78 protein-coding genes and 1 pseudogene (1 of these 79 running past the window's edge) are annotated in these 115,343 nt (G+C 72.6%); 34 read left to right on the top strand and 45 right to left on the bottom strand.

Annotated elements, in window-relative coordinates; genetic code table 11:
- Positions 1 to 654, bottom strand: the 5' portion of a protein-coding gene (locus ACFWYW_RS32105) for a PucR family transcriptional regulator (protein ID WP_379617809.1). The gene continues 555 nt to the left of window position 1, outside the view; only the first 654 of its 1,209 coding nucleotides appear in the window; its start codon is at positions 652 to 654; its stop codon lies beyond the left edge, outside the window.
- 60 nt (positions 655 to 714) lie between these two features.
- Positions 715 to 4,602, bottom strand: coding sequence for a hypothetical protein (locus ACFWYW_RS32100; protein ID WP_379617812.1), 3,888 nt, complete (start codon positions 4,600 to 4,602; stop codon positions 715 to 717).
- Positions 4,603 to 4,788: 186 nt separating this feature from the next.
- Between ACFWYW_RS32100 and ACFWYW_RS32095 the strand changes: the two genes are divergently transcribed.
- The gene (locus tag ACFWYW_RS32095; protein ID WP_379617814.1) at positions 4,789 to 7,827 is read left to right on the top strand and encodes a chondroitinase family polysaccharide lyase; all 3,039 of its coding nucleotides are present in this window, start codon (positions 4,789 to 4,791) and stop codon (positions 7,825 to 7,827) included.
- Between the two features lie 4 nt (positions 7,828 to 7,831).
- Here ACFWYW_RS32095 and ACFWYW_RS32090 read toward each other — a convergent pair whose 3' ends face one another.
- Both ACFWYW_RS32090 and ACFWYW_RS32085 read right to left on the bottom strand, forming a co-directional pair.
- Positions 7,832 to 8,596, bottom strand: coding sequence for an SDR family NAD(P)-dependent oxidoreductase (locus tag ACFWYW_RS32090; protein ID WP_379617816.1), 765 nt, complete (start codon positions 8,594 to 8,596; stop codon positions 7,832 to 7,834).
- Positions 8,597 to 8,646: 50 nt separating this feature from the next.
- Positions 8,647 to 9,108 (bottom strand): hypothetical protein, encoded by a 462-nt coding sequence (locus ACFWYW_RS32085; RefSeq protein ID WP_379617818.1) that lies wholly within the window; start codon positions 9,106 to 9,108, stop codon positions 8,647 to 8,649.
- A gap of 102 nt (positions 9,109 to 9,210) precedes the next feature.
- Between ACFWYW_RS32085 and ACFWYW_RS32080 the strand changes: the two genes are divergently transcribed.
- A complete protein-coding gene (locus tag ACFWYW_RS32080) occupies positions 9,211 to 9,624 on the top strand; it encodes a peptidase inhibitor family I36 protein (RefSeq protein ID WP_379617820.1) in 414 nt (137 codons plus the stop codon).
- 58 nt (positions 9,625 to 9,682) lie between these two features.
- On the opposite strand, the gene ACFWYW_RS32075 is transcribed toward ACFWYW_RS32080, so the two are convergent.
- Genes ACFWYW_RS32075 through ACFWYW_RS32040 form a run of 8 tightly spaced genes read right to left on the bottom strand, consistent with a single transcriptional unit; the run spans position 9,683 to position 18,311 of the window.
- Entirely contained in the window at positions 9,683 to 11,107 is a 1,425-nt protein-coding gene (locus tag ACFWYW_RS32075; protein WP_379641138.1) for an aldehyde dehydrogenase family protein, read from the bottom strand.
- Positions 11,104 to 12,117, bottom strand: coding sequence for a P1 family peptidase (locus ACFWYW_RS32070; RefSeq protein ID WP_379617824.1), 1,014 nt, complete (start codon positions 12,115 to 12,117; stop codon positions 11,104 to 11,106). The genes ACFWYW_RS32075 and ACFWYW_RS32070 overlap by 4 nt, the downstream gene beginning before the upstream one ends.
- Entirely contained in the window at positions 12,114 to 13,292 is a 1,179-nt protein-coding gene (locus ACFWYW_RS32065; protein ID WP_379617826.1) for a M20 family metallopeptidase, read from the bottom strand. The genes ACFWYW_RS32070 and ACFWYW_RS32065 overlap by 4 nt, the downstream gene beginning before the upstream one ends.
- A complete protein-coding gene (locus tag ACFWYW_RS32060) occupies positions 13,289 to 14,083 on the bottom strand; it encodes an ATP-binding cassette domain-containing protein (RefSeq protein ID WP_379617828.1) in 795 nt (264 codons plus the stop codon). The genes ACFWYW_RS32065 and ACFWYW_RS32060 overlap by 4 nt, the downstream gene beginning before the upstream one ends.
- A complete protein-coding gene (locus tag ACFWYW_RS32055) occupies positions 14,052 to 14,984 on the bottom strand; it encodes an ABC transporter ATP-binding protein (RefSeq protein ID WP_379641136.1) in 933 nt (310 codons plus the stop codon). The genes ACFWYW_RS32060 and ACFWYW_RS32055 overlap by 32 nt, the downstream gene beginning before the upstream one ends.
- Positions 14,981 to 15,877: an ABC transporter permease gene (locus tag ACFWYW_RS32050; protein WP_379617834.1), complete on the bottom strand. Its 897-nt coding sequence runs from the start codon at positions 15,875 to 15,877 to the stop codon at positions 14,981 to 14,983. Before ACFWYW_RS32050 ends, ACFWYW_RS32055 begins: the two co-directional genes overlap by 4 nt.
- Entirely contained in the window at positions 15,874 to 16,821 is a 948-nt protein-coding gene (locus ACFWYW_RS32045; RefSeq protein WP_379617836.1) for an ABC transporter permease, read from the bottom strand. The genes ACFWYW_RS32050 and ACFWYW_RS32045 overlap by 4 nt, the downstream gene beginning before the upstream one ends.
- Positions 16,818 to 18,311, bottom strand: a complete 1,494-nt coding sequence (locus ACFWYW_RS32040) for an ABC transporter substrate-binding protein (protein WP_379617838.1) — start codon at positions 18,309 to 18,311, stop codon at positions 16,818 to 16,820. The genes ACFWYW_RS32045 and ACFWYW_RS32040 overlap by 4 nt, the downstream gene beginning before the upstream one ends.
- A 114-nt stretch (positions 18,312 to 18,425) precedes the next feature.
- Between ACFWYW_RS32040 and ACFWYW_RS32035 the strand changes: the two genes are divergently transcribed.
- Positions 18,426 to 19,154, top strand: coding sequence for a FadR/GntR family transcriptional regulator (locus ACFWYW_RS32035; protein WP_379617840.1), 729 nt, complete (start codon positions 18,426 to 18,428; stop codon positions 19,152 to 19,154).
- A gap of 32 nt (positions 19,155 to 19,186) precedes the next feature.
- Positions 19,187 to 20,140 (top strand): adenylate/guanylate cyclase domain-containing protein, encoded by a 954-nt coding sequence (locus ACFWYW_RS32030; protein ID WP_184963621.1) that lies wholly within the window; start codon positions 19,187 to 19,189, stop codon positions 20,138 to 20,140.
- Here ACFWYW_RS32030 and ACFWYW_RS32025 read toward each other — a convergent pair.
- A complete protein-coding gene (locus tag ACFWYW_RS32025; RefSeq protein WP_379617843.1) occupies positions 20,124 to 20,621 on the bottom strand; it encodes an SAM-dependent methyltransferase in 498 nt (165 codons plus the stop codon). The two genes, ACFWYW_RS32030 and ACFWYW_RS32025, sit on opposite strands and share 17 nt — an antisense overlap.
- Before the next feature lie 40 nt (positions 20,622 to 20,661).
- On the opposite strand from ACFWYW_RS32025, the gene ACFWYW_RS32020 reads away from it, so the two are divergent.
- Genes ACFWYW_RS32020 through ACFWYW_RS32010 form a run of 3 tightly spaced genes read left to right on the top strand, consistent with a single transcriptional unit; the run spans position 20,662 to position 23,187 of the window.
- A complete protein-coding gene (locus ACFWYW_RS32020) occupies positions 20,662 to 21,195 on the top strand; it encodes a SigE family RNA polymerase sigma factor (RefSeq protein WP_379641143.1) in 534 nt (177 codons plus the stop codon).
- Complete coding sequence (locus ACFWYW_RS32015; protein WP_379617847.1) at positions 21,192 to 22,184, top strand: hypothetical protein; 993 nt, start codon at positions 21,192 to 21,194, stop codon at positions 22,182 to 22,184. Before ACFWYW_RS32020 ends, ACFWYW_RS32015 begins: the two co-directional genes overlap by 4 nt.
- A gap of 34 nt (positions 22,185 to 22,218) precedes the next feature.
- The gene (locus tag ACFWYW_RS32010; protein WP_379617848.1) at positions 22,219 to 23,187 is read left to right on the top strand and encodes an LLM class flavin-dependent oxidoreductase; all 969 of its coding nucleotides are present in this window, start codon (positions 22,219 to 22,221) and stop codon (positions 23,185 to 23,187) included.
- Positions 23,188 to 23,233: 46 nt separating this feature from the next.
- On the opposite strand, the gene ACFWYW_RS32005 is transcribed toward ACFWYW_RS32010, so the two are convergent.
- Positions 23,234 to 23,467, bottom strand: a complete 234-nt coding sequence (locus ACFWYW_RS32005; protein ID WP_379617850.1) for a hypothetical protein — start codon at positions 23,465 to 23,467, stop codon at positions 23,234 to 23,236.
- 348 nt (positions 23,468 to 23,815) lie between these two features.
- Here ACFWYW_RS32005 and ACFWYW_RS32000 point away from each other — a divergent pair, with 348 nt between their 5' ends.
- The 6 genes from ACFWYW_RS32000 (at position 23,816) to ACFWYW_RS31975 (ending at position 31,178) form a co-directional block, all read left to right on the top strand.
- Positions 23,816 to 24,889 carry a hypothetical protein gene (locus tag ACFWYW_RS32000; protein WP_379617852.1) on the top strand — a complete coding sequence of 358 codons (1,074 nt, stop codon included), beginning with the start codon at positions 23,816 to 23,818 and terminating at the stop codon, positions 24,887 to 24,889.
- Between the two features lie 92 nt (positions 24,890 to 24,981).
- Positions 24,982 to 26,574, top strand: coding sequence for a GNAT family N-acetyltransferase (locus ACFWYW_RS31995; RefSeq protein WP_379617854.1), 1,593 nt, complete (start codon positions 24,982 to 24,984; stop codon positions 26,572 to 26,574).
- A gap of 27 nt (positions 26,575 to 26,601) precedes the next feature.
- Positions 26,602 to 27,681, top strand: a complete 1,080-nt coding sequence (locus ACFWYW_RS31990) for a hypothetical protein (RefSeq protein ID WP_379617856.1) — start codon at positions 26,602 to 26,604, stop codon at positions 27,679 to 27,681.
- A gap of 52 nt (positions 27,682 to 27,733) precedes the next feature.
- Positions 27,734 to 28,516, top strand: coding sequence for a class I SAM-dependent methyltransferase (locus tag ACFWYW_RS31985; protein ID WP_379617858.1), 783 nt, complete (start codon positions 27,734 to 27,736; stop codon positions 28,514 to 28,516).
- Positions 28,517 to 28,587: 71 nt separating this feature from the next.
- The gene (locus ACFWYW_RS31980; RefSeq protein ID WP_379617860.1) at positions 28,588 to 29,769 is read left to right on the top strand and encodes a S8 family serine peptidase; all 1,182 of its coding nucleotides are present in this window, start codon (positions 28,588 to 28,590) and stop codon (positions 29,767 to 29,769) included.
- A gap of 20 nt (positions 29,770 to 29,789) precedes the next feature.
- Positions 29,790 to 31,178 (top strand): tetratricopeptide repeat protein, encoded by a 1,389-nt coding sequence (locus tag ACFWYW_RS31975; RefSeq protein ID WP_379617862.1) that lies wholly within the window; start codon positions 29,790 to 29,792, stop codon positions 31,176 to 31,178.
- Positions 31,179 to 31,205: 27 nt separating this feature from the next.
- Here ACFWYW_RS31975 and ACFWYW_RS31970 read toward each other — a convergent pair whose 3' ends face one another.
- Genes ACFWYW_RS31970 through ACFWYW_RS31955 form a run of 4 tightly spaced genes read right to left on the bottom strand, consistent with a single transcriptional unit; the run spans position 31,206 to position 35,470 of the window.
- Entirely contained in the window at positions 31,206 to 32,546 is a 1,341-nt protein-coding gene (locus ACFWYW_RS31970) for an alpha-L-fucosidase (protein ID WP_379617864.1), read from the bottom strand.
- A gap of 11 nt (positions 32,547 to 32,557) precedes the next feature.
- Positions 32,558 to 33,391: a carbohydrate ABC transporter permease gene (locus ACFWYW_RS31965; RefSeq protein ID WP_379617866.1), complete on the bottom strand. Its 834-nt coding sequence runs from the start codon at positions 33,389 to 33,391 to the stop codon at positions 32,558 to 32,560.
- The gene (locus ACFWYW_RS31960) at positions 33,381 to 34,217 is read right to left on the bottom strand and encodes a carbohydrate ABC transporter permease (protein WP_379617868.1); all 837 of its coding nucleotides are present in this window, start codon (positions 34,215 to 34,217) and stop codon (positions 33,381 to 33,383) included. The genes ACFWYW_RS31965 and ACFWYW_RS31960 overlap by 11 nt, the downstream gene beginning before the upstream one ends.
- A complete protein-coding gene (locus ACFWYW_RS31955) occupies positions 34,214 to 35,470 on the bottom strand; it encodes an ABC transporter substrate-binding protein (protein WP_379617871.1) in 1,257 nt (418 codons plus the stop codon). The genes ACFWYW_RS31960 and ACFWYW_RS31955 overlap by 4 nt, the downstream gene beginning before the upstream one ends.
- An 89-nt stretch (positions 35,471 to 35,559) precedes the next feature.
- Here ACFWYW_RS31955 and ACFWYW_RS31950 point away from each other — a divergent pair, with 89 nt between their 5' ends.
- The 4 genes from ACFWYW_RS31950 to ACFWYW_RS31935 all read left to right on the top strand — a co-directional run bounded on the left by ACFWYW_RS31950 (position 35,560) and on the right by ACFWYW_RS31935 (position 41,997).
- Positions 35,560 to 36,675: an ROK family protein gene (locus ACFWYW_RS31950; RefSeq protein ID WP_379617873.1), complete on the top strand. Its 1,116-nt coding sequence runs from the start codon at positions 35,560 to 35,562 to the stop codon at positions 36,673 to 36,675.
- Between the two features lie 338 nt (positions 36,676 to 37,013).
- Complete coding sequence (locus ACFWYW_RS31945; protein ID WP_379617875.1) at positions 37,014 to 40,628, top strand: hypothetical protein; 3,615 nt, start codon at positions 37,014 to 37,016, stop codon at positions 40,626 to 40,628.
- A gap of 11 nt (positions 40,629 to 40,639) precedes the next feature.
- Complete coding sequence (locus ACFWYW_RS31940; RefSeq protein ID WP_379617877.1) at positions 40,640 to 41,455, top strand: PIG-L family deacetylase; 816 nt, start codon at positions 40,640 to 40,642, stop codon at positions 41,453 to 41,455.
- A complete protein-coding gene (locus tag ACFWYW_RS31935) occupies positions 41,455 to 41,997 on the top strand; it encodes an RNA 2'-phosphotransferase (RefSeq protein ID WP_379617879.1) in 543 nt (180 codons plus the stop codon). Before ACFWYW_RS31940 ends, ACFWYW_RS31935 begins: the two co-directional genes overlap by 1 nt.
- Here ACFWYW_RS31935 and ACFWYW_RS31930 read toward each other — a convergent pair.
- Both ACFWYW_RS31930 and ACFWYW_RS31925 read right to left on the bottom strand, forming a co-directional pair.
- Entirely contained in the window at positions 41,976 to 42,821 is an 846-nt protein-coding gene (locus ACFWYW_RS31930) for an SDR family oxidoreductase (RefSeq protein WP_379617881.1), read from the bottom strand. The two genes, ACFWYW_RS31935 and ACFWYW_RS31930, sit on opposite strands and share 22 nt — an antisense overlap.
- A 140-nt stretch (positions 42,822 to 42,961) precedes the next feature.
- Positions 42,962 to 43,879, bottom strand: a complete 918-nt coding sequence (locus ACFWYW_RS31925; protein ID WP_379617883.1) for an RNA polymerase sigma-70 factor — start codon at positions 43,877 to 43,879, stop codon at positions 42,962 to 42,964.
- Positions 43,880 to 43,960: 81 nt separating this feature from the next.
- Between ACFWYW_RS31925 and ACFWYW_RS31920 the strand changes: the two genes are divergently transcribed.
- The 4 genes from ACFWYW_RS31920 to ACFWYW_RS31905 all read left to right on the top strand — a co-directional run bounded on the left by ACFWYW_RS31920 (position 43,961) and on the right by ACFWYW_RS31905 (position 49,393).
- Positions 43,961 to 45,691, top strand: coding sequence for an L-aspartate oxidase (locus ACFWYW_RS31920; RefSeq protein ID WP_379617885.1), 1,731 nt, complete (start codon positions 43,961 to 43,963; stop codon positions 45,689 to 45,691).
- Between the two features lie 423 nt (positions 45,692 to 46,114).
- Positions 46,115 to 46,756, top strand: coding sequence for a hypothetical protein (locus ACFWYW_RS31915; RefSeq protein WP_379617887.1), 642 nt, complete (start codon positions 46,115 to 46,117; stop codon positions 46,754 to 46,756).
- 463 nt (positions 46,757 to 47,219) lie between these two features.
- The gene (locus ACFWYW_RS31910; protein ID WP_379617889.1) at positions 47,220 to 47,672 is read left to right on the top strand and encodes a DUF485 domain-containing protein; all 453 of its coding nucleotides are present in this window, start codon (positions 47,220 to 47,222) and stop codon (positions 47,670 to 47,672) included.
- A complete protein-coding gene (locus ACFWYW_RS31905; RefSeq protein WP_379617891.1) occupies positions 47,669 to 49,393 on the top strand; it encodes a cation acetate symporter in 1,725 nt (574 codons plus the stop codon). Before ACFWYW_RS31910 ends, ACFWYW_RS31905 begins: the two co-directional genes overlap by 4 nt.
- A gap of 137 nt (positions 49,394 to 49,530) precedes the next feature.
- On the opposite strand, the gene ACFWYW_RS31900 is transcribed toward ACFWYW_RS31905, so the two are convergent.
- Positions 49,531 to 50,673, bottom strand: a complete 1,143-nt coding sequence (locus ACFWYW_RS31900; protein WP_379617893.1) for a methyltransferase — start codon at positions 50,671 to 50,673, stop codon at positions 49,531 to 49,533.
- Between the two features lie 47 nt (positions 50,674 to 50,720).
- Between ACFWYW_RS31900 and ACFWYW_RS31895 the strand changes: the two genes are divergently transcribed.
- From ACFWYW_RS31895 to ACFWYW_RS31885, 3 genes are read left to right on the top strand one after another with little or no spacing between them, the layout of a single operon-like run.
- On the top strand, positions 50,721 to 52,118 hold the full coding sequence (locus ACFWYW_RS31895) for a dihydrolipoyl dehydrogenase family protein (protein WP_379617895.1): 1,398 nt from the start codon (positions 50,721 to 50,723) through the stop codon (positions 52,116 to 52,118).
- Between the two features lie 41 nt (positions 52,119 to 52,159).
- A complete protein-coding gene (locus ACFWYW_RS31890) occupies positions 52,160 to 53,011 on the top strand; it encodes a PmoA family protein (RefSeq protein ID WP_379617897.1) in 852 nt (283 codons plus the stop codon).
- Between the two features lie 5 nt (positions 53,012 to 53,016).
- A complete protein-coding gene (locus tag ACFWYW_RS31885; RefSeq protein ID WP_379617899.1) occupies positions 53,017 to 53,442 on the top strand; it encodes a hypothetical protein in 426 nt (141 codons plus the stop codon).
- Here the strand turns inward: ACFWYW_RS31885 and ACFWYW_RS31880 are convergent.
- The 12 genes from ACFWYW_RS31880 to ACFWYW_RS31825 form a co-directional block, all read right to left on the bottom strand.
- A complete protein-coding gene (locus ACFWYW_RS31880; protein WP_379617901.1) occupies positions 53,439 to 54,446 on the bottom strand; it encodes a T3SS effector HopA1 family protein in 1,008 nt (335 codons plus the stop codon). The two genes, ACFWYW_RS31885 and ACFWYW_RS31880, sit on opposite strands and share 4 nt — an antisense overlap.
- Before the next feature lie 31 nt (positions 54,447 to 54,477).
- Positions 54,478 to 66,942 carry a hemopexin repeat-containing protein gene (locus ACFWYW_RS31875; RefSeq protein WP_379641135.1) on the bottom strand — a complete coding sequence of 4,155 codons (12,465 nt, stop codon included), beginning with the start codon at positions 66,940 to 66,942 and terminating at the stop codon, positions 54,478 to 54,480.
- A gap of 76 nt (positions 66,943 to 67,018) precedes the next feature.
- The gene (locus tag ACFWYW_RS31870) at positions 67,019 to 67,681 is read right to left on the bottom strand and encodes a potassium channel family protein (protein WP_379617905.1); all 663 of its coding nucleotides are present in this window, start codon (positions 67,679 to 67,681) and stop codon (positions 67,019 to 67,021) included.
- Positions 67,674 to 69,038 (bottom strand): TrkH family potassium uptake protein, encoded by a 1,365-nt coding sequence (locus ACFWYW_RS31865; protein ID WP_379617907.1) that lies wholly within the window; start codon positions 69,036 to 69,038, stop codon positions 67,674 to 67,676. Before ACFWYW_RS31865 ends, ACFWYW_RS31870 begins: the two co-directional genes overlap by 8 nt.
- A gap of 85 nt (positions 69,039 to 69,123) precedes the next feature.
- Complete coding sequence (locus ACFWYW_RS31860; protein ID WP_379617909.1) at positions 69,124 to 70,365, bottom strand: MFS transporter; 1,242 nt, start codon at positions 70,363 to 70,365, stop codon at positions 69,124 to 69,126.
- 43 nt (positions 70,366 to 70,408) lie between these two features.
- Entirely contained in the window at positions 70,409 to 71,635 is a 1,227-nt protein-coding gene (locus tag ACFWYW_RS31855; RefSeq protein ID WP_379617911.1) for a hypothetical protein, read from the bottom strand.
- The gene (locus tag ACFWYW_RS31850) at positions 71,632 to 72,609 is read right to left on the bottom strand and encodes a methyltransferase (RefSeq protein ID WP_379617913.1); all 978 of its coding nucleotides are present in this window, start codon (positions 72,607 to 72,609) and stop codon (positions 71,632 to 71,634) included. Before ACFWYW_RS31850 ends, ACFWYW_RS31855 begins: the two co-directional genes overlap by 4 nt.
- A gap of 11 nt (positions 72,610 to 72,620) precedes the next feature.
- A complete protein-coding gene (locus ACFWYW_RS31845) occupies positions 72,621 to 73,352 on the bottom strand; it encodes a thioesterase II family protein (protein ID WP_379617915.1) in 732 nt (243 codons plus the stop codon).
- Positions 73,349 to 74,383 carry a Gfo/Idh/MocA family oxidoreductase gene (locus ACFWYW_RS31840; RefSeq protein WP_379617917.1) on the bottom strand — a complete coding sequence of 345 codons (1,035 nt, stop codon included), beginning with the start codon at positions 74,381 to 74,383 and terminating at the stop codon, positions 73,349 to 73,351. The genes ACFWYW_RS31845 and ACFWYW_RS31840 overlap by 4 nt, the downstream gene beginning before the upstream one ends.
- Positions 74,380 to 75,375: a saccharopine dehydrogenase gene (locus ACFWYW_RS31835; protein ID WP_379641133.1), complete on the bottom strand. Its 996-nt coding sequence runs from the start codon at positions 75,373 to 75,375 to the stop codon at positions 74,380 to 74,382. The genes ACFWYW_RS31840 and ACFWYW_RS31835 overlap by 4 nt, the downstream gene beginning before the upstream one ends.
- Positions 75,372 to 80,690 carry an amino acid adenylation domain-containing protein gene (locus ACFWYW_RS31830; protein WP_379617921.1) on the bottom strand — a complete coding sequence of 1,773 codons (5,319 nt, stop codon included), beginning with the start codon at positions 80,688 to 80,690 and terminating at the stop codon, positions 75,372 to 75,374. Before ACFWYW_RS31830 ends, ACFWYW_RS31835 begins: the two co-directional genes overlap by 4 nt.
- Positions 80,691 to 80,758: 68 nt before the next feature.
- Complete coding sequence (locus tag ACFWYW_RS31825; protein WP_379617923.1) at positions 80,759 to 85,618, bottom strand: amino acid adenylation domain-containing protein; 4,860 nt, start codon at positions 85,616 to 85,618, stop codon at positions 80,759 to 80,761.
- Between the two features lie 142 nt (positions 85,619 to 85,760).
- Here ACFWYW_RS31825 and ACFWYW_RS31820 point away from each other — a divergent pair, with 142 nt between their 5' ends.
- Genes ACFWYW_RS31820 through ACFWYW_RS31800 form a run of 5 tightly spaced genes read left to right on the top strand, consistent with a single transcriptional unit; the run spans position 85,761 to position 92,842 of the window.
- Complete coding sequence (locus tag ACFWYW_RS31820; RefSeq protein WP_379617925.1) at positions 85,761 to 87,311, top strand: (2,3-dihydroxybenzoyl)adenylate synthase; 1,551 nt, start codon at positions 85,761 to 85,763, stop codon at positions 87,309 to 87,311.
- Positions 87,311 to 88,687, top strand: a complete 1,377-nt coding sequence (locus tag ACFWYW_RS31815; RefSeq protein ID WP_379617927.1) for an isochorismate synthase MenF — start codon at positions 87,311 to 87,313, stop codon at positions 88,685 to 88,687. The genes ACFWYW_RS31820 and ACFWYW_RS31815 overlap by 1 nt, the downstream gene beginning before the upstream one ends.
- Complete coding sequence (locus ACFWYW_RS31810) at positions 88,684 to 90,444, top strand: ABC transporter ATP-binding protein (protein WP_379617929.1); 1,761 nt, start codon at positions 88,684 to 88,686, stop codon at positions 90,442 to 90,444. The genes ACFWYW_RS31815 and ACFWYW_RS31810 overlap by 4 nt, the downstream gene beginning before the upstream one ends.
- Complete coding sequence (locus ACFWYW_RS31805; protein WP_379617931.1) at positions 90,441 to 92,153, top strand: ABC transporter ATP-binding protein; 1,713 nt, start codon at positions 90,441 to 90,443, stop codon at positions 92,151 to 92,153. The genes ACFWYW_RS31810 and ACFWYW_RS31805 overlap by 4 nt, the downstream gene beginning before the upstream one ends.
- 14 nt (positions 92,154 to 92,167) lie before the next feature.
- Positions 92,168 to 92,842 carry a TetR/AcrR family transcriptional regulator gene (locus tag ACFWYW_RS31800; RefSeq protein WP_379617933.1) on the top strand — a complete coding sequence of 225 codons (675 nt, stop codon included), beginning with the start codon at positions 92,168 to 92,170 and terminating at the stop codon, positions 92,840 to 92,842.
- A 248-nt stretch (positions 92,843 to 93,090) separates the two neighbouring features.
- Here the strand turns inward: ACFWYW_RS31800 and ACFWYW_RS31795 are convergent, their stop codons facing one another.
- Complete coding sequence (locus ACFWYW_RS31795) at positions 93,091 to 93,399, bottom strand: hypothetical protein (protein WP_379617935.1); 309 nt, start codon at positions 93,397 to 93,399, stop codon at positions 93,091 to 93,093.
- Between the two features lie 69 nt (positions 93,400 to 93,468).
- Positions 93,469 to 93,795, bottom strand: a pseudogene (locus ACFWYW_RS31790) (HAD family hydrolase); the annotation flags it as partial.
- A gap of 581 nt (positions 93,796 to 94,376) precedes the next feature.
- Here ACFWYW_RS31790 and ACFWYW_RS31785 point away from each other — a divergent pair.
- Positions 94,377 to 95,588 carry a helix-turn-helix domain-containing protein gene (locus ACFWYW_RS31785; protein ID WP_379617937.1) on the top strand — a complete coding sequence of 404 codons (1,212 nt, stop codon included), beginning with the start codon at positions 94,377 to 94,379 and terminating at the stop codon, positions 95,586 to 95,588.
- Positions 95,589 to 95,638: 50 nt separating this feature from the next.
- Here ACFWYW_RS31785 and ACFWYW_RS31780 read toward each other — a convergent pair whose 3' ends face one another.
- The gene (locus ACFWYW_RS31780) at positions 95,639 to 98,707 is read right to left on the bottom strand and encodes an amino acid adenylation domain-containing protein (protein ID WP_379617939.1); all 3,069 of its coding nucleotides are present in this window, start codon (positions 98,705 to 98,707) and stop codon (positions 95,639 to 95,641) included.
- Between the two features lie 84 nt (positions 98,708 to 98,791).
- Between ACFWYW_RS31780 and ACFWYW_RS31775 the strand changes: the two genes are divergently transcribed.
- The gene (locus tag ACFWYW_RS31775) at positions 98,792 to 101,719 is read left to right on the top strand and encodes a type I polyketide synthase (protein WP_379617941.1); all 2,928 of its coding nucleotides are present in this window, start codon (positions 98,792 to 98,794) and stop codon (positions 101,717 to 101,719) included.
- Positions 101,720 to 102,114: 395 nt separating this feature from the next.
- Here the strand turns inward: ACFWYW_RS31775 and ACFWYW_RS31770 are convergent, their stop codons facing one another.
- The 3 genes from ACFWYW_RS31770 to ACFWYW_RS31760 all read right to left on the bottom strand — a co-directional run bounded on the left by ACFWYW_RS31770 (position 102,115) and on the right by ACFWYW_RS31760 (position 104,395).
- A complete protein-coding gene (locus ACFWYW_RS31770; protein ID WP_379617943.1) occupies positions 102,115 to 102,255 on the bottom strand; it encodes a hypothetical protein in 141 nt (46 codons plus the stop codon).
- Positions 102,256 to 102,597: 342 nt separating this feature from the next.
- Positions 102,598 to 102,747 (bottom strand): hypothetical protein, encoded by a 150-nt coding sequence (locus ACFWYW_RS31765; protein WP_379617945.1) that lies wholly within the window; start codon positions 102,745 to 102,747, stop codon positions 102,598 to 102,600.
- Between the two features lie 247 nt (positions 102,748 to 102,994).
- A complete protein-coding gene (locus tag ACFWYW_RS31760) occupies positions 102,995 to 104,395 on the bottom strand; it encodes a MarR family transcriptional regulator (protein ID WP_379641132.1) in 1,401 nt (466 codons plus the stop codon).
- A gap of 613 nt (positions 104,396 to 105,008) precedes the next feature.
- Between ACFWYW_RS31760 and ACFWYW_RS31755 the strand changes: the two genes are divergently transcribed.
- A complete protein-coding gene (locus ACFWYW_RS31755; protein ID WP_379617951.1) occupies positions 105,009 to 105,965 on the top strand; it encodes a helix-turn-helix domain-containing protein in 957 nt (318 codons plus the stop codon).
- 376 nt (positions 105,966 to 106,341) lie between these two features.
- Here ACFWYW_RS31755 and ACFWYW_RS31750 read toward each other — a convergent pair whose 3' ends face one another.
- Complete coding sequence (locus ACFWYW_RS31750; RefSeq protein ID WP_379641142.1) at positions 106,342 to 107,412, bottom strand: polysaccharide deacetylase family protein; 1,071 nt, start codon at positions 107,410 to 107,412, stop codon at positions 106,342 to 106,344.
- A 307-nt stretch (positions 107,413 to 107,719) separates the two neighbouring features.
- A complete protein-coding gene (locus tag ACFWYW_RS31745; RefSeq protein ID WP_221340622.1) occupies positions 107,720 to 108,379 on the bottom strand; it encodes a phosphotransferase in 660 nt (219 codons plus the stop codon).
- A gap of 308 nt (positions 108,380 to 108,687) precedes the next feature.
- On the opposite strand from ACFWYW_RS31745, the gene ACFWYW_RS31740 reads away from it, so the two are divergent.
- Positions 108,688 to 108,987 carry a hypothetical protein gene (locus ACFWYW_RS31740; RefSeq protein WP_379617953.1) on the top strand — a complete coding sequence of 100 codons (300 nt, stop codon included), beginning with the start codon at positions 108,688 to 108,690 and terminating at the stop codon, positions 108,985 to 108,987.
- Positions 108,984 to 111,110 carry a carbon starvation CstA family protein gene (locus ACFWYW_RS31735; RefSeq protein ID WP_379617955.1) on the top strand — a complete coding sequence of 709 codons (2,127 nt, stop codon included), beginning with the start codon at positions 108,984 to 108,986 and terminating at the stop codon, positions 111,108 to 111,110. The genes ACFWYW_RS31740 and ACFWYW_RS31735 overlap by 4 nt, the downstream gene beginning before the upstream one ends.
- Here the strand turns inward: ACFWYW_RS31735 and ACFWYW_RS31730 are convergent.
- From ACFWYW_RS31730 to ACFWYW_RS31715, 4 genes are all read right to left on the bottom strand, one after another.
- Positions 111,090 to 112,616 (bottom strand): glycerol-3-phosphate dehydrogenase/oxidase, encoded by a 1,527-nt coding sequence (locus ACFWYW_RS31730; RefSeq protein WP_379637543.1) that lies wholly within the window; start codon positions 112,614 to 112,616, stop codon positions 111,090 to 111,092. The two genes, ACFWYW_RS31735 and ACFWYW_RS31730, sit on opposite strands and share 21 nt — an antisense overlap.
- Complete coding sequence (gene glpK / locus ACFWYW_RS31725; RefSeq protein ID WP_379617959.1) at positions 112,613 to 114,049, bottom strand: glycerol kinase GlpK; 1,437 nt, start codon at positions 114,047 to 114,049, stop codon at positions 112,613 to 112,615. The genes ACFWYW_RS31730 and glpK overlap by 4 nt, the downstream gene beginning before the upstream one ends.
- Positions 114,050 to 114,123: 74 nt before the next feature.
- On the bottom strand, positions 114,124 to 114,819 hold the full coding sequence (locus ACFWYW_RS31720; protein ID WP_379617961.1) for an IclR family transcriptional regulator: 696 nt from the start codon (positions 114,817 to 114,819) through the stop codon (positions 114,124 to 114,126).
- 38 nt (positions 114,820 to 114,857) lie between these two features.
- The coding region (locus ACFWYW_RS31715) for an erythromycin esterase family protein (protein ID WP_379641130.1) at positions 114,858 to 115,343 on the bottom strand (486 nt) is incomplete at its 5' end.

Here is a 115,343-nt window from a genome sequence, read left to right as displayed (position 1 = left end):
GTGCTTCTGGACGGCGTCGCGCACGCGGTGCAGCTTGCGCCGCCCGGCGACCGCGCCGAAGCGCTCGTCGGGATGGACGCCGAGCGTCACCGCCAGCACCAGGTAGCGGGCGGCCAGCCGGATGCCGGCACCGGCCTGGGTCTCGCCGCTGAGCAGCGCGGTGATGGCGGCGTGCCGGGCGTGCTGGTCCTGGCTCACCATGCTCTCGCGTTCCTGCTGGTAGGCGGCGCAGACGGCGGTGGTCACGGCCTCGGTGTAGCCGAGCATGATCCGGCCGGCGGCCAGCGCGTCGGACACCTCCTCCGGCCGCGCGTCCGTCGTCACCAGGTTCCAGATGCGGCCGGCGCCCAGGTGGTAGGCGGCCAGGATGGCCTCCAGCGGCACCCCTTCCTGGGCCCGGCGGGCGGCCGAGGCGGAGGACGGCTCCAGTTCCTCCGGCCTGGGCAGGCGCCGCTCGCGAAACAGCCGGGACACCAGGCGCAGGTTCTCCTCGGTGATGCGGAAGATGTCGTCGCTGAGCTCTTCCGCGGGTAACTCGCGGTAGAAGGGGATCTCGGCCACGAAGCCGGAGACGAGCTCGCGCGCCAGCCGTACCTTCTGCTTGTCCAGGAGCTCGTGCACGGCCCGTCCGGCCACGCGCAGCGGCTCGCCCATCGGTCAGCTCCCGCGACTCAGCGACACATCCCCCTCTAGTAAGTCAGATCCGGGCATTCCTCAGCCACACTTCCCGGCTTTCACCCCGGCCACCTGCCAGTCCGCGCCCGGGAACGGCGACATGAAGTGGGTGAGCAGGTCCACCGCGTAGTCGGGCGCGCGGCCGCCGGGGTCGAGCAGGGAGACCATCTGCGGGCCGTCGGTGCCGCGCAGCGTGATGGCGTTGGCGCCGCCCGCGGCGAAGCCCGGCTTGGCGTCCAGGGTCAGGCAGGCCAGTTGCAGCCCGGCGGTGCTGATGCGCTGCTTGGCGCCGATGCGGCGCATGCGCTGGTCGTAGCGGCGCAGCGCCAGGTCACCGGTCGGGACGAGGCGCACGCTCTCCTTGAACAGGTCCTCGCCGATCTTCCTGCTCAGCTTCACGTCCAGCCGTACGTCCGGGCGCAGGTCGACGCCGTCGGCCCGCAGGTCCAGGCGGGTGTACTGGCCCTCGAAGCCCGGCGTCACGTACCCGAGCGCGGGCGGCGCCTTGAGCCCGAACGGGACCTTCCCCGGCCGGATCTTCAGCCACGACAGGCCCCTGATGCCCAGCGACAGGTCATCGACCGTGCTGCGCCCCAGCCCGAAGGCGCCGCCGACGTGGTAGCTGAGGAACCCGGCCGCGTGCGGCACCTCCTTGCTGACGGCGATCCGCTGCGGCGCCATGGCCTCGACGGTGAGCCCGGCGCGCACCTTCAGCAGCCCGGTCGGCTTCGGCCGCGACACCAGGTCCAGCGACTGGTCCGGGTTCAGCCGGACGGTCGTCTCCGCCGCCAGATCCTTGACGGCCAGCGACACGTCGCCCAGCTTCCCGCTCGGATCGGCCAGCCCGCGTTCCACCCCGATGAACCCGTCCAGCGTCCCCGCGTCCGCCTTGTAGGTGACCGCGGGAACCTTGAGCCCGGCGGCGGAGGCGTCGGCGTCCACGGAGAAGGTCTTGGGCACGTCGCCCAGCCGCAGTTCGCCGCTGCCCTTGCCCTTGACCGTCACCTTGGCCGCGAGCCGCCGCACGGCCGCGGAGTTCCGCACGCGGACGCGGGTCTGCGCCCCATAGCTCCCCTGTACGGCCACCGCCGCGGGCACCGGATCGATCGACAGGCTCCCCCTGATGTCACCCGTCTCGGCCCGCAGGTCGAGCGAGCCCAGCGTGGCCGCGGGCTCGATCCGGTAGGCGGCGTTGCCCGCCTCGAACGGGCCCAGGTCCAGCTTCGTGATCCGCTCCGGCAGGCCGCGCAGGGTGGCCGACGCCGTGACCTGGGCCAGGACGGTGCTGTGGAGGTAGAGGCGCAGGGTGCGGCTCTTGGGACGGTAGCCGGAGAACGTGAACGTCTTGGCGGCGGTGTCCACGGTGACCTGCTCGGGCAGCCCGGTCAGGTCCAGATGCGCCCGCACCCCGAAGCACCCTTTCCCCGCCACGCAGAACGCCCCGTCCCCGGTGGCTCCGGCGGCGGTCAGGGAGAGGCCGTTCTTGAGTACGGGGGCGGGGCGGAGGGCGCGCAGCGCCGCGGACTTGCCGAGCCAGACCTGGCCCTTCACGTCCAGGCGGGTGCCCGCGTAGGTGATCTTGCCGCCGCCAGCCGAGACCGCCAGCCGGCCGGGGAACGGGCCCACGGTGCCCAGGGCGCCGTAGCGGAGGTCGGCCACGGACAGGTCGGCGTCCAGGGCCAGGGTCTGGGGGGCGCCGCGTACCTCGGCGGCGAAGCCCTCGCCCGAGGGGGCGAACGTGGCCGTCCGCAGTCCCTTGATCCGCACGCTGGCGTCCAGGTCGCCGGTGGCCTGGTCGTAGTGGGCGGCCAGGTGGGGGCCCGCGGGCGCCTGGGCGCCGTCGTGGTTGGTGACCGCCAGGGCGGCCTCGCCGACGGGGCCGCCGGTGCCGTCGAAGCGGTAGCCGTCCGGGCCCCAGGACGCCTCGAACCGGGCGGGCATGTCCTTGACCTCGGCGGCGGCGCGGAAGTCCCGTCCGCCCACCGCGGCCCTGGCGCTGGCGGAGACGGATCGGACGGAGGCGTCGGCGTCCCAGGTGAGGGAGGTGGGGCCGGTCGTCAGCGTCACCCGCTTGCGCAGCCCGGCGACCGTCGCGCGCAGTTCGGCGCCGCCCTTCGCGCTCTGGTCCGAGGACAGGGTCTTGGTGACGTGTGCCCGGTTGGCGTACAGGGTGATGTCGCGCAGGCGGGAGGCGGTGCTGGCCTCGACCGTCGAGCGTTCGCCCAGTTCCCACGTGGCCTTCACGCGGTCCCGGATGCCGCGCACGGTCCCCTCGACGGTCGGGCCGGTCTTCGCGTTCGTGTACGCGGCCCGCAGCGTGTCGATGACGCCTTTGGCGGTGTATTCGGCGGTCCGTGCGGCGGGGTCGAGGGCGACGTCCACCTCGGCGGGCGTGTTGGAGATCTCCAGGCGGGCCAGGTGCGTGCCGTCGATGCTGGCGGCGCCGGTGAAGGAGTTGCCGCCCGCTCCGGTCTTCAGGTGGGCGCGGGGCGCGGCGCCGTAGGTGACGTCGAAGCCGGACAGGCCGCTCATCAGGGCCGACACCCCGACGGCGGCGCCGTTCTTGATCATGGTGACGTGGCCGCCGCGCGGGGTGGCGATCGCGCCCTCGTTGCGCTGCAGCAGGACCTCGAAGCGGCCGAGCGCCGAGCTGGAGGTGTGGGTGACGCGATGGGCGGCGAGGTCGTGCTGCAGCGTGACGCTCGCGGGCAGCCCGCGCAGCGCCGCCTTCAGCACGGTCTTGTCGGCGGCGCGGTCGAAGTAGGTGATCGTCGCCGAGCGGGCCCGCGGCGTGCCGGAGTCGACGGACAGGCGCTGCCTGCCGTAGCGGGCGGTGAAGGTGGGCGGCACGCGGTCGACGGCGATCTCGGCCAGGCGGGCCAGACGGCCGTCGCGGTAGGCGTAGGTGCGCAGTTCGGCGCGGCCGATGGCGGCGCCGGAGCGGAAGCGCGCCTCGGTGGCGGCGCCCCTGACGAGCTCGACGGTGGTACGGGCGCGCAGCTTGTCCAGGACCACCTGGGTGGTCTGGCCGCCGCTGACGGCGAGCGCCTCCAGCTTGGCCGGGGCCGAGCTGGTCACCTCCAGGCGCGGGCGGTCGAGCCGCGCGGTGGCGGTGAAGCGGGTGGCGGCGGGCGTCTGGGTCAGGCGGACCGCGCTCTTGCCGGGCAGCCCGGCGATGGTGGCGACGCGGTCGCCGGGTTCGGTGCGCTTGACGCTCGCCCTGACGCTCTTGCCGTCCAGGTCGACGCTGAACGTGCCCTGGTCGGCACGCGAGAGGTCGCCGGAGAAGCCGATGGCCACGCGGCCGTCGTACTCGGCCCAGACCGTCGCCTCCAGCGGCTCGTCACTGAGCCGCCGCGTCGTGAAGCCGAGCCCGACCGTGCCCTCGGCGCCGGCTGTGGGCACTAGGTTGGCGGCCAGGTCGGGCGCGCCGTCGCCGGTGACGTCGGCGACCACGGGCTTGACCAGCGGCTGCGTGGCCGAGCAGGCGATCTCGGCGGTCTTCACGCACAGCCGGTAGGTGAGCAGTGGGACGCCCTTGAGCGGGTCGAGCCCGTCGAACAGCTTCGTGACCGAGGCGAGCGGGCGCGACAGCGCGAGCGTCCCGGCCTGGCGGGTGTCCGGGATCAGATCCGGTACGGCATGGCGGCGCCGGTCGGCGGCGGCGCCGAGCTCGTCGATGAGCGCGGGCCCGGCAGGTGTGGTCACCTCGGGGGCAGCCGGGCCCACGGGCCGTCCGGGAACCGCCGCGACGGCCGGAGACGGTTGCCGCTTCACGGCGCTCCCGTCCGCGTCCTGAGGCGCGACCACCTCGGGCACCGGTGTGATCACCGGTTTGACCTGCGCGGAAGCCGGAGCCGGAACCGGCACGACGACCAGCGCGCAGACGGCCAGGAAGGCGGTAGTGGTGTGGACACGCCACGACATCGAAGAGCTATCCCCCGGAAACGGTTCTCATCATCCCATCAGAAACATAAGCAACGAGCCGACCACAGGTCCCAACTCACCGTCAATTCGTCCCCGACTTGGGGTCCCAACTACCCGGCCACCGGGCGGCAGAATGTGCCGCCGCCAGGGCTTTACGTGAAGAAAAATTTCGCATTGGATACGCGCATGGCACCCGAGATCACCCGCCGATCCGCCATCGCGGCCGGTGCGGCAAGCGCCTTATTCCTCCCCCACCTCCCCGCCGCCGCCCGGACGACGACCGGGCTCCAGGATCTGGAGCAGCGTGCCCTGGCCATGGACCCGCCGGTGTTCCTGCTGGAGACGGCGGTGCCGCCGCAACTGTCCGGCGCCGGGCTCAGCCTGTCGGGCGAGGTGGCGGTCTGCGGCACGCGTTCCCTGCGCTGGGAGCACGGCAGCCGGGACGTGATCACGGTCACCGCGCCGCTGCGCTGGCGGCCCGACCCCTACCGGCTCGGCGACGACCAGGCCTGGCAGGGGCTCGTGGACGCCTTCTGCGTCTGGATCCACAACACCGAACCGGCCGACGACGTGGTGCGCTTCGAGTTCGGGCGGGGGGCGCGTACCGACGTCTGGTTCGAGTTCCGGCTCGGGTTCACCGGCTGGCGTACCGCCTGGCTGCGGCACGCCTACGACATGCGCGGCCGGCCGCACCCGGACATGGACACGCTGCGGATCATCGCGCCCCGGCGCAGCGGGGTGCTGCACCTCGACCAGCTCATGCCCAACGTGCCGCTGCGCCCCGACGCGCCCTGCCGCGACCACCAGCTGCCGGAGATCGCCCCCGAGGGCGACGAGTACGACAACCAGCACTGGCAGGCGCTCTATCGCTTCGACCAGCTACTTAAGACGAAAAAGCCGGACATGTCGCCGCCGTCCGCCACCGAAACCGCCGACCTCCACGCCCTGCGCGCCCGCTACCTGGACGAGTACCTGATCGCCCCGGTCACCGTCGACGTGCCCGGCCTGACCGCCCAGGCCGCCGCCCTGCTCGGCCGTCCCGTCCACGCCTACCAGGCGCAGATCTACCCGGCCGAGATCGCCGCCGAGCTGAGGGCGTTCGTCAACCCGGCGACCCTGCGCGCCGTCACCGACCTGCTGCGCGCCGTCGCCCTGGCCCACCACGCCAGCCCGCCCGACCGCCCCGCGCTCGCCGCCCTGTACGTCAGGCTGCTGCGCCACCTGCGCGAGCAGGGCTGGACGCGCGGCAGCTGCCAGGGCACCATCCACCACCTCGGCTACGACGTACGCGGCTACTACGACTCCGCCTACCTCATGCGCGACGCCCTGCGCGAGGCCGGGATGCTGGAGGAGATCCGCGCCGACCTCGACTGGCTGACCGGGCTCGGCCGGATGTTTCGCGGATTCGGCTTCCGGATGGCCCGCGGCAGCATGATGGACCTCTACAACACGACCGTGCGCGGCATGCTCGCCACCATCCTGCTGCGCGACGGCGACACCGAGCAGGTCGCCTACCTCCGTGTCCTGCGCGACTGGCTCAGCGCCACCCTCCTGCCCACCGACGGCATCCAGGACGGCATCAAGGTCGACGGCACCGCCTTCCACCACGTCGGCTTCTTCCCCGACTACGTGCGCGACGGCTTCGCGGGCCTGGCGCCCATCGTCTACCTGCTGCACGGCGGTGGTTTCCGCCTGTCCGCGCAGGCGTACGGCTGGCTCAAGAAGGCCCTGCTGGCCCAGCGCGTCTACGCGGGCAGGACCCAGTGGCCCATCTCGTGCAGCGGCCGCAACCCCAGCGGGCTGACGGCGTTGTCGGTGGTGCCCTTCCAGTGGCTGGCCCAGGTGGACGACGAGATCGGCGCCGCGTTCCTGCGGTTGCTGCCGGCCGTACCGACGCCGCAGCAGAGGGCGATCGCAGAACGGCTGGCCGCGCGCGGCGTCAAGCCCGAGGCGGCGCCCACGGGAACGTGGGCGCTCAACTACGCCGCGCTGGCCGTGCACCGGCGCGAGGACTGGCAGGTGACGGTACGCGGCCACAACCGCTACCTGTGGAGCACCGAGATCTACGTCGGCGCGAACTGGTACGGCCGCTACAACACCTACGGCCAGATCCAGGTGGTGAACAAGGGCACCAACCTCGACAGCGGCTACGCGCACAACGGCTACGACTGGAACCGCAGGCCCGGCACCACCACGATCCACAAGTCCTGGGACGACCTCAAGGGCGACCTGACCGGCGCGATCGAGGAGATGCTGCTCACCGACGCCCGTTTCGCGGGGGCGCACAGCATCGACGAGCGCAACGGGATGTTCGCGATGGACCTGCGCGAGCATCCGAAGTACGAGGGCACGCACCGGGCCAGGAAGTCCGTCTTCCTGTTCGACGACCGGATCGTGGCGATCGGCACCGGCATCGGCAACGACGAGACCCGCGACGAGACCGAGACCACGCTCCTCCAGACCACCCGCACCGCCGGCGCCCTGCTCATGGACGGGGCCGAGGTCCCCTGGGGCCACGACGCCCGCGACCTGTCGCCGCGCTGGCTGCTGGACGACAGCGGGATCGGCTACTACCTCGCCCCGGGCCAGCGGGTCGCGCTCACCCGCACCACCCAGGCCTCCCGGCACAACGCCACCGAGGCGCCGACCAGCGGCGACTTCTCCACCGCCTGGATCAGGCACGGCACCGCGCCCAGGGGCGCCCGCTACGAGTACGCGATGATCGTCAACGCCACCGCGGCGCGCATGGCCGCCTTCGCCGCCGAGATGGCCGATCCGGGGCGCGCGCCGTACACCGTGCACCGGGCGGACGAGGGCGCCCACATCGTGACGGACCGCGCGAGCGGCATCACCGGGTACGCGTTGTTCGGGCGGCTGACGGACGGCGACGGCCTGGTACGCGCGGTCGACACGCCGTCCATGCTGCTGACCAGGCAGGAGGCGGATGGTCTCGTGCTCGCCGTGTGCGACCCCGACCTGCGGCTGTACGGCGGCATCGACCCCGACCAGTACGAGCGGGGCCGCTACGTCGGCCACTACAGCCCGTGGTCGCGCCGCTGGCTGGACGATCCGAGCCGTCCGCACCTGCTCCGGGTGACGCTGTCGGGCCGCTGGAGAGCCTCCGGCGGGCAGCCGTGCCGCGTACGGCCGGCGGGAGCGCGCACGGTGGTCGAGTTCGAGACCGTGCACGGGCGGCCGCTGCAGGCCCGGCTGGAGCGGGCCTGAGAGGTCAGGTTGGCGGGTCGAAGCGGCCGTCGACGGCGGTCCAGCCGCCGTCCACGTACAGGACGGAGCCGGTGACGAAGCTCGCGGCGTCACCGGCCAGGTAGACGACGGCGCCGGCCATCTCCTCCGGGCGGGCCCAGCGGCCCAGGGCCGACTTGGCGGCGTAGGCGTCGTACCAGGCCGGGTTCTCCTTGATCTGGCGGGTCAGCGGGGTCTCGACCACGCCGGGCGCGACCGCGTTGACCCGTACCCCCGAGGACCCGAACTCGGCCGCCGCGGTCCGCAGAAGCTGCACGAGCCCGGCCTTCGTGGCCGAGTACACGCCCTGGCCGGGCTCGGTCACCGCGGCGCGGATGGAGGCGAAGCCGATGATGGAGCCGCGCCCGCGCTCGACCATGCCGGCGCCGAAGGCCCGCACCACCTCGAAGGAGGCGCGCAGGTTGAGGTCCACCACGCGGGCGAACTCCTCGCCGGAGTAGTCGAGCAGCCGCTTGCGCACGTTGGTGGCGGCGGTGAAGACGAGCACGTCGGCGGGCGCCTGGGCGGCCAGCGTCCACACGGCCGCGGCGTCGAGCACGTCCACCTCGTACGCGCTCGCGCCGCACAGCTCGGCCGTCCGCTCGGCGGCGGGCAGGTCACGGTCCGCGCAGACCACCTCGGCGCCCTGGGCGGCCAGGGCCAGCGCCGACTCCCGCCCGATCCCGCTACCGGCGCCGATCACGACCGCCCGCCGTCCGTCCAGGCGGAACAACCTCTCGTAGCTCGTCATGGTCAGCACTCTAGTGACTGGTCCGACCAGTGCACCAGGTGGCCCGTCCGCTAGTCCATGGACCAGCGGACCACGACCCATTCGGCGGCGATGTTCGAGCACTGGCCGGGGTGGACGTGGCCCCTGTAGTTGCTCACCAGGCACTGGCCGTTCTTCCAGGAGATCCGCAGGTGCTCGCCGTCCATGCCCCGGCGGACGCGGGTGAAGGTGAGCCGGTCGGCCTTGCCGCAGCGCCGTACCAGGACTCTCCGGTTGTCCTGGGGCCCGGTCGGCGAGGACAGGCAGGTCGTGCGGTTGGCGAGCTGGGAGCGGGCGGTGCGCTTCCACAGCATGTACTTGGAGCGGGGGTCGCAGTTTCCGGTGGCGGCGATCGTCTTGCCGGTCGAGACCTGGGTGCCCCAGGTCAGGCAGAGCCCGGAGTCGCGGTTGCGGAACATGCGGGGGCCGGGCGCTTCACCGGCCGGGACGAGGGTGGCCGTCAGGGCGACGGCTAAGACCGCGTGAGTGATCATGCGCCAGCCTAGACAGGAATTCCTTACCCGCCGCAAGATCCCTCTTCACCGCCAAGATCGCAGCCTGTAGGGTCGAAGGAAAGTTTCAGGTATGGAGGGACAGTGGGCAAGAAGCTTCACCTGTTGGCGCTCCCGATCGCGGCCGTGGCCATGGCCGCCCTGACCAGCACCCCCGCCCAGGCGGCCGACGGTTACGACCGCTGCCGCGACGGCTACTACTGCATGTTCTCCGGGCTCGACGGCACCGGCGACATCATCGAGATCCAGGGCGACACCCCCAGCCTCGCCGCCCTCGGCATGGGCAGCAGGGGCAAGTCCGACTGGAACCGCACCGACTCGTGGATCCACCTCTACTCCGAGGACGGCTACGGCGGCTGCTCCGCGGTCACCCGGCCCCGCGACAAGGGAAACTTCTTCATCACCTTCCGCGACTTCTTCAACTCCGTCAGGTTCGACGGACCCAACGGGCCCTCCTGCTTCGGCCTGGCCCGCACCTCCCCCGACTCCCACGGCTAGAACACGGCTGGAACACGGCTGGAGCCGTGCGGGCCGGGTTCTCCCCCGGCCCGCACGGCTACGGGCGGATGATCGCCATCCGGGTGACGGTGAATTCCTCGATCGCGAAGCGCGGGCCCTCCCGGCCGATGCCGGAGTCCTTGACGCCGCCGTAGGGCATGTTGTCCGCGCGGAAGCCCGGCACCTCGTTGACCACGACGCCACCCGCCTCGATCCGGTCGATCGCGGCGAACGCCGTGGCCAGGGAGGTGGTGAAGACGGAGGCGTGCAGGCCGTAGCGGGAGCGGTTGACGACGGCGAAGGCCTCGTCCAGGTCCGCCACCGTACGGACGCACACGACGGGGCCGAAGATCTCCTCGTCCCAGGCGGCCACGCCGTCGGGAACGTCGGCCAGCAGCGTCGGCACGATCTCCCGGCCCGCGCGCCGCCCGCCGGTCACCAGGCTCGCGCCCGCGTCCACGGCCGCCTCCACCCACTCCAGCACGCGCGCCGTCGAACGCTCGTCGATCAGCGGCGCGACCCGCGTCTCCGGCTCACGGGGATCGCCGGTGACCACGCTCTTCATGCGTTCGGCCAGCAGCGGCAGGAACCGGTCCCTGACCCGCTCCTCGACGAGCACCCGCTGCACCGAGATGCACGCCTGCCCGGAGGCGTAGTAGCCGCCGCGCACCACCGCGTCCGCCGCCGCCTCCAGGTCGGCGTCGGCGGCGACCACCAGGGCGGTGTTGGAGCCGAGTTCGAGCACGACCTTGGTCGGGGCGGCGTTGCGGGCGATGGCGTGCCCGGCCGCCGCCGAGCCGGTGAAGGAGACCGCGCCGATCCTGCGGTCCTCGACGAGCGTACGGCCGACCTCGACGTCACCCGTGACCAGCTGAACCGCGGCCGCGGGCAGCGCGCCGGTCTCCCGCAGCAGGTGGACCAGCCAGAGTGTGGCCAGCGGGGTGGCGGGCGCCGGTTTGACGATCACCGGGCAGCCCGCCGCGACCGCCGGGGCGATCTTGTGGGCGGCCAGGAGCAGCGGGTAGTTGAAGCCGGTGATGCCGACCACGACGCCGATCGGCCGCCGGGTCCAGAACCCCGTCAGTCCCTCGCCGGAGGGCAGCAGGTCCAGCGGGACGGTCTCGCCGTGCAGCCTGGCCACCTCCTCGGCGGCGGTGGCCAGCGTGACGATCGTCCGCGCCACCTCGACCCGGCAGTCGACCAGCGGCTTGCCGGTCTCCAGCACGAGCAGCCGCTCGAACTCGGCACGCCGCGCCACCAGCGCGTCGTGCGCGCCCATCAGCGCGGTACGGCGGGCGTGCGAGGGCACCCGGGCCATGGCGGGCGCCACGGCCAGCGCCTCCTCCACCGCACGGGCGGCCAGTTCGGCCGTGCCCAGCGGCGCGGCGGCCACCACACCGCCGTCGTAGGGGAAGACGATCTCGGTGGTGTCCTGGACGGGCGCCCAGCCCGCCCCCACCGGCAGTCCGCTCGGCCAGTTCATGGTCGTTCCTCCCGTGGGAGCCGGGCGCTGGGAAAGACGTCGAGGTAGGCGGGCGCCTCCGGGCGGCCGGTGGCGGCCAGGACGGCGTGAGCCACGGCGCGGCTGAAGACGTCGGCCCCGGCGGCCAGGACGTCCTGCAGCTCCGCGCTCGACGGCTCGGATCGGGCGACGGTGGACAGGCCGAAGATCGTGTCGCCGTCGACCATGGTGTGGGCGGGGCGGATCGCGCGGGCCAGCCCGTCGTGCGCCACTCCGGCGAGCTTGCCGCACTGGGCCTTCGACAGCGCGGCGTCGGTGGCCACGACGCCGATGGTGGTGTTGAAGCTGGTGACCTTCACCGGCCGCCAGGCTTCCGCCTCCCGCGCGGACGGCGGCCCGAGGCGGCCGAACTCGCCGGGCAGGCCGTAGCGGGCGCCCGCCAGCAGGCCGCCGGAGGGGTCGAGGACCGATCCGGCCGCGTTCACCACGGCCAGGGCGGCCACGGTGACGCCGGAGCCGAGGACGGCGCTGGCGGTGCCGACGCCGCCGGCGAGACCGCCCGCCACCGCGCCGGTGCCCGCGCCGATGGAGCCGTTGCGCGCCTCGTCCGCCGAGGCGGCGTCGTAGGCGGCGGCGCCCAGCTCGGCGGCGGGCGTGGCGCGGAAGTGGCCGCCCCTGCCCAGGTCGTAGATGACGGCCGAGGGGACGATCGGGACGACGCCGCCCTCCACCGGGAAGCCGGTCCCGGCGTCGGCCAGGCGGTCCATGACGCCGCAGGCCGCACTGAGCCCGTACGCGCTGCCGCCGGTCAGGACGACGGCGTGGACCCGCTCGACCAGGTTGCGGGGGTCGAGCAGCTCGGTCTCGCGGGTGCCGGGGGCGGCGCCGCGCACGTCCACCCCGGCCACCGCGCCCTCGCCCGGCGGCAGGATCACGGTGGTCCCGGTCCGATAGCCGCCGCCGACGCGCTGCGCGTGCCCGACCCGGATGCCCGGGACGTCGGTGAGCGCGTTGAGCGGCCCCGGCTTCACGCGGGTTCCCCGGTCAGGAAGCGGCGGGCGGCCTCGGCGAACACGCGGGCGCACCGGACGATCTCCTCCACCTCGACGAACTCGTCGGCCTGGTGGGCGATCCACTTGCCGCCGGGGCCGTACACCACCGAGGGGACGCCGCCCCAGTGGGTCAGGACGGTGCCGTCGGTGGAGCCGGGCACGCCGCCGTAGACCGGCTCCTGCCCGGTGACGGCGCGGTGGGCGGCGGCGAGGGCGGCCACGACGGGGTCGTCCACGGGGACCTCGACCGCGGGCCGGTCCACCAGGATGGCGACCTGCGCGGCGATCCCGGTGAACGCGGCCAGCTCACCGACCCGGGCGGCGATCTCGGCGTGCGACATGCCCGGCAGGGTCCGTACGTCCACGAAGACCGAGGCCGCCACCGGGATGACGTTGACCTGCTCCTCGCTGCCCGCGCGGGCCACGGTGGGCGTGACGTACACGTGGCCGAGGTGCTCGTGCTCGGGGAAACGTTTCTGCAGCTCGTCCTGGTAGGCGCCGAGGGCGACGATGAGCGCGCCGGCGGCCGGGATCGGGTTGCGGCCGTGCTGGGGCATCGCGCCGTGCGCCATCTTGCCGGTGAAGTCCACCCGCAGGCGCAGCGCGCCCTTGGCCACGGCGCAGATCTCGCCCGCCTCGGGCTCGGCCACGATCGCCCCGTCCACGTCCGCGGCCAGCCCGGAGTCCACGAAGTGGTGGACGCCGAGCATCAGCCCCTCCTCGTCGGCCAGCGCGCACACCTTCACCCGGCCGGGGAACGGTCCAGCGAGCTGCAGCGCGCGTACCGCGTAGAGGGTGGCGGCCAGGCCGGACTTCATGTCGGCGCTGCCGCGCCCCCACAGCCGGCCGTCGCGGATCTCGCCGCCGAACGGGTCGACGGTCCACTCGGCCAGGTCGCCCTCGGTCACCACGTCGGTGTGGCCCTCGAACATGAGCGTGGGTCCGGGCAGCCCGCCCTCGACCACGGCGACCACGTTGGGACGGCCGGGCGCGGCCTCGGAGATCTGCGGCTCCCAGCCCCACGAGCGCATCTTCGCCGCGACGAGTTCGGCGGCGGGCAGCTCGTTGCGCCCGCGCGCCGGGTCGTTCGTGCTGGGCACGCGTACCAGCGCCTGGGTGAACTCCACCACCCCCACAGCGTCGATCTCGATCACAGAAGTCCCTCCAAGGTGGGTACGGCCTGCAGCAACGTGCGGGTGTAGGGGTGTTCGGGCCCGGCCCAGACCTCGTCCACGGCCCCGCTCTCCACGATCTCCCCCTCGCTCATCACCGCGACGCTCTCGCAGACGTGCCTGACCACGGACAGGTCGTGGGAGACGAACACCAGCGTGAGGCCGTGGGCGTCGATGAGGTCGGCGAGCAGGTTGAGGATCTGGCCGCGTACCGAGACGTCGAGCGCGCTGACCGCCTCGTCGGCGACGAGCACCTTCGGGGCGGGCGCGAGCGCGCGGGCGATGGCGATGCGCTGGCGCTGGCCGCCGGAGAACTGGTGCGGGTAGCGCTCGGCCGCGGCGGCGGGCAGCCCGACCTCCTCCAGCAGTTCGGCGACCCGGGCGCCGACCGGCAGTCCCTGCGCGACCAGCGGCTCGGCGACGATGTCGCGTACCCGCATGCGGGGGTCGAGGGAGCTCATCGGGTCCTGGAAGACGATCTGCAGGTCGTTGCGCAGGAAGCGCAGGTCGCGGCGGCCGACGATCTCCTGCCCGGCGAACCTGATCGAGCCGCTGGTGGGCCGGTCGAGCCCGCACAGCAGCCGCAGCAGCGTCGACTTGCCGGAACCGGACTCGCCGACGATCCCGTAGCGCTCGCCGCGGGCGACGCTCAGCGAGACGCCCTTCAGCGCGTGCACGGCCTCGCCCGGCCTGGTGAGCGAGGTCCGCGGGCGGCGGTAGACGCGGGTGAGGTCGCGGGCCTCAATCACCGGGGTGCCAGCAGGCATAGCCATGGGCCTCTCCTGTCAACGCCGGTTCGGTCTCGCACTGGGGGCTGGCGTAGGGGCAGCGGTTGCGGAAGACGCAGCCTTCGGGGAACGCCCCGGCCGACGGCACACTGCCCTTGATCGTGGGCAGCCGGGTGCCGCGCGGGGTCAGGCGGGAGGCGTCGAGCAGGCCCTCGGTGTAGCGGTGGCGGGGGCGGGTGAAGACCTCGCGCATGGGGCCCGACTCGACCACGCGGCCGCCGTACATGACCAGGACGCGCTCGCACATCGCCGCCACCACCGCCAGGTCGTGGGTGATGAACAGCAGCGCCGGGGCCACCTCGGCGATCAGGTCCAGCATCTGCTTCTGCACCGTCACGTCCAGCGCGGTGGTCGGCTCGTCGCAGATGAGCAGGTCGGGCTCGTTGGCCAGGGCGATGGCCAGCATGACGCGCTGGCGCTGGCCGCCGGAGAGCTGGTGGGGGTAGGCGCGGGCGATCTGGGCGGGGTGCGGGAGCCGTACCCGGTCCAGGAGGTCGAGCGTGCGGGCGCGGGCGGCCGCGCGGTCGCGGCCGTGCAGCGTCATCACCTCCGACACCTGCGCGCCGACCCGCATGAGCGGGTTGAGCGCGGTCATCGGCTCCTGGAAGACCATCGACACGGTACGGCCGCGCAGCCCCTTGAGCCGCTTCTCCGGTACGCCGAGCAGCCGGTGCCCGCCCAGGACGGCGGTGCCTGAGGCGCTGACGCCCTCCGGGAGCAGTCCCATGAGCGACAGCGCGGTGAGCGACTTGCCCGAACCCGACTCGCCGATGAGCCCGACCCGCTCGCCCGGAGCGATGGAGAAGGAGACCTCCCGCACGAGTTCGAGCTCCCCGGCGCGCACGGAGAGCCCCTCAACGCTCAGCAGTTTCACTGGGTCGCTCACCGCTCCTCACTCACTCCGCGGAGTCCCTCCTTCGTCGGGCCTCCACTCCGTTCGCTGCGTCGGGTTCGCTCCCTGATCCTCCTCAGCTTCGGGTCGAGATAGTCGCGCAGGCCGTCGCCGAGGAGGTTGAAGCCGAGGACGGCCAGCGCGATCGCCAGGCCCGGCCACAGGGCCAGGCGGGGCGTGGAGAAGAGCAGTTCCTGCGACTCCTGGAGCATGCGCCCCCACGACGGGGTCGGCGGGCGGGTGCCGAAGCCGAGGAACGACAGGGCCGCCTCGGCCAGGATCGCGATGGCGAACGACACCGACGCCTGCACGATGAGCATCGAGGCGATGTTCGGCAGCACGTGCCGCCCGGCGATCGCCATCCGGCCGCGCCCGGCGGCCCGCGCGGCCAGGATGTAGTCGGTGACCATGACCTGCATGGTCGCGGCGCGCGCGACGCGGGCGAAGGCGGGCACGGTGGCCACGCCGATGGCGATCATCGCGGTGAGCGTGCCGGCCCCGTAGACGGCGCCGAGCATGACCGCGAGCAGCAGCGCGGGGAAGGCGAAGACGAGGTCGTTGACCCGCATGACCAGCTCCGACAGCCAGCCGCGCGGGGTCATCCCGGCGACCATGCCGAGCGGGGTGCCGATCAGCGCGGCGATGCCGACGGCCACGATGCCGACGTACAGGGTGGTGCGGGCGCCGACCATGAGCTGGCTGAAGGTGTCGCGGCCGAACTTGTCGGCGCCGAGCGGGTTGCCGCCGCCGGGTTCCCGGAGCTTCCTGGCGGCGTCGACGAGGGTCGGGTCGTGCGGCGTCCACACGAACGAGACGAGCGCGGCGACCACCACGAGGGCGACCAGCGTGCCACCGGCGATCAGCCCGGCGTTCATCCTGCCTCTCATCGCGCACCTCGCAGCCGGGGGTCGAGGGCGGCGTAGGCCAGGTCGACCACGAAGTTGATGAGCAGCACCGCGACCACGAGCACCATGACCACGCCCTGGACGAGCAGGAGGTCGCGGCCGGCCACGCCGTTCAGGAGCAGGTCGCCGAGGCCCGGGATGACGAAGACGCGCTCGACGACCACGGCGCCGATGAGCAGCGTCGCCAGCTGGAGGCCGAGCACGGTGACGACGGGGATGGAGGCGTTGCGCAGGCCGTGCCGCCACAGGGCGCCCATGCGGCCGCGGCCCTTGGCGCGGGCGGTGCGCAGGTAGTCCTCGCGCATGACGTCGAGCACCGACGAGCGGACGTAGCGGGTCAGGACGGCGCCCTGCACCAGGCCCAGCGACAGCCACGGCAGCAGCAGGCTCAGCAGCCATTGCGTGGGGTCCTCTGCCATGGGCACGTAGCCGCCCGAGGGCAGGGCCTGGGCCTTCACCGCGAAGACGAACACCAGCAGGATGCCGGCCAGGAACGCCGGGATGGCGATGCCGACCTGGCTGAAGGCGCTGATCGCGGCGCCGAGCGGGTTGCGGTGGTGCACGGCGGCGAAGGTGCCGGCCGGGACCGCCACCAGCAGCGCGATGACCATGCCGCCGGTCACGAGCACCGCGGTGACCGCCAGCCGCTCGCCGATCTGCGGGCCGATGGGCGAGCTGGTCACGTAGGAGGTGCCGAACTCGCCGGTGACCAGGCCGCCGAACCAGTCGAGGAACTGGGTGACGGGCGGCCGGTCGGTGCCGTACTGCTCGCGCAGCTGGGCCACGGCCTCCGGGGTGGCGTTGACGCCGAGCGCGATCTCGGCCGGGTCGCCCGGCAGCAGCGCCATGAAGGCGAAGACGACCACGCCGGCGACGGCGGTGCTCGCCAGGAGCACCGCCAGCCGCTTGACCAGGTAGACGATCACTGCTTGGCGAGTCCGGTGAAGTCGAAGGACTCGGCGATGGCGTTCTTCGGCAGGCCGGTGACGCCCTTCTTGGCGACGATGAGGTTCGGGAAGAGGAAGAGCCAGTCGGCGGCGGCGTCGTCGGACAGCAGCTTGGCCGCCTGCTTGAGCTTGTCGGTCTGTTCCTGCTCGGTACCCTTGTCGGCCTCGGCGAGCAGCTTGCCGAACTCGGGGTTGTCGTAACGGAAGTAGTACGACTTGTCGGCGAAGATGCCCATGTCGCGGGGTTCGACGTGGTTGATGATGGACAGGTCGTAGTCGCCCTGCTTGAACACCACGTCCAGCCAGCGGGCCGGGAACTCCAGCGGCTCGATGTCGGCGGTGATGCCCACCTGCGCGAGCTGCGACTTGACCACCTGGGCGCTCGCCACCGCGTACGGCAGGTTGGGGATGCGCATCTTGACGTTGTAGGTCTTGCCGCCGAGCAGTTCCCTGGCCTTGTTCACGTCGTGCGGGTAGTCGCCGGTGCGGTCCTCGTACCACGGGTCCGTGGGCGGGACCATGGTGCCGATGAGCTGGCCTCTTCCGGCCCAGGCGGTGTCCAGGAGCGCCTTGTGGTCGAGGGCGTGGCGTACGGCCTGCCGTACCTTCTTGTCGTTGAACGGCGGGCGGCCGTTGTTGAGGGAGAGCACGACCTCCCCGTTGGTGGTGCCCTCGACCGTCTGGAACCGGTTGGGGTCGGCGAACTGCTGCAGCGACTCGGGGGCCTGGACGCTGGAGATGACGTCGATGCCGCCGGTCAGCAGCGCGTTGTTCATCGCCGTGGCGTCCTTGAAGTACTTCAGCGTGACGCCGGGGATGGCGGGCTTGGTGCCCCAGTACGTGCCGTTGGCGGTGAGCTGGATGGAGTCGCCGCGCTTCCAGCCGCCGAGCTGGTAGGGGCCGGTGCCGACGGGCTTGTTGGCGAGGTCGGCGACGCCCGTCCTGCTGAACATGGCGCCGAGGCGGGTGGCCAGCGCGTAGAGGAAGCCGTTGCTCGGTTGCTTGAGCGTGACGACGGCGGTGGTGTCGTCCTTCTTCTCCACCTTGTCGATGACGTCGAGCTGGGCCTTGATCTTCAGCTTCCAGTCGGACTTCACGCGGTCGAAGGAGAAGACGACGTCGTCGGCGGTGAAGGGGGCGCCGCTGCTGAAGGTGACGCCCTTGCGCAGGGTGAAGGTGTAGGTCTTGCGGTCCGGGGAGATCTCCCACTTCTCCGCGAGGAGCGGGACGATCTTGCCGTCCTGGTCGAGCTTGACCAGGCCCTCGTAGACGTTGACCAGCAGCGCCTGCGGGATCGCGGCGCCCTCGGTCGCGGTGAAGTCGAGGTTGGCAGGCTCCGCCACGAACCCGACCGACAACGACTCCTGCTTCGCCGCCGTGTTCCCGCCCGTCTGCCCGCCGCCACCGCCGCCGCAGGCAGTGGCCAGCAGGAGACCGCCGGCGGCGATCATGGTCCCGATTCGCCTCATGTTCAACAGCCTCCTGGCTAGTGCACTGGTCGGACCAGTAGGCTACGCACACTGCCAGTCCTCAACTGCTCGGGTCAAGGGGGCTCTTCCATGGGCGGACCACGGTTTGAACCGGTGCGCACCGTCCGCGCGTACGAGCGCATCGTCGAGCAGATCGAGGAGGCCGTCGAGACCGGCACGCTCACCCCGGGACACCGGCTGCCCAGCGAGCGGGACCTGATGGCGCAGTTCTCCGTCAGCCGCTCGACCGTGCGCGAGGCGCTGCGCGTGCTGCAGGCCCGCGGGCTGGTCCGTTCCCGGCCCGGGGACCCCAACGGGGCCGAGGTGCTGCCGTTCACCCCGGCCGCGCTCCACAAGTCGATGACCACGCTGGCCCGGGTGGACCAGCTGTCGCTGGGCGAGCTGATCGGGTTCCGCATGACGCTCGACTCCGCGGCCAACCTGCTGGCGGCGCGGCTGCGTACCGAGGCGCAACTGGCGGAGATGGACGCGGCGATCACCGCGATGCGGGCCGCCGCCGAGACCGGCTACGACGCGTTCAGCGCGGCCGACGTCGCCTTCCACGACGCCGTGGCCAGGGCCAGCGGCAACAAGCTCATCCAGATCTGCACCGACGTGGTGCGCTCGATCGTGCTCAACCTGATCGAGGAGAAGATCGCCGCCGCGCCCGACCAGGACGGGCTGATGCGGCAGAGCATCGGCCACCACGAGGAGGTCCTGGCCGCGGTGCGGGCGGGCGACGGACCGCTGGCGGCCCGGCTGTCGCGGCAGACCATGTACGACTACTACGTCGGCTACGTGCCCGCCGCGGAACGCGCCGCGCTGCGCGCCCTCCTGGACTGACCGGCGGCCCGGCAGGGTGTTAGGTTGCAGCCGTGACGAGTGAGGACGGGCTGACGGAGGCGTTCCTCCGCGAGCACCGTCGTTACACCAGCCACCAGGTCGCCGAGATGGCCGGTGTGCCCGTCTACCGTGCGCGCAAGTTCTGGCGCGCGCTCGGCTTCGCCAACGTCGCCGACGACGCGGTCGAGTTCACCGACTCCGACGTCGAGGCCCTGCGCACGCTGCTCGGCATGGTCAGCAGAGGCCTGTACGACGAGGGCCACGTGCTGCTCATGGCCCGTTCGCTGGGCCGGGCGACCGCGCGGCTGGCCGAGTCGCAGGCCGAACTGGGCGCCGAGGAACTCGACCAGGCGGGCGTACCGCTGGCCGACCGGCCGCGCGCGTGGACGCGCCGGGCCAGGCGGGTGGTGCCCGACCTGGAGAAACTGCTGGTCTACGCCTGGCGCAGGCAGCTCGCCGCCGCGGCCGGCCGCATGGTCGAGCAGGAGAAGACCGCGGTACGCCTGGCGGTGGGCTTCGCCGACCTCGTCGGGTTCACCCGGCTGAGCAGGCAGATCTCCGAGATCGAGCTGGCCGCGCTGGTCGACGAGTTCGAGGGCAGGTCGGCCGACGTGGTCACCTCGACCGGCGGCCGGGTGATCAAGACGCTGGGCGACTCGGTGCTGTTCGTCTCGGGCAAGGCGCACGACGCGGCGGAGATCGCGCTGCGGCTGCTGGCCGCCCACGCCAAGGTGCGCGGCATGCCGGAGCTGCGCGTGGGCCTGGCGGTGGGACCGGTCATCGGCCGCATGGGTGACGTGTTCGGCACCACGGTCAACCTCGCCAGCAGGCTGACCGCCCTGGCGCACCCCGGGACGATCCTCGCCGACCCGGACATCGCCGAGGAGCTGACCGGCGACCGCGCCTTCCGATTGGTCCCGGTCGACCGGCTCACCGTGCGCGGGCTGGGCGAGCTGGTGCCGTTCACGGTCAAGCGGGCGCTGTGACCTCGCCCTTGACGCACAGCAGGTTGCCCTCGCGCAGCGTCGTGACGTGGAAGCCGGCTGCGGCCAGCGCGCCGCCCGCCTTCTCCGCCAGTTCCTCCGTGCGTCCCGGCGGCTCGTAGAAGACGTAGAGCGCGCCCCGCCCGGTCAGGGCGTTCCTGATGAGGGCGAGTTCGCCGGCCGGTGAGCGGGTCCAGAAGAGGTTGACGTTGACCGCGAACACCTTGTCGTAGCCGCCGTCGCCGATGCCGTCCTCAAGCGCCCCGAGGCGGAAGACGGCCAGGCCGGCGTCGAGGTGGCGCCGGTTGCGCAGCTCGGCCGCCTTGATCGCGGTCGCGGAGCGGTCGAGCGCGGTCACCCGCGCGCCCCGGTCGCAGAGCAGTTCGGCGGCCACGCCGCGGCCGCATCCGATCTCGAGGATCCGCTCCCCCGGGCGCACGTCGAGGGTGTCCACCGCCCATGTCAGCCGTGCCGGAATCGCCATGAACTCCATCCTGCCCCAGGGCAACCGGGCCCGCCGTCCGATGCGTCAGTACGGTCGACAGGCGACAACCCGAGAGGCCCATCAGGTGGCAGACAGATCGATGTTTCATGATTTCGTGGCCGCGCGGTCGGACCACCTCCTCCGCACCGCCTACCTGCTGACCCACGACTGGGCGCTGGCCGAGGACCTGCTGCAGGAGGCGCTGGCCAAGGCGTGGTTCGCCTGGCCGAGGGTGGAGGAGCCGGAGCCGTACGTGCGCCGGGTCATCGTCACCACCTTTACTTCCTGGTGGCGGCGGCGCTGGCGGCGCGAGCTGCCCAGCCACGACCTGCCCGAGACCGCGCACCCCGACGCCACCGGCGGATTCGACGAGCACGACTCGCTGTGGCGGGCGATCGGGCGGCTGCCGGCCAGGCAGCGGGCGGTGATCGTGCTGCGCTTCTACGAGGACCTGTCGGTCGCGGAGACGGCCCAGGCCCTCGGCTGCGAACCGGGCACGGTCAAGAGCCAGACGGCCAAGGCCCTGGCCAAGTTGCGGGTGGACGAATCGATCGTGAAGGAGTTGCAGCGATGACCGTGCAGGACCTGCGTGAGGTGCTGCGGGAGCGCGGCGCCGCCGCGCCGCCGCCCAACCCGGCCCGCCGTACCCAGGTCGAGGCCCGCATCCGCCGCAGGCGGCTGCGCAGGACCGCGGTGGCGGGCGGCGCGATCGCGGCCGCCGTCGCGCTCACCGCCACCCTTCTCCCCGGTACGGCGCGGCCGCCCGCCCCGGCGGTGGCCGCCAAGCCCGAGCTGCCCGAGACGTTCGTCTCCGCCGACGGCACCGAGTACCGCAAGGTGGCCGCCACGACCGTGGTCACCCCGGGCAAGAAGAAGGTCACCGTGACGGTCCCGCTGACCGGCAACCCCATCGACCTGGCCACCAGTTGTACGGGCACGGCCCGGGGGAGCATCGCGCCCTCGGTCGGCGCCGCCGGGCTGCCGCCGCAACACGGCCTGCGAGACTGCTCGAAGGAGAGGCAGGTGCTCGGCCTGCGGATGCCGAAGGGCACCGGCACGGCCGAGGTCGTCATCGATCCCGTGTTCCGCGGCAAGGGCTGCATCCGGACGAAGGAGAGCGCGCCCTGTGAGCCGCCGAAGTTCGAGCGGAGCGTCTGGTCACTCGCCTTCTACGAGTGGATCCCGCCCACGCGTCCGGTGGTCCCGGAAGAGCCGGGCGCCCTGCCCGGACGGCTGGGCGCGATGAAGCTGAGCGAGACCGAGTCGGGAACCTGGCCGGAGCAGGACACCGTCACCTTCCGCGCGAGCGGCAGGGTCGGCCTGGAGAAGATCTGCACCGGCGAACTGGCCCAGCGGCTGTCGTTCGAGGTCGCCGTCAACGGCAAGTCCACCGGCGGCAGCGGCAGTTGCGCCGTCTGGAAGCAGGGCGACTTCCCCTGGGCGATGGGGCTGCACACCCTGCCGGAGGGCAAGATCTCGACCGTCACGCTCAAGCTGCGCATGGACGGCGGCGGCCACCCCAACCGGCCGGTCCGCTGGTCGGTGGGGCTGTACCGGAAGTAGGAAATCTTTCCGGCCGTCAGGTGTTACAGCAAGAGTGACTCGTTACTCGATCCTTGACCGCTCGCTCGTCCGCACCGGACAGGATCCGGCGCGGGCGCTGCGGGACACCATCGAGTTCGCCCGGCGGGCGGAGGAGCTGGGCTACCACCGTTTCTGGGTCTCCGAGCACCACAGCGTGCCCGGGGTGGCCGGTTCCGCGCCGACCGTGCTGGCCGCCGCCGTCGCGGCGGCCACCTCGCGCATCAGGGTCGGCACCGGCGGCGTCATGCTGCCCAACCACCGGCCGCTGGTGGTGGCCGAGCAGTTCGGCGTGCTGGAGTCGCTGTACCCGGGGCGCGTCGACATGGGACTCGGCCGTTCCGTGGGGTTCACCGGCGGCATCCGCAAGGCGCTGGGGCACGGCCTGGCCGACGCCGACGACTTCGGCGAACGGCTGGAGGAACTACTCGGCTTCTTCACCGGCAAGCAGCAGGTCCATCCGGGCGTGCACGCGTATCCGGCGGAGGGGCTGCGGCCGGAGGTGTTCGTGCTGGCGATGGGGGCCGGCGCCGACATCGCCGCCGAGCACGGGCTGCCCATGGTGATCGGGAACGGCGCCCGGATGACGGAGGCGGTCGGGCGTTACCGGGCCGCGTTCCGGGCGTCGGAGTGGGCGGCGCGGCCGTACGTGATGGTGGCGGCGAACGTGGCGGTCGGCGAGACGGCGGCAGCGGCGGCGTACCTGCAGGTGCCGGAGGCCTGGGCGACGGCGGTGTCACGGACGCGCGGCGCGTTCCCGCCCCTTTCTCCGGCGGCGGAGATCCTCGCCGCGGAGATGAGCGAACGGGAGCGGGGGTACCTGGAGGAGGCGCGGGCCGGGCAGATCCACGGGACGGCCGGGGAGGTGGCGCTGGCCCTCGACGACCTGGTGGAGCGGTCGGGGGCCGACGAGGTGCTGGTCACGATGAACACCTACGACCTGGACGAGCGCCTCGACTCCTATACGAGGCTGGCGCGCCTGTAGGCGTCACCCGAGATGGGCGCTGCGGGGTCGCGCCCATCTCCGCGGTTCAGGGCCCGAGGGCCAGAGCGACCTGCGCGAGGAGCACCACGGCCAGCGCGCCCAGCGCGACGGTGGCGATCAGGACGAGAACGATGCGCAGGAGGAAGGAGACTGCCTTCGCCACCTGGCGGACGGCGAAGAGCATCGCCCAGAGCGAGGCTATCGCGAGGAGTGAGAGCAGACCGCGGGCCGCTGCCACTCCCTCTGGGCTGGCGGTGGTGAGGAGGATTACGGTTGTCATGGAGTTCCCCGGTGGTTGACGCGCCGATGGGGCCTTACGAGTGCGGGCACTCCTGGAGATCGTCTGCCCCGACCCGGGAGTGCCTGCGTGATCGCAGGGGGTGCTGTGCCCGCGTCTGACTGATGCGGGGCGGTGCGCGGGATCTGTTCATGGTTAACCTTTACCTAATCTTCACTTCTTCTCCTGAAGGAAGAATTCCCCTGCTGACGGCGCGAAAAACCTGCGCGGGCGGGGTCTGTGGCTCTAGGATGACGCGCACGCCAGTGAACTGGCCAAACGAACTACTCGCATCTGGGCGCCAGTAGATGTTTACTTGGAGACTGAAGTTCAGATGAAGGGTGTTTCCTGATGGAACCGATGGACGACGCCGTCCGGGTTCTGGCGCAACGGCTGAAGTCGCTCCGCACCCGGCGCTGGCCGGAGGTGAGGATCACGCAGCCGATGCTGGGCGAGGCCCTGGCCAAGGGCGGCAGACCGCTCAGCTCCGGCCTGATCAGCTCCTGGGAGTCCGGCACGACGCCGAAGACGCCGCCGCTCGCGCGCCTCGACGACTACGCCACCCTGTTCTGCACCCCGCGTTCGATCAAGGACGGCACGCTGCGCCTGCTGCCGGTCTCCGAGCTGACCGCCGAGGAGCTCGCCGAGCGCGGGCGGATCCGGGCCGACCTGCTCAGCCTGCGCAACGACGCGGTGCACGAGCCGGCCGGCGCGACCGCCAACCCGTGGGACTTCCGCGACGAGCGGCCGATCACCATCATCTGCGGCAGCCTGCCGGCCGACCTGACCGCGAGCCTGAGCAAGTACGTCGACCCCGACGACCCCGACTACATGGACCTCTACACCTACGCCGACATCGACGCCCTCTTCGAGCTCCACGGCCACCTGCGCGCGCTCAACCCGGCCAGCACGGTCCGCCGCCGCAGGGTCGACACCGTCTCGCCGACCGAGGACTTCGCCGGACACGTCGTGCTGCTCGGCGGCGTCGACTTCAACCCGCGCACCGCCGACGTGCTGGCCGACCCCGCGATGCCGGTCAAGCAGGTGGCCGAGTGGGGCGCGGGGCGCGTCTACTTCGAGGTCGGCGAGGAGCACTACCCGCCGACGCTGGAGCGGGGAGCCGACGGGCGGGAGATCCTGCTCGAGGACGTGGCCCACTTCTACCGCGGCCCCAACCCGCTCTACCAGAGCGGCACGCTGACCATGTGCAACGGCATGTTCGGGCGCGGCACCCTCGGCGCCGTGCGCGCGCTGACCGATCCGGCCCTGGCCGAGGCCAACAGCGAGTACCTCAACACCCGCTTCGCCGGGCAGGAGAGCTTCAGCCTGATCACCCGGGTCCTCGTCATGGGCGGCGCCGTGCTCACCCCCGACTGGCGCCTTTCCGGCAACGTGCTCCACGAGTGGCCGGAGAACCAGGGGTGACCCGGAACCACCACGGCTCACACCGGCACCTCCTGGCGTCCGCGCCGCGGCCCGCCGGGACCGCGCGGGTCGATGCGATCATCGTGCCGACCGTGCGGCCGCCAGCGTACCTGCGGGACGCGGCGGCGGTGGCGGAGCGGCTCGACTGCCCGCTGGTCACGTTGTCGAGCGGGCGTTACACCTCGGCGGCGCGGACCATGCGCGGGCTGGGCGAGCTGGGCGTGGAGCTGGTCGCCATCGAGCTGTCGCGGCACAAGCCGCTGCCCGCACCCTTCCACGGCCCGGAGTTCCCGCGTTCCACCCCGCTCGACTGCCGCGCCGACACCGCCGCCAAGCGCAACGTCGGCATGGTGCTGGCCACCATGGCCGGCTGGGAGAGCGTCGTCTTCCTCGACGACGACATCGTGGTGCCCGATCCTGCCGACCTGTCGGGGGCGGCGGCGCTGCTGGGCTCCTACGACCGGGTGGCGCTGACGCTCGGCGGCTTTCCCGACAACTCGGTGGTGTGCCACGCCTACCGCGACAACGGCGGCGCCGACCAGGCCACCTTCGCCGGGGCGGGCGCGATGGCCGTGGCGGCGGCCAAGGCGCCGGCCTACTACCCGGCCGTCTACAACGAGGACTGGTTCGACCTGCTCGGCGACGACGGCATGCTCCGGCCCACGGCGAGCGTCGGCGCCGCGCTGCAGCGGGAGTACGACCCCTACGGCACGCCGGAGCGGGCCAGGCGCGAGGAGTTCGGCGACGTGCTCGGCGAGGGCCTGATGTGGCTGCTCGACTCGGGTGTCTCCTGGCAGGCGGCGGACGTGGACCACTGGCGGGAGGTGCTGCGGCGGCGCCGCAGGCTCGTCGATGACCTTCTGCTCAGGGAGCGCAGGGCGGCGGCGCGGGCCGCGCTCCTGGCCGCCCGCGAGCAGCTCAAGCTCATCAAGGCGCGCGCGTGCCACCGCTTCGTGGAGGACTGGGCCGTCGCCAGGAAAGGCTGGCAGGCCCATCTCGACACGCTGCCGGCCGGGCTGACGACGGCGCGGGCGTGCGAGCGGTTGCGGGAGCGCCATCCGGAGCTGACCGTGCACCACCACGAGCGGCGTCCGGCCGCCTACACGCTCGGCGACCCACCCGGTACGGCCGCGCCGTACGCGGTCCGCATCCCCCGTCCCGAGGGCGGGCTGGTCAGGTTCGAGCCGCTCACCGAGGCCGGCATCCCGGCCCTCGTGGCCTCCTTCGGGCAGCGGCCCTACTTCGTGCGCGCCCTGGCCAGGCAGGAGAGCGGCCACGGCGTCCTGCTGATCGCCTGGGACCGCGAACGGGCCGTGGGCACCGTCTACATCTGGCTGGACAAGGCGGAGGAGAAGCGGCTGCGGCGCCGGCTTCCGGGTACGCCCTTGCTCATGCACCTCGACCTGTTGCCCGAATACCGCGACACCGGGTTCGGCACCATGCTCGTCTACGTGGCCGAGCAGAAGCTCATCGAACGCGGCCACTCCACCGTCGCGCTCGGCGTCGATCCGGACAACCAGCAGGCGTACCGGCTGTATCTGCGCCTGGGCTACCGCAAGTGGAAGCACTCCCCGCTGCCGACGACCGAAGAGATCCTCCACGAGGACGGGACAAGCGAGCGCAAACCAGACAGATGTCACATTCTTTTCAAGACTCTTTCTCCGTTCCCGTCATCATTGCGATGATGGGAGCTTCGTGGGAAAGAGGCTTCTTTGTCACCTGATCATCACGGCTCACATCGCAAGCTGCTCTCCTCCCGAACCGCTCCCGCGCGTACGGGGCGGATCGACGCCATCGTCATCCCGACGGCGCGCCCGCCCGCCTTCCTCGACCACGCCGCCGACCTGGCCCGCTGGCTCGGCTGTCCTGTGGTCGCCCTGTGCAGCGGCCCCCGCACCGGCGCCGCCCCGGTACGCCGCCGCCTGCCCTGGGTGATCGCCGCCGACTTCCCCGGGCCGGAGCAGCTCCGGTTACCCGACTTCGCCACCTCCCGCGTCCTGCCCCACTCCTTCCAGCGCTCCGGCGACCTGGCGGCCAAGCGCAACGCGGGGCTGCTGCTGGCCAGGATGATGGGCTGGCGCAACCTCGCCTTCCTCGACGACGACATCGTGGTCTCCTCCCCCGGCGACCTGTGCTCGGCCGCCGCCCTGCTGGACGAGCACGGCGCGGTGGCGCTGTCGGTCTCCGGCTACCCGGACAACTCGGTGGTCTGCCACGCCTACCGCGACGTCGGCGGCGACCAGGACACCTTCGTCGGCAGCGGCGCGCTGGTCGTGGACACCGCGCGGGCGAGCTCCTTCTTTCCCGACGTGTACAACGAGGACTGGTTCTTCGTCCTCGAAGTGCCCCGGCTCGGGGTGACGGGCCAGATGTGGCAGGCGCCGTACGATCCTTACGAGAGCCCGGAGCGCGCCCGCGACGAGGAGTTCGGGGACGTGCTGGCCGAGGGCATCTTCTGGCTCCTGGACGACGAGCGTCCGGTGAGCGAGGCGGACCTGGCGCACTGGCGGACGTTCCTGCGCCGGCGCAGAAGCTTCATCGAGCACATCCACGGTCGCCTGGACCAGGCGGACGCGGCCAAGCGGGGGCCGATGGAGGAGTCGCTGCGCGCGGCGCTCGGCCGGCTGGCCCGCATCACGCCGGAGCTGTGCGTGCGCTACCTGGACGCCTGGCGCGAGGACCTGCGGGTGTGGCGCGACCACCTGGGTGACCTGCGCCCGGCCGGATCGGTGGAGGAGGCACTCGGCTCCCTGGGCGTCACCAACCTGGTCACCGACCTCAGCACCCGCTGATCGTGGGCGAAAACCGGTTGTTCGCACCGCGAGCCGCCGCGCATGATCAGACATGGATGTCACGCCTGAACTCCACGCCTACTACGAGCGGGACAAGGAACATCTGCGGCTGCGTGCGGGCCGTGAGCGGCTGGAGCTCTGGCGCACCCAGGACGTGCTGCGCCGCGTGCTGCCTCCGCCGCCCGCCCGTGTCCTGGACGTTGGTGGCGGCCCGGGGATCCACGCCGAGTGGCTGTCGGGTGACGGCTACGAGGTGACGGTGGTCGATCCGATCCCCCTGCATGTGGAACGGGCCGCCCGACTGCCCGGCGTCACGGCGGTGGCCGGTGACGCCCGGCGGCTGCCGTACCCTGACGCCGCCGTGGACGCGGTGTTGCTTCTCGGGCCGCTCTACCATCTGGCTGAGCGCGCCGACCGGGTGCGGGCGCTGCGCGAGGCCCGCCGCGTGGTACGGCCGGGCGGACCGGTGGCCGCCGCCACCATCAACCGCCACGCGGCCGTGCTCGGCACGATCTGCCTCGGCCACTACCTGCGCGAGCCGGAACGGCGGGCGGCCCATGCCGCGGCCGCCGACGGCGTCATGCTCTCCCCGGGAGCCGGGTTCACCGCCTACTTCCACGATCCGGACGAGGTGCCAGGGGAGTTCTCCGACGCCGGTCTGCGCGATCCGGTCAGGTACGGGGTGGAAGGGGCGTTCTGGCTCTACGGCGACATGGACGACTGGCTCGACGACCCGTGGCGCAGGGAGCTCGTGCTCGACGCCCAGCGGTCGATGGAGACGGAGCCGACGCTGCTCGGTGTCTCCGGGCACATGCTCACCGTCGGCGTGGGCTGAGTAGGGGCTACTCATGCCGTCCCCGCCGCCCTCGCCCAGGCTGTGCCCATACCTTCGGAAAGGCGGAAGTGATGGGCGACAGATACGTGGTGCTGCGCGACCTGACCCGGACGTTCACCGCGGGTCCGCTGGAGGCGCGGCGGACCGGTGGCGGGCCCGGTGAGCCGCATCTGGAGACGCTCGACCTCAGCAAGCGGGAGGCCCGCGCGCTGGCGGCGGAACCGGGTGTGGCGGCCCTGGCCCCGGCGATGCCGATCGGCCTGCCGATCGACGTGGACGGCGACGAGCCGCCCGCCCCCACCGATGTCACGTGGGGTGTCGCGGCGGTCGGGGCCCCGGGCTCCAGCAGGACCGGCGAGGGTTCGCTGGTCGCGGTGCTGGACTCGGGCATCGACGCGGGGCACACGGCGTTCGCGGGGATGGAGCTCGTGCAGAAGGACTTCACCGGCGACGGGAACGGCGACAAACGCGGCCACGGTACGCACGTGGCGGGCACCGTGTTCGGGCGGCCGGTGGAGGGCATCAGGATCGGCGTCGCCCCGGGCATCGGGAAGGCGCTCATCGGCAAGGTCATCAGGGACTCCGGGGGCGGGACCACGGACGCGCTGCTCGAAGCCATTCTGTGGGCCGCGCGGCAGGGCGCGGACGTGATCACGATGTCGGTGTCGTTCGCGTTCACCAAGGCCGTCGAGGAGGACGTGGCCGAGGGGCTGCCGGTCTTCCTGGCCACGGCGCGGGCGCTGGAGGCCTACCGGGCCAACCTGCGGTTGTTCGACTCGCTGATGCGGATGCTGGCCGAGCGTTCCGCCGTGGACAAGGGCACGCTGGTCATCGCGGCCTCCGGCAACTCGAGCATGCGGGAGCTGAACCCGGCGTTCGAGGTGGGGGCCGAGCTGCCGTCGGCGGCCGACGGGGTGCTGGCCGTGGGCGCGTTGCAGAAGGTGGACGGGCTGCTGGACGTGACCCGGTTCTCCAACACCTTCGCCGACGTGTGCGCGCCGGGCAAGGACGTGTTCTCGGCCCGGCTGGGCGGCGGGCTGTCGGCCAAGAACGGGACCAGCATGGCGGCTCCGCACGTGGCGGGGGTCGCGGCGCTGTGGTGGGAGGAGCTGCGCGACGCGCTGCCGTCCGCCTCCGTCGCGCGCGCCTCGATGGTCACCAACCGGCTGCTGGCCGCGGCCACCGGCACGGGGTTCGTACCGGACGCCGACATCGCCGACATCGGCGCGGGCCTGGCACTCTGCCCGCCGTAATACCCACTAGTTTAGGGGATATGACCACGGATCAGCATGGACTGGCGACCACGGGCTCCGGCGCCGCCGTCCGGCACTACGACCAGGCCGTCGACGCGCTGCTCCACTTCCAGATCGAGGTGGACGGGCACGCGGCGGCGGCCGTCGAGGCGGAGCCCGCGTTCGCGATGGGCCATGTGCTCCAGGCCTACCTCGGGCTGCTGACCACCGAGGCGGACGACGCCAGGGCGGCCCGCGAGCGCTTCGCGGGCTTCCGCGCCCGCGCCGACGAGAGCCTCCTGCTGCCGAGGGAGCGGGCCCACGTGGAGGCGGTGCAGGCCCTGCTGGACGGTGACTTCCGCACCTGCGGGACCCGGCTGCAGGCGATCACCGAGGCGCACCCGCGCGACGCGCTCGCCCTTGCCGCCGGTCATCAGGTCGACTTCTTCACCGGAGACGCCCGCTCGCTGCGCGACCGGATCGGCGGCGCGCTGACCGGCTGGTCGGAGGACGACCGGCACTACGGGCACGTGCTGGGCATGTACGCCTTCGGGCTGGAGGAGGCGGGCCACTACGACCGCTCGGAGGAGGTGGGCCTGCGCGCGGTCGAGCTCAACGCCCGCGACGTCTGGGGCATCCACGCGGTCGTGCACACCTACGAGATGCAGGGCCGCTTCGGCCAGGGCGTGCGCTACATGGACGCCCGGCTGGACGACTGGTCCACCGGCACGTTCTTCAACGTGCACAACTGGTGGCACTACTCCCTGTACGCGCTCGAAGCCGGAGACACCGGGCGGGCCCTGGAGATCTACGACGCCGTGCTCGCCGGCGGCCAGGGCGCGATGGAGCTGCTGGACGCGGCGGCGCTGCTGTGGCGGCTCTACCTCGAAGGCGACATACGGCACGAGCGCTGGCAGGCCCTCGCCGACGCCTGGACCCCCAAGGCCGGCGAGGCCTTCTACGCCTTCAACGACATGCACGCCGTCATGGCCTACACCGGCTCGGGCCGCTTCCGGGAGGCGGACAAGCTGATCGCCGACCGGCGGCGCTACCTCGCCGAACCGCGCCCGGGGGTCACCAACCAGGAGATGACCGCCCGGGTCGGCCTGCCGGTCTGCCGGGCGATCGCCGCCTTCGGCCGCGGCGCGTACGAGACGGTGGTGGATCTGCTGTATCCGATCCGGCACCGGATCAACGAGTTCGGCGGCAGCCACGCGCAGCGCGACGCCGTGCAGAAGACCCTGCTGGAGGCGGCGCTGCGCGGCGGCCGCAGGGACGTGGCCAGGGTGCTGCTCAGCGAGCGCATCGGGGTGCGTCCGTGCAGCCCGTTCAACTGGCTCAAGCAGGGCGCGCTGGCCGAGCAGCTCGGCGAGCGCGCCGCCGCGGCCGCCGCCCGCCTCAAAGCCGATCAGCTGGTACGGCAGGCCTGACGCCGGACCGCGCGGTGAGAGCGGCGGCTAGGGCGCCCGCACGGTGAGAACGGCCGCCGGCAACCCCCGCAAACCCCCGGGAATCTCGATATTTCCGGACGAGTCAACCTTGACCGGCCCGTCCCCCCACGACCCCGTGGCCCGCGCCGACTCCACCAGGTCCCCGGCCAAGGTGAACGCCCCGGCCCCCGGGTCCAGCACGATCACGTTGAGCGTGCCGTCGGGCCGCAGCGAGTAGCGCACCGGCTGACCGGCCGGTTCGGCGTGCCGTACCCAGGGACGGGTGCCGTAGACCGCACCGCCGAAGGCCCGCAGCCACTCCCCCAGGAACCGCAGCCGCTCCACCTGATCCCCCGGCAGCGACCCGTCGGCGTGCGGCCCGATGTTGAGCAGCAGGTTGCCGTTCTTGGCGACGGTGTCCACCAGCAGGTGCACGAGTTCCTCGCGCCCGAGCAGGTGCCGCTCGTCCTCGGCCCGGTTGTAGCCGAACGACTGGCCGAGCCCGCGCGTCGCCTCCCACACCCACGGCGAGGTGCGCGACTCCGACTGGTACTCGCGCGTGCGGTAGCCGAGGTGCGCCACCCCCCACCGGTCGTTGACCACGCCGTCGGGCACGCGCGCGTAGTAGCGCTCGAAAAGCTCGCTCAGCCCGTACGGCCCGCCCGCCTTGGCCGAGTCCGGCCAGTCGATGTCGTTCCACAGCAGGTCGGGGGCGTGCCGGTCGACCAGCTCCGCCACCTGCTCGAAGGAGTGGCGGGCGAAGGCCTCGTCGTTGCGCCGCAGCGTGAACAGGTCGGTGAGCGAGCGGATCGGCGGGAAGTGCGAGACGTGCCAGTCGAGCGCGCCGGAGTAGTAGAAGCCGAGCCGCAGCCCGGCCGCCCTGGCCTGCTCGGCCATGGCGGCCATGAGGTCGCGGCGCGGGCCGCGGCGGGCGCTGTTGAACGGGGTGGTGGCGGTGTCCCAGAGGCAGAAGCCGTCGTGGTGCTTGGCCGTGGGCACGACGTAGCGGGCGCCGCACTCGGCGAACAGCCGCATCCATCCGGCCGGATCGAACGCCTCGGTGGTCCAGACGTCGGCGAGGTCCTCGTAGGAGACGCCCACGCCGTACCTGCGCTCGTGGAAGTCCTGCGCGGGCGAGCCGGGGATGCGGACGGTGTTGGCGTACCACTCGGCGTACTGGTGGTGGCTGTATTCGAGCTCCGCCGGCACGTTCTGGCCCGGCAGCCGGGGGCTGGCCCATCCGGGCACCGAGTACAGGCCCCAGTGGACGAACACCCCGAACTTGGCGTCCCTGAACCACGCGGGGACCTCCCGCGACGGGTAGGTGACGCCCAGGTCGGGCCCGACACGGCGGTCGAACTGCAGCAAGACCGATCCTTTCAGCGGCCGGCCAGGCCGGCGGTGGCGATGCCCTTGACCAGGTGCTTCTGCAGGGCGATGAGCAGCAGCAGGGTCGGCAGGATGGAGACGATGGAGGCGGCCATGACCAGGTGCCACTGGTTGCCGTTCTGCCCGAAGAACAGTTGCAGGCCGAGCGGGACGGTGCCCCGCGCGCTCACGTCGTTGATCATGATGAGCGGCCACAGGAAGCTGTTCCAGTAGTTGATGAAGGTGAAGACGGCGAGCACGCCGAGCGCCGGCCGGGCCATCGGCAGCATGATCTGGGTGAAGATGCGCAGCTCGCCGGCGCTGTCGATGCGGGCGGCCTCCTGCATCTCGCGCGGCACCGAGCGGAAGAACTGGCGCAGCAGGAACGTGCCGAACGCGGTGAACGCCCACGGGAAGATCAGCGCCTGGTAGGTGTCCACCCAGCCGAGCGACTGCATGAGGATGAACATGGGCACGACCAGCACTTCCTGCGGCACCATCAGTGTGGCCAGGAAGATCAGGAAGACGCCGTCGCGCCCGCGCCAGCGCAGCGCGGCGAAGGCGTAGGCCGACAGCGCGGAGGCGGTCAGCACCACGAGCGTGCCGACGCCGGCGACCAGCACCCCGTTGAGGATGTAGCGCTGGAAGGGCACGTAGGTGAAGACGTCGGCGAAGTTCTGCCAGCGGATCGAGGAGCCCACGAGCGAGCCGGGGTCGGAGAAGGTCTCCCCGGCCGGCTTCAGCGCGGTGGCGACGGCGAAGATCAGCGGGTAGAGGAAGGCCAGCGTGACCGCGGCCAGCAGGGCGTGCGAGACGGCGCTCTTCAGGGGGCTCTTAACTTTCATAGTGCACCCACCGCTTCTGGCCGAGGAACTGCACGAACGTGACGGCCAGGATGATCGCGAACAGCACCCATGCCGCCGCGGCGGCCAGGCCCAGGTCACGCGACTGGAAGCCGGCCTGGTAGACGTTCATGACGAGGGTCTCGGTGGCGTTGCCGGGACCGCCGGCTGTGAGGATGTACGGCTGCGTGAACACCTGCAGCGCGGTGATCACCGTCATCGTGGTGGCGAAGAACAGCGCGGGCGAGATCAGCGGCAACTGCACGCTCACCAGGCGGCGCAGGCCGGTGGCGCCGTCCAGCGACGCCGCCTCCAGCACCGGCTTGGGCATCTCGTTGATCGCCGCCGAGAACACGATCATGTTGTAGCCGAAGCCCTGCCACACGCTCATCGCGACCACCGACAGCAGTGCCGTACGGCCGTCGGCCAGCAGGTTCGGCTCGGTGCCGACGAGCTGGAAGAGCAGCTTGAAGATGACCGCGTTGGCCACCATCGGGGTGATCGCCGGGATGAAGAACAGCACCCGCCACAGGTTCTGCCAGCGCGAGTTGCTGATCCAGAAGGCCAGTCCGAGCGCGAGCAGGATGTTCAGCGGCACGTACAGGCCGGTGAAGACGAACGTGTTACGCAACGCGGCCAGGAAGTCGGGGTCCTCGCCGAACAGGTAGCGGAAGTTGTCGAGCCCGATGAACTCGCTGCCGCCCAGCATCGGCCAGTCGAAGAAGCTCATGACCACGGCCATGCCGACGGGGAACAGCGTGAACAGCCCGAGGCCGAGCACGCTCGGGGTGGCGAACCCGAGCGCGCTCCACGTCTCCCGAGTCCTCACTGGCCGCGCGCTCCCTGCTGCTGGATGGTGGCAAGGGCCTCCTTGGGCGCCTGGGCCCCGGTGTAGACCTGCAGGAAGTACTGGGCCATGAGCTTGTTGACGTTGTCCCAGTTCTTGGTGGTGAACAGCGGGGTGCCGCCGTCCAGTCCCTCCCTGACCGCGCTCATGGCCGCCTTGACGTCGGCGGCCTTGCCGGCGTCCTGCTTGACCAGGAACTCCTCGTAGCCGGCCTGCTGCTCGGTGCGGGAGGGGAAGCCGCGCCCGACGCCGGCGAGGTAGGCCTGGGCGTCCTTGCCGGTCAGCGTCTCGACCGCCTTGATCGCCTCGGCCTTGTAGGGGCAGCTCTTGGCCACGCCGAAGCCGGAGCCGGCGACGTAGGTCTTGGAGCCGCCCGGCCCGGCGGGCAGCGGCGCGAGGCCGACGGCGAACTTGGCGTCCTTGATGTGGGAGCCGAGGTTCCAGGAGCCGTCCACGGCCATCATCGCGTTGCCGTTGACGAACTGCGTCTCGCCCCAGCCGCCTTCGGCCGAGGAGGCGGGCACGCTGCCGGCCTTGCTCTTGGCCAGGCCCGCGTACCAGGTGAGGGCGTCGACCATCGGCTGGCTGTCCAGCTGCAGCTTGACGTCCTGGGTGACCGGCGCGGCCCCGTTGTAGGACAGCAGCAGCGACAGCGTGTGCAGGTCGGAGAACGACATGCCGAACCCGGCCTTGCCGCCGCTCGACAGGGTCTTCGCGGCCTTCTCGAAGTCGGCGACCGTCCAGCCCGCCTTCGGCTCGGGCAGCCCGGCCTTCGCGAAGGCGTCCTTGTTGTAGTAGACGAGCATCGAGGCCAGGTCGTACGGCAGGGCGAGCTGCTTGCCGCCCATCTTCAGCGCCTCCAGCGAGGCCGGCGCGAACCCGTCGGGGGCGGTCAGCGGCTCCATGAGGTCGGCGTAGGCGCCGAGGCGCAGGCTCTGCATGGAGACGATGCACGCCTGCTTGCCGGCGGCGAACTCCGTCTGGAGCTTGGTGAAGTAGTCGTTGAACGGCGCGGTGCGCAGCGCGATCTTGACCTTGGGGTTCTGCTGCGTGACGAGCTTGGCGAGGTGGTCCAGCTGGGCCTTCTCGTCCTCGCTGCCCGCCCACATCTCCCAGTCGAGGGTGATCGTGCCGTCGTCCTGCTTGGCGCCGCCCGCCGTACCAGATGCACCGCCACCGCCACAGGCGGTGGCTCCGAGGACGAGCGCGAGCCCCGCTGCCAGAAAGCCCTTCATGTGCGGTTTCCTTAATTTCGGCGACGAAATTATTATGGTCGTGGACCCTAGGCTTGGTCGGCCGAGGACGTCAAGGGGCAGGAGGAACATTGCGCGAAGATCTGGTCAGGGCGGAGATCCTGGCCATGCTCGGGCGGGAGCCGCTCAACCGCTCGGAGATCGCGGCCCGCCTTGGGCTCGGTGCGGCCACCGTCACCGAGCACACGCGGAGGCTCATCGACCTAGGCTACCTGCGAGAACTCGCTCCACAGGTGAGCGGGCGGGGCCGGCCACGGGTACCGCTGGAGGTGCTGCCGGACGCCGCCTACACGCTCGGGTTGCGCGTGCACCACACGCACGTGGTGGGCGTGCTCATGCGGCTCAACGGCAGCGAGGTACGCCGCTTCACCCAGCCCTTCGACCCGCGCCACGAGCCCGTGGAGCAGCTGGCCAAGATGTGCCTGGAGGTGCTCGGCGAGCCGGGCGCGGGCGAGCGCGTGCGCGGCGTCGGGCTCGCCGTTCCCGGCGTGATCGACCCCGCCAAGGGAGTGGTACGGCTCTCGCCCCACCTCGGCTGGTCGGACCTGGCGCTGCGCCCCCGCCTGGCCGAGCTGCTGCCGGTCCCCGTGCTGATCGACAACGACACGCGCGCCAGCACCACGGCGGAGCTGCTGTTCGGCACCGGGCGCGACCACGACGACTTCCTCGTGCTGGCCGTCGGCGGCGGCGTCGGCATGGGCATCGTGCTCGGCCGGCGGGTGCACCGGGGACCGGACGGCGTGGCCGGGGAGTTCGGGCACGTGCCCGTCGACCCGCTCGGCCCGCCGTGCGTGTGCGGGCGGCGCGGCTGCGTGGAGACCTACGCCGCGGACTACGCGCTGGCCGCGCGGGCGCTGGAGCGGGGGCTGACCTCACGGGCGGTGGCCGTGGACGAGCTGCACGCGCTCGCGCTGGCCGGCACGCCCGGCATCCGCGACCTGATGGCCGAGGCGGGAGCCACGCTCGGCAGGGCGGCGGCCGGGATAGTGAACGTGCTGGCGGTGCGGGCCCTCACGGTCATCGGTGAGAGCCATGTGCTGTGGCCCTATCTGGAGCCGGGATTCCGCCCCGCGGTGGAGGGCGGAGTGCTGTCGGGCCTGGAGATCTCGGTGCGGCCGTGGGACGACAGCGCCCACGCCATCGGCGCCGCCTGCCTGGTGCTCGCCGCCACGGTCGGCGCCCGCTGACCGCGGGGCGGCGGGCACGTTGTAATCAGCGGTATCCCTTGAGCTCGCCGGGGTTGATGTCGATGTATTGGAGTAAAGGGGGTGTCCGGTCTCACCGCTGGACACCGAACATCAACCGCTGAACAATGAATGCCGCTGGCCCATCGACAAGGGGGGCGACGATACCTCGCCAGGAGCGTCCGCTGGGCCCGGCTGACGATGGGTTATCGCGGTTCGCGGCGGATCTGCGGAAACTCAGGGAAAAGGCCGGGACGCCGTCGTACCGGGAACTCGCCGAACGCGCGCATTATTCGGCCAGTACCCTTTCTGAGGCCGCCGGGGGCCGTAAACTTCCGAGTTTGTCGGTAACGCTGGCTTATGTCGCCTCGTGCGGCGGGGACCTCCGGGAATGGCGGGCCCGATGGTACGGGCTGGCCGATGAGCTGGCCCCGGAGGAGCCGGCCGACGGGGCGGCGGCGCCGTACCTCGGACTGGCGGCCTTCGGGCAGCAGGACGCCGAGCGCTTCCACGGACGGGAGCGGCTCGTGGAGCGGGTACGGACGATGGTGTCGGAGCGGCGGTTCGTCGCGGTGCTCGGGGCGTCGGGATCGGGCAAGTCGTCGCTGCTGCGCGCGGGACTGCTGCCCGCGCTCGCCGGGCGGCCCTCGCTGGTGCTGACCCCGGGCGCCCATCCGCTGCGCGCGTGCGCGACCGGCCTGGGCGCGATGCTCGGCGTCGCGCCCGGCGGGCTGCTCGGGGATCTGACCGAACGGCCCGCCGGCCTCGGCCCGCTGACCCGGCAGGTCGTGGCCATGGAGGGCGCGGAGCAGGACTTCGTGCTGGTCGCCGACCAGTTCGAAGAGGTGTTCACCCTGTGCCAGGACCCCGCGGAGCGTGCCGCCTTCATCGCGGCGCTGGTGGCCGCGGAGGGCGATCCGGGCAACCGTACCCGCGTGGTCATCGGCGTGCGCACCGACTTCTACCACCACTGCGCCCAGCACCCCGATCTGGCCGAGGTCCTGCAGGACGCGCAGGTCCTGGTCGGCCCGATGACCGCGGAGGAACTCCACCGGGCGATCACGCAACCGGCCGTCGACCTGGGCTACCGGGTCGAGACCGCGCTGGTCTCCCGGCTGGTCGCCGACGCCACCGGTCAGGCGGGCGTGCTGCCGCTGCTGTCCCACACGCTGCTGGAGACCTGGCGGCGGCGCCGCGGCAACACCGTCAGCCTGACCGGATACGAGGCCACCGGCGGCATCGAACGCGCCGTCGCCCAGAGCTCCGAGGCCGTCTACAACGCGCTCGGCGCGGACGGGCAGGCGCTGGTCCGGCAGATCTTCCTCCGGCTCACCGCGCTCGGCGAGGGCACAGAGGACACCAGGCGCCGCATCTCGCGCGGCGAGCTCGACCACCCGCGGGCCGCCGGGGTGCTCGAGGCGCTGGCCCGCGCCCGGCTCATCACCCTGCACGGCGACGCCGTCGAGATCGCGCACGAAGCGCTGATCAGGTCGTGGCCCCGCCTGCGCGCCTGGCTGGCCGAGGACCGCGACGGCCTGCGCGTCCACCGCCAGATCACCGAGGCCACCGAGGCGTGGGAGGAGGAGGCCAGGGACCACGCCGCGCTGCACCGCGGCACCCGGCTGGCCGTCGCCCTGGAATGGGCCGCCGCGCACCGTCCGCTGCTGTCGCCGCGCGAACGCGACTTCCTGGCCGCCAGCGCCACCGCGGCGGCCGAGGACCAGGCCGCGGCGCGGCGACGGGCCCGGCGCCTGCGGCGGCTCACGGCGCTGCTCGCCGTCCTGGTGATGCTGACCACGGCCACCACGATCTACGCCGTCCGCTCCGAACAGGCCGCCACCCGCCAGCGTGACCTCGCCCTGTCGCAGAAGGTCGCCGCCGCGGCCGACCGGCTCCGCCAGACGGACCCGGCGCTGTCCGCGCAGCTCAGCCTGGCCGCCTACCGCCTGTCACCCACCGAGGACGCGCGCAACAGCCTGCTGCGCGTCTTCGCCACCCCGTACGCCACCCGGCTCACCGGCCACAGCGACCGGGTCAACTCGGTCGCGGTGAGCCCGGACGGCCGCAGCCTGATCAGCGCGAGCCGCGACCGGACCGCGCAGCTCTGGGACATCACCCATCCGCACCGGCCACGCCGGCTGGCCGTGCTGAGCGGGCACCGCGGCAACGTCAACGCCGCCGCCTTCAGCCCCGACGGCCGGCTGGCCGCCACCGCGAGCTGGGACCACACGGTACGCCTGTGGAACCTCGCCGATCCCGGGCGGCCGGCGTCGGCCGTACTGCCGCACGACGCCAACGTGAACGCGGTCGCCTTCAGCCCCGACGGCCGGCTCCTGGCCACGGCGGGCGACGACCGCGTCGCCCGGGTGTGGGACGTCGCCGGGCCGCGGGTCGCGGCGAGCCTGCGAGGTCACGGGGCCGCCGTCGTGTCGGTGGCGTTCAGCCCCGACGGGCGCACGCTGGCCACCGGCAGCTTCGACCGCACCGCCCGGCTGTGGGATCTGGCCGACCCCGACCGGCCCGCTTCCCTGCGCGGGCACACCGGGCCCGTGGCCTGGGTGGCGTACCGGCCGGACGGGCGCCTGCTCGCCACGGCGGGCAACGACGGCGACGTCCGCCTCTGGCAGGTCGCCGGGACCCGCGCGCGGGCTAAGGCGCGCGCCGGCGGCCACGAGGAGATCGTGCGCTCGGTCGCCTTCAGCGCCGACGGCCGCACGCTCGTCAGCGCCGGGCACGACGACGCCGTACGCCTGACCGACGTCACCGACCCGGACGAGCCCCGGGCCCTGACCACGTTCACCGGCCACACCGGCAACGCGGTCTCGGCCGTGTTCGCCCCCGGCGGGCGCACGCTGGCCTCGGCCAGCGACGACTACACCGTCCGGCTCTGGGACCTGCCCCACCCCGCGCTGACCGCGCACACCGGCGGCGTCTACTGGCTGGCCTTCAGCCCCGACGGCCGCACGCTCGCCACCGTCGGGGAGGACCGCGCGCTGCGTCTGTGGGACGTCTCCGAACCCGGTCGCACCCGGCAGCGCGCCGTCCTGACCGGCCACGACGCCGCCGTCTGGGGGGTGACGTTCAGCCCGGGCGGCGCCGTCGCGGCCACCGCCGCCTACGACCGCACCGTCCGGCTCTGGGACGTCGCCGCCCGCCCCGGGCCGCTCGCGACGCTCACCGGCCACACCGCCAACGTCAACGCCGTCGCCTTCTCCCCCGACGGCACCACCCTGGCCAGCGCGAGCCTCGACACCACCGTGCGGTTCACGGATGTACGCGACCCCCGCCGGCCCCGCCGTACGGGCGGCTTCACGGCCGACGCCGAAGGCGTCAACACGCTCGCCTTCAGCCCCGACGGCCGCACCCTGGCCACCGCCGGCTGGGACCACTACGCCCGGCTGTGGAACGTCACCGACCTGAGCCGCCCCATCCCCCTGTCCACGCTGACCGGCCACGCCGACGGCATCAACTCCCTCGCCTACAGCCCCGACGGCCGCACCCTCGCCACGGCGAGCTTCGACCGCACCGCGCGCCTGTGGGACGTCACCGACCCCGCGCGCGCCCGCGCGCTGGCCGCGCTCAAGGGCCACACCGGCAGCGTCTCCATGGTCGCCTTCAGCCCGGACGGCCGCACGCTGGCCACCACGGGCAACGACCGCTCGCTGCGTCTGTGGGACCTGGCCGACCGCCGCCGTCCCGTGGAGGTGGCCTCGCTGAGCGCGCACGCCGACGGGGTCTCCTCCGTCGCGTTCGGTCCCGACGGCCACACCGTGGCGACCGGCAGTCACGACCGCACGGCGCTGGTCTGGGAGACCGGCACGGTACGGCTGGCCGCCCGGTTGTGCGAAGCCGCCTTCCCACGGATCACCGCGGCGGAATGGGCGGTGCACTTCCCCGGCCTGCCGTACCGGCCGCCGTGTGAGACCGGCGCGGGATTTGTCGGGCTTGCCGAGTAGGCTCCACCTTCATGGACCAACTGACGCTGATGGCCGTACACGCCCACCCCGACGACGAGGTCCTGAGCACCGGCGGCATCCTCGCGCGCTATGCCGACGAGGGCATCCGCACCGTCCTCGTGACCTGCACCAACGGGGAGCAGGGCGACGGCGTGGGCGGGGTGAAGCCGGGCCAGGACGGCCATGACGCCGCCGCCGTGGCCCAGCAGCGGCTGGCCGAGCTGCGCGAATCGGCCGGGCACCTGGGCATCACCCATGTCGAGCTGCTCGGCTACCAGGACTCCGGCATGGACGGCTGGGACGCCAACCATGACGCCTCCTCCTTCGCCAACGTGCCGGTCGAGGAGGCCGCGGCCAAGCTGAGCGCCCTGATCGAGCGCTACCGCCCGCAGGTCGTCGTCACCTACGACGAGAACGGCGGCTACGGCCACCCCGACCACATCCAGGCCCACCGCGTCGCGGTCGCCGCGGCCAAGAGCACGGGCATCCCGGCGAAGTTCTACTACACCGCCATCCCCCGCGCGCGGATGCGCGAGATGTTCGAGCAGATGAAGGCGGCCGGCGTCGACTTCGGCGAGGACTTCGACCCCGACGCCGACTTCGGCACCCCCGACGAGCTCATCACCTCCGTCGTGGATGGCTCCGCGGTGGTGGAGCGCAAGCTGAAGGCGCTGCGCGCGCACGCCAGCCAGGGCGACAGCATCTTCGTCCTGCAGATGCCCGAGGAGGCGCAGAGGATGGCCTTCTCCCACGAGGCCTTCATCCGCGTCAGCTCCACGGTCGAGGCCCCCGACCATGAGGACGACCTGTTCGCCGGGCTGCGCTGATGGACGAGCGGCGGCTGGTGCGCGTCTCGAAGTACCTGTCCAAGCACCTGCGGCACGAGCCCGGCCGGATCGGCCTGGAGCTCGACCCCAACGGCTGGACGGACGTCGGCACGTTCCTGGCCGCCGCCGCGGCCCACGACTTCCCGATCACCAGGCAGGAGCTCGACGAGGCCGTCGCCCGGAACGACAAGCGCCGCTTCACCGTCGAGGACGGCCGGATCCGCGCCAACCAGGGCCACTCGATCCCCGTCGACCTGGACCTGCCCGTCGCGACGCCACCCGGGGTCCTGTTCCACGGCACGGTGGCCCGGGTCCTGCCGGCCATCAGGGCCGAGGGCCTGCGTCCCATGAACCGCCACCACGTGCACCTCTCCCCCGACCGCGAGACCGCCCGGCGCGTGGGCGCCCGCCGCGGGCGTCCGGTCATCCTCGTCGTGGACGCCGCCGCCATGCACGCCTCCGGTCATGACTTCCACCTGACGGCCAACGGCGTGTGGCTCGCCACGACCGTGCCGCCGGTCTACCTCCGCTTCCCGGCCTGACCCGGCGAAGGGCTCAAGAACTCGCGCGCACCGCGCAGCCGGGTTCGTAGCCGCGCCTGCGTGAGCCGGCAGTCCAGCCGCACGTCGAGCGGCCCGCCCAGATCCGTGGCGGCGCGGCTGCCGGTCGGCAGGCGGGCCGGATCGAGCCCGTCCCGCCGCGCGACCAGGCACCCCAGCTCGTACCGGCTCACCGCGTCCGCACCGGCGACATGGTGAACCCCCACCGCGTCGGGACCGGTGAGCTCCAGGAGCGCGGCGGCGAGATCTCCGACGTGCACGGGGCAGCGCACGTCGTCGGTGAACAACACGCCCTCCCGCCCCGCCGCCAGCGCGTGGACGAACGCCTCGTGCGACGAACCGCCGTCCCCGATGATCAGGGACGTCCGCACGATCGCCGCCGCGGGGACGATCGCCCGCACGGCCACCTCCGCCGCCGCCTTCGCCGCCCCGTACGGGCTGATCGGGTCGGGGACGCTCGTCTCCGCATAGACGACCGCCTTACCGGAGAAGACGGCATCGCTGGACACATGGACCAGCCGCCCGCCGCTGCCGGACACCGCGCCGGCCACATGAGCGGCGCCCACCGCCGTCACCGTCCAGTCCGCGGGCCGGTAGGCGGCGTTGACCACCACGTCGGGGCCGAACGCGGCGATCCGGCCGGCGACGGCGGCACGGTCGCGCACGTCGAGCTCCAGCCACTCGGCTCCCTCCGCCCGGCCGGGGCGGGTCTGATAGGTGGCGGCCACCTGATGCCCGGCGGCCACGGCCCGCCGGGCGAGCTCACCGCCAAGGAAGCCGCTACCGCCGACGATGATGATTCTCATGGCTGGCCACCGTAGAGCCTCCCGCGCGACGCCGGCCCATCGCGACCACAGGTGCCGCGAGACTCCCTCCACCCCGGCGACCCCTCGACCGGGGCGAGGTCGGCCGGTTGGGAGGTGCGATGATCTTCCGTATGACAGGCTCAGGCCTTTGGCTCCACTCCGCGGAGCTTGGCGGGGTTCATCATCCACAGCACCTGGTCGATGCCGTCCGGCGTGGCGTTGATCGTGAGGACCGTGAACACCTGGCCGTCGCGGGTCAGCATGGCCGAGGTCTGGCCGTTCGTGTTCGCCCATGCCACCTCCACCCCCACCCAGAAGTGGCCGGCGAACGCCTTGACGTACTTCGCCACCCGCACAGCGCCCTCCACCGGAAACCGGGACGCGCGCGCGGCCCCGCCCCCGTCGGAGTAGCTGGTCACATCGGCCGCGAGCAGTTTCTCCAGCGCCTCCAGCTCTCCGAAGCGGGCGGCGGTGACGAAGGCCTCCAGCAGTCTGCGCTGTTCGGCCGCGGTGACTGCGGCCCGGCGCCCGGCCCGCAGGTGTTTGCGGGCGCGGCTGACGTGCTGGCGGACCGCCGGTTCGCTCAGCTCGACGATCTCGGCGATCTCCCGGTACGGGTAGTCGAACGCCTCGCGCAGCACATAGGCGGCGCGTTCGGGCGGCGAGAGCCGTTCCAGAAGCAAAAGGACCGCGAACTCCAGAGCCTCGCCCCGCTCGGCGCCCAGGTAGGGGTCGGCGGCGGTGTCGACGGGTTCGGGCAGCCAGGGGCCGAGGTAGGTCTCGCGGCGTACGCGGGCGGACTGGGCGGCGTTGATCGCCAGCCGCGTGGTGATCGTCGCCAGGAACCCGCTGGGGCTCTCCACCGTGGAACGGTCGTAGGCCTGCCAGCGTAGCCAGACGTCCTGGACCAGGTCCTCGGCTTCGGTGACGCTGGCCAGCATCCGGTAGGCGATCCCGAACAGGCGCGACCGCACGCCGTCGAATACCGCCAGGGCCTCGTCGAGATCCTCCACTTTCTCCCCCGCCCGGCGCCGGTGGCCGAGTGTGACCGTTCTCACCAGCGCCAACGTCACGAATCACGCCGGCATCAGGTCATTACATTAGGAACTGTTCTTCGCAGATGCGGTTAAGGGAGCGCCATGTATTCGCCAGAGCACCGGATCGCCACATCCGTCTTGGTCATCGGCACCGGAGGGGCCGGGTTGCGGGCCGCGATCGAGCTCGCCGAGCGCGGCGTCAGCGTTGTGGCGGTGGGCAAACGGCCGAAGGCGGACGCGCACACCTCGCTCGCGGCCGGCGGCATCAACGCGGCACTGGCCACGATGGACCCCGAGGACAGCTGGCAGCAGCACGCCGCCGACACCCTCAAGGAGAGCTACCTTCTCGCCAACCCGCACACCGTCCAGATTGTCACGGAAGGGGCCGCGCGGGGCATCGAAGATCTTCAGCGGTACGGCATGCCGTTCGCCCGCGAGCAGGATGGACGCATCTCGCAACGCTTCTTCGGCGCCCACACCTTCCGGCGCACCGCCTACGCCGGCGACTACACCGGGCTGGAGATCCAGCGCACCCTGATCAACCGGGCGGCGCAGCTCGACATCCCCGTCCTCGACACCGCCTACATCACCCGCATCCTGGTCAAGGACAACGCGGTCTTCGGCGCGTACGGCTTCGACCTGAACGACGGCCGCCGCTACGTCATCCACGCCGACGCGGTCATCCTGGCGGCCGGCGGCCACACCCGCATCTGGCGGCGCACCTCCTCGCGCCGCGACGAGAACACCGGCGACTCCTTCCGCCTGGCCAGCCTCGCCGGCTGCCGTATCCGCGATCCCGAACTGGTGCAGTTCCACCCGTCCGGCCTCATCGCCCCCGAGAACGCCGCCGGCACCCTCGTCTCCGAAGCCGCCCGCGGCGAAGGCGGCATCCTGCGCAACCACCTCGGTGAGCGCTTCATGTCGCGCTACGACCCGGAACGCATGGAGTTGTCGACACGTGACAGGATCGCGCTGGCCGCGTACACGGAGATCAAGGAAGGGCGCGGCACCCCCGATGGCGGCGTCTGGCTGGATGTGTCGCACCTCCCCCGGCAGACGATCATGGAACGGCTGCCGCGCGTCTACCAGACGCTCATGGAGCTGCAGATGCTCGACATCACCAAGGACCCGATCGAGATCGCGCCCACCGCGCACTACTCGATGGGCGGCGTCTGGGTGCGGCCCGAGGACCACGGCACCGGGGTCGACGGCCTGTACGCGATCGGCGAGGCCGCCAGCGGCCTGCACGGCGCCAACCGCCTCGGCGGCAACTCGCTCATCGAGCTGCTCGTCTTCGGCCGCATCGTCGGCCAGGAGGCGGCCGCCTACTCCGCCGGTCTGGCCGCGCAGCGCCGTTCGGCCGAGGCGCTCGGCGAAGCGCGGGCAGAGGTGGACGAACTCCTGGCCGCCGACGGGCCCGAGAACGTGCGGGCCCTGCAGCGCGCCCTGCGCGACATCATGACGGAGCACGCCGGCGTGGTCCGCGACGAAGCCGGGCTGCTGAAGGGCCTGGACGAACTCGCCGCGCTGGAGACGCGCATCGGCGAGGTCGGCGTGCACCCGGACATCGCCGGATTCCAGGATCTGGCGCACGCGTTCGACCTGAAGTCCGCCGCCCTGTCCGCCCGCGCGACGATCGAGACCGCGCTCGAACGCCGCGAGACCCGCGGCTGCCACAACCGCTCCGACTACCCCGAGCTCGACCCGGCCCTGCAGGTCAACCTCGTGTGGTCCGGCCCCGGATCGGTGGAGAGGGAGGCCATCCCCGCGATTCCCACGGAGATCGCCGCGCTCATGCGCGAGGTCTCCAGCGAGGGCAAACTCGTCGAGTAGAAGATCGTCTCCGGCGGGACCCTTGCGCGCTGTCCCACCGCGGCCACTCACGATCCAACCGTTCTGCGATGATACGCGGGCTGTGATCGGATGCGACGGAAAGGAGACCGCTTGCACGCGCCCATAACCGGGCGCCGCAAGGTATCTCGGCCCAGCGCGAACTGTGCGTTCCACGCCGCCTTCCGCATAGGACGCACCAGGCCGATCGCCGCGATGCCCGCCGGCAACGAGGGGCAGCGACGTGCGCACCGACCGCGGCCCTTCCCGTTCCCACAGCTACGCCTCACGATCGAACCCGGCCACCCGCAGGCCGTCTCGGTCCGGGAAGAGGAGCACGGCCACCCCGGCCGGGGGAACCGCACCGTCTCCCGACGCCCTGTCCAGGGTGGCCGGTGATCAACCAGGCCTGGCATACTCGCCTCTGTGCGGGCCGAACAGGAGGACCGGCCTGAGCCGGTGTGGAGCTGCTGGAACTACTGGATCGCGGTGCCCACGGGTGATCAGGCGGGTGTCATGGAGACGCTCGGGCTGACCGCGTCACGGCCGATGACCTTCGCCCAAGCCAGGGAAATGATCGACACCGCTGTGCACGGCGGTCTGGACCATCAGGTCTACGTCAGTCCCGAAGTGGACGGTTGGACCCTGGTCATCGGGCCATGGTGTGATCCGTGCGACGAAGACGTGCTCAGCTTGTGCCTGGCGCTGAGCGCACGGTATGCCCGGTGTCAGGCCTACTATTTCGGCGAGCAGGGCGATGGTTCGGCGTGGCTGGTGGCCGAACACGGCAACCTCGTCCGACGATACGCGGCGACAGATGACGACCTGCCGGCCCTGGGCCTCCCATTGCCGCAGGAGCAGGCGCGGTTGCTGAGCCTGGGGCTCCCGGCCGATCTCGCGACCGCAAGCGCCGAGGAACTCGATGAATGGGCGGTCGAAGCCGCGTACCTGGCCCCCGAGATCGCCACCTCGTACGGTGTCACCCCCCACACTCTGACGAAGGACACCGTGGTGCGAGGGACAGGCAAGCTCGCCCTGACACCCGTCGCCACTGCTCACCAAAACTGAATCCGCAGAATCACCTCTCCACCTGTGCGGCACCGGGCTGGTATCGGCGGGGTCGAACGACTTACACATCACCGCCCTGCCACGGTTCATGACCACCTGCCGCGCCTGGTCATCAACCGTTCCCGGTGCCCCTGGGCGCGAGCGGTTGACCGGGGTTTGGGGCGGAGCCCCAAGGAGACGGAGCCTGAGCTCCCAGGCGCGAAGCGCCCTCTCTGCGAAGCCCATGCCCTTCGGGCGGGGCTTGGGGCGGAGCCCCAATGGGACGCAGCCTGAGCCCAAGGCGCGAAGCGCTCCCATGCGAAGACCGTGCCCTTCGGGCGGGAACACTGCCTGAGCCCCCGAAGCGCGAAGTCCGCGCTCTTGGGCAATCCCGCCAATCGCCGGAATTACCAGCCTGGGGCCCCTATCGTTCGTATCACTGTGGAGTCAACTCGCCACAGAATGTCACAACCAGGTAGGAGTGATGGTGGGGGAGGCGCGGCATCGCAGCGCCGGGGCTCCGCGGGGGTGGTACGCGGGCCTGGCGCAAGACCGGAGGTTCCGGTTACTACGGACGAGGTTCTATCGGCTGGCCATCGGGATCGTCGCCTCGTTCCTGGGCTGGTACTTCCTCTACATCTGGCTGTCGGCTTTCGCCCGGGAGTTCATGGCCCGGCCGGTGGTCGGCAACATCAACGTGGCCCTGCTGCTGGGAGTCCTGCAGTTCGTGTCCACTTTCGCCCTGGCCTGGCGGTATTCACGCTATGCCCGCCGCATGCTCGACCCCCTGTCCGAGCAGCTCCGGGAAGAGGCCGCCGCCATGGAAGCGGAGCGCGAGCACGCCGAACGGCTGGCGGCCGAGCGCCGGCGGATCGAGAGCTGGGCGCCGCCGCGCCGTACCGCCGCCCATCGCAGGACACGGGGAGGCCGCCCATGATGGGCCCGGCGCTGACGTTCACACTGTTCGTCCTGTTCATCGCGATCACGCTGGTCATCACGTTCTGGGCCAGGGCCAACACCCGCGGCACCGACGACTACTACGCCGGGGGCAGAGCCTTCTCCGGCGCCCAGAACGGCCTCGCGCTGGCCGGCGACTACATGTCGGCCGCCTCCTTCCTCGGCATCGCGGGCATCATCGCGCTGTCGGGCTACGACGGCTTCCTGTACTCGATCGGTTTCCTCGTCGCCTGGCTGCTCACGCTCCTGCTGGTGGAGCTGATGCGCAACGCGGGCCGCTTCACCATGGCCGACGTCCTGTCCTATCGGGTACGGCGCCAGCCCCGCGTCAGAACGGCGGCCGTGACCTCGACCGTCACCGTGTCCGTCTTCTACCTGCTCGCCCAGATGGTCGGCGCGGGCGCGCTCGTATCCCTGCTGCTCGGCGTTTCCACCGACACCGCCAAGATCGTGACGATCGTCGCGGTCGGCGCCATGATGATCGTCTACGTCATGTTCGGCGGCATGAAGGGCACCACCTGGGTCCAGATCATCAAGGCGGTGCTGCTCATGGGCGGCACCACGGTGCTGACGGTCATGGTCCTCAGCCGGTTCGGCTTCAACCTCAGCGACATGCTCGGCGCCGCCGCCCGCAACAGCGGCCACGCCGGGTTCCTGCAGCCCGGCGGCCGGTTCGGCAAGGAGGTCGCCGGCGATCCGCTGCGGACGCTGGTCAACAAGCTCGACTTCATCAGCCTGGCGCTCGCGCTGGTGCTGGGCACCGCCGGGCTCCCCCACATCGTCAGCCGCTTCTTCACGGTGCCGGACGCGCGGGCGGCGCGTACCTCGGTGAACTGGGCGATCGGCCTGGTCGGCGTCTTCTACCTGATGACGCTGGCGCTGGGGTTCGGCGCGACCGCGCTGGTGGGGCAGGACGCCATCACCGCCCAGGACCCGGCGGGCAACGCCGCCGCGTTGCAACTCGCGCGGGCGCTGGGCGGTGACGTGCTGCTGGCGTTCATCGGCGCGGTGGCGTTCGCGACGATCCTGGCGGTGGTGTCGGGGCTGGTGCTGGCCTCCTCGACCTCGCTGGCGCACGACTACTTCGGGCACGTGCTGATGTTCGGGCGGCCGAGGGAGTCGCAGGAGGTGGCGGTGGCCCGGTTCTCCTCGTGTGTGATCGGGCTGCTGGCGATCGGGCTGGCGGTGATCGCCCGGCACCAGAACGTGGCGTTCCTGGTGGCGCTGGCGTTCGCGATGGCCGCTTCGGCGAACCTGCCCGCGATCGTGCTGTCGCTGTTCTGGCGGCGGTTCAACTCGAGCGGGGTGGTGGCCGGGATCTACGGCGGGCTCGGGGCGTCGGTGCTCCTGGTCGTGCTGTCGCCGGTGGTCTCCGGCAAGGTGGACCCGGTGTCGGGACGGTCGCTGTCGCTGCTGCCCGCCGGGGTGGACTTCCACGTGTTCCCGCTGGAGAACCCGGGGCTGGTCTCGATCCCGTTCGGGTTCCTGTGCGCGGTGCTGGGGACGCTGCTCAGCGACGAGAAGGTGGATCCGGAGCGCTACCAGGAGCTGTCGGTACGCTCGCTGACCGGCACCGGCTCCCACCGCGCCCCCGCCCGGCGCAGCCGCAGGCGGCGGAAGGACGGCGGAAGGAAGACGGCACCGGGACTCCGCCATCCCGAAGGCACCCAGACCGACACACCGCAGGGAGATTCACCATGATGTACGCGCGGGCGTGCGATGCCGGTGACCACACGACCGGCACCGCCCACACGACGAGGCGGTGAGGCGGACGGCGTGGCTGAACTGTGCGTGGTCGAGGTCCCCCGCTGGGACGTGCTTCGTGGCCGGGAAGATCCCTACGGCGTCGACTGGGAAGGCCGGCCCTTTCGTGCGCGCAGCACCACGAACTTCGGATCGCCGGCCATCACATCGCAGTTGCCGAAGATCCGGCGCAGCTTGACGTGGTAGCCGAGGTGCCGGTTGCCGATCACCCACAGCTCTCCCCCGGTCCGCAAGGCCCGCCGCGCCCCCGTGAACATCCGCCAGGCGGTCGCGTCGCCGACGGCCTGGTGGGTGTGGAAGGGCGGATTGTTGAGTACGAGGTCGACCGAGCCCGGATCCACACCGGTCAGGCCGTCGGCGAGCAGGAAGCGCGCGGCCCCCTGTGGGGCGTTGACCCGGGCCGACGCGATGGCCTGGTGTGACTCGTCGGCGTAGACGATCGTGGCCTCGGGGTTGTCCAGGGCCGCCGACATGCCGACGACGCCGTTGCCGCAGCCCAGGTCGGCGATGGTGACCGGGCCGGTGGTGCGGGGCAGGTGGGCGAGGAAGAAGCGGGTGCCGACGTCGAGCCGGTCGGCGCAGAAGACTCCGGCGTGGTTGACCACGGTACGCCCGGAGGCGGGCCCGATCCCGTCCGGCAGGGTGTAGGTCAGCGGCCAGGGATTCCCGCCACCCGCGGGGGAAGAAGGCGTGCTGAAGATCAGCCGGGCCTTCTGCTCGGCCAGCGACGTCCGTGTGGGCCCGATGATGGTCTCGAACAGCCGCAGCGTCGAGGTGTGGATCTCCTTGACCATCCCGGCCCCCACGACGACCGCGCCCGGACGCAGCGACGGCGCCAGCCGGTGGAGCTGGTCCTCCAGCACGGCCAGGCTCTTGGGCACCCGCACGAGCAGCGTGCCGACGTGCGGCGGCGGATCGTCCTGGGTGGACAGCAGCCGGACCGCGTCGGCGTCCACGCCGTTGCGTTTGAGGTTGGCGCGCGTGGCCTCCTGGGCGAGGTGGGAGTCGGAGATCTGGGTGGGCCGGTAGGCGGCCAGCGCGGTCGCCAGGGCGCCCCACCGGTCGAAGGCGATCACCACCTGGCCGGGATCGGAGGGCTCGCCGAGGTGGCGCAGCAGGTAGGCGTCGGCGGCGTCCCACGCGCGCAGCGGGTCGCGAGGGTCCTCTGGGTGGCGGGTGAGCTCAAGCTCGCCGCGTGACGTGGTCAAACGGTTCATCGTGCGTTTCAGGCTAGCGTGGGTGGCCGACGAGAAGGGAGCCGCGTGTGGACGTGGACGTGGTGGTCATCGGCGCCGGACCGGCGGGGGAGAACGTGGCCGGGCGGGCGGTACGCGGCGGGCTGAGCGCCGCGGTCGTGGAGGAGCACCTGGCCGGAGGCGAATGCTCCTACTACGCCTGCATTCCGAGCAAGGCGCTGCTGCGCCCGATGGAGCTGGCGGCCGAGGTGTCGCGGGTGCCGGGTTTGAGCACGGGCCCGGTGGACGTCGCCGCGGTGCTGGCCCGGCGCGACGAGGCGATCTCCGGCCTGGACGACAGCGGTCAGGTGGAGTGGGTGGAGAAGCTTCCCGCCGCGCTGGTGCGCGGCCGCGGGCGGCTGACGGGCCCGCGCGAGGTGGAGGTCACCGCGGCAGACGGTACGGTGACCCGCCTGCGTGCCCGGCACGCGGTGGTGCTGGCGACCGGGAGCGTCCCGGTCGTACCCGGCATCCCGGACCTGGCGCAGGCGCGCCCGTGGTTCAACCGGGAGGCGACCACGGTACGGCAGGTGCCCGAGCGCCTGGTCGTGCTGGGCGGCGGCGTGGTGGCCTGCGAGATGGCACAGGCGCTGCACGCTCTGGGCGCGCGCGAGACGACGCTCCTGGTACGCGGCGGGCTGCTGGGCAGGATGGAGCCGTTCGCCGGGGAACTGCTGGCCGATTCGCTGCGGAAGTCGGGCATCGACCTGCGTACCGGCGTGTCGGTGGAGCGGGTGGAACGGCCGGTGGACGGCGGGCCGGTCACCGTGCACCTGGCGGACGGCTCGGCGGTGGAGGCCGACGAGCTGCTGGTGGCGACCGGGCGCGAGGCGGCCGTCGGCGACGTGGGGCTGGAGAGCGTGGGCCTGGCGGCCGAGGGGCCCATCGAGGTGGACGACAGCATGCGGGTGCCGGGCTTCGACTGGCTGTACGCGGTCGGCGACGTCAACGGGCGCAGCCTGCTCACCCACATGGGCAAGTACCAGGCGCGGGTGTGCGGCGACGTCATCGCGGCGCGCGCGGCGGGCGAGCCGGACGACGGCCCGGCGCTGCGCGACAGCGCGGACGGGCGCGGGGCGCCGCAGGTGGTCTTCACCGACCCGCAGGCCGCTTCGGTGGGCCTGACCGCGCAGGCGGCCCGGCGCCAGGGGATGGACGTGCGGGTGGTGGACTACGACATGGCCTCGGTGGCGGGGGCGTACCTGCTCGGCGACGGCTATGCCGGGCGGGCCAGGATGGTCGTGGACGAGTCGCGCAAGGTGCCGGTCGGCGTGACGTTCGTCGGCCCCGGTGTGGGCGAGCTGCTGCACGCGGCGACGATCGCGGTGACGGCCGAGGTGCCGATGGAGAAGCTGTGGCACGCGGTCCCGTCCTTCCCCGCGGTCAGCGAGGTGTGGCTGCGCCTGCTGGAGGAGTACGGGCTCTAGACACCTTGGAAACCGCTTTCCCAGCGGATAGCATCACCGCCGTGAAGGACACCGGTTCCGAGCTGATCCATGAGGCGGGCGGCGTTGAGATCCTCCGCTACGTCTACCGTCCCGACATGCCCGTCGAGGAGTCCCCCAAGCCGTACTTCCACCCGCTGCGCACCCTGGACGGCGACGTGGTCACGGGTTACCGCCCGCACGACCACCGCTGGCACAAGGGCCTGCAGATGACCGCCTCCCACCTGTCCGGGCAGAACTTCTGGGGCGGCGGCACGTACGTCCACGACCAGGCCCGCTACATCCAGCGGGACAACAACGGCACCATGCGCCACGAGGGGTGGCTCTCCCCCGGCGTCGAACGGCTGACCTGGTGGACGCGGGCCGGCGAGCGGTGGGTCGAGGAGACCCGCCGCTTCCGCGTCACGGTGGAGGAGTCGTGGTGGCGGCTCGACTTCGCCACCACGCTGCGCAACGTGCGCGGCGCGGACCTGATGTTCGGCAGCCCGACGACGCACGGCCGCCCCCTCGCCGGCTACAGCGGCCTGTTCTGGCGCGGCCCGCGCGACCTCACCGGCGGCACGATCCTGTCCTCTGAGGGCAGGTCGGGCGAGGACATGATGGGCCAGAACGCCCCCTGGCTGGCCTACACCGGCAGGCACGACGAGGTGGACCGCGCCTCGACGCTGCTGTTCCTGAGCGAGCCGGGCCAGACGTGGTTCGCCAGGAACGCGTGGTTCCCGGCGGTCAACCCGTCGATCGCCTTCCACGACGAGGTACGGCTCCCGCCGGAGGCCACCCTCGACCTCGCCTACGCCCTGGTCGTCGGCAACGGCGCGTGGGAACGCGAACGGATCGAGGAACACGTGAGCCGGGCGGCGCCGCCGCGCGTCTAAGGAGTATGAAGATCTGGCGCCTCATCCTCTTGCCGGTGCTGCTGCTGGGCCTGGTCGCCGGGCTCGGCCTGCCCGCGCAGGCGGTGGCCGTACAGCAGAAGAAGCTGCTCGTGGAGCTGCGCAGGGAGGGCGGCTTCGCGGGGTTCAACGACCGCGTGAGGGTCTACACCAACTCCTGCGTACGGCTCAGCCGCCGCACCGGCCCGACCGTCGACAAATGCCTGACCAGGGCGGAGTGGCGCACGCTCAAGGCCCACCTGAAGCGGTTGAAGCTGGGCAGGTCGCAGGCCCGCCCGCAGGGGGCCGACTTCCTGAAGTACACGTTGAAGTACCGCGGCCACCGCGTCGTCAAGTACCAGCTCACCAAGACCTGGTCCCCGGTGGTCAGGGACCTGGAGAAGGTCCTGGAGAAGTACTGGGCGCCCGACTAGCTGCCCTGGCGGTGGGGCCGGCTCGGGTCGACCTTGGCGTTGAGCAGCGCGGCGTTGATCATGTCGTAGAACTCCTGCGCGGTCTTGACCTGCGGGTGGGCGAGCATGGCGTTGGCGATGACCTCCGAGCGTGCCTCGGTGAAGCTGGGGTTGTCCTTCTTCAGGCTCTTCAGGTAGCGGGCGGGCTCGTGCGACCAGCCGATGCCCGGGGCGAGGCGACGGTAGAAGGGCGCGAGCGTGTCGTCGAGGTCCTCGGGGCCGACGGACTCCTCCAGCACCTCGACGATGCGGTTGCCGACCTGGTCTTGGGGCGCGTTGTTGTCCCGCATGGCGTAATAAATCACGATCTTGTCGTGTTTGGCGGGGACGCCCTGCTGGTCCTTGCCTGAGGCGTACATCTTGAACTGGCGGAAATATCGTGAGATCTGGGGGTCGGAGTAGAGGCGCGTGAGGTTCCGGCCTATGCGCAGCGCGGCCTCCTGGTTGTTGACGTTGACGACGATGCGCCGGGCCTTGCCGTCCAGCGTGGCGTCGTCGCGGTCGGCGCCGAGGTTCCTGACGCGGAAGTAGCCGCCCCCGGAGTCGAGCACGGCGTCGAAGGCGCCGCGGCTCTGGGGCTTGACCTCGTAGACTCTGCCGCCGTCGTCCCTGAACCGGCGCATCGCGGCCTTGTCGACGCCGCGGTTCAGATAGCCGTTGTCGGCCATGGTGACGAAGTTGTAGACCTTCGTCGTGCTGACGGTGTCCGCGGCCGCCGTGGAGAGACGGCGGTCCTGGCCCTGGTAGAAGCGGTTGTAGACGGCGCGCAGCGCCCGCTTGTCGGCGTCGGAGCTGAGCGTCTGGCGCTCGGTGTCGGTCCAGGCGGGCACCGAGGTGAGCCGCCTGTTCTTGGTCACGCCGCCGCGCGGGCGGCGCAGGTTCGCGGCCGGGGTGGTGCCCGTGCTGCGGCGGCGGGTACGCGTGTTGTTGTTCCGCCGGTTCCCGGCGTTGCCGTGGGCGGGCATGGCGCGCCTCCTTCTACGGTGCCCGAAAGATTTACAGTGCCCGGTAGGTCAGGACGAGGCCGAGGCCGGCGAGCGCGGTCTTGTCGCCCTCCAGCACCAGCGCCCAGGGGGCGCCGAGGCCGAGGCCCGGGGTGCGCACCGGTTTGCCGTGCTCCAGCGCGAAGCGCGGATCGCCGTTGACCAGGAAGCGGGCGGCGCCGCCGTCGAGGTCGTAGCGGGCGTAGACGCCGGTGATCTGGCGGCCGCTCATGCCGGGGAACAGCTCCGGCGTCAGCGGCAGCGTCAGCCCGCGCGTCTCCTCGCCGGCCATGAAGTCCTCCCACGAGGCGGGGAAGTCGGCGGGCACGTCGAAGAACCGGGCGGCCGGGTACGGGCGCAGCATGCCCCTGACCGCGTTGGCGAAGACCTCCCCGCCGGGCAGGGCCGTGTAGCGCAGAGTGATCATGACGTCGGCCAGGTCGGCCGGACGCCGGCCGGACAGCTCCAGCCGCCAGGTGGACACCGCGCCACAACCCTCGAAGGGCAGGTAGCGGTCGTCGTCGTAGCGCAGCTCGAACAGGCCGTTGTTCTCCATCCCCGCCTGCACGTGCGACAGCGCGACCTGCTGGCCGGGCCGCCAGTCCGCGCGCAGCGTGGCGGGCGGCGCGCCCTTGGGATCGAGCAGGTACGCGACCGCCTTCGGGTCGGGCTCCTGCACGGTACGCCCGGACAGCTGGGCGAGGGTGGCGTTGACCGGCTCCGCCGCGTCGAAGGCGAGCGCGATCGTGCGCACACGCCGCCGGTAGTGTCCGGGGAAGTCGCGGTCGAACATCGCCTCACCGAGCGAGAACTCGCACCTGCCGGTGTCGCGCAGGCTGAGCAGCGCCAGCGGGTCGAGGTCGAGCAGGGAGACCTGCCTGGTGATCTCCAGGTCGCGGCCGGCGCCGTCCAGGTAGGCCTTGCCGAGCCGGTCCAGGTCGAAGGCGAGGCTGTCGCCCGCCATCAGGCCGCCGCGCCTGCTGTCCCAGTAGACCGGCCGGATGTACGGCTCGCCCGCCCCGCCCCGCTCGTACCGGTAGGCGCGCTCGGCGGCGCGGGCCAGCTCGTGGGCCAGGTGGTAGGCCTGGAAGTACATGCCGGCCAGTTGCCCGGACATCCACTGGTACAGCTGCGCCCCGGCGAACTTCCCGGTGAGGAAGGAGGCCACGGCCCGCTGGTGGGCGAGGTCCTGTTCGAGGATCTCCAGCTCGCGCCGGGCGGCGCCGAGCCTGAGCTTCTCCGCGGCGATCTGGTGCCCGAGCTGGGTCAGGTCGCTCTTGGCCAGGCCGAGCTGCAGGCGCCAGTCGTCGCTCGCGCTCTCGTGCTCCGCGCGGACCCCGAGCAGCTCGCCGACCACACTGAGCCCCTCGCCGAGCGTCGTGGAGATCTCGGCGGTCTGCTCAAGTGCGCCGCCGAGCTGGTCGCCGCCGTACTCCAAGCCCATGATGAACGGGCCGACGAGCGTCTGCGGCGCCCCGGTGACCAGCGCGGCGGCGATCTTCAGCCCGCTGCCGGCGAAGTGCATCGCCGCCGCCGCGGCCATGACGTCGAGCTGCGCCCGCTGCGTCGGCGTGAGCCCGGTGGTGAGCAGCCGCTCGTAGTGAGTGGCGCGGTCCTTGGCGGACGCCCTGCCCGCCTCCAGCTCGTTCAGGGTCTCGGCGGCGATGCCGACCTCCGCCTCCTTGATCGCGCGGGTGAGGTCGAGGATCGTGCCCTGCTGCCGGTTGTGCAGCAGCGCCAGCTCCTCGGCGTCACGCCGTTCGAACGCGCCGAGCAGGTCGGCGCCGAACTGGCGCAGCTTGTCGGCCAGCTCCTGCGCCTTCCTGAACACCACGGGGAAGCGGTGGTGCGGCACCGGCGCCGTGAGCGCCGCCGCCCCGGCCCCGGCGGCCGCGCCGTTCGCGGCGGTGCCGCGCACCAGCGCCATGACGTCGGCGGGCGGCTCGAACAGCGGCAGCGGCTGGGCGATCCCGTGGATGTTCAGCGACCGCCTGATCTTGCGCAGCCGGTCCTCCACCCGTGTCCAGTACGCGCCGAACTCGGCGTTCTCCGGCACGTGGAAGTACGGCTCCGCCACGCCCGCGTGCACCTCCCCCGCCTCCTTCAGCAGGCTGCCGCCGGCGGTGAGCCCGGCCGGCGCGGTGCCGTTCCCGGCCACCGGCAGCCGCGCGTACGGCAGCGCCGGCGACAGCGCCTTCGGCCCGTAGCCGAGGTCGCGCTCGCCGAGCAGGTCGTGGGCGAAGACGTAGAGCATCCTGGCCTCGTCGACGCTCTCCGCCGTGTGCTGGCCGAACAGCAGGTCGCCCCAGTCGAGCAGGTTGTCGACGTAGGCCATCACGACCCATCGCCGGTAGGCGGAGGGCCGCAGCTCGGCGATCGCGTGGGGGTCGCGCGGGTCGTCCATGTAGGCCTTCATCAGCGCGCCCCGGTCGCCCATGAGCGCGTACTGGCGGCCGAGGCGGCCCAGCATGCCGATCCGCTCACGCAGCCGCCGCGCCGCCTCACGGGTCCGCGGCGTGGTGCCCTCCGGTACGGCCGGCCGTACCGTGGACAGGGTGGCGAGGAAGGCGAGCTCGCGGCCGTCGAGCTCGCGGTGCTGCAGGAAGGCCTCGTGCAGCGGTTCCAGGCGGAGCAGGCGCGGTTCCAGCTCGGCGGCCACCGCGTCCGCCGGGGCGCCGAGTTCGCGCAGGTCGGCGCGGCAGCCGTCGACGAGCGCGCGCACGTCGGCGGCCAGGAACGGCACGAAGCGCCAGTGCCCGCCGGGCTCGGTGGGGTCGAAGACGTACTCGTACCAGCGGCGGGCCTCCTCGAAGTTCTGGGCGCCGTTGAGCGCCTGCGCGATGAGCATGGGCGCGTGGAAGAAGATCTCCCAGTAGTACAGGCCGTTGGCGCTCTGGAAGTCGAGGTGTGTGCCGGCCGGCACGCCGGAGGGGAACATCTCGCCCTTGACCTTGATCGTGGTCGGGGTGGAGGCGTCGTCCGGGTCGGCGCTGAAGGCGGGCAGCTCGTCGGTCTCCTGGGTCTCGGGGTCGAGCAGGGCCGGGACGCCGCCGGTCAGCAGCCGCCGGTTGAGTTCGTAGGCGGTGCTGGAGGTCAGGCGGACGATCTCGTGCGGCAGTGCCGCCCACTCGTACGGGCGCGGGATCGGCACGCCCTTCGGGTAGGCGGCGTAGGACTCGCCGGTGAAGACGTAGAGCAGGTCCTCGGCGTCGAGCACGCCGGAGATCGGGCCGGGGGGCAGCGAGCGCCAGTTCTCGCTGACGGGCAGCAGGGGCCGGAGCGTGCCGAGGTCCTGGCCGGGGCGGAGCCGTCCGTAGAGGGGGCCGGACAGGACGTAGCGGCGGAAGACGGCGTTGACCCGCGACGGGATCGGCTTGGGGTAGCCGGCGTCGACGTACTCGGGGACGCCGCCGCCCGCGGGCAGCGTGTAGCGGACGACCTCGAGCTGGGAGGTGAGGTAGAGGAAGTCGCCCTCGACGTAGGCGGATTCGACCGTGCCGCTCGAGTCGACGGCGGTCACGACGCGGCCGAGCTCGCGGGTCGGGCGGGTCCGGTCGCCGTCGGTGTAGGTGCCGGCCGCGTTGTCGAAGACGTACGTGCGTCCGCCGAAGGAGAAGGCGACGCGGTCGTCGGCGTCGTCACGGCCGCTCACCGCGCGCAGGAAGCGCTTCACCGGCGGCTCCGAGCGGCGGCCCGGCAGCGGGATGAGCGTGCCGAGCGCGCCGGATCGGGCGTACCCGTCCTGCGCCAGGAAGTGCTCGGTGTCGCCGGGGCCGCTGAAGGCGGCTTCGACCTTGCGCCACTGCGGGAGGTTCTCGGTGTTGCCCGCCAGCGGCAGGGGGTAGCGGGGGTCGAGGGTGCCGAACGTGCGGCCGGTGTAGCGGTAGTACTGGTCACCGGAGAAGAGGAAGACCTGCTCGCCGCGCACCAGCACGGCGTCGACGACGCCGGTTCTGAGCAGGTTGGTGGCGACGACGCCCCATCGGCCGGAGGTGGGCTCGGGGCCCGCCTCGCCGTTCCGGGACAGGACCGTGTAGCGCTTGGCGCCGTTGTCGAAGAAGTAGCGGTCGCCGGAGGAGGTCACGAAGCCGGCGTCGATCCGGTTCCAGGCGGGCAGCTCGCCGGGGGCGGAGTTGATCGGCCGCAGCCGCGGCTCGTCGCCGGGCACCGCGGTGATCGGCCGGCACAGGAAGCTGCCGCCCTTGTGGTCGACGCTCAGCCACGGGCCGTCCTGCGACCCGACGGGCATGCCGAACGGCACGACGCCCTCGGCGGCGACCCGCTCGTCGAAGATGTTCACCGGTTCCGCCGCCTTCGGGGGCGGGGCGACCGCCACGGTGGCGCGGCTGGCGTACAGCTCGGGCGTGAGCACGAACGACGAGCTCGTGGCCTCGTCCCCGGCCTGGTAGAAGCAGGTGATCACGATCGTGTCGTGTTCGCCCGCCGCCTGTCCCGGCACCGTGCGCGAGGCCTGCACGGACAGGGAGACCCCGGTGACCGGCTCGTCCCGCAGCTCCTCGACCGGCAGTTCCTGGGCCGCGACCCATTCCTCGGTGAGGTTGGAGAAGGAGTAGCGGATCCTGATCCGGTAGGACGGCGGCGGCGCGCTCACCTCCCGCTTGCCGTCCTTCGGCTCCTCGGAGATGGTGGTCGTCGCGGTGACCGGCGGGGAGACGGTCTCGACGACCGGCCAGAAGACGAAGATCCGGCCGAAGGCGTGCACGGGGTAGACCTTCTCGACGTCGATCTGCACGCCGGCCTTCTGCCAGGGCTGCCAGGTGGCCGACAGCCGGTCGCGGTCCCTGAACTCCGCGGTCCGGCAGTAGTAGCGCATCGGCGCGGTCCTGGTGCGGCCGAACAGGACCAGCCGCCGCTCGCCGGGCAGCGCGCCGTCCGCGGTGTAGACGTAGCCGCCGGCGATGGCCAGCCGCGAGACCTCGGTGTACTCGTCCAGGTAGCGCTTGTAGGCGCGCCGTACCCCGTCGTCGGTGATCTCGCCCTGGAGCAGCTCGTCCTCCAGCACGCGGAAGGCGGGGGTCTTGCCGCCGCGCAGCTCGGGCCGCAGGTAGTTCTCCGGGTGCAGGAAGACCTTGCGGTTGGCCTCCCAGAGCCGGTAGTTGCGCATCCAGGCCCACCACGTCCTGATCCGCCGCCTGACGGTCTCGGGCTCGCGCCCGGCGGGCAGGCTCACCTGTTCCAGGTCGAGCAGGTAACGATGCAGGTAGAGCTGGGTGGCCGCGATCGCCTCCCGCACGGGCGAGGTCCGGCCCGCCGCGCCCATCTCGACGTCGATGAGCAGCCGCTCGAACAGTTCCTTCGGGGTACGGCCCGCCGCCACGCAGGCCAGGAGCGCGTCCCGCCTGAGCACGTTGAGCTCGTCGCGCACCGTCGCCGACAGCGTGGCCCAGCCGGGCCCCCGGGCCAGCAGCCGTTCCAGCGCGTCACCCGCGGCGCCGAGCTTTCCTGTGCGCACCGGCTCCCAGATCTCGGCGTGCAGCCGCGACGGCGGCGTGCCCATGCGCCCGGCGACGGTGAACAGCGTGTCCAGGCGCAGCAGGAACTCGATCTCGAAGCGCGACTCCTCGGCCGTAACCGCGTGCAGGAGCGCGGTGTTGCGCCGGGCCCAGCGCACCTCGTCGAGGTCCCAGCCGAACAGGCCGGACAGGAACGTGTAGGGGTCGGCCCCGCCCTTCTCCAGGAAGTCCGCCAGGCCGGGGCGGGAGCCGGCCATCCGGGCGAAGGCGGCGATCGTGTGCAGGTCGCTCAGCCGGTAGTCGGCCGCGTCGGCCCAGCGGTGGCGTACCTCCTGCGGGAAGGTGCGGTCGATCCTGGCGAAGCCGGGCCCGGAGTAGCGGACGAACCGGTCCTGCTGGAGCAGGTAGGTGCGCTCGTGAAAGGTGAAGGCGGCGTCGGGGCCGCGCTCGAAGGTGCCGGGCAGGTCGCCCCAGTCGTCCTGGACCGTGCGCGGGTAGCCCGCCTCCACCTGGTCGAGCACGCCGGGACGGTAGCGGACGTACTGCCCGGCGCGGAAGGCGTAGATCTCACCCGCCGGGGTGGCGAAGGCGGCGTCGATCGCGCCGGCGAAGGCGTTGCGCACCCGGCCCCACGTCCCGGCGACCGGGCGGACCCGGCCCTTGTCCAGGTAGTTCTTGCCCTTGAACAGGTAGACGCCGGTCGGCGCGGCAAAGGCGGCGTCGATCCCGTCCTGGAAGTCCGGCGGCAGGTCGCGCAGGCCGGGCAGCTCGCCCGGGAGCCCGGCGGCGATCGTGCGCGGATAGCCGTCGTCCACGTGGGCGAAGGCGGTGCCGGTGTAGCGGACGTACTGGTCGCCGGAGAACAGGTAGGTAACCGCGCCGTTGACCAGGGCCGCGTCCACCCGGCCCCGCTCGGCCAGGACGTTGCGGACCCGGCCGAGCTGCCCGAGACCGTCGGTGGCCGCGGCCGTCCTGGCGGCCACGTGGCAGGCGCCGCCGGCGAAGACGTAGACGTTGCGCGGGTTCGCCAGCACCGCGTCCACGCGCTCGGTGTCGTCGAACGCCTCGGGCAGGGCGGCGAAGGCCTCCTCGCCGCGCAGGTTCCCGGCGATCGGCCTGGGGTAGCCGGGGTCGGCGTAGCGGTACTCCGGGCCGGTGTAGCGGACGTAGCGGGGCCCGGAGAACAGGTACGTGTGGCGGCCGGTCACCACGGCGGCGTCGATCGTGCCGCCCTCGGCCACGAACGGGTTGCGGGACCTGCCCCACCGCTCGCGGATGGGAGCGGGCGGCTCGCCGTAGCGGGTGTAGTGCTCCTTGAAGAAGAAGTACGTGGCGCCGTCGGCGGCGGTGAAGGCGGTGCGCAGGGCGTCGCCGGGTTCGAGGTCGCGGTCGTAGCCGGGCCAGATGCGTTCGACGGGGCGCGGGTAGGACCAGTGGGCGGCGCGCTCGTCGTACTGGACGCACTGCTCGCCGTACAGCAGGAGCATGGTCTGGCCCTGGAACAGGACGGCGTCGGGGATCGGGTGGCCCTCGACGCGGTAGTGATCGGGGACGTCCCAGAAGCCGGAGTCGGCGGTGACCGGGTAGCCGAGGTCGGGTTCGGCGTAGCTGGTGCCCGAGTAGGCGAGGTAGCGCGTCTTGCCGCCCGGGTCGGGCTTCTCGAACAGGTAGGTGGTGCCGTTCCTGACGTAGGCGAGGGCGACGCCGGTCAGGCCGCCCCAGTGGGCGGCGATGGGCTGGGGGTCGGCGTCGGTGACGGTGACGGCGCCGGTGTAGGAGACGAACTGGTCGCCGCTGAAGAGGTACGTCTTCCCGTCCCGGCCGACGAAGGCCGCATCGACCGTGTTGTCGTGATAAATGCGGTTGTGGGGGTGGCCCCACTCCTCCGCCAGCGGGTACTCCTTGCCCAGCCGGACGTTGAGGCACGCGGTCCCCTTGAACAGGTACGTGGTGCCGTCGGCGCCGGTCAGCACCGCGTCGAGGCCGCCGCGGAAGGCGTCGGGGACCGTGCGCAGCGTTCTCGGGCGGGCGAGGTCCCCATCTCCCGGCGGCCCCGCCTCGATCGCCGGGAGGTGGCGCCACGCGCCGTCCCGCTCGGCCATGATCGCGCCGTCCTCCAGGAAGGCGCAGGTCACGGGGACGCCGTCGTAGCGGCGGTAGAGGGTGTCCGAGACGACGTGGCACCGGTCGCCGCGGAAGAGGTAGACGTTGCGCCGGTCGGCGAAGGCGGCGTCCAGGCCGTCGAGCGGCGTGCGCAGGCCGGACAGGCGCGGCTCGCCGGACAACGCCGACAGGGCGCGCGGGTAGCCGTCGTCCACGACGTCGAAGCGGTCGTCGGTGTAGCGGACGTACTGCCCGCCGGAGAACAGGTAGGTGTGGCGGCGCGGCGTCTCGACGTCGCCGTCCCGTTCGACGACCTGCGTGACCAGCGTCGCGTCCACCCGCCCGGTCCTGGCCAGGGTGCAGTCCACGTTGCCCCAGAAGGAGGCGACCGGCGCCGGGTAGCCGTCGTCCGCCTTGGTGTAGTCGGCGCTCGAATAGCGCACGTAACTCCGCTCGCCGAAGACGTAGGTGCGGCCGTCCATGCCGACGAAGGCCGCGTCGACCTGGCCGAACGGCAGGCTGTCCCAATGCTCCCGTAGCTCGCGCGGCTCCGACCACCAGCGCCGCTTGTTGTCGTGGACCACGAACCGGCCGCCGGAGAACAGGTAGGTGAGGTTGTCGCGGCCGGTGAACACCGCGTCCACCGCCATCGGCTGGGGCAGGTTCCACCAGTTGTCAGAAACCGGCTTGGGGAAGCCCTCGTCGGGGACGGTGTAGTCGCGCCCGGAGTAGCGGACGTACTGGCCTTCGCCGAACAGGTAGGTCTTGCCGTCCAGGACGAACGCCGCGCCGACCCGCGTCAGCCCGCCCCAGTCGCCCGCGACGCGCCGGGGGTAGCCGAGGTCGATCGTGGTGTAGTCGGCGCCTGAGTAGCGGATGTACCTCTCGCCGCCGAACAGGTACGTCTTGCCGTCCAGGCCGACGAAGGCCGCGTCGACCTTGCCGTCGCGCAGCGCGGGCTCGATCACGCCCCATCGCTGGGCCGCCGGGACGGGCCGGTCGTCGCCCGAGACGGCCATGCCGTCCTTGAACCGGTGCAGGGTGCCGGAGGCGTCGGCGAAGGCGGCGTCGAACCGCTCCCCGGCGCGGCGCGGGTAGCCGTCGTCCACGTGGACGCCGTCGTTCTCGATGCTGTCGGTGTAGCGCACCACCTGGTCGCCGCTGAACAGGTAGACCTTGCCGCGGTCGGTGTAGGCGGCGTCGACGCGGGTGGCGCCGTCGAAGGCGTTGCGCACCCGGCCCCACGTCCCGGCCACCGGCGTGCCCTCGGCGTGGTCTTCCTGGCCCGTGGGCTCGGCGTCTCCGGTCGTGACGTGCCAGGTGCCGCCGGTGAAGGTGTAGGTACGACCGTCGCCGCCGTAGAACTGGGCGTCGATGCCCGCACCGGCGGCACGGGGGAAACCCTCGTCGGCGAAGCCGTAGTCCTGGCCCGAGTAGCGCACCCGCTGGCCGCCCGCGACCAGGTGTACCCGGCCCGCCGCGTCCACGTGGGCGCTGTCGATCCTGGCCGGGTCGTCGAAGGCGTTCGCGACCTTGCCCCAGTGCTGCTCCCTCGGCACCCAGCGGGTACTTCCGGGCTGGCGGGTGAAGGAGCGGGAGACCCGGTCGGGGCCGTGCGCGACGATCCACTCCTCGCCGTCCGGCAGCGCGAAGGCGGCGTCCACCGCCTCCAGCCCGGTGAAGCGGGGTGACAGCTCGCTCAGCGGGTGCGTCACCTCGTCGGTCCTGGCCAGGGTGGCCGCGGAGTAGAGCAGGTAGTGGTCGCCGGCGAAGACGTAGACGTGGCCGTCGGAGCTTTCCAGGAGCGCGTCGAAGCGCTCGGTGCCCGGCGGCAGCACCAGCGGCTCGGGGAACTTGCCGACCAGGTCCTGGTCGTGGAAGGCGACGGCCACCTCGGCCGGGTCCAGGCCGAGCTTGGCCGCCAGCAGCGCGAAGCGCCTGACGCGCCGGTGCGTCAGCCGGAACCGGGTGTCGGCCGCGCCCTCCAGCGCGGGCGGGACCAGGATGTCGAGCGCCTCGTCCATGCCGCCGGCGACGGCGGCGCAGATCGCCTGCGCGGTGTCCGCCGGGACGCCGAGCGCGTCCTGGAGCACGTCCGCCAGCGCCGCCCGCTGCCGCCCGGCCTGCCTGGCCAGCGCCGCGCCGACCTCGGCCATCGCCGCCGCCGTTTCCGTCGCCGCCGTGTGCAGCAGGAAGAACACGTCCTTGGCGTAGTCCTCCAGGCCTTCGAGCGTGAAGTCGAGCGCCGCGGCCACGTTGCCGAAGAAGTCCAGCCGCTCCAGCGGTACGGCCAGCCCGTCGTCCAGGTCGCCCCGCTCGACGAGCAGCCCGATCAGCCCGTCGCGCTCGCCTTCGTCGAACCCCAGCTCCGCCAGCGCGGCCGGATCGAGCCGGTAGGGCCGCTGCCCGGCCCTGATCTCCTCCAGCCGGGTCCGGGCCGTCGCGACCTCGGCCGCGGTGAACCCCACCGTCAGCCCCGGCGGTTCGTCCGCCGGAGCCGTGCTCTCGGCGTCCAGGACCCACAGGGGCAGGCCGTCGCCGGGGGCGGGAGGCTCGCGCAGCGCGGCGGTCAGGGCGTCCAGCACGCGCTGGGCGGCGGCCTCGTCGGCGACCTGGGCGAAGTCGTCGGCCGTGAAGGTGAACAGCTCCGCCTTGAACGCCGCGATCTGCCCCTGCACGGCGTCGAGGATGGCCCGCCGGTGCGGGTAGAACTCCAGCGCCAGCGTGAAGTCCGCCGGCCGGAGCCGGGCCAGCGCCGCCTTGTCCACGTAGACGCCGTCCGCGTCCAGGTAGCCGTTGAAGCGCAGGCTCGGGAGGGGGTCCTGCCCGCCGTACAGGCCGAGTTCGGCGGCCAGGGGCTCGGAGGCGAACCGTTCGGCGCGCTCGCGCAGGACCCCGAGCACGGCCGCCTCCACGTCGCCGAGCCCGGCGTTGACCTCGACCGGTCCCAGCACGCTCCCCTCGGTGTCGACGACGCCGTTGAACAGCAGGTTGTCGTACAGCTCCGCCCGCTCCGCCTCGGACAGGCCGGGCAGGCCCGCCAGGTCCGACGGGTACAGCCGCCCCTCGCCCGCCTCGGCCAGCGCGGCGACGGCCTCGGCGTGCGCGCCGAAGTCGCGAGCCAGGGGCCGGTCGCCGGCGGGCTCGGCCAGCAGGCCGCCGTCGGCCAGGCGGCCGGTCAGGACCAGGTTCGTGAAGATCTTCCCGGCCAGCCGCTCGCCCAGGCCGAGCCCGGTGAAGTCCTCCTTGGTGATCACCGCGAGGTCGTGCACGGCGTCGTAGGCGGCGGCGCGTACCGTGGCCGGGTCGAGCTTGAGCAGGCGGGGGTCGCGGCGGGAGACCACGCCGTCGTCGTAGGCGGCGAGCACGTCGTGCACGACCTGCGCGGCCCGCTCGCCGAAGCGCTCGCCGGCGAAGACCTTGGGCTCCAGCGCGACCCGGTCGAAGCGCTGGGCGAGCGCCGCGAGCAGCGCCTCCCGCTCGGCCGCCTCCTCCGGCGGCCCGTCGAGCACGGCTTTCAGCTCCCGGCCGCCGAAGCCGGTCTCCCGCATCCAGGTCGCGAGCGCGTGGAGCGTCTCGACCAGCCAGAGCGTGTCGGCGGGCGCGCCGCCCTCCAGGACGCGGTGGAGGTTCTGGGTGCCCGGTCCCCGGCCGCTCAGCACGGGGAAGGCGGTGTGCCGGTCGAGGGCGGGGTCGCTTTCGAGGGCGTCCAGCAGGTCGAAGAGCTCGGCGACGGAGACCCCCAGCGCACCGGCCAGCAGACCGGCCCGGTGCGGCAGCGTCACTGCCCGCCAGGTGTCCTGCGGCCGGTCGAAGGGACTGGGATCGGCTTCGCCGTGGCGGGCGCGGTAGCGGGTGACGATCTCGGCGAGGTCGCTCTCCGGCAGGCCGGCGGCGTGCGCGAGGTCGTGCCGGTACTGCTTGTTGTGCGCGCCCAGCAGGTCCCCGGTCCATGCTCCGAGCCCGGCCAGCGCCGCGCCCGCGCCGTACTCCTCGCGGGGTTCCGTGCGGATGGCGGCGGGCGACACCAGCACGCAGAGCTCCTCGACGCTGAGCCCGAACGCCTCGCGCAGGCGGGCGAGCGCCGCGACGACGCGCACCGCCGCCGCGTCCACCCGCGCCTCGTTGCAGGTCCGCAGCGCCAGGTCGAGGTCCGTCAGCGTCCATCCGGTACGGCGGGCCAGCCGCACGAACCGGTTCACCAGATCCAGCCACTCGACCGGCAGGGCCCCTTCCGCCCCGTCCCACAGCAGCCGGGTCCTGGTGGCGTCGGCCGAGACCCGCGTCCCTGGCAGCCCCAGCAGTTCCCCGAGCTCGGCGGCACCCAGCCCGAGCGCGCGCCGGAAGCGCTCGGGCTCGTGCAGGTTCGCGACCGGCTCCCGGTTCCCCAGCCCGTACAGCCCCTTGACCCCGTTCGCGCCGGTGACCGGCGTGATGATGACCTCGACGTCCTCGGCGGACAGGCCGAGGTGGAGCCGGGCGGCCAGAGCGTGGCCGCCGACGCCGGTGAACAGCCGCGCGAACGCGACCGGGTCCACCCCGAGGTGGCGCAGGTGGTTCTTCACCCGTTCGTGGCCGATCGAGAACGGCAGCGCCAGCGGGTGGCGCCGGTCCAGCAGTTCCTCGTCCGGAGGCTTGCCCTCGACCAGGCGCTCCAGCACCCGGTTGACGATGTCGAGGTACGGGACCGGGGTGAAGGTGTTGCCCGCGTCCAGCGGGATCTCGCCCAGGTCGGGCCGCCGGTCCAGGATCGGGACGCGGCCGAAGGCGCCTTCCATGAGCCGGAAGAGCTCGACCAGGTAGGCCGCGGGCGAGCTGACGGTCCGCGCCTCCTCCCCCTCCCGGAAGTCGAGCTGTCCGAAGAGCTGGGCATAACTGGGCAGCGATCCGTCTGCGCGCACGCGATCCCCCTACGTCTGACGCCCGGTGGTCGGCCGACTCATGTTCCGTCGCGGCAGCGGGGAGGGATACTGGCGTTTACGGTAGTTCGGCGAACCGTTCGACGTCCTCGGTGCGGCCCGACACCAGCACCACGTCGCTGTAGACGAGTTCGGTCTCGGCGGTGGCGTAGGTGAACTCCTCGTTCTCGCTCTTGACCGCGACGACGGTCACGCCGTACTTCTTGCGCAGGCTGGAGCGGCCGAGCGGGACGCCGGTGTACTCCTTGGGCGGCCTGCTCTTGATGAGCGCGAAGTTCTCGTCGACCTGCATGTAGTCGAGCATCCGGCCGCTGACCAGGTGGGCGACGCGCTCGCCCATGTCGTGCTCGGGGAAGACCACGTGGTGGGCTCCGATGCGGCGCAGGATCTGGCCGTGCTGCTCGCTGACGGCCTTGGCCCAGATGTCGTCGATCTCCAGCTCGGCCAGCAGCGAGGTGGTGAGGATGCTGGCCTCCAGGTCGCCGCCGATGGCCACGACCGCGCGGTAGAAGTCGGGGACGCCGAGCTGGTTCAGCGTCTCCATGTCGGTGGCGTCGGCGGTGGCGATGTGCGTGATGCGCCCGGCCAGCGACTGCCCGACCTTGGGCCGGCTGTCGATGGCCAGCACCTCGGTGCCGCGCCGGGTGAGCTCGAGCGCGATGGCGGTGCCGAAGCGGCCGAGGCCGATGACCACCACCGGGTCGCTGTTCTTGTCAGCCAACGAGAACCCTCTCCTCCGGGAGTTCGTAACGGCGGGTGCGCTCCTGCATGGCCAGGGCGGTCCCCAGGGTGAGCGTGCCCGTCCTGCCCATGAACATGAGCACGGTCAGGACGATCTGTCCGGCGGGCGAGAACTGCGCGGTGATGCCGGTCGACAGGCCCGTCGTGGTGAAGGCCGAGATCACCTCGAAGAGCACCTGGTCGAGGGCGAACGGGCTGATCACCAGCAGCACGTACGTGGCGACCACGACGACGGCGACGCTGAGCAGGCTGATCGCGATGGCCTGGCGCTGCACGGAGTCGGCCACCCTGCGGTGGCCGATGTTGACCCTCGGCTCGCCGCGCAGCTCGGCCCAGATGACGAACGCGAGCACGCCGAACGTGGTGACCCTGATGCCGCCCGCGGTGCTGGCGCTGGCGCCGCCGATGAACATGAGGACGTCGCTGACCAGCAGGCTGGAGGTGTGCATCTGGCCGATGTCGACGGAGTTGAGCCCGGCCGAGCGGGTCATGGTCGAGGCGAAGAAGGCGGCCAGCAGCTTGCCGCCGTCGTCCAGCGGGCCGAACGTCTTCGGGTTGTCCCACTCGGCCACCAGCAGGAACAGCGTGCCGATCGCCAGCAGCGCCAGCGAGATCCAGACGGTCAGCCTGGTCATGATGGACCACGAGCCGGGACGCCGCCAGGTGCGCATGAGCTCGAAGACCACCGGGAAGCCGAGCCCGCCGACGATGACGGCGGAGGAGGCGGTCAGGCTGATCCACGGGTCGGCGACGAACCTGGTCAGGCTGTCGGGCCACAGGGCGAACCCGGCGTGGTTGAAGGCCATGATGCTGTGGAAGACGCCGTAGTAGGCGGCCTGGCCGAACGGCTCGCCGTACCCGATCATCCAGCGCCCGGCGAGGACGGCGGCGAAGACCGCCTCGCAGGTGAGGCTGAACACGACCACGCGGCGCGCGATCGAGCGCACGTCGGCGACGCTCAGCATGCTGGTCTCGGCCTGGGCGAGCAGCCGGAAGCGCACGCCCACGCGGCGGCCGACGAGCACCGCGAACAGGGTCGCGAACGTCATGATGCCGAGGCCGCCCACCTGCACGAGCCCGGCGATGACCACCTCGCCGAAGACCGACCAGTGCGACTGGGTGTCCACGATGGCCAGGCCGGTGACGGTGACCGCGGAGGTGGCGGTGAACAGCGCCTCGACCACGGTGGCGTCGGGGCCGACGGTGGAGATCGGCTGCATGAGCAGGAACGTCCCGGCGAGCACGAGCAGGCCGAAGGAGGTCACCACGACCTGGGCCGGGTGATGGAAGCGGGAAAGGACGGCGGCCGTCCAGCGGGCACGCCTGCTGAACGCCATCACGGCCGGCTTCTCACCCCGCGTACGCCCGGCCGGCCTCCCGTCGCCACCATGGCGCCGATCCTAGCCACTTCCCGGCCGTCCCCTACCGCTGGGTGAGGCTGCTCTCGGGCTTGTCCGCACCGGCGCCGCCCGTGCCGCCGCGGCGCACCAGCCTGACCACGTACGGCCCGGCCAGCACCGCCAGCACGATCACCCCGGCGGCCCTGGCCAGCCCGGCGTACCCGAGCCACGACACGATCGTCCCGGCGGCCAGCGCCCCGGCGGCGGCGGTCAGCTGCATGAGGAAGTCGGAGGCGCCCTGGGCCATCGGGCGGCGCGGCACCGGGATGGCCGTGGTCAGCACGATCGACCCGGCGATGAACCCGGCCGACCAGCCCGCGCCCAGCAGCACGAGCCCGGTCCCGACCACGACCGGCCCGTCGCCCGACTGCAGCACGACGGCCGCGGCCACCTGCAGCAGCAGTCCCGCCACCAGCAGCCGCCCGGGCCCGATGCGGTCGGCCAGCAGGCCGGCCAGCGGTCCCGGCAGGAACATCGCGGCCACGTGGAAGCTCACGACGACGCCGATCACCTGGAGGGTGGCGCCGTGGTGGTGCAGGTGGATGCCGGCCATGTTCATGAGCGCGATCATGACGGCGTGCACGGTCACCATGCCCACCAGGCCGTGCCGGGCGGCCGGGATGGCGAGGACGGTGCGCACCGCGGTCCGCAGGGGAACCCGCTCGGGCGCGGCGACCAGGCTGAGCGGGTCAGGGCGCAGCCCCAGCGCGACGACCAGGGCCCCGAGGACGAGCAGCACGGCGGTCACGACGAACATCCCGGTCATCGGCGGCAGTCCCGGGATGACGCGGTCGGCCAGCGGGATGAGCAGCGGCCCGGCCACTCCCCCGGCCAGCGCGGCCCACTGCAGCAGGCCGAGCGCCCGGCCCGGCCGTTCCGCCAGGTCGGTGGCGGCGAAGCGGGCCTGCAGCCCGGCCGCGATGCCGCCGCCGGCCAGCAGGCAGCCGGCCAGGACCAGGGGGAAGGCGTCGAGGTGGTGGCCGGGCACGATCAGCAGCACCCCGGCCCCGCTCAGCAGGGAGCCGGTGGCGATGCCGGCGCGGCGGCCGTGCCGTACCGCGAGGGCGGCCAGCACGATCGTGAACACCATCGCCCCGAAGGTGATGAGCGCCTGCGAGAGTCCCGCGAGCGTCTGCGATCCGGTCATCTGCTCGGCGAGCAGAGGCAGGACGGGGCTGAGGACGCCCATGACGATGGTGCCGATGACCTGGGAGAAGAGCAGGACAATGAGGGTTCGCCGCTGGACGAGCCTGATGTCGGTCATGTCGTCCATGCTGGGGTGTGGCGTGCCTTGCGGCATAGGCGCCTTATGGGGTGGCGGTGGTGAGCTCCTCGGCGGGCCGGCGCAGGCGGCGGAAGGCGGGGACGAGGACCGGCAGGAGCAGCAGCCCCAGGGCTCCGGCGATCATGAAGGTGGGCCCGAAGCCGAGCGCTCCCGCGATCGCCCCCGCCAGGCCGCCGGCCGCGGCGTTGCCGAAGGCCTCGGCGCAGTAGAGCAGCGTGTAGTCGGTCCCGGCCTGGCCCTGGTTGGACAGGGCCATGAACAGGGCGTACACGGTGACCGCGGCGGACGTCACGAACAGGTAGCCGAGCGCCTGGGCGACGATCGGGACCACGATGCCGTCCCCGGCCAGCAGGAGCCACGCGCCGAGCCCCAGCCACACCACCGCCGACAGCGCCAGCGCGGTGAACAGGTACCGGTGGAAGCCGAGCTTCACCGTCAGCCTGGGCGCGACCACGGCCCCGGCGATCGAGACGGCCGTGACCGCGGTCGCCGCCGTCACCGAGATCGTGGTGTAGGAGGCGCCCTGGTGCACCAGGAGGCTGCTGACCAGCCCGTAACCCATCATGAGCGGCAGCTTGTAGGCCGCCGACAGGGCCAGCAGCCCCCAGGAGCCCTTGCGGCGCAGGAAGCGGCGGATGGAGGCGCGCTCGGCGGCGGGCTCCCCCGCGTCGGCGCTGAAGTGGGCGCGCGACAGCCACAGCGGCGCGAGGCCGGCCACGAGCAGCACCACGAGGCAGGCGACCGTGCCGGGCCAGCCGAGCAGCGCGTAGGCCAGCAGAGTGCCGCTGCCGCCCGCCACCAGGCCGACGGAGAACGCGCCGCCCTGGACGGCGTTGGCGCTCAGCCACCCGCGTCCGGCCAGCCGGGTGACGGCGAGGGCGTCGGTGGCGATGTCCTGGGTGGCGAACAGGATGTTCAGCACGAACAGGATGGCCAGCAGCCAGGTGAAGTCGCGCACCGGGTCGACCGCGAGCAGGATGGCGGCGGCGGGGACGGCGGCCAGCTGGCAGGTCAGCACCCAGCCCGCCCGGCGGCCCGCGCCTAACCGCACCGGCGGCGTGCGGTTGTCGATCTGCGGCGCCCACAGGAACTTCAGCGCCCACGGCATGATGAGCACGCCCAGCATGCCCAACTGGCCGAGCCCGACGCCGGCGCCGTAGAGGATCGCGGGCAGGGCGACGAGGGAGAAGCCCACGGGCACGCCCTGGGCGAAGTAGAGGCCGGCCAGGACGGGCAGCAGTCGGTTCACGTGGTCTCCATGACGGCGTTCAGCAGGCTCATGCCCAGGGGCAGCTCGGTCACGTACTCGATGGTCAGCCCGGCCTGGCCGAGCAGGGCGCGGTATTCGGGCAGGGTGCGTTCGCGGCCGTCGGTCATGACCATCATGTGGAGGTCGAAGGCGGCGGGCAGCAGGGCGTCGGCGCCGGCCACGCGCTCGATGACGAGCAGCCGTGCGCCGGGCGGCATGGCCTTGGCGCAGTTGGCGAGGATGGCGGCGCACTGCTCGTCGTCCCAGTCGTGCAGGACGCGGGAGAGCATGTAGACGTCGCCGCCGTCGGGCACGGCGGCGAACAGGTCGCCGGCCACCAGTTCGCAGCGTTCCAGCAGGCCCTCCAGGTGCGGCCCGGCCGTGGCGATCACCTCGGGCACGTCGAACAGCACGCCGCGGGCCTCCGGTACGGCGCGCAGGACCTCGGCCAGCAGGGCGCCGGTGCCTCCCGCCAGGTCGACCACGGTGCGGGCGCCGGTGAAGTCGTGTTTCTCCGGGACGCGGCGGAAGTACAGGGTCCCGGCCGCCATGCCGGCGTTGAACTCGGCCGCCCTGTCCGGCTCGTCCGCCAGGTAGTCGAAGACGGGCCGGCCGTACACGTGGTGGAAACCCTGCTCGCCGGTGGTGACGTTGCTCTCCAGCGCGGCCCAGGAGGCGGTGAAGTAGTCCGAGGCGTACAGGGCGGCCAGCGGGCCAAGCTGGTCGCGGCGCAGCAGGGCGCCCATCTCGGTCAGCGCGAAGCGCTCGCCGCGCCCCTCCAGGATCCCGGCCGCCGCCAGCAGGCGCAGCAGCCGGGTCAGGGCGCCCGGGTGCACCTTCAGGGCCTCGGCCAGGTCCGCGGCGGTGCGCGGGCCGTCGGCCAGCGCGTCGGGGATGCCGAGCCTGGCCGCGACGTTGGTCGCCTGCGCCACCCACCCGCCGGTGAGAATGCGCATGAGCTCGTTCTCGATCATGGTGGTGCTCCTCAAGGAGTGGACGGCGGCGCGGCGGCGAGCACGGCCCGCATGACGTCCTCCCGCCGGTCCTGCAGGTAGAAGTGGTCGCCGGGCAGGGTGCGCAGGGTGAAGCCGCCGCTGGTCAGCTCGGCCCAGCGCGCGGCCTGCTCGGCGCTCACCTCGGGGTCGTCCGCGCCGACGAGGGCGAGGACGGGGCAGTCGAGCGGGGCGTCGTGGCGGTGCCGGTAGGTCTCCTCCAGCCGGTAGTCGTTCCGTACGGCCGGCAGCACCAGCTCCCTGATCACCGGATCCTCCAGCAGTTCCGGGTCGGAGCCGCCGAGCCTGCCCAGCTCGGCGGCCAGCTCGTCGTCGGAACCCAGGTGGGCGCTGACGGCCAGCCGTTCGTGGGCGGCGTGCCGTCCGGACACGACGAGGGCGGCGACGCCCCGCCCGCGGGTGCGCAGCTCGCGGGCGCTCTCGTAGGCGACGAGCGCGCCGAGGCTGTGCCCGAAGAGCACGGCGGGCCGGTCGAGCAGCGGCGTCATCGCCTCGGCGACCTGCTTGGCCAGCAGGGCGACGCTCTCGGCGAACGGCTCGCCGGAGCGGTCGGCCCGGCCCGGGTACTGCACGGCGCGCACCTCGGCCCCGGGCGTGCCGCGATGCCACAGGCGGAAGAACGCGGCGCTGCCTCCGGCGTGCGGGAAGCAGAACACGCGCAGCGCGGCGCCGGGGCGGACGTCGTAGCAGTGGAAGGGGTTCATACGATCTCCTCGGCGGCCAGCGGCCTGGGCGGTTCCTGCGTGAGCAGGTCGGGGCGGCCGATGGTCCGGGTCAGGTCGAGCCAGGCGCGGCCCAGCGCCAGGTGGTACTGGCCCTGGCTCAGGGGGTCGCCGTCGCCGGTGACGGCGTCGTGCAGGCCGGTCAGCGCCCGCCGTACCCCTTCCGGCCACAGGCGGGTGACGATGTCGCGGAAGGCGGGCGCCTCGGCGGGCCCGAGCACGGTGGCGCTGGGCAGCTCCAGGCCGGGGCCGCCGGTGGCGAAGCGGCCGTCGTCCTCGCGGCCGACGTACATGCGGGGGCTCCACACCAGCGGGCCGTGGGTGTTGACCAGCGTGAGGCTGCCGCCCTCGGTGCCGAGCGTGATGCGGTGCAGCAGGTGCAGGTGCGCGTCGGGGTCGTTGGGGGCGACCTGGTTCTGCACGCGCAGCGTGAGCGGCACGCCGCCGAAGCCGCCGCTGACGCTGGTGAACGGCGCGCCGGGCGTGGCCGCGGCGAACGACCAGGGACGCGGCGAGCCGAGCGCCTGCCCGAGGATGTCGAGCAGGGCGTAGGCGACGTGCACGCTGCAGGCGGCGTCCACGTACAGCGGCTGCTGGAGGGCGCGCAGCCTGCGAGCGGCCTCGACGAAGCGGCGGACCGGTTCCAGGTGCGGGTAGAGGGTGTTGAGGTGGTGCACGACCCCGGCCGACCTGGCGGTGCGCAATACGCGGGCCAGCTCGTCGGGGTGCACGGGGTGCTCCTGGAGCACGTGCACGCCCTGTTCCAGCAGCGCCGCGGTCAGTTCCGTGCCGTCGCCGCCGACGACGCCCGAGCGCACGACGACGCAGGCGGCGTCGGCCACCTCGGGCACCTGATCGGGGCGGGTGAGCAGCGGGACGCCGTGCTCGCGGGCGCGGGCGGCCGACCTGGCGCCGCCCTTGGCCAGGATGCCGGTCAGCTCGAACGGCCCCTCGCGCAGCGCGTCCAGGTAGACCTGGCCGAACGTGGTGCCGCAGACCACGATCCGCTTCACAGCTCGCCCTCCTCGATCGGCGGAGCGTGCGGGTCCAGGGGCGCGACCGTCGTGCTCAGCTCGGCCTGGGCCACGGGCGCGATCGCGCTCAGCACGGCCGCGGGATCGAGCACGTCCGCCGCGTAGTGCGTGCCCGGTCCCGGCCCGCCGGCCAGGACCGTGCGCGCCGCGTGTGCGGCGACGGCCGCGGTGAGCGCGGAGGTGTCCGTGGTGCGCAGGGCGAGAGTGCGGATGCCCCCCTGAGCATCACTCCCTTGAAAAAGCATGACATAGTACGGTGTACGTCCCGCAAGTTCGAGAGCCGCGGCCCGCTCCAGGTCGGCGGCCGATCCCTGCGCGAGCGCCAGCACCCGCTCCCGCGAGGTCACCGTGTACCAGCGCGACTCCCCCACCCCGAGCCGGCGTGCCACCCGCTCCGCCTCGGTGGTCAGGTAGGGGTGCAGGTTCACCCGCTCGGGGAAGTACGGCAGCTCCACCTGCTCGGCCGGGCTCAGCGCCCGCGAGACCCGTACACCGCCGCGCCAGGCGGCCAGCGCCTCCCCGTACCCGCCGGACAGCAGGACGTCCTCGGCCGCGGCCGGGGTGAGCCGGTCACGGCCGCCGGTGAAGACGTCCAGGCGGGCGGCCGTGCCCGGCTCGGCCAGCAGGCGCGGGAGCAGGCCGGACAGGCCGGGCAGCATCCCGGCCGAGACGAACGCGGTGCGGCCGGCCGTACCGGATCGGGTGAGCAGGTCGTGTAACGGGTCGTCGCCGGCGGCGTCGACGTAGTCCGCGCCCGCCGCGAAGGCGGCGCGCGCGACGCGGTCGCCCAGCCGGTGCGAGGGGCCCGCGCAGTTGACCACGACGCGGCAGCCCGCGCAGAAGGCGGCCAGCGCGTCCGGGTCGAAGGCATCGGTGCCGCCCGACCTGCTGCCCCGGCGGACCTCGTGGTCATCCAGCAGGGCGGCGACGGTACGGCCGACGGCGCCCGACGCGCCCAGCACGCCGATCACCGGGCGATCCTGCGGGCGACGGCGGCGGCGTGGGCGGGGTCGAGGCAGGTGAAGTGGTCGCCGTCGACGTCCTCGACGGTCAGGCGGCCCAGGCACAGCTCGCGCCAGAAGGCGGTCATGTCGTCCTGCAGGGTCGGCACCAGGTTCGTGACGCCGCGCTGGCGCAGGAAGGTCAGGTCGCCCGCGTACGGCTCGGGGTCGTAGCGGGTGACGGCGGCGAAGCTCTGGCTGAAGACGCGCAGCGCGCCGTCCACGTCCGTGCCCGCCTCGCGGGACAGGGCGGCCACGCGCTCCTCGCGCGGCGTGTCGGCCAGGGCGGAGAAGGCGCGGCCGGTCTCCCCGTCCAGCCGGGCGAGCGCGCCCTGCCCGACCAGGCCGGGCGAGCCGGCCAGCACCTCGCGCAGGGCCCCGGCCAGGTCGAGCGGCGGGTAGCCCAGGCGGGCCGGGTCGATGCCACTGGCCTGTGCGAAGCCGTACTCGATCATGAGATCGTCCTCGACGCGGTAGGGGAAGCGGGAGCTGCTGATCACGGTGAGCCGCTCGACGCGCGCGCCGCTCTCGGTGAGGTGGCGGGCCAGCTCGGTGGCGATCAGGCCGCCCATGCAGTAGCCGATCACCTCGAAGCGGGTGGCGCCGTCCTTGAGCAGGTGGCGGGCGTAGGCGGCGGCGAGCGTCCCGACCGCGGTGGCCGGGTCCAGCTCCAGGTATCCGGCGAGGTCGGCGACGGCGAGGCCGACGAGGGGCGCGCCGTCGTCGAGTTCGCGGATCAGCGCGCGGTAGGGGGCCAGCGTGCCGGAGCCGTCGTGGACCAGCACCCGGGTCGCGCCGCTCCCCTCGGCCAGCCTGACCAGCGGCGAGGCCGTCGTCGTGCCGCGCTCCCGATCCTCCTGCTCCTCCCTCAGGTGTACGGCCAGCGCCGCCACGGTCGGCTGGTTGATGAGCCGCCTGACCAGGCTGTCCCAGTAGAGGCCGGGCGCCAGCGTCTCCCTGATCCGCCCGGCCAGCTTGGTGACCAGCAGCGAGTCACCGCCGAGCAGGAAGAAGTCCTGGTCGCGGCCGACCTCGGGCAGGCCGAGCACCTCCGCCCACAGGGCGGCGAGGCCGCGCTCCAGCTCGTCGCGCGGCGCCTCGCCCGCGGTGGCCGCCGGTCCGGCGCGGCCGGGTACGAGGGCGGCCAGCGCGGCCCGGTCGAGCTTGCCGTTTCCGGTCAGCGGCAGCGTGTCCACGACCTGGACGGTGGCCGGGATCATGTACTCGGGCAGCCGCTCGGCCAGGAAGGCGCGCAGCTCCGCCGGGTCGACCACGGCGCGGTCGGCCGGGAAGCGGGCGGCGAACACGCACTGCCCGAGCGCCGCCAGCGGCTCGTCCTGGCCGGGCAGGCAGGCGTAGGCGGTGGCGCCGGCCTCCTCGATCAGCGCCAGCCACTCCTCGCGGGTGGTGAACGTCCTGGGCCGGTCGTGCGGGTCCATGAGGAACTCCATCGAGGCCATGATCTGCGCGTGGTCGCGCGTGGTCTCGATGAACACCAGCCAGCCGCCCGGCGTGAGCAGCTCGCGGAAGCGGGCCAGGACATCCGCCCGGTCGTGCGCGTTGTGCAGGACGTTCGCCGCCACCACGACCTCGAACGTGTTCGGCTCCAGCCCCTGCGCGCGGTGGCCGGCGTTCAGGTCGAAGATCCCGTAGCGGACCCACGGGTGCGCGGCGAAGCGCTCGGCCGCCTCGTCCAGGAAGAAGCGGGACAGGTCGGTGAACAGGTAGTCCACATCGTGTCCCGCCAGCTCCGGGATGAGCTCGGCGCTGGTGCCGCCCACGCCCGCGCCCACCTCGAGCACGCGCAGCGCTCCCCTCCCGCGCTGCGCGTGCTCGCCGGCGAGGTGGCCGAGGACATGCCTGGCCACGCCGTTGACGTAGCGGCTCAGGACGTTGTCGCGGTAGGCGCCCTCGGCGGTGCGGGTGGCGGCCTCGGGGAAGAGCAGGTCCCTGGCCTCCAGCTCGCCCCGCATCAGCTCGGGCAGGCTGGCGGTGCCCTGCCTGAGGAAGGCGATCAGCTCGTCGCCGTAGTCGAGATCCTTGGTGAGCTCCTCGACCCGCCGCCAGGCCGCGTCCAGGGCGGGCCCTTCGCGCAGGCGGTGGTAGCGGCCGGTCACCGGGTCCAGGTCCAGGCGTCCGCGCTCGTGCAGCGCGGCCAGCCAGCGCCGGATCAGCCCGTGGTGGCGGGGCACGACCCCGGCCCGCTCCAGCACCTCCTTCACGTCATGGCCCGCGCCCCGCCCACCCGTCTCCTGCCCGCCCGTCTCCTGAACGCCTGTGTCGTGGTCTGTGTCGCCGAACAGGCCGGCCGCGCGCAGCGCGGCGGCCATCGCGGTCATGGCGATCTCCTCCAGCGTGGCGGCCACCTCGACCACCGCGCCGGTGTCCACGCGCTCGGCGGCGGGCGGGGCGGGCAGCGGGGCCTGCTCGTCGTCCTGCTTCCGTACGGCCTGCGCGAACCCCAGCAGGCGGCGCTCCATCGGCCCGTCGCCGTCGGCGATGACGGCCGCGGCGGCCAGCGACGGGTGGGCCAGCAGCGCCGCCTCCACCTCGGCCAGCTCGATGCGGTGGCCGCGCACCTTGACCTGGAGGTCCTCGCGGCCCAGGAACTCGATGTTCCCGTCGGGCCGGTAGCGGCCCAGGTCGCCGGTCCGGTAGAGGCGCTCGCCGCCGTGGTGGACGAACCGCTCGGCCGTTCTCTCCTCGTCGGCCCGGTAGCCGAGCGCGAGCCCGGCGCCGCCGATGTACAGCTCGCCCGGCACCCAGTCGGGGCACGGGCGCATCGCCGGGTCGAGGACGTGGAAGCTCTGGTTGGCCAGCGGCCTGCCGTACGGGACGCTGGGCCAGCCCGGCGGTTCGCCGTCGATCGGGTGGAAGATCGACCAGACGGCCGCCTCGGTGGCGCCGCCCAGGCTGACGAGGCGGAATCCGGGCAGCCTGCCGCGTACGAGGCCGGGCAGGGTGAGCGGGATCCAGTCGCCGGACAGCAGCCCGAGCCGCAGGGACGGCAGGTCGAGCGCGGGCTCGGCGTCCAGGTAGTGCTGGAGCATCTGGAGCTGGGCGGGCACCGAGTTCCACACGGTGACATCGTGCTCGGCGACGCAGGCGGCCCAGTGGGCGGGGTCGCCCCTGCGGGCCGGGTCGGGCAGCACGAGGGCGGCGCCGGTGGCCAGCGTGCCGAAGACGTCGTAGACGGACAGGTCGAAGCCGAGGGCGGCCAGGCCCAGGACGCGGTCCTCCTCGTGGACGCCGAAGCGGGCGGTGATGTCGTCGAGGGTGTTGCGGGCGGCCCGGTGGCTGACCACGACGCCCTTGGGCGTGCCGGTGGAGCCGGAGGTGTAGATCACGTAGGCGGCGTCGTCGGGTTCGCGCGGGGTGTTGGCGACGGCGCCGATGTTCCCGGTGGCCGCGGCCGGGGCGGTGGGGAGCAGGACCAGGCGGGCTCCGGCGTCGACGAGGATCCGGTCGCGGCGGGCCTGGGGCTGGGTGGTGTCGAGGGGCAGGTAGACGCCGCCCGCCAGCAACGTGCCGATGACGGCGGCCACCTGCTCGACGCCCTTGTCCATGGCCACCGCCACGGTCTCGCCCGGCGTCAGGCCGCGCTCCTTCAGCGCCCCGGCCACCTCGGTGGCCCTGCGCAGCAGCTCACCATAGGTCACCCGCTCCGCCGGGGTGATCACGGCGATGCGACCGGGCGCCCGCGCGGCCTGGCGCAGGAACGGCTCGTGGAGCAGGCCCTCGGGCAGCGGGGCCGCGGTGGCGTTCGCCTCGTCCCGCCGCCGGCGCTGGGCCGGGGGCAGGTCCACGGGCGAGTACGCCGCCCAGGTCTCCGGCGCGGCCAGCCGCGGCAGCAGGCCGGTGAACGCGGCGAACATGTCGTCCACCACCCCGTCCGGCAGGATTCCCTCGCGGACGTCCCAGTTGACCAGCAGTTCGCCTTGGTGCTCCTTGACCTGGCAGTCGATCCACACCTGAGGCGTCTGGCTGATGCCGTAGCCGGGCCGCCCGCGCTCCGCCTCGTCCTGGCCGAGCCCGATGGCGCTGGTGAACACGACCGGCATCAGGCTGGCGGCCCGTCCCCGCCGCCTGGCAAGCTCCCTGATGACCTCGATGCCGGTGTGCCGCCGGTGCTCCAGGTCGTCGAAGAGCTGCTGCCCGACGGCCCTGGCGCGCTCGCCGAACGTGGCGCCGGGCGTGGTGTCGACGGCCAGGAGGTTGAGCGAGGTGAAGTCGCCGACCACTCCGCCGATGCCGGGGTGCAGCTCGGGCCGGTCGAGCAGGGTGAGGTTGAGCGTGAAGCGCGGACGGCGGCTCCACCGGCCGACGACCTCGGCATAGGCGGCCAGTACGGCCTGCGACGCCGTAACCCCCTGCCCGGAGGCGCGCTCCCGCACCGCCGCCCAGACCTGGGCCCCGACCACGCTCTCCCACCGCCGGAACCGCCCCGGCGCACCGCTCAGCGCGGGCAGCTCGGGCGCGGCGGGCAGGTCGTCCAGCCGGGCCTGCCAGTAGGCGCGGTCACGCTCGTAGCGGGTGCTCTCCCGCCGCGCCCGCAGCGCCAGCACACAGTCACGGAAACTCACCGGTACGGCGGGCAGCCCCGCCTCCGGATCATCATGCAGCCCCTGGAACTCCCTCAAAAGCACCTGAATGCTGACATAGTCCGAAATAAGAAGATCAATGGAGGCGTGCAGGACCGCACCTTCGTCCGTCAGCGTGATCCGCAGCTCGAACAGCGGCCACGCCCCCGCCGGGTAGACGGTGTGCCCCATCTCCTCGCGGATCGCCGCGATCGCCGCCCCGGGATCCACCCCGCGCAGATCCGTCACCCGGATCTCGTAATCGGGCACCTCCGGCAGCACCTGCTGGTAGCCGTCGGCGTGCACCACGGCCCGCAGCATGTCGTGCCGCTCGATCAGCGCCCGCCACGCCGCCTGCGCCCGCACCGGGTCCAGCTCGGCGAAGGTCACCTCCACGTACCCGTGACAGGCGACCCCGCCGAACCCGAACGCGTCGTTGCGCCCCAGCAGGTAGGCCTGCTGCACGTCCGTCAGCGGGAACGGCTCGAAGCGCCCCGCCGGATCTTCCGTCAGCACCTCCGCCGCGGCCTCGCGCCGCAGGACCTCCAGGATCTCCCCCTTGACGGCCTGCACCGCCGCGCGCCGCTCGGGCGTCAGCGCGCCCTTCGGCGCGCGGAACCGCAGCCGCCCGTCGTCCTCCCACAGCCTGATCCCCGCCGTCTCCAGCTCGGCGATCAGCTCGTGCACGGCAGGCGGCCCGCTCACGACGTCCCCTCCACTCACGGCGCCGCCACCGTTCACGACGTCCCCTCCACTCACGAGGTCCCCACCTCTCACAGCGTCCCCTCCTCGATGTCGTCCATGGCCCGCGCGCACCCGGCGAGCGTCGGGTCGGCGAAGAAGCGCCGCAGCGGCACCTCCACGCCCAGCCGCTCGGCGGCGATCGCCGCCATCCGCGTGGCCAGCAGCGAGTCGCCGCCCAGCGCGAAGAAGTTGTCCGCCCGGTCCGTGACGGACGTGCCCAGCAGTTCCGCCCAGACGGCGGCCAGCTCCGCCTCCAGCCCGCCGCGCGGCGCCCCCGCCTCGTGCCCGGCCGCCTCCGGCGGCGCGTCGCCGCCCGCCGGAAGCGTGTCGGCCGTGCCGGTGGCGTAGTGGGAGAGGGGGTCCGGTGGGGTGGTCCAGTCGGCGGTGGCCAGCCACTCCAGCACCCGCAGATAGGTGGTGAAGGCGGTGTCCAGGGCGCCGGGCGGGAAGAGGGACTCAACGGCGTCCCAGCGGACCAGGAGCTCGCCGTCCACCTCGCCCACCTGGCAGTCGAGCCACACCTGCGGCGTCTGCGAGACGCCCCACACCGGGCGGGCGAAGGACGGCCCCGCGGTCAGCGACGGGTCGGCGACGCCGAGCGTGCTGGTGAACACCACGGGCATGGTCATGGCCGCGGCGGCGGCCCGGCGGGCCAGTTCGCGCATGACCCACACGGCCGACACCTCGCCGTGCTCAAGCCCGCGCCACACCTCCTCCTGCAGCCCGCGCGCCCCCTCCAGCCAGCCGCCGCCCGCGCGGTGGGCGACCAGCATGAGCGAGGTGAAGTCGCCGAGGACCCGGTGGATGTGCGGGTGCGCCTCGCGCCGGTCGAACAGGGTCAGGTTCAGCGTCAGCTCGCGCTGCCCGCTCCACGCCCCCAGCACCTCGCCGAACGCCGCCGCCAGCACCGTGGACGGCGTCAGGTCGTGTCCCCGCGCCAGCCCGCCGACCAGCCGCCACAGCCGGGCGGGCAGCCTGGCCTCGCGGCGCGCGAACCTCGGCCGCTCCACCTCCTCCGGCCGCGTCGCCAGCGGCAGGCGCGGCGCGGGCGGCAGGCCGGGCAGGCGGGCCGACCAGTAGTCCTTGGCCCGTTCGAAGACGGCGGGGTCGGGGTGCTGGGCGAGGAGGTAGTCGCGGAAGGTGACCTCGACCGGGGGCAGCGGGGCGTCGGGGTCGTGGTAGAGGCGGTCGAGCTCGCTGAGGAAGACCATGGTGCTGAGGGCGTCCATGGCGATGTTGTCGAAGCTGACGCCGAGCCGTACACCCTGCTCGTGGGTGACGGCGCGGGCGTCGAACAGCGGCCAGACGGCGGGGTCGAGGACCTGGTGGGACATGCGCTCGCGCAGGTCGTCCACGGAGTCCTCGCGCCTGATCGTGAAGCGCGGCACCTCGGGCAGGACCCGCTGCAGGCCGTCGGCGTCGAAGACGACGCGCAGCATCGGGTGGCGGGCGATCAGGCGGTTCCAGGCCTCTTCCAGGCGGTCGAGGTCGATGTCGCCGTCGTACTCGGTGTAGAAGTGGCAGCCGACGCCGCCCAGGGTGAAGTGCCCGGCCCGGCCCAGCCAGTAGGCGCGCTGAACCTCGGTGGGCGGGAACGGGGTGTGGCGGTGCTCCTCGTCCGCGCGGATCTCGGGGGCGAGCCCCGCCGCGTCGCCGAGGGTGAGGGTGGCCGCGAAGGCGCTCAGGGTGGGGCGCTGGAACAGGACGCTGAGCTTGGCGTCGGCGATCCCGGCCGCGCGCAGGCGGGCGATCAGGCGGGTGGCCAGCAGGGAGTCGCCGCCCAGGGCGAAGAACCCGGAGTCCCTGCTCACCTCGGGCACCTCCAGGAGGTCGGCCCAGATCGCGGCGACCGTCTCCTCCACCGGACCCTCCGGAGCCTGCCCGTCCGCCTTCCCATCCGGTACGGGCCGGCGCGCGAGGGCCGCCAGGGCTCCTCTGTCGACCTTGCCGTTGGCGGTCAGCGGGAGGCTCTCCACCAGGGTGACGGCCGACGGGACGGAGTGGCCGGGCAGCAGGTCCGCCGCGTGGGTGCGCAGGTCCTCCTCCGTCAGCCCGGTGCCGGTCGCCAGGGCGAAGGCGTGGAGGTGGCGGTGAGTGCGGGGGCCGGTGGCGACCGCGACGGCGCGGGCGACTCCCGGGTGCGACTCCAGCGCCGCCTCGACCTCGCCCAGCTCGATGCGGTGGCCGCGGATCTTGACCTGCTGGTCGGTCCGGCCCAGGAACTCCAGGGTGCCGTCGGGCCAGTAGCGGCCGAGGTCGCCGGTGCGGTACCAGCGCTCGCCGTCGTGCTCGACGAAGCGGGCGGCCGTGGTCTCGGGGTCGCCGCGGTAGGCGGTGGCCAGGCCGACGCCGCCGATCCACAGCTCGCCGGGCACCCAGTCGGGGCGGTCGGCGCCGGCGGGGCCCGCGACACGGTAGCGCTGGTTGCGCAGCGGCCGGCCGTACGGGATGGAGGTCCAGTGGGGCGGTACGCCGGTGACGTCGTGCGCGTTCGACCAGATGGCGGCCTCGGTGGCGCCGCCGAGGGCGACCAGGCGGCAGCGTCCGCCGCTCTGGGCGGCGAGGCGGCCGGGCAGGTCGAGTCCGACCCAGTCGCCGGAGACCAGCGCCAGGCGCAGCGACGGCGGCAGCTCGGCGGCGGTGACGAGCAGCATGTCCAGGAGGGTCGGCACGGTGTTCCAGAGGGTGACGCCGTGCTCGGCGCACAGGCGGGCCCAGGCCTGGGCGTCGCGGCGCTGGTCCTCCTCGACGAGCACGAGCGTGCCGCCCGCGCCGAGGACGCCGAACAGGTCGTAGACCGACAGGTCGAAGTCGAGGGCGGACAGGGCGAGCACCCGGTCGCCGGGGCCGACGCCGTAGCGCTCGCCGATGTCGGTGACCGTGTTCAGGGCCGCCCGGTGGGCGACCTCCACGCCCTTGGGCTCGCCGGTGGAGCCGGAGGTGAAGATGACGTACGCCGACGAACCCGGATCCACCCGCACGGGCGCGGGCAGGGGATCGGCGGGCGTCTGCGGCCAGGCGGCGTCGATGACGTGCGCGGCGGCCGACCGGGTGAGGATGCGCTCGCGCCGGGCGGGCGGCTGCTCGACGCCGACCGGCACGTACACGCCGCCCGCGGCCAGCACGCCGAGCACCGCCGCCACCTGCCCCGGCCCCTTGGGCAGGGTCACGGCCACCGCGTCGCCCGGCCGTACCCCCTGCGCGCGCAGCCGTCCGGCCACCAGCAGGGCGTCGGCGGCCAGCTCGCCGTAGGTGGCCGCGCCGAAGTCGCCGGCGAGGGCCGTGCGGGCGGGCTCGCCGGCGGCCCGCTCGAAGAACGCGTCGTGAAGTAGCCCCTCCGGTACGGCTCCCGCCGTGTCGTTGACCACCTGCCGCACCCTGCGCTGATCCTCCGGCAGCGGCAGGGGCGAAGGAACCGACCAGTCGGCCCGCGCCAGATGCTCAAGCAACGCCCCATAGGCGCCGAACATGGCGTCGAGCACGCCGGGCGCGAACAGCTCCTCGACGGCGTCCCAGGCCAGGTGGAGCCCGTGGTCGTACTCGTTGATCTGGTGGTCGAGCCAGACCTGCGGCGTCTGGGTGATCATCCAGCCGGGCTCGCCGAACGCCTCGCGCACCTCGGGCGCGATCAGCTCGGTGCCCAGGTTGCAGGCGAAGACGACGGGCGCCGCCGCCGGGCTGCCCCGCTTGGCCAGCTCCCGCAGCACGTCCACGCCGGAGTGCCCGGTGTGGCGGGCGTCGGCGCGGAAGCGCCGTTGCAGGGCCCGCGCGCGGCCGGCGAACGACTCCCCCTCGGTGAGGTCGGCCTCCAGCAGGATGAGGTTGGTGAAGTCGGCCACCAGGTGCGGCACGGACGGGTGCACGGTCTCGTCGCGGTCGAACAGCGGCACGTTCAGCAGGAAGCGCGGCTCGGCGCTCCAGGCGGCCAGCACCTCGCTGTAGGCGGTGGCCAGGACCATGGCCGGGGTCAGGCCGTGCTCGCGGGCCTGCTCCTTGAGCAGCTTCCAGGTGTCGAGGTCGAGCCAGCGCTCGCGGCGTACGAAGCGCGGCGCGGTGATCGCGGCCGGGTCGGTGGCGAGCGGGAGCTGGGGCGGGCCGGGCAGCTCGGCCAGGCGGCCCTCCCAGTAGAGCCGGTCGGGCTCCGGCGGCGCGGGCCTGGCGGCCAGGTAGCGGGGGAAGGAGCAGTCCAGGCCGGGCAGGTCGCGGCCGAGGTAGAGCCTGGCCAGGTCGCGCAGGAAGATCTGCAGGCCGAGCACGTCGGCGGCCAGGAAGTCGACCTCGACGTGGACCCGCGTGGCTCCGCCGGGCAGCAGCGACAGCCGTACGTCGAACAGCTCGCCGCGCGCGGCGTCGAAGCGGCGGTGCGACAGCTCGGCGCGCACGCTCTCGGCCCCGGAGGAGTAGACGGTCAGTCCCGGCCAGGCGCCGGTCTCGGTGATCCGCTGGGTGCCGTCGTCGTGGAAGACCGCGCGCAGCATCCCGTGGCGGCGCACGAGCGCGCGCACGGCCGCCTCCAGCCGCTCCGGCTCGACGTCGCGGCCGTCGAACTCGAGGTAGGCGTGGCAGCCCACGCCGCCGAGCACCTGCCCGTCGGCCCGCCCGATCGCGTACGCGAGCTGGACGGGCGTCAGCGGGAACGGCGCGCCCTCGTCGACGGGCGGGGCGGCGGCGGCAGGCGGCGCGCTCAGGCGGGTGGAGACCAGGGCCCACCAGGCGGCCAGCGTGGTCTCCCCGGCCAGGTCGGCGAAGGCGATGCGGGCGCCGGCCCGCCGCCATCGGCCGGCCAGCCGCATGGCGCGCAGCGAGTCCAGGCCGAGGCCGATCAGGTCGGCGTCGTCGGAGATGACGGAGGGGGAGATGTCGAGCTGCGCCGCGATGTCGGCACGCATGGACTCCAAAGACAGCACAGATTTCCCTTATCGGTCAGCTTGCCGGGGCCACCGCGACAATAGTTAGGTAACCCTTGCCTAATCAAGACTCCCTGTAACAAAATCGGGAACCCCGTAGACATCGGGCGAGAGGACGGGTTCTGTGCTGGACGGGTGCGTGCCCTGGCCGGAGGAGTTCGCGGAGCGATACCGCGCCGCCGGGTACTGGAAAGACGAGACGCTGGGCGAGATGTTGCGCGCCCGTGCGCGCGAGCGCGGCGAGCGGCCCGCCCTGGTCGTGGGACAGGAGAGATACACCTACGCGGAACTGGACGCCCGCGCCGACCGGGTCGCGGCCGGACTGCTCGCGCTGGGCATCGGGCCGGGCGACCGGGTCGTGGTCCAGCTCCCCAACACCGCCGGCTTCGTCGCGCTGATCTTCGGGCTGTTCCGGCTCGGCGCGCTGCCGGTGTTCGCGCTGCCCGCCCATCGCTCCAGCGAGATCGGGTACTTCTGCGCGTTCACCGGCGCGGCCGCGTACGTCATCCCCGACGAGCCCGAGTACCGGGAGCTCGCCGAGGAGGTCCGCGCGGACCTGCCCGCGCTCAGGCACGTGCTGACCGCGATCCCGGAGGCCGAGCCGGTCGAGCTGCCCCGGCCCGACCCGGCGGACGTGGCGCTGTTCCTGCTGTCGGGCGGCACCACGGGCGTGCCCAAGCTGGTCCCCCGCACCCACCAGGAGTGGGCCTACAGCGGGCGGGCCGTGGCCGAGGCCTGTGACTACGACGCGAGCACGGTTCACCTGGTGAGCCTGCCGCTGGGCCACAACTGGCCGCTGACCCACGGCCTGCTGGCCACCGTCCACGCCGGCGGCACGCTCGTGCTGGCCTCCGGGCCGAGCCCCGACGAGACGTTCCCGCTGGTCGAGCGGGAGGGCGTCACCGAGACCGGGCTCGTGCCCGGCGTCGCGCTGCTCTGGATGGAGGCCGCCGAGTGGGGCGAGCACGACCTGTCGAGCCTGCGGCGGGTCACGATCGGCGGCTCCAAGCTGAGCGACGAGCTGGCCACCCGGGTCGAGCCCGCGCTCGGCTGCCGCCTGCAGCAGGCGTTCGGCATGGCCGAGGGGTTGTGCGGCTTCCACCGGCCCGCCGATCCGCCCGAGGTGGTGCTGGTCAGCCAGGGGCTGCCGGTCTCACCGGCCGACGAGATGCGCGTGGTCGACGAGGATGACGCGGACGTGCCGCCGGGCGAGATCGGGCAGCTGCTGGCCCGCGGCCCCTACACGATCCGCGGCTACTACCGCTCCCCCGAGCACAACGCGCAGTCCTTCACCTCCGACGGCTTCTACCGCACCGGCGACCTGGTCCGCCTGCTGCCGACCGGCCACGTGGTCTTCGAGGGCCGGGTGAAGGACCAGATCAACCGGGGCGGCGACAAGATCGCGGCAGAGGAGGTCGAGAACCACCTGCTCGCCCACCCGAAGGTCCGCCAGGTCGCGCTGGTCGGCGTGCCCGACGAGGTGCTCGGCGAGCGTGGCTGCGCCTGCGTGGTGCCGCGCGGCGAGCCGCCGACGCTGGCCGAGCTGGCCGCGTTCCTGCACGAGCGCGGGCTGGCCGCCTTCAAGGTGCCCGACCGGCTGTGGATCATGGCGGAGTTCCCCCTCACCCCTCTCGGCAAGGTCAGCAAAAAAGCCCTGACCGCCATGGTCGGCTGATGCACGCCGAATTCAAGGAGACAGGGTTCGAGGAGATCTGCGCCAAGGCCGCGGCCGAGGCCAGGAACGCCGGGCACCCCGTCCTGGCCCTGTGGCGCGAGGAGATCGAGCGGGTGGAGCCGCTGCTGCCGTCCGCGCCGTCGCGCAGCACGTTCTTCTGGTCATCGGGGGACCTCACGATCCTGGCCATGGACCGCGCGATCGCCTTCCCCGCCGAGGGCAGGAACCGCTTCGCCGAGGTGCGCCAGGCGTGGGAGCGGACCGCGCGCACGATGGTCGGCGGCGGCCCCGGCTCGCGCGCCACGCCCGCGCTGGTGGGCGCGTTCTCCTTCGACGAGGGCCCCGGCTCGCTCATGTGGGTGCCGCGCGTGCTGGTCGCGCAGCGCGCCCACGGCCCGGCCACGCTGTGCCTGGCCGCCCGCGCCGATCCGGTCCACGGCGTCGAGGACGATGCCGCCCGTACGGCCTGGCGCGCCGTCAGCTGGCTGGCCGGCCCCGTCGTACGGCCCTGCCCGCCGCTCCCGGTCACCGGCGCCGCGATCGAGGAGGTGCCCACGGCCGAGGAGTGGAAGGCGATGGTGGCGCGGGCCGTCGGCCAGATCGAGGCGGGCCGGTTCAGCAAGGTCGTGCTCGCCCGCCGGCTGCGGGTAGGCCTGCCGTACCCGCCGGACCTGGGCGGGCTGCTGCACACGCTCGTCGGCGCCCAGCCCGGCACCACCGTCTTCGCGGCCGGGACCGGCACGCGGACCTTCGCCGGCGCCACCCCCGAGCGGCTGGTGGCGGTGCGCGGCGGGCGGGCCGAGACGATGAGCCTGGCCGCCACGCTGCCGCGCGGGAGCACCGGCGGCGACGACGCCCGGCTGCGCGCGGAGCTGCTCGGCGACGCCAAGTGCCGGCGCGAGCAGGCCATCGTCACCGACATGCTGCGCGGCGCGCTGGCCGAGGTGTGCCATGAGGTGGAGGCGCCGGACGAGCCGGAGGTGCTCGACCTGCCGCACGTACGGCACCTGCACAGCCGGGTGCGCGGCCGGATCGCCGACCCGGAGACGACCGGCGTGCTCGACCTCGTGGAGCGGCTGCATCCGACGCCCGCCGTCGGCGGCCACCCCCGCGAGCAGGCGCTCGGCTGGCTGCGCGCGGCCGAGCGGTTCGACCGGGGCTGGTACGCCGGCCCGATCGGCTGGGTGAACGCCGACCACGAGGGCGACTTCGCGGTCGCGCTGCGCTCGGCGCTGCTCGACGGTGCCGTCGCGACCCTCTTCGCCGGCTGCGGCATCGTCGCCGGCTCCGACCCGGAGCGGGAGCTGGCCGAGACGTGGCTGAAGTTCCGCCCCATGCTGTCCGCACTCCTCAACGATCAGGGAGGCCCCCGATGAGCGATCGCGCGGCGCTGATGGAGCTCATGGCGCCGATCCGCGGCCGGGTGGTGGCGGCGTCGGCGCTGCAGGTGGTGTACGCGGTGTCGGCGCTGGTGCCGTTCGTGTGCGTGGCGGAGCTGGCCAGGGAACTGCTGGCGCCGGGCCCGCCCGACGGAGGGCGGGTCTGGGCCATCGCGGCGGTGGCGATCGGCGGCCTGCTGGTGCGCTTCCTCACCTTCGGCGCGGCCGGCGCGATCATGCACTTCGCCGACGCCGACCTGCAGCTGCACCTGCGCAGGCGGATGGCCGCGCACCTGGCCAGGGTGCCGCTCGGCTGGTTCACCGACCGCAACTCCGGCCAGGTCAAGAAGGCCGTGCAGGACGATGTCAGGGAGATGCACCACCTGGTCGCGCACGCGCTGCTCGACCTGCTTGCGGCCGTGGTGACGCCGCTGGCGGCGCTGGCGTACCTGCTGACCGTGGACTGGCGGCTCACGCTGGTCACGCTGCTGCCGGTGCCGCTGTTCGCGGTGGCCTTCGCGGTGATGATGCGCGGGTTCGGCGAGCAGATGACCCGCTGGGCGGAGGCGAACGAACGGATCAACGCGGCGGTCGTCGAGTTCGTGCGCGGCATCGCGGTGATCAAGACGTTCGGGCAGACCCAGCGCTCCTACCGGCGCTTCGCCGAGGCGGTGGACGACTTCGCCGACTTCTTCGGCGCCTGGGTACGGCCGATGCTGCGGCTCAGCGGGCTCAGCATGGCGCTGATCTCGCCGCCGACGATGCTGCTCGTCGTGCTGGCCGGCGGCGCGCTGTTCGTCTCGCAGGGCTGGCTGGCCGCGCCGGACGTGCTGCCGTTCGCGCTGGTCGGCGTGGGGCTGACCGCGCCGTTCCTGACGCTCGACATGGGCTCGATGCGGCTGCGCAGGGCGGCGGAGTCGGCTGGGAAGGTCGCCGCGCTGCTGGACAGCCCGGTCCTGCCCGAGCCGGAGGAGCCGGTCGCGCCGGAGGGCCACCGGGTGGAGTTCCGCGGTGTGGGCTTCTCCTACGACGGCGAGACCCAGGTGCTGCGCGGGATCGACCTGGTCATGGAGCCGGGCACGGTCACCGCGCTGGTCGGCCCGTCGGGGTCGGGCAAGTCGACGCTGGCCAAGCTGCTGCCCCGCTTCCACGACGTCACCGAGGGCGCCGTCCTCATCGGCGGGCAGGACGTGCGGGCGATCGGCTCCGACCAGCTCTACCGGCACGTGGGTTTCGTCTTCCAGGACGTGCAGCTGCTGCGCGCCCCCGTCGCCGCCAACATCGCGCTCGGCCGCCCCGGCGCGAGCGCGGAGGAGATCGAGCGGGCGGCCAGGGCGGCGCAGATCCACGATCGCATCGTGGCCCTGCCGCGCGGCTACGACTCGGTGATCGGCGAGGACGCCCACCTGTCCGGCGGCGAGGCCCAGCGGGTCTCGATCGCCCGCGCGCTGCTGGCCGACGCGCCCATCCTGGTGCTCGACGAGGCCACCGCGTTCGCCGACCCCGAGTCGGAGTCGGCCATCCAGGACGCCCTGTCGACCCTGGTCGCCGGGCGCACGCTCCTGGTCATCGCGCACCGGCTGTCCACGATCACCGGAGCCGGCCAGATCCTCGTGCTCGACGGCGGCGCCGTGGGCGAGCGCGGGGTGCACGCGGACCTGCTGGCCCAGGACGGACCCTACGCCCGCCAGTGGGCCGCCTACGCCCGCGCGAGCGAACGCGACTGGACCCACGACGAGGAGGTCGTCCGATGATCCGCAGCCTCACCGCCCTCCTGGGCGCGAGCTTCCGGCGGCAGCTCGTCATCACCGCCGTCTACGCCGTCCTGCAAGGGCTGACGTTCGCGCTGCTCGTGCCGGTCCTGCGGGCGCTGCTCGGCGGGCAGCCCGCGACGGGCTGGCTGGCCGTCTTCGCCGCCGTCGTCGCCGCCACCGCCGTCGCGCACTACATCCAGTCACGGTACGGCTACGCCGTCGGCCTGTCGGCCATGCGCGGCCTGTTCCACCGCATCGGCGACCACGTGGCCACGCTGCCCGTCGGCTGGTTCAGCGGCGACCGCGTGGGCCGGCTCGGGCAACTGGCGGGCAAGGGCGTCATGGACGTCATGAGCGTGCCCGCCCACCTCATGCAGGTGCTCGCGACCGCGGTCGTGACGCCGGCGACCGTCCTGGTCTGCATGCTCTTCTTCGACTGGCGGCTGGCCCTGGCCGCGCTGGCCACGGCGCCGCTGATCTGGCTGGCCTTCCGCTGGACCGCCACGCTCGTGCAGCGCAACGACGCCGCCATGCACGACGCCGCCGCCGAGGCCGGGGACCGGGTTGTGGAGTTCGCCCAGCAGCAGGCGGTGCTGCGCGCCTTCGGCCGTACCAGCGAGGGCTTCGAACTGCTGGACCAGGCGCTCTCCCAGCAGCGCACCGCCCTGCGCAGGCTGCTCGGCACCGCGCTGCCCGGCCTCGGCGCGGTCGCGCTGTCGGTGCAGCTCGCCTTCACCGTCACGCTGATCGCCGGGTGCGCACTCGCGCTCGGCGGCTCGGTGGACGTGCCGGAACTGGCCGGGGTGCTCGTCCTCGCCGTGCGCTTCACCGAACCGCTGCTGGCCGCCGCGGACGTGGGCGCCGAACTGCGGCTGGCGCGGGGCAGCCTCGCGCGCGTCAACGAGCTCCTGGACACGCCCGCGCTGCCCGAGCCCGGCTCGCCGAAGGAGCCCGCCGTACCGTCGGTCGAGCTGGAGGATGTCGGCTTCTCCTACGGCGACGCGCCCGTCCTGCACGAGGTCTCCTTCACCGTCGCCCCCGGCACCATGACCGCCCTCGTCGGCCCGTCCGGCTCGGGCAAGACCACGCTCACCCGGCTCATCGCCCGCTTCTGGGACACCGGCTCGGGAACCGTACGCGTCGGCGGCCAGGACGTGCGCGAGCTGTCCACCGAGCGGCTGATGGGCATGGTCTCCATGGTGTTCCAGGACGTCTACCTCTTCGAGGGCAGCGTCGAGGACAACATCCGCCTCGGCCGCCCCGCCGCCACCGACGAGGAGGTACGCGCGGCCGGGCGCGCGGCGCGCGTGGACGAGATCGTCGAGCGGCTGCCCGGCGGCTGGCAGACCCGGGTCGGCGAGGGCGGCGCCACCCTGTCCGGAGGCGAACGCCAGCGCGTCTCCATCGCCCGCGCCCTGCTCAAGGACGCCCCGATCGTGCTGCTCGACGAGGCCACCGCCGCGCTCGACCCTGAGAACGAGGCGGCGCTCGTGGACGCCCTGTCGGCGCTGGCCCGCGAGCGCACGCTGCTGGTCATCGCGCACCGGCTGCAGACGATCGCGCGCGCCGACCAGATCGTGGTCCTGGAGGCCGGGCGGGTGGCCGAGCTCGGCACCCACGGCGAACTGCTCGCGCGCGACGGGCGCTACGCGGCGTTCTGGCGGGAACGCTCGCGGGCACAGGGGTGGAGGCTGGCCGGGCGCGCGTAAGGGACAATGGGGCCATGGCCGAGGAACGACCCCAGTGGCGAGTACTCGGCCGCCCCCGCGGGCGGCCGCCCCGCATCACACGCCCGGCCATCGCCGACGCCGCCCTGGCCGTCGGCTTCGACAACCTGACGCTGGCCACCGTGGGCGAGCGCCTGCACGTCAGCCACTCCGCCCTCTACCGGCACGTGACCGACCGGCAGGAGCTCGTCATCCTGGCCATCGACCGGGCCATGCAGCGGGCCGAGTGGCCGCGGCCCACCGGCGACTGGCGGGCCGACCTGCGCGAGCAGGCGTGGGCGATCTGGCGGCTGCTGGACGCGCACCCGGGGCTCATCCAGGAGTTCCTGCGGCTGACACGCTTTCCCTCGCAGATCATGGTGCGGTTCGGGGCGGCGGTGCGGCTGCTCGTGTCGTGCGGGTTCACGCCGGAGCGGGCCTTCCTCGCGGTGGACACGGTCTTCGACCTGACGGTGGACGTGTTCGGGCGGGGGCAGCAGATGGACCGGCCCGCGGCGGACGGGCCGGTACGGGTGGCGACGGCGGACGCGTGGGCGGAGGGGGTGGGACCCGAGATCGAGGCCCTGATGCGCGCCGCCCTCAACGAACCGGCGGCGATCTGGTTCGACCGCAAACTCACCCTCGTCCTGGACGGCATCACCGCCTCCCTCGCCCCCGACACCCCCACCTGATCCCCCTTCACGACCCTTGAAAGCCGCCGCCCTTCCTACGGCCCGGCAACCGCTCCCGCTCCCCGGATCCCCGCCACCGAACCCGCTCCCGGCGGCGGCACCTCCGAAACCGTCGCGCCCATCCGCAGCGCTGCCGAGCCCTCTGAAGGTTCGGCGCGTTCGAGGCCGCCACATGCTTTCCCCGAGTTTGCGCGGATGCCAGCGGGTTTCCGGGTGGCGCGGGACACCCAGGGTGGCCGGGGCTGGGGTCAGACCGCGTAGGCGATGCGGTCCTGGGTGGTCAGTGCCGCCCGCACGGCCGTGATGCGGGCGAACAGGTAGGAGTTGCGCGGGCTGTCGCGGTTGACGTGGAGGGCGATGCCGTGGCCGGGGCGCTGCCGTACGGCCGCCTTCAGGTGCGCGGCGAAGTCCTTGGCGAGCACCACGTCGTCCCGCAGGACCAGGTGGTGGGTGGCCTCGGCGGGGCAGGCGGCCCAGGCTCGGCCGGTGGCGCGCGGAGGGCTGGGCGGCCGGTGGGGCCGGGGCCGGCGACGAGCCGGGGTGAAAGCTCCGCGCACTGCGCGGCGAGCGCCTTGGCGGCCGTTTCCCGGCTCGGGTGATAGATGACCGCGACGCTCTGCTTCAGGTCAGCCAATTGTCCGTCCCTCTCGTGCCAACTCCATTTCGTCCATGGCCGTGCACATCAGGTCGGCGTGCTTTCCGGCAGCGGGGTGAACGGACACGGTGCGCATTCCGGCGGCTCCGGCGGCCGAAATTCCAAGCGCCGAATCCTCGAAGACAACGATGTCTTCGGGGCGCAACCTCGGGACTATTTCGGCGAGGCGCTCCATCGCCGTGATATATCCCTCCGGGTGTGGTTTTCCGTGCGTGACGTCCTCGCGCGTCAACACGGTCGCGAACAGGTGCGTGAGTCCCGCGAGCGCCGGCACGGGCTCCACCTCGGCGCGCGGGCCGCCGGCGACGAGGGGCCGGCGGCACGTGGACGGATAGGCGCCGGATCAGGACGGCCGCGTCGGGCCGGACCGGCGACACCGTGCGCAGGCGAGCCAGGTAACGCGCCAGGCGGGCCCGGCCGAGCCGTTCGAGCTGTTCGGGCGCCGGTGGCCGCAGGCGGAAGGCCCGATGGATCTCATGGAACAGGTCCCGGTCGCTCAGGCCGCCGAGCCGGGCGCGGAGGAAAGGGCCGGTCGAGCTCCACCCCCAGCTCGGCGGCGGCGGTTTCGGCGTAGACGAGATATTGCAGTTCGCCGTCGCTGGTGATGGTGCCGTTAAAGTCGAAGGCGACCGCGCGTACTCCACAAAGACCGGCAATCGCCAGCGAAGCCCCTGCTATCCCCGCGAGTGTCATGACTTACACATTTACCGGCATACCACCACCCCTGCAGCATCCGTGTGCGGCAGCATGCGCCCATTGCAGCGTGTTGCCAAGGTCACATCCCGTCATCGATGACCGACATCACGTTGCCATTTCTGGCACAATGTGATTAGTTTCTGACACAATGCACACGCCTCATAATGTCTGCTGAGAGAAGGAATGCTCGCTCAACCGGCCTTCGGCCATCGCCTCAGGGCGCTCCGTCTCGAACGCGGGCTGTCTCAGGCCGCGCTCGCCGCCGGCGGGCTGTCCACCGGCTATCTCTCCCGGCTGGAGTCCGGCGCCCGCCCGCCCACCGCCCGCGTCGTCGAGCACCTGGCCGTGCGCCTCGGCGTGCCGGTGTCGGCCTTCGACGCCGCGCACGAACCGCAGTCGCTGGCCCAGGTGCTGGCCTCGGTGACCTCAGCGGAGGAGACCGGCGACCCGGGCGAGGCCCTGGCCGACGCCCTGCGCGCCGACGACCGTCTCAACCCGGCCCTGACCTGGCAGGCGATGTGGCTGCTCGCCCGCATCCGCGGCGGCCAGGGCCACCACGACGAGGAGCTGGAGCTCCTGGGTGAGCTGGTCGCGCTGAGCGACAGCCTGGGCTCGCCCGAGCTGCGCGCCCGCTCGCGCACCGAGCTGTCGCGGTGTGTGCAGGCCCTCGGCGACAACACCCGGGCTCGCGACTACGCCCACGAGGCCTACACGCTCTCCCCCGACCTGTCCACCGCCGACCGGGCCGGCGCGCTCCAGGCGCTGGTCTCGGCCGAGGCGGAGGCCGGCCGGCTGGCCGAGGCCAGAGCCCACGCCGACGAGTTGTGCGAGGTGACGGAGCAGGCCGGCGGCACACTGTTCATCAAGGCGCTGTGGGCCTCGGCCACCGTACGCATCCGGCAGGGCGACTACTCCGGCGCACAGCAGGCCCTGGAGCGCGCGTTGCAGGGCCTCGACAGCCGGGGCGACCTGCAGCTGTGGATGCGGCTGCGGCTGGCCGCCGCCTCGCTCTACCTGCAGATCACCCCGCCGCTGACCGACCGGGCCGCGGCCAGGCTGGACGAGGTCGGCCCGGTGCTCGCCCTGGTCGGCACCGACCTGCACCAGCAGCAGCTGCTCACGCTCCGCGCCCACCTGGCCTTCGAGGACGGCCGGATCGAGCAGGCCCGCGAGCTGGTCGAGCGGATCGGCGAGGCGGGCGAGCTGCTGCTGTCCTTCCGCGACCGCATCCGGTTCCAGGCGTTGCGCAGCCAGTTGCTCATCCTCGACGGCCAGGTCGAGGAGGGCAACACCGCGCTGCGTACCCTGGCCACGCAGGCACAGGAGGCGCTCAACGTCGAACTGGCGGCCGAGATCTGGAAGATCCTGGCCACCACGCTCTACAGCAAGGCCTGACCGTTGACTCCGGCGAAAGCGCCCAGCCCGACCGGCCCCGCCGCGGCGCGTTAGGGCCGGGCTGCTGAGGGGATGGTGTGGAGGCGGTCGGTGAAGCGCTTGGCGAACTCCTCGGCGGTGCTCTCCGCGACGGTCCGCGGCCGGTAGGAGACGACCATCCGCAGGCCGCCGTCCTCGCGCGGCCACAGCTCCGTATGCAGCTCAACCGGCAGTTCCAGGTACGGCTGCCGCACGAACGCCGTCCTGAGCCCGCTCAGCGCGAGCCCGGCGGGCGCGTTGTCCTGCAGGGCGAAGAGCGTCTGGTAGATAGGCGGGCGGCCGGTGCGCGGCGGATTCACCAGCCGCAGCACCTCGGGGAAGGGCACGTCCTGGGCGGCGAACGCGCGGGCGACGGCGTTCCCGGTCTCCCTCACCGCGGCCGTGCCGCCGTCCAGCGCGCTGCCGCGCAGGCGGACGCAGAGCATGTTGATGTGGCAGCCGACGGCCCGGTCGAGCGCCGCGCCGTACCTCTGGGCGATGGGGACGCCGACGGCGAAGTCGCGCTGGCCGGTCACCTCGGCCAGGCTGCTCGCGCACAGCGCGAGCAGCGCGGCGAAGCGCGTGACGCCGAGCCGGGCGGCCAGTTCGTCGACCCCGGCCACGACGGCGGGGGCCAGCGGGCTCTCCAGGTGGCGGGGGCCGCGGGCCAGCGGGTCCACCTCGTCGGCGGGCCAGCGCAGTTCGGGGACCGCGGAGAGTTCTTCGAGCAGGTAGTCGCTGTGCTCGTCGAGGCCGGCGGGGACCGGGTGGCGGCGTTGGCGCGGCGCGGGGCCGCAGTGGCCGTGGTTGTAGGCGTCGGCCAGGTCGGCGGCCAGGACGGACTCCGACCAGCCGTCGAAGGCGATGTGGTGGACGGCGGCGCCGAAGACGGCCAGGTCCGGCGCCACGGGGACCAGCGCGGTGCGCCACACCTCGCCGCCGGTCAGCTCCAGCGGGCCGGCCAGGGCGGCGCGTAACGCGCGGACGGCGCTCTCGGCGTCCGGCCGCGCCGGGAGCACCTCCAGGGGTGGGGGCGGGATGTCGGGCGAGGTCCAGGCGGCGGGCCTCGGGTCGGGCAGGTAGACGGCGCGCAGCGGCTCGTGCCTGCGGTGCACGGCGGCCACGGCCGCCTCCAGGGCGGCGCGGTCCAGCTCGCCCTCGACGATCCAGGTGAGCAGGCAGTGGGCGGTGCGGTCGCCGGGCGAGTCCAGGTGCCTGGTCAGGTAGCCGGCCTGCACGGGGGTCAGGGGGACGACGTCGCAGGCGGCCGGGGCGCCGTCCCGGCCGTCCTGGCCCTCGGTGGAGCGCAGCCAGGCGGCCAGGGCGGCGGCGGTGGGGTGGCGGTAGACGCGCGAGACGGGGACGGGCCGCTCCAGGCGGGCCGACAGCCGGGCGCAGATCCGCCCGGCGGCCAGCGAGTCACCGCCCAGCTCGACCAGGGGGACGTCGCGGGGGACGTCCTGCCTGCCGAGGACCTCGCCGAAGACGGCGGCCACGAGCCGGTCGACGGGATCGTCGGAGGCCGCCTCGATGCCGGGTCCGGCTTGGGCCGCGCTGTCCGGCGCCATGGAGAGGAGGGCGCGCTCGTCGAGCTTGCCGCGTTCGGTCACCGGGAAGGCGGGCACGCTCACCACGGCGGCGGGGCGGTGGTAGGGGGCAAGGACCAGGTTCAGGGCGCCGAGTGCCGCGTCGAGCGGGTCGCCGGGGGTTTCCGGCACGCAGAACGCCACCAGGTCGCGGGCGGCGCCACCGTCGCCGGGCCGGGGCAGCACGCGGCAGTGCCGTACCGCGGGGAGGAGGCGTTCGATCTGGCGCTCGATCTCGGCGGGCTCGATACGGTGGCCGCGGATCTTGACCTGGCGGTCGGCGCGGCCGCGGAAGTGCAGCAGGCCGTCGGGGCTCCAGACGCCGAGGTCGCCGGTGCGGTAGACGCGGGTGCGGCGGCCGCCGACCCGCACGTGGGTGAACCTCGCGCGGGTGAGCTCCTCGTCGCCGAGGTAGCCGAGGGCCAGGCCCTCCCCGGCGATGCAGATCTCGCCGGTCTCCCCCACGGCGCAGGGGCGGATGCCGTCCAGGACGTGCACCTGGGTGCCGGGGACCGGGCGGCCGAGCGGGATGCCGCCGGGGCGTTCGCAGTCGGCGGCGGTGACGCGATGGGTGGTGGCGAAGACGGTGCTCTCGACGGGACCGTAGCCGTTGAGCAGCACGATCACCGGGTGCCTGCCGACGAACCTGGCCACGTGCCCGGCCGACAGCCGCTCGCCGCCGATCATGACCTGGCGCAGGCCGTGGAAGGCGTCGACGTCCTCGTCGACGATCATGTTGAACAGGCTGCTGGTGAGCCAGACCGTGTCCGTGCCGTGGGTCTCGACGGCCGCGCGCAGGCAGGCCGCCGACAGGTAGGGCTCCTCGATGATCAGCGAGGTGCCGCCGTTCAGCAGCACCGACCACAGTTCCAGCGAGAAGGCGTCCCATGGGGCCGGCGCGGCCAGCGGCATCACCGTGTGGGCGCCGAAGCGGGCGAACCCGTCGTGCTGGAAGAGCCGGGCCGTGGCCCAGTGCGGGGTGAGCACGCCCTTGGGCCGCCCCGTCGTGCCCGAGGTGAAGAAGACGCACGCGGGGTCGCCGCCGCCGACGGCGGCGGGCCGGTACCCGTCCGGTACGGTGACCGGCCCGTCCGGCGGCGACCACACCGGCAACCCGAGGTCGGGGCAGCCGGCGTCCGGCCAGCACACCACCAGCCCGGCGGCCAGGTCCTCGGTCACCTCGGCGAGGCGGCGCGCGGGCCAGGCGGGGTCGAGCAGCGCGTAGGCGGCCCCCGTCTTCAGTACGGCCAGCAGCGCGGTCACCAGCTCGATGCTTCTCGGCAGCAGGATGGGCACGCGGGCGCCCCTGGTCACTCCGGCCTCCGCCAGCCGGGCCGCCCACGCGTCGGCGGTCCGGTTGAGCTCGCCGTACGTCACGGTGGTGTGTCCCGACACCAAGGCGGGCGCGTCCGGTCGTGACAGTGCCGTCCGCGCGAGCACCTCGTGCAGGCCTTCGCTGAGCGAGGCGCACGGGCGCCCCGTCGTCCAGCTCGAATCTGGCTGCACGGTTTCCACTCCCCTCACCATTCTTGTCAAAAGATTGCCATATGGTTGGCAAATCAGGCAAGCTGTTGCCCGACAGTTCCGGGAGGTGTGCTCATGGCCCGCGACCGATCGCCCGACATCGCCGTGACGGGAATCTCCGCCAGGTTCCCCGGCTCGAAGGACCTCGACGCGTGGTGGGCCGCGCTGACGTCGGGGAAGGTGCTCACTACGCGCTACGACAGGGCCGCGCTGCTGGCCGCCGGAGTGCCGGCCGCGCTGGCCGACGACCCCGGCTACGTGCCCGTGCGCGGCCACCTCGACGGCGCCGACCGCTTCGACAACACGCTCTTCCGGGTCAGCGCCCGCGAGGCGCAGCTCATGGACCCGCAACACCGCCTCATGCTGGAAGCGGCATGGGCGGCGCTGGAGGACGCCGGGGCCGGGCGGCCGGGCGAGGACTCCCGCACCGGCGTGTACGCCTCCAGCAGCGGCAGCGGCTACCTGCGCAGCCTGGTCACCGGCCGTACGCTCGACCCGGCCACGCTCGACCAGGTCATCCACGGCACCGAGCCCGACTTCATGGCCGGCCGCATCGCCTACAAGCTCGGCCTGACCGGGCCCGCCATGGCCGTGCAGACCGCCTGCTCGTCCTCGCTGGTCGGCGTCCACCTGGCCGTGCAGGCGCTGGTCGCCGGCGACTGCGACCAGGCCGTCGTCGTGGCGGCCGGGCTCGGGTTCCCGCAGGCCGGGTACCTGTGCGTGCCGGGCGGGATCCAGTCGGCCGCCGGTTCCTGCCGGCCGTTCGACGCGCGGGCCGACGGCGTGGTCGCCGGGTCCGGGGTGGTCTGCGTGGTGCTGCGGCGGCTGGCCGACGCCTTGGAGGACGGGCCTTCGCCGTACGGGATCATCCTCGGCACGGCGATCAACAACGACGGCGCGGCCAAGGCCGGCTACCACGCCCCCTCCGTGGCCGGGCAGGAGTCCGTGATCAGGTCCGCGCTGCGCGCGGCCGGCGTCGGCGCCGAGTCCATCGGCTACCTGGAGGCGCACGCGACCGGTACCCGGGTCGGCGACCCCATCGAGTGGTCGGCGGCCTCGGCGGCGCTCAAGGGCATGGGCGCCGGGCCGGGGCAGGTGGCGGTGGGGGCGCTCAAGGCCAACATCGGCCACCTCGACGCGGCCGCCGGGCTCGCCGCCCTGGTCAAGGCGTTGCTGGTGGTGCGCGAGGGCGTCGTACCGCCGGTGGCCGGGTTCACCAGGCTCAGCCCGCTGCTGGAGACCGGTGACTCGCCCCTGCGGGTGCCGGCGGAGCTCGCCGCCTGGACCGGGCCGCTGCCGCGCCGCGCGGGGGTCAGCGCCTTCGGCATCGGCGGCACCAACGCCCACGTGGTCATCGAACAACCCCCCGCCCTCTCCCCCCTCGACGGCTCGGGCGGAGAGACCGCGCACCTCGTGCTGGTGTCGGCGGCCGACCGAGAGGCGCTGGACCGGTCGGCGCGTCGGCTCGCGAGCCACCTCGCCACGCGCGCGCCCGATCTGGCCGACGTGTCCTTCACGCTGGCCACCGGCCGGGCGGAGCTGCAGGAGCGGCTGGCGGTGTCGGGGCGCACGGCCGCCGAGGTGGCCGCGGCCCTGCCGGACGGCGCGGCCCGGGGGCGCCGTCCGGCGGACGGCCCCGCTCCGGTCGTCTTCCTCTTTCCCGGCCAGGGCAGCCAGCGTCCGGGGATGGCGGTGCCGTTCGCGCGGTCGCTGCCGGGCTTCCCCGCCGCGCTGGCCGCCTGCCTGGACTGCTTCTCACCGGAACTCGCCGAGCGGGTCGAGCGGGCGCTGCTCGACCCCGCCTTCCCCGCCGCCGGCCTGCGGGAGACCGAGCTGGCGCAGCCGTCGCTGTTCGCGCTGGAGCACGCCGCCGCCACCGCCCTCATGGCCTTGGGGGTACGGCCGGCGTCCCTGATCGGCCACAGCCTCGGCGAGATCACCGCCGCCTGCCTGGCCGGGGTGTTCACGCTGCCCGACGCGGCCCGGTTCGTGGCCGTGCGGGGCAGCGCGATGCAGGGCTGCCCGACCGGGGCCATGATCTCGCTCGGCTGCCCGGAGGCGCAGGCCACGAAGCTGGCCGCCGAAGCCGGGGTGGACCTGGAACTGGCCGCGGTCAACTCGGCCGACTCCTGCGTGCTGGGCGGCACCGTCGCCGCGGTCGAACGCTTCGAGCTCGCCCTGGGCGACAAGGTCTTCCATCGCAGGCTGCGTACCAGCCACGCCTTCCACACGCGTCTGGTCCAGCCCGCGGTGCCGGAGCTGGCGATGGAGCTGACCGACATCCGGCTGCGGCGGCCCGTGCTGCCCTACGCGGCCAACAGCACGGGGCGGGTGATTCCCGCCGGGGTGGTGGTGAGCCCGGAGGCGTTCATCGAACAGGCCCGCCACCCCGTACGCTACGCCGAGGCCATGGCCTCCACCGCCCTGGCGCTGCCCGGCGCGGTCGCGATCGAGATCGGCCCCGGAACCACGCTGTCGGCCCTGGCCGCGAACCTGGTCACCGTACCGCTCTCCCCCGGCCATGCCTCTTCCCACGCGGCCGACGAGGTGCTGAACGCGCTGGGCCGGCTGTGGACCCTCGGCCAGCCCGTCGATCCGCGCGCGCTGTGCGGGGCCGGGCGGCGCGTTCACCTGCCCACCTATCCGTTCGCCGGGCCTCGATGGGTGGCTCCGGAAGCCGCCGCCAAGGAGCTCGACCTCGCCCTGCCTGTTGTCGAGAGTCCCTCCTGGGACGGCGTCCCGGTGGATCGGGCCGGCGACGCGCCCGCGGTGCTTGCCGGGCTCTGGACGGAGTTGCTCGGCCGGTCGGATCTGACGGCCGAGTCCGACTTCTTCCAGCTCGGCGGCGACTCGCTGCTCATCACGAGCCTGGCCAGGAAGGTCAACCAGGAGCTCGGGATCCGGGTGCCGATCCGGTCGATGCTGGCCGGCCGTACGCTCGGGCGGCAGACCACCATCGTGCTCGACCTGCTGGCGGAGCCCGTGGCCGCGGCGGGCCCGTGACCGGTGCTCCGGCGCCTGGCCCTCACATGGGAGGTCACGCGGGCTTGGGAGCTCTCACAGCACCTCCGGCGCCACGCTGTGGTCGTGGCCCCATTCCGCCATGCGCCGGCCTTGCCATGCGTGTGCCCAGGACCTTGCCACGTGGGTGCCCTTGGAGCCCGGCGGGGTTCGGCGGTGGTCTTGGCCAAGACAGCGCCCGCGCGGCCTGGGGGTGGCGGCGCGGGCGCTGGGTGGATGGCTCCGCAGGACTGCCTGCGCGAGCGCGTGGGCGGGTCGACGCGCGCGTGCGGCGTCGGCCTGCGAAAGCGATCCAGGAGTGGCGATCCAGGTGTGGCGGCGATTCGGGTGTGGCGGTGATTCGCGGCCGGCCGGGGAGGTACACGGCCGGGTGGGGCTTACGGCCAGTCGATCTCCACGCCTTCTGGCAGCGTGGCGGCGACCCGCGAGAGGTCGGGTTGTACGGCGGGCACCCTGGAGGCGCCCGGCTCCCGCGACGGGTCGGCGTGCGTGTCGGCCGGAGTGATCCTGGTCTTCATGTCCCTGCTCCCTCGGGCGAAGACACCTGTGAGGAGCGCCATGAGGGCGGTGGCCATCGCGATACCGAAGTATCCCCCTGAGGACACGCGATGCTCCCGGGTACGGCTACCTGTCGCGGCGGCGGGGAAGGCGCAGGGGTCCTGGACACGGATCCCGGTCGCGGAACGCGGCTTGTGCGGACCTTCCATCGGAACCCCCGAATGGCAACTGCACCCGAATTTCACAGGAAAAGTTAAGTTTTCTCGCGCCCCCGGCGCGCGGGCCCGGGATCCGATCAGCGATGTGCATCGTCCCGGGCCTTTTCCCGAATGCGACGGCGTTCTGCCGGCGATTCAGAAAGGTCAGCCCCAGCCATTCGTGTCCTTGTCGGCCGTGGTCGTGTTGGGCGGCGCCGCGGCGTAGGCGGCGGAGGACACGGCGGCGACAGAAGAGAAAGCGGCGGCGCTGATGATGATCGGAAGGGCGATTCGCTTGGCCATCGTGGTGATCATTGTTCTTCCTCCTTCTGGTATTTCCTGAAGCGCTTGCTTCGCTTTTGATTCTTGACCGCCGCAATGCCGAAATCGAGGTTTTCAGGTGTCAGCACCCTGCAATGGCAGGACCGTGTCAAAGAGCCCGATAATAGGGCATGCGAATATGCCGGGCCGATTGAACGCGCACTTAACGCAAGGCGAAAGCGCGCCCAATGGTCCGGGAACGTCCCGCCACCCCGGCGGGCCGAATGAGGTTCGGAAATCGCTATCCACGACCGAGGTCGTCGAGTATGGAATTCCACGCGAGGTCGAAGCCCTCGGCCAGGCATCCGTCCAGGACGGCCTCGCCCCTTCCCGTGCCGACCTCCATCTCGGGCGACATCCAGGCGGCCATGGCGGCCAGCTCGGCGCTCACCCGGCCGGGAAAGCCCGGCAGGCCGGCCAGCCTGCCGATGAACACCACCAGTTCCGGCCGGGTGATCGCCGAGACCGCGACGAGGAGCCTGGCGGTCAGCACCGCCATCTCCGCCACGATCCGCAGCGCGTCCTCGTGTCCCCGCTCGGCGTCTTCGAGCAGGTCGTCCAGCGACAGTTCGCCCAGGCCACGGGTGGCCAGAACGCGTTCCAGGTCCGTCTGGACGGGGCCGTCGGCCGGCCGTTCGCACACCCGGGGTTCGGCGGCGCCCGACATGCGGCCGGCGAGCGTCAGCGCCTCGGGGACGCAGACGGGCACGGGCGAGGCCTGAAGCCGGCCGTCCACGACCAGGCCGATCTCGATGGAACGGCCGACCGCGACGTAAACCATGTCCCTGGCCGCCCGCCGGTCGCTGTTGCGGTACTTGTAGAGCATCTCCATCTCCACCGCCCGCCTGGCCAGGTAGTTCGGCCCGAACAGGCGGCCGAGCGCGCGGTCGACCGCGGCGTGGCAACTGGTGCCCTGCGGACTGGGCGCCACCTCGCACGGCGGCGCGGAGAAGCCCGCCACCACCCACGTGAGGTCCTCGCGGGCGATGCCGGCCTGCTTGCAGACCAGGTCGACGGTGCGTATGAGGTCGTCGAAGCACTCGGCCTCGTTCTCGCCGCGCAGCGCGGAGACGCGGGTGACCCGCGTGTCGCCGTCCAGCCGGGAGACCGCCCATTTCGCGACGCCGTCGCGGACGTCGACGCCCATGACCCAGCCGGCCTCGCGCCGCACGCGGAAGAGGGTGGCGGCCCGCCCGGGACCGCCGTCCTGCTTGCCGTGGCGCTCGACCAGGCCGTTGTTCTCCAGGTTCATGACCGCCGAGGAGACCGTCGGCTTCGACAATCCGGACACCCTGGCCAGTTCGGCCCGCGAGACCCGGCCGAGGTGGCGGATCAGGTCGAGGACGTAGCGCTCGTTCATCTGGCCGATCACGGTGGGACCGACGCCCCGCACCCTGGTCGAAGGACGCTCAGTGGCGCCGTTTTCCGGGAACTGCGGGACCGGCACCGCCGCCCAGTCGGAAATGATGATGTCCTCCGCCTGGTCGACGATCGTGGCCATGCACTGCGTTATGACCCAATCACCGCGCCCGGCCGCGTCCAGCGCCTGCTGGCAGATCTCGACGGCCTTGGCCTCCGCTTCCAGAAGCGTCGCCTGCAGGAGGAAAAAGACCACGTTCATGCCGTCTGGCTCGGCTCTCACGTGGAAATGCTCCAGGCCGCTGGCGCGGCCGACGAAGCTCCGAAGGGAGAGTTCGAACCGTTCTGCGTTCGCTCCAGGTGACCGCCCGCTCAATCGGGCCGTGACGATGTACACTATTCATCAATCCCTGATTAAAACCGCAGCACTTTCTCCCAATCGATCTCCATAAGTATATGGCGGCAAATAATTGAAGGGCAGCATGCTGCCGTGTCATGAAGCTGCGGTGGCAGGGTGCTGCCAGCCTCCCCTGCCCCGACCGGCCTGCCGTACTCGCACGAACACACTCTGTGAGGGTGAGCGGGTAGAGGACGACATCAGCACCCACGGCGGGTCTGACGGGCCCGGCGCGCAGCACGCCGGGCGGGCGGTGGATCAACGGCTTACCAGCGCAAACGGAGCCCGCGGCCGCCCGCTTATCTGGACCTCCTATTTCTCACCGCGGTAAAGCACGAGCCGGGCTCGCCAAACTGAGAAAAAGTGGCCAAAGGAAAGGGCCATGTCAAGATTGCCAAAGTAGAATCCCCACGGGAGACTCAACGTCCAACGATGCCCGTTGGCAGCTTCGGGAGGCGGCGTGTTCGAGTCCATAGGTTTGGGCCCAGACGCAGCTACGTTGTACAGCGCAATCCTTGACAACCCCCAGTACGGAGTGAACGACCTGGCGAACCTCCTCGGCTGGCCGCCGAGACGAGTGCGCCACATCCTCGACGAGCTTGCCGAGTTATCGCTGGTACGCCCGTCGTGGGAACATCCGGAAACCCTGCTGGCGGTGACCCCCGCGGTGGGGTTCTCCACTCTCCTGGCCCGCCAGGAGCAGGAGCTTCTCCAGCGCCAGCAGGAACTGGCCGCCAACCGGCGGGCGGTGATGGAGCTCATCGAGCAACATTCGAGACAGCGTGCGGCCCAGCACCCCGAGGTCGACCATTTGACCGGCCTCGACGAGATCCGCACTCGCATCGAAGAACTCGCCAACACCTGCCAGACCGAGCTGATGGCCTTCGCGCCCCGCGGCGCGCAGACCAGGGAGGCCATGGAAGCCAGCCGCCCGCTCGATCAGGCCGTCCTTGACCGCGGCGTCCTCATGCGGACGATCTACGTGCAGAGCATCTACAACGACAGCTTGACCCTTGAGTACGCCCACTGGCTGACCGAGGCCGGCGCGCTCGTGCGCACCTACGGGGCGCTCTCCCAGCGGCTGCTCATCTACGACAGGGAGAGCGCGCTGGTGCCGGTCAACCCGGAGGAGGAGACCATGGGGGCCGTCCTGATCAGGGGGACGGGGATCGTCAACGCGCTGTGCGAGCACTTCGAGTCGGTGTGGGAGAACTCCGCCGAACTCGGGGCCGGGCAGCCGCGCCGCCAAGGAGAGGAGCTGACCGCGCAGCAACTGGCCGTACTGCGCCTGCTGGCAGACGGCCACACCGACGAGACCATCGCCCGCCGCCTCGGCGTCTCCATCCGGACCACGCGCCGGATCACCGCCGAGCTCATGACACTCCTGGGGGCCCGCAGCCGCTTCCAGGCCGGCGTCCGCGCCACAGAACGCGGCGTCCTCCGCTCCGACCCCTAGCCCATCCGAGGCCCGGTCCGCGTCTCACGCCAGACCGCGCCCCACCCGGAACCCCGCTCTCCCGGTCCTCGCCTCACCGGGTCGGCGGCGGATCCCCCTTTCGCCGGGTCTTCGCACCATCCCAAAAGCCTCCGCCCCGCCCGGGCCGCCGCACGCCCACGGGGAAAGCCCCTGCGCGCCCCACCGCCATGCCCAAAGTGTTGAAACCCGGCTGACACGCGCCCGGGGCCTCAGCGCGCACTGGCCGCAGACGCCAAGGCAAAGCCGCGGGACATACGGCCCTATGCCCGGCTGCACGGCCTCCCCGACCTCGAAGCGGGTCGGCCGAGGAGGGATGCCGTGGGCGAGCTCGTCTCGTTCTCCCCGGTCGCGATGCTCACGCCGGTTCCTCCACGGTCTCGGCCAGGGGCCGGGTCACGGGCGGGGCCAACTCGTCGGCCGGCACGAAGCGGTGCCCGCGCTCCAGCAGGCCCTCGATCAGCGCCGGCAGCGCGGCCACGGTGTTCGAGCGGTCGCCGCCGCCGTCGTGCAGCACGATGACCGAGCCGGGCCGGGTGCGCTCCAGCACGTCGGCGGCGATCTTCGCAGGCTCCGGCATCGTCCAGTCGGCGGCGTCGACGTCCCACAGCACGGTGGTGACGCCGTGGTCGCCGAGCCAGCCGACGACCTCGGGGCTGCGCGCGCCGTACGGCGGGCGGAAGTAGCGGGTCGGGGTGCCGCCCGCGCCGTCGATCGCCTCGTTGGTGCGCTCGATCTGCTCTTCGAGCTGCGATCGGGTGAGGTCGGGAAGGAAGGCGTGCGACCAGGTGTGGTTGCCGATCAGGTGACCGGCCTCGGTCATGCGGGCGATCTCCTCGGAGTGCGCCCCGGCGTGCAGGCCGACGCAGAAGAAGGTGGCGGGCACGCCGTACCTGTCCAGGACGTCGAGGACGCCTCCTGTGTACGGCGGGTGCGGCCCGTCGTCGAAGGTCAGGGCGATGCCGGTGTGCTCGCGCGAGCCGTTGCCGAACCAGCGGCCGGCCCGCTTGAGCGGCTGCTCGGCGGCGACGCTGCGCGCGATGCCGGCCTGGAGCTCGTCCAGGCGGCCGGTGAGCGTGCCGCCGGAGATGCCGAGCCTGGTCAGCTGTGTCAGGTCGCGCCTGGCGGTGTCGGCCAGGGCGCGCGCGGGCACCGAGGCGAGGACCGGCCGCCGGGCGAGCATCCAGGGGTCGGCGCGGTAGACCTCGAGCCCGGCGGCCATGAGGCTGCCGTCGAGGACTCCGTTGGTGCTTTCCACCACGGCCACGAGGGACTGCTCCGGCGCCCGGGCCAGGCGGCGCAGGTAGGCGACGATGCCGTCGCGCTCGTCCGCGGCGAACCTGGCCGGGGGGCGCGCCCCCCGCCCCCGCAGGGGCCTGAACACGACTTCGTAGCCGGCGGAATCCCAGGAGACTCCGGCATAGAGCATCACGTTCTGCCGCCCTCCATGCTTGCCCGTTGTTGCCTAAACGTTGCCATAAATTGCCATAAGTGGCAATGTTGCTCCCACGGCCCCGAGGATCGAAGAACGCCCAACCCTTGGACGAGGCGAAGAACCGCCCGCGCGGGCGTAGGTGAGCACGATCTCACCTACGCCGCCCTGAAGGCGCAGGCCGGGCGCGGTACTTGCCAAGCCGTCAGGGCGCTGGGCCGCCCCGCGCGTCGTCAGCGTCTCCAGCACCGCCGTCAGGCTCGCGACCCTGCCCGACGCCCTGAACCGGCGCCCTGGTGACGCGTCACAGCCGAAGCTCCTCCAGTTCCCTGACCGCCTGGTCCATGTCGTCGGCGACCCCCTGGCTGAGCAGCCGCTTGTACAGGGCCTCGCCGCCGACGCCGAAGCGGCGGATCTCCCTGGCCCGGGCGCTCATCCTGGCCCGGATCTCCTCGACGATCGGGCCCGCCTCCCCGGCCCAGCCGTACGACTCCAGGAACATCCGCAGCCGGTGCGGCCGCGCGGCGAAGTCCGTGAAGCCCTCCGACGCGGCCACGCGGCGGGCGTGCAGCGGCACCCACCCCAGTGCCGTCCACGCCAGGTCCGACTGGACGGTGGTCGGGCCGGCGAAGTCCCAGTCGAAGAACCCGACCAGCCGTCCCGCCGACCAGGCGGCGTTGAACGAGCTCGCGTCGTTGTGCGCGATGATCATGCCGGGCGACCAGCGCACGCCCGTCCGCCATTCGGCGTCAGGAGGCGGCACGAAGTCGGCGACGGCCTCGTGGTAGTCACGCAGCCACCAGGCGACCTGGCGCAGCGTGTCCTCGGTGCGCGTCCACTCGGGCCAGACCCGGCGCACGCCCATCGTCTCGCCTTCCAGATACGTGAGGACCTCGCGGCCCTCGGAGTCGATTCCCAGGACGCGCGGCGCCCCCTCGAATCCCTTGCCTTCCAGATGTCTCAACAGCGCGTGAACCGTCCGGGTCCAACGCCTGACCGTCCTGCGAACCGTGCCCCCCACACGAACAGCACCACCGTCATTGCCGCCCTCCAACAGACCTCCCCTCAGGAACACCCAGACGATTGTCCGTTCCGTCACCACGCGCGACAAGAGCAACGCGGCGCGCGTTCGCGCGGGTGATCGCCCAGGTGATCACGGGCGGCCTTCAGGTGGCGGACCTGCGGCGTCCGGCGCGCGAAGATCCGGCCGGTGCTTTACGTGGGGGTGCCAGGGGGCTAGCGTCGAAAATGATCCTGCAACAGGAGTGAGGGATGTTCTCGATCACACTCACCGCCGCGGCGCGCGACGCGCTGCGCCCGGATGAGGTGATCTTCTTCGAGTGGCACGGCATCGGCGTGTGCTGCGCGCACGACGGAGAGTTCTCGGCCCGGCCGGTACGCCGGGCCCGGCTCCCCCGCCGCGCACGGCAACTCGGCGACGATCCCGCCTTCGCTCTCCCCGTCGCCTGGATGCACCTCGCCGGGCACGCGGTCACGATCGACTGCCACACGTGGGGGCGCTGGCGGCGCTTCACGACCGACCTCCCCTGCCTAGGAGGGACCGTCCGGTGAAACTGCGATCCATACTCATCTGGACAGCCGTCGCCGTCGTCGGCGCCGTCGGCTGGGGAGTTCTCGCCCTGTCGCGGGGTGAGAACGTCAACGCGATCTGGCTGCTGGCCGCGGCGCTGGGCTCGTACGCCATCGCCTACCGCTTCTACGCCCGCTTCATCCTGCGCCGCGTGCTCGGCGCCGACGCCCGGCGCGCCACGCCGGCCGAGCGGCTCAACAACGGCATCGACTACCACCCGACCGACCGGCGTATCTTGTTCGGCCACCACTTCGCCGCGATCGCCGGGGCCGGACCGCTGGTCGGGCCGGTACTGGCGGCGCAGATGGGCTATCTGCCGGGCACGATCTGGATCGTCGCCGGCGTCATCTTCGCCGGCGCCGTCCAGGACATGGTGATCCTGTTCTTCTCCATGCGCCGCAACGGCAAGAGCCTCGGCCAGATGGCCCGCGACGAGATCGGCCCGATCGGCGGCGCCGCCGCGCTGATCGCGGTCTTCGCCATCATGATCATCTTGCTGGCGGTGCTCGCGCTGGTCGTCGTGGGCGCGCTGGCACGTTCGCCCTGGGGCACCTTCTCGATCGCGATGACCATCCCGATCGCCTTCTTCATGGGCTTCTACCTGCGCAAGCTACGGCCGGGCCGGGTCGTCGAGACGACGGTCATCGGCGTCGGCCTGCTGCTGCTGGCGATCGTCGCCGGCGGCTGGGTGCAGGAGTCGAGCTGGGCGGAGACGTTCACGCTCAGCCCGTCGGCGCTGTCGCTGTGGCTGATCGCCTACGGCTTCGTCGCCGCCGTGCTGCCGGTCTGGATGCTGCTCGCGCCCCGCGACTACCTGTCGACGTTCATGAAGATCGGCACGATCGTGCTGCTCGCGATCGGCGTCGCGATCACCATGCCGGTGATGCGGACGACGGCGTTCACCGACTTCGCCTTCAGCGGCAAGGGCCCGGTCTTCGCCGGGTCGCTGTTCCCGTTCGTCTTCATCATCATCGCCTGCGGGGCGCTGTCGGGCTTCCACTCCCTGATCTCCTCGGGCACCACGCCCAAGATGATCCAGAAGGAGACCCAGGTCCGGATGATCGGCTACGGCTCCATGCTGATGGAGTCGTTCGTGGCGGTCATGGCCATCACCGCGGCCTGCATCCTGAGCCCCGGGCTGTACTTCGCCATGAACTCGCCCGCCGGGGTCGTCGGCGCCACGGTCCAGACGGCCGCCGAGGCGGTGTCGAACATGGGCTTCGTCATCACTCCCGAACAACTCCAGGCGGCGGCGCAGGCCGTACAGGAGGAGACGCTCATCGCCCGGACGGGAGGTGCGCCGACGCTGGCGGTCGGCTTGTCGCAGATCTTCTCCGACTTCATCGGCGGGCCGGGGCTGCAGGCGTTCTGGTACCACTTCGCGATCATGTTCGAGGCACTGTTCATCCTCACCACCGTGGACGCCGGCACCCGCGTCGGGCGCTTCATGCTGCAGGACACGCTCGGCAACGTGTGGAAGCCGATCGGCCGCGTCAGCTGGTGGCCCGGACTCGTCGGGACCAGCGCGGTGGTCGTGGCGGCCTGGGGCTACTTCCTCTACCAGGGCGTCAACGATCCGCTCGGCGGCATCAACCAGCTCTTCCCGTTGTTCGGCATCGCCAACCAGTTGCTTGCGGCGGTGGCGCTGACCGTGGCGACCACGCTGCTCATCAAGAGCGGGCGGCTGAAATGGGCGTGGGTGACCGGTGTGCCCCTCGCCTGGGACGTCGCGGTGACGCTGACGGCCAGCTACCAGAAGGTCTTCTCCAGCGACCCCGGGCTCGGCTTCTTCGCCCAGCGCAACCGCTTCCAGGCGGCGATCGATCAGGGACAGGTCCTGGCCCCGGCCAAGACGCCCGAGGCCATGCGGCAGATCGTCGTCAACTCGACCGTCGACGGGATCCTGGCGGCGTTGTTCGCGGTCCTCATCATCATCGTGCTGCTGGACGCGATCCGCGTCTGGGTGCGGGCGATCAGGTCGCCCGAGCCGCTGCCGAGCACCGAGGAGCCGTTCGTGGAGTCCAAGCTCGTCGAACCGGCCGGGCTGATCGCCACCCGCGAGGAGAAGGAGCTGATGGCCGCCTCAGCCGCGGAGAAGGGCTGAGACCCGGTCGCGGATCCCGGGGGTGTCCAGGCCGCGGATCGTGAGGGTGGTGCGGCGCCGTACGACGTCGTCGACGGTCGCCGCCCACTCGCGCTCGCGCGCGTAGACGACCTGCGCCCAGATGTCGGGCCCGTCCGGATGGATGCGCTCGCCCAGCACCGGGTCCTGCTGGATCAGCCGGGCCAGGTCGAAGGCGAGCGAGCCGTAGTGCGTGGCGAGGTGGCGGGCGATCAGCGGGTCCATCCGCGCGTCCGGCTCGCGGTCGGTGAACAACCGCATCGCGACCGCGTCGGGACTGGCCATCCCCGGCAGCGGTACGGCCGGCAGCACCTTGGCGTGGTCGCCGCCCAGCACCTTCGACAGGGTCTCGAACACGTGCCTGCCGATGTGCCGGTAGGTCGTCCACTTGCCGCCGGCCACCGACAGCATGCCGCCCCTGCCATAGGTCAGGACGGTCTCCCGCTTGGCCGCCGTGACCCGGCCGGGCCCGCCGGGCAGCACGCGCAGCCCGGCGAAGGTGTAGGTGATGTCCTGCCTGGACAGCCCGGTGACCGCGTGGCCGGCCTCGTCGAGGATCTGGCCGACGTCGGCGTCGGTGGCGCGTACCTGCCCGGGGTCGCCGGTGTACTCCTCGTCGGTGGTGCCCAGCAGCAGGTGGTCCTCCCACGGGATGGCGAAGGACACGCGGTACTTGTCGATCGGCGTGGTCAGCGCCGCCTTCCACGGCTCGCGCCGGCGCATGACCACGTGCGCGCCCTTGGACAGCCGGATGCTCGGCTCGGCGGCCTCGTCCTCCATCCGGCGCAGCTCGTCCACCCAGGGGCCGGTGGCGTTGAGCACCAGGTGGGCCTGGACGCCGAACTCCGTGCCGTCGAGCCGGTCGCGCAGCTCCGCCCCGCACACGCTGCCCCGGCTGAAGCGCAGCCCGGCCACCTCGGCGTGGTTGAGCACGACCGCGCCCGCCTCCACCGCCGCGCGCACGGTCATCACCGCGACCCGGCTGTCGTTCATCTGGTGGTCGCCGTAGACGGCGGCGGCGCGCAGGCCGTCCATGCGCAGTTCCGGCACCAGCTCCTGGGCCTTGCGCGGGCCGACGATCCGGCCGAGCGAGGCCGACAGCGCCGAGTACAGGAACACGCCCGCGCCCAGCTTGGCCGCGCCGTGCGGCCCGCCCTTGTACACGGGTACGACGAAGTCGAGCGGCTTGACCAGGTGCGGGGCGATGTCGGCGGCCAGGGCGCGGCGTTCGCGGTGGTTCTCGGCGACGAGCTTGAGGTTGCCGGTCTGCAGGTAGCGCAGGCCGCCGTGGACCAGCTTCGACGACGCGCTGGAGGTGGCGCCGGCGAAGTCGCCCGCGTCCACCATGGCCACGCGCAGCCCCGCCTGGGCGGCCATCCAGGTGACGGAGGTGCCCAGGATGCCGCCGCCGATGACCAGCAGGTCGAACACGGCCCTGGAGAGCTCCTCCCGCGTCTGCTCGCGGCCGGCTCCCGTGACGATCATCATGACTTCTCCACCCAGTCGAGCGTGCGGGCGACGGCCTTGTTCCAGTCGCGGTACTCGCGCTCACGCCGGCCGGGGTCGATCACCGGCCGCCACTCGGCCGCCTTGTGCCAGTTGGCGCGCAGGGTCGCGAGGCCGTCCCAGTAACCGGTGGCCAGGCCCGCGGCGTAGGCGGCGCCCAGCGCGGTGGTCTCGGCGACCACCGGCCTGATGACCGGCACGTCCAGCACGTCGGCGAGGGTCTGCATGAGCAGGTTGTCGGCGGTCATGCCGCCGTCCACGCGCAGGCCGGTCAGCGCGAGCCCGGCGTCGGCGTTCATCGCCTCGACGACCTCACGGGTCTGGAAGGCCGTCGCCTCCAGGACGGCCCGCGCCAGGTGCCCCTTGTTGACGAAGGCCGTCAGCCCGGCGATGACCCCGCGCGCGTCGCCGCGCCAGTGGGGCGCGAACAGGCCGGAGAAGGCGGGCACGAAGTAGCAGCCGCCGTTGTCGTCGACCGTCTTGGCGAGCGTCTCGATCTCGGCGGCGCTGGAGATCAGGCCGAGGTTGTCGCGCAGCCACTGCACGAGGGAGCCGGTGACGGCGATGGCGCCTTCGAGCGCGTACGTGGCGGGGCCGTCGCCGAGCTGGTAGCCGACGGTGGTGAGCAGGCCGTGCCGGGAGACGACGGGTTTGGCGCCGGTGTTCATCAGCAGGAAGCTGCCCGAGCCGTAGGTGGACTTGGTCTCGCCCGGCTCGAAGCAGGTCTGCCCGAACAGGGCGGCCTGCTGGTCGCCGAGCGCGGCGGCGACCGGGATGCCGCGGAAGTGCCCGTAGACCTCCGACGACGGCCGGATCTCGGGGAGGATCGCCCGCGGCACGCCGAGCGCGGCGAGCAGCTCGTCGTCCCAGGCCAGCGTGTGGATGTTCATCATCAGAGTACGGCTGGCGTTCGTCACGTCGGTGACGTGCCGGCCGGTCAGCTTCCAGATGAGCCAGCTGTCCACCGTCCCGAACAGGATCTCGCCCCGCTCGGCCCGTTCGCGCAGTCCCCGGTCGAGCATCCAGCGCACCTTGGGCCCGGAGAAGTACGTGGTCAGCGGCAGCCCAGCGCGCTCGCGGAAGATCTCGCCGTCCATCCCGGCGATGAGCTCGTCGGTGCGGGTGTCCTGCCAGACGATCGCCGGGCAGACCGGCTCGCCCGTCCGCCGGTCCCACAGCACGGCGGTCTCGCGCTGGTTCGTGATGCCGAGCGCGGCGATCTCCAGCCCGTCGACCGCCTCGGCCAGCACACCCTGGACCGCCGTCCAGATCTCGGCGGCGTCGTGCTCCACCCAGCCGGGGCGGGGGAAGATCTGGCGGTGCTCGCGCTGGGCGACGGAGATGATGTTGCCGTCGTGGTCGAACACGATGCACCGGCTGGAGGTGGTGCCCTGGTCGATGGCGGCTGCGTACACGGGGAAGCCTCTTTCCACGATGTTCGACAATGCCGAACGCTCGGCAGAATCGTACGGGGTCGGGGGCGGATGTTTCAACGGGCCAGATCGCGGGTGATGGCGCGGGCGGCGTCGCGCACGTAGGAGACGTAGCGCATGTCCAGCGCGCCGTCCCTGGTCAGACGCTCAACGGCGCCCCGGATGCCGATGGCGCCCACGACGACGCCGCTGGGATCCTTGATGGGCGCGGCGACGGAGACCTCGCCCTCCTCCAGCTCCTCCAGCTCGGCGGCCCAGCCCTGGGATCTGACCAGGTCGAGCCCGTCCTCGTCGGACTCCTCGTAGGGGTCGTGGGCCAGCAGGACCTTGCCGAGCGCGGTGGTGCGGGCCGGCAGGTACGCGCCCACCTGCAGGACCTGCATGCTGTCGTCCGGCCGGAAGACGTGGTGGATCACCAGGACCTGGCCCTCGTGCAGGGTGCCGATCCACACGCTCTCCCTGCTGCGCCCGGCCAGGCCGTCGGCCCAGTTGAGCGAGCGGCCGCGCAGCTCGTTGACGTCGAGGTAGCTGCTGCCCAGGTGGAGCAGGGTGGCGCCGAGCCGGTACTTGCCGGTGGCGGTGTCCTGCTCCACGAAGCCGACGTGCACGAGGGTGCGCAGGATGCCGTGGAGCGTGCCCTTGGGCAGGGCCGTGGCCCTGGCCAGCTCGGCCACGCCCAGCTGGCGCGGCCCCGCGGCCAGGAGCCTGAGGATGGCCGCGGCCCGCTCGACCGACTGGATCGTCTCTCCCACGGTGCCGACGATAGCGCCTGTTCGGGATTGTCGAACAGCTAGCCCGCATTCTTGATGAAGACGATCCCCTCGGCGTCGTGGTCCGGCTCCAGCGGAATGTAGCGGTAGTCGGTGCTGATCCGGGGCACCGGCTTCACGCCCGTCGCCGCCAGCGCCCTGGCGTCCACGACCAGGCGGTCCCCCGGCACGGCGGACAGGATGCCTTCGATCGTGTCCGGCCCCGGCGGCTCCATACCCGGCCAGCGACCGACTCCGGTGGCGAGGAAGGCGTAGCCGTCGCCCAGCCGCGCCTGCGTCATCGCCCCCGCGCTCCACCACGCCACCGGCGTCTCACCCAGCCGCATGGTGCTCCGCTCGCGCTGCAGGTGCCGGTTGTGGGCGTAGACGAGCGTCGGGCCGCGGCGGGCCTCGTGCTCGGCGATCGCCAGCAGGTTGTCGGCCATCATGGCGTCGCGCAGCCCCGTCAGCCGCGGCAGCCGGTCGGGCGTGTCGTCGGCCACCGCCGCGTGGTAGCGCAGCAGGCC

Origin of the sequence: Nonomuraea sp. NPDC059023 (assembly GCF_042740095.1) — a bacterium.
Classification (GTDB): Bacteria; Actinomycetota; Actinomycetes; order Streptosporangiales; family Streptosporangiaceae; genus Nonomuraea.
This window is presented reverse-complemented; position numbering and strand designations above follow the sequence as displayed.

Excerpts from the sequence above, each read along its gene's own strand:
- ACFWYW_RS32100 (WP_379617812.1), bottom strand. The coding sequence starts at position 4,602 with ATGTCGTGGCGTGTCCACACCACTACCGCCTTCCTGGCCGTCTGCGCG.
- ACFWYW_RS32095 (WP_379617814.1), top strand. The coding sequence starts at position 4,789 with ATGGCACCCGAGATCACCCGCCGATCCGCCATCGCGGCCGGTGCGGCA.
- ACFWYW_RS32090 (WP_379617816.1), bottom strand. The coding sequence starts at position 8,596 with ATGACGAGCTACGAGAGGTTGTTCCGCCTGGACGGACGGCGGGCGGTC.
- ACFWYW_RS32085 (WP_379617818.1), bottom strand. The coding sequence starts at position 9,108 with ATGATCACTCACGCGGTCTTAGCCGTCGCCCTGACGGCCACCCTCGTC.
- ACFWYW_RS32075 (WP_379641138.1), bottom strand. The coding sequence starts at position 11,107 with ATGAACTGGCCGAGCGGACTGCCGGTGGGGGCGGGCTGGGCGCCCGTC.
- ACFWYW_RS32060 (WP_379617828.1), bottom strand. The coding sequence starts at position 14,083 with ATGGCTATGCCTGCTGGCACCCCGGTGATTGAGGCCCGCGACCTCACC.
- ACFWYW_RS32050 (WP_379617834.1), bottom strand. The coding sequence starts at position 15,877 with ATGAGAGGCAGGATGAACGCCGGGCTGATCGCCGGTGGCACGCTGGTC.
- ACFWYW_RS32040 (WP_379617838.1), bottom strand. The coding sequence starts at position 18,311 with ATGAGGCGAATCGGGACCATGATCGCCGCCGGCGGTCTCCTGCTGGCC.
- ACFWYW_RS32025 (WP_379617843.1), bottom strand. The coding sequence starts at position 20,621 with ATGGCGATTCCGGCACGGCTGACATGGGCGGTGGACACCCTCGACGTG.
- ACFWYW_RS32020 (WP_379641143.1), top strand. The coding sequence starts at position 20,662 with ATGCGTCAGTACGGTCGACAGGCGACAACCCGAGAGGCCCATCAGGTG.
- ACFWYW_RS32015 (WP_379617847.1), top strand. The coding sequence starts at position 21,192 with ATGACCGTGCAGGACCTGCGTGAGGTGCTGCGGGAGCGCGGCGCCGCC.
- ACFWYW_RS32005 (WP_379617850.1), bottom strand. The coding sequence starts at position 23,467 with ATGACAACCGTAATCCTCCTCACCACCGCCAGCCCAGAGGGAGTGGCA.
- ACFWYW_RS32000 (WP_379617852.1), top strand. The coding sequence starts at position 23,816 with ATGGAACCGATGGACGACGCCGTCCGGGTTCTGGCGCAACGGCTGAAG.
- ACFWYW_RS31985 (WP_379617858.1), top strand. The coding sequence starts at position 27,734 with ATGGATGTCACGCCTGAACTCCACGCCTACTACGAGCGGGACAAGGAA.
- ACFWYW_RS31980 (WP_379617860.1), top strand. The coding sequence starts at position 28,588 with ATGGGCGACAGATACGTGGTGCTGCGCGACCTGACCCGGACGTTCACC.
- ACFWYW_RS31975 (WP_379617862.1), top strand. The coding sequence starts at position 29,790 with ATGACCACGGATCAGCATGGACTGGCGACCACGGGCTCCGGCGCCGCC.
- ACFWYW_RS31965 (WP_379617866.1), bottom strand. The coding sequence starts at position 33,391 with ATGAAAGTTAAGAGCCCCCTGAAGAGCGCCGTCTCGCACGCCCTGCTG.
- ACFWYW_RS31955 (WP_379617871.1), bottom strand. The coding sequence starts at position 35,470 with ATGAAGGGCTTTCTGGCAGCGGGGCTCGCGCTCGTCCTCGGAGCCACC.
- ACFWYW_RS31940 (WP_379617877.1), top strand. The coding sequence starts at position 40,640 with ATGGACCAACTGACGCTGATGGCCGTACACGCCCACCCCGACGACGAG.
- ACFWYW_RS31935 (WP_379617879.1), top strand. The coding sequence starts at position 41,455 with ATGGACGAGCGGCGGCTGGTGCGCGTCTCGAAGTACCTGTCCAAGCAC.
- ACFWYW_RS31930 (WP_379617881.1), bottom strand. The coding sequence starts at position 42,821 with ATGAGAATCATCATCGTCGGCGGTAGCGGCTTCCTTGGCGGTGAGCTC.
- ACFWYW_RS31920 (WP_379617885.1), top strand. The coding sequence starts at position 43,961 with ATGTATTCGCCAGAGCACCGGATCGCCACATCCGTCTTGGTCATCGGC.
- ACFWYW_RS31910 (WP_379617889.1), top strand. The coding sequence starts at position 47,220 with ATGGTGGGGGAGGCGCGGCATCGCAGCGCCGGGGCTCCGCGGGGGTGG.
- ACFWYW_RS31905 (WP_379617891.1), top strand. The coding sequence starts at position 47,669 with ATGATGGGCCCGGCGCTGACGTTCACACTGTTCGTCCTGTTCATCGCG.
- ACFWYW_RS31900 (WP_379617893.1), bottom strand. The coding sequence starts at position 50,673 with ATGAACCGTTTGACCACGTCACGCGGCGAGCTTGAGCTCACCCGCCAC.
- ACFWYW_RS31885 (WP_379617899.1), top strand. The coding sequence starts at position 53,017 with ATGAAGATCTGGCGCCTCATCCTCTTGCCGGTGCTGCTGCTGGGCCTG.
- ACFWYW_RS31880 (WP_379617901.1), bottom strand. The coding sequence starts at position 54,446 with ATGCCCGCCCACGGCAACGCCGGGAACCGGCGGAACAACAACACGCGT.
- ACFWYW_RS31865 (WP_379617907.1), bottom strand. The coding sequence starts at position 69,038 with ATGGCGTTCAGCAGGCGTGCCCGCTGGACGGCCGCCGTCCTTTCCCGC.
- ACFWYW_RS31860 (WP_379617909.1), bottom strand. The coding sequence starts at position 70,365 with ATGACCGACATCAGGCTCGTCCAGCGGCGAACCCTCATTGTCCTGCTC.
- ACFWYW_RS31850 (WP_379617913.1), bottom strand. The coding sequence starts at position 72,609 with ATGATCGAGAACGAGCTCATGCGCATTCTCACCGGCGGGTGGGTGGCG.
- ACFWYW_RS31845 (WP_379617915.1), bottom strand. The coding sequence starts at position 73,352 with ATGAACCCCTTCCACTGCTACGACGTCCGCCCCGGCGCCGCGCTGCGC.
- ACFWYW_RS31825 (WP_379617923.1), bottom strand. The coding sequence starts at position 85,618 with ATGCGTGCCGACATCGCGGCGCAGCTCGACATCTCCCCCTCCGTCATC.
- ACFWYW_RS31815 (WP_379617927.1), top strand. The coding sequence starts at position 87,311 with ATGCACGCCGAATTCAAGGAGACAGGGTTCGAGGAGATCTGCGCCAAG.
- ACFWYW_RS31810 (WP_379617929.1), top strand. The coding sequence starts at position 88,684 with ATGAGCGATCGCGCGGCGCTGATGGAGCTCATGGCGCCGATCCGCGGC.
- ACFWYW_RS31805 (WP_379617931.1), top strand. The coding sequence starts at position 90,441 with ATGATCCGCAGCCTCACCGCCCTCCTGGGCGCGAGCTTCCGGCGGCAG.
- ACFWYW_RS31800 (WP_379617933.1), top strand. The coding sequence starts at position 92,168 with ATGGCCGAGGAACGACCCCAGTGGCGAGTACTCGGCCGCCCCCGCGGG.
- ACFWYW_RS31785 (WP_379617937.1), top strand. The coding sequence starts at position 94,377 with ATGCTCGCTCAACCGGCCTTCGGCCATCGCCTCAGGGCGCTCCGTCTC.
- ACFWYW_RS31775 (WP_379617941.1), top strand. The coding sequence starts at position 98,792 with ATGGCCCGCGACCGATCGCCCGACATCGCCGTGACGGGAATCTCCGCC.
- ACFWYW_RS31770 (WP_379617943.1), bottom strand. The coding sequence starts at position 102,255 with ATGAAGACCAGGATCACTCCGGCCGACACGCACGCCGACCCGTCGCGG.
- ACFWYW_RS31765 (WP_379617945.1), bottom strand. The coding sequence starts at position 102,747 with ATGATCACCACGATGGCCAAGCGAATCGCCCTTCCGATCATCATCAGC.
- ACFWYW_RS31750 (WP_379641142.1), bottom strand. The coding sequence starts at position 107,412 with ATGCTCTATGCCGGAGTCTCCTGGGATTCCGCCGGCTACGAAGTCGTG.
- ACFWYW_RS31740 (WP_379617953.1), top strand. The coding sequence starts at position 108,688 with ATGTTCTCGATCACACTCACCGCCGCGGCGCGCGACGCGCTGCGCCCG.
- ACFWYW_RS31730 (WP_379637543.1), bottom strand. The coding sequence starts at position 112,616 with ATGATGATCGTCACGGGAGCCGGCCGCGAGCAGACGCGGGAGGAGCTC.